This is a genomic window from Deltaproteobacteria bacterium (assembly GCA_016178705.1).
GTDB lineage: Bacteria > Desulfobacterota > Binatia > HRBIN30 > JACQVA1 > JACOST01.
Genome location: JACOST010000014.1, coordinates 575253 through 690595, shown reverse-complemented (window position 1 = coordinate 690595; position 115343 = coordinate 575253). Strand labels below are relative to the sequence as shown.

The window sequence follows — 115343 nt, the reverse complement described above, 5'->3', positions numbered from 1 at the left end:
GACGTGGTCCGCATCGAAGACCACTACGGTCGCGCGGGAACCTCCACGCCGTGAAGCGTGCGCTGATCACCGGCGTCACCGGGCAAGACGGGTCGTACCTCGCCGAGTTGCTCCTCGACGAAGGCTATCAGGTCTTTGGCATGGTGCGGCGCGCCAGCACGGAGAACTTCGCGCGCATCGAGCATCTGCGCGACCGCCTCGAGTTGGTGCAAGCTGATCTCCTCGATCAATTGTCGCTGATCACGCTACTGCGGCGGCTGCGCCCGCAGGAGGTCTACAACCTGGCGGCGCAATCGTTCGTGCCGACCTCGTGGGACCAGCCGGTGCTGACGGCGGAGTTCAACGCCATCGGCGTGACTCGCTGGCTCGAAGCGATTCGCCTGGTGGATAGCACCACCCGATTCTATCAGGCGTCGTCGAGTGAGATGTTCGGCCAAGTGCGCGAGGTGCCGCAGGTCGAAACCACGCCGTTCCATCCGCGCAGCCCCTACGGGGTGGCCAAGGTATACGGCCATTACATCACGGTCAACTATCGCGAAAGCTACGGCCTCTATGCGTGCAGCGGGATTTTGTTCAACCACGAATCACCGCGGCGCGGGCGGGAGTTCGTCACCCACAAGGTCACCGAAGCGGCGGCGCGCATCAAGCTTGGTTTGGCGTCCGAGTTGCGGCTGGGCAACCTCGCGGCCCGGCGCGATTGGGGGTATGCCAAGGACTACGTGCGCGCGATGTGGCTGATGCTGCAACAGCCGCAGCCCGACGACTATGTGATCGCGACCGGCGAGCAACACACGGTGCAGGAAGTCGTCGAGCTGGCGTTCGGCCGCATGGGGGTGAACTGGCGCGACTACGTCCGCATCGATCCGGCGCTGAAGCGCCCGGCCGAAGTCGACGCGCTGGTCGGCAACGCGGGCAAGGCGCACGCCCAGCTCGGCTGGTCGCCGACGGTGAGTTTCCATCAGCTCATCGAGATGATGGTCGATGCTGACCTGGCGGCGTTGCGCACCGGTCGAGGGTAGCGCCGTTCCCGATGCGCGCGCTGATCACTGGCATCGGTGGCTTTGCGGGGCAACATCTCGCGGCACGGTTGCTGGCGCGCGGCCACGAAGTATCGGGCACCGTGCGGCCGGGTGGGAGTCGACCCACCGATCCGCAGATCAAGATCATCGCCGCCGACATCGAGGATGCGGAGAGCGTTGCGAACGCCGTCACCGCGGCGCAACCCACGGCGCTGTTTCATCTCGCCGGCCTGACGTTCGTGCCGCAATCGTTGCGTGATCCGACCGCGGCGATGCGTGCTAACGTGCTCGGCGCCATTTACGTGCTCGCTGCCGTGCGCGACGCGGCTCCCAGTTGCCGAGTGCTCGTCGTCGGCTCGGGCGACGCGTATGGTCGCGTCGAACCCAGCGATCTGCCGATCACCGAAACGTGCCCGTGGCGGCCGCTGAGTCCGTACGGCGTCAGCAAAGCGGCGGCGGATTTGGTCGCGTATCAGTGGAGCCAGCCGCCGGGCTTGGACATCGTGCGGGTCCGGCCGTTCAATCACACCGGACCGGGGCAGCGATCGGCCTTCGTCTGCGCCGACTTCGCGCGCCAGTTAGTGGCGATCGAGCGCGGCCTGCAGCCACCGCGCCTGAGCGTGGGCAATCTCGAGGCGATCCGCGACTTCAGCGACGTCCGCGACATCGCCGACGGGTACATTGCGGCTTGCGAGCACGGCGAACGTGGCGAGGCCTACAACTTGTGCTCGGGCGTGGGTCGCTCGATTCGCTCCGTGCTCGAGGATCTCATCGCAATGAGCGGCGTCTCGGTCGAGATGGTCGTCGATGCGGCCAAGCTCCGGCCGATCGACGTGCCGCAATTGGTTGGTTGTGGCGCGAAGGTACAGGTCGCCACGGGATGGTGCGTGACCATCCCGTGGCGGCAGACGCTGGCGAACGTGTTGACGGACTGGCGCGCGCGTCCCGATGCTCAGTTGAGCTGATACGTCGCCCGGAACTGCAGCTGATCGCGGTCGCGGAAGAATCCGAGTTGCTGGAACTCACCACCGATGGTGACGTAGTTCATGCTGAACAACAGCCAATCGGTCCACCGGTACGTGATGTTCGGCAACACGGCCCAGGTGCCGCGCACGTTTTGGATGAACGTGATGGCCGGGGTGAGGCGGCCGTGCAAATAGTCGGTTTGCAGGTGGACCTGTCCGAAAGCTTCCACAGGCTTCTCCTGCACGAAGGAACTGGGATCCTGGCCAGACCCGTTCTGCTTGGTTTGGCCGGTTTGGTAGTAATCCCGCTTGATGGGGGCGCCGTTATAGTTAACGTGGCCACCTTCGCTCAGGTTCCAGTCGCCGACGATCGCACTCACAAAGACGAAGCTGTTGCTTGGGTTGAGCAGTCGGAGGAAGAAGAAGCGATCGACGCCGACTTCCCAGCGTAGGTGGTCGGCATAGAGAATTTTCCCCGGTGGAGCGCTGAGAATCGCGACTGGCGAACCCCCGGCTTGAATGTTCAAGTTGTACGTCGGATTGAAGCCCGGCTCGTGCATGAAGAATTCGCCCTCGAGGCGAACAATGCTGTCGAGCGGCTCCAGAAAAAACGTGTCGGCGGCGCCTACCACACCGGTCAAGGTGTGCACCGTTTGGGTCACGAACGCCCTGAGCTGTTGTCCGTCCGCATCACGTTGATTGATGACGGTTGAGCTAAGCGCTTGGGGCGCGGGCTGAGTCGGAAACGCCGTGTAGTACCACAGGCTGAGCGTGTGGGTGCGGTCGACCACGCTCTGCAGGCGCACGCCCCAGCGGCTGTTCGAGAAATTGTAGTGCGGGGTGCGGTCGAGCAACACGAACTGATAGGGCAGAACGCCCACCAAGGACTGCGGGTCCTTCCCCGGTGCCGAGTAGGGGCTGGCCGTCAAGATCGGAAGCGTGCCGGTGTTGACGTCGAGATCGCCGGGTACCCAATACGATTCGATGAATCCGCTCGACAGCGGGCCGAGGGTGTCGAACAAGTTGAGGCTGGCGCGAATGGTCCACAGCGGAATGCGCGCTTCGTCAACGTCCTCGAAGACGCCGGGGGCGCCGAGCGTGATGTCGAACGGATTGTTTTGGTCGAGCAAGGCGATGGTGTCGGACTCGCCCCACGAGATCGCCTGGCGTCCGATGCGGAAGAACACCGGCCCCTTGCTGTAGCTCATATACAGTTCATTGACTCGGCGCTGGGTGGCGTAGATGTCGTGAGGATTTTGAACGTTAACGCCGGGAAGGAGATCGGCAAGGCTGGGAGTGCCAGCAGACTTAATGCACGACTCGCCCTGGATTGGGCACTGGTTACTTGCGGAGCAGCCGTTGTGCGAGATCGAGCAGACGCCCGGAAAGACGAAGCTGGGTCCGGCCAGTTGGAAGGCGCGGCGTGAGGCTACGTCAGGGCTGATAGTCGGGTAGCCTCGGTTGATCGCCGAAGCCGTGCTCGAATACTGCGACGCGCCATAGTCATAGATGCCGTCGTAGAAGCCCCAGGCGGCGAGCCGGAACGAGAGGTCGTCGGGTGCCACGCCACTCATGCCCGCACCCTTCATCCAGGCTGTGTAGGACGTGAGCTTGGCTTCGAGTTCGGGATTGAAGAAGAAGCGGTTCTGCACCAACTGGCCCTGTTTAAATGTGGGCGTGGTGTCGTCTTGCGATCGGTTGGTGCTGATACTCGCCTGGCTGTAGATGCGCGTGCGCAGGCTGACGTTCTGATCTTCGTCGAGGTACAGCGCCGCTGCCGGCTGGGCGAAAGTGAGTGCGACCAGCGCCGCCAACAGCCACCGCCATCCGCCACACACTGTGATGATTCGCCGCATGCGATTCCCCCTTTCGCCAACCGAGCTCCCCCGGCCCTGTTGCCGGCTCCACACCGACGCGTTGCGCGCTTTTAGACTTACAACTGTTAACGTGTCAAGGCATTTTGCGCGCCGGTGGCGTCAGCCGCGGATGCCCGAACGCACTCCAAGCGTCCGATCCAAGCTGCGACCGCTCGCTCGTCCGGCTCGCTTCGTTGCTTGCCACAGCACTTGCGCCAATCGCCTTGACTTCCCGGACGCGTTTCTGCTTTCAATCATTTGATTAAAGTGGTTGCTTGACCGCGCCGCACGCGCGGCCGACCCGAAGGAGCCGTATGCCGCCGATCATCTACGAGAAGAAGGGACGCCTTGCGTTCATCACGATCAACCGCCCCGAGCGTCGCAACGCGCTCAACTTCGAAGCCTTCGGCTTGCTCGCCAAAGCGTGGCTCGATTTCCGCGACGACCCCGAGCTGTGGGTCGCCATCATCACCGGCGCCGGCGACAAAGCCTTCTGCGCCGGCGGTGATCTGAAGGAATTCATCCCGATGGTGACGCAGAACATCAGCGAGATCACCGCAACCGGCGGGACGCAAACGCTCGGGCAGGAGTTCCCGGTAAACGCGTCGCTGGTGGCGGTGCTGCGCGATGTCGACATCTACAAACCCATCATCGCCGCGGTCAATGGCTTCTGCATCGCCGGCGGCATGGAGATGTTGCAAGGTATCGACATCCGCATCGCATCGGAGAATGCCAGCTTCGGCATCGGTGAGCCGCGCCGCGGTCTGTTTCCCGGCGGCGGCTCGACGACCAAACTGCCGCGCCAGATTCCGTTCCCATGGGCGATGGAGATTTTGCTGACCGCCGAGCCCATCAGCGCACAGAAGGCGTATCACTACGGGATCGTCAACGAGGTCGTGCCGCTCAAGGACCTCATGCCGACTGCCATCCGCTACGCCGAACTGATCTGCAAGAACGGGCCGTACGCCGTACGCAAGGTGAAGGAGTCGGCCCTCAAAGGCCTCGCGCTGCCGCTCAAGGAAGCGCTCGAACAGGAGATGGCCTACGCTGGCGAAGTGTTTTCGACCGAAGACGCGATGGAAGGCATTCACGCGTTCCAAGAAAAGCGCGAACCGGTTTGGAAGGGACGCTGATCGGAATCGCTGATGGCTGATGGCCGGCTCAAAACGCCGATGGCCGATCGCTGATAGCTGATGGCCCGAGAGAAGACTCAAATACCGACCGGCGATACGCCATCCGCCATCAGCCATCCGCGTCTTCTCGCAAAACACTGGCCGATCCCGCGCTTCCGCGACAAGTGGCGCATCCTTGTGCGCGAGGCCGATCGGCTGAGCATGGCCACGTTGCCGGATCGGCTCGCTGAGCTGTACGGCGATCGGCCGGCGCTGTTTCTCGATCAGCCGCTCGACTACCCGTTCTTTCACGGCGACTGCGTGACGTTCCGCGACTTCGCGCGCTTCGTGGCGCGCATTGCCCACGGACTAGACCACCTCGGCGTCTGCCGAGGTGAGCGCATTGCACTCATGACCGGCAATCGCATCGAGGCCGCGTTCGCCGAGTTCGCCGCGCAGAAGCTCGGCGCCGTGCCGGTGCCGCTCAACATCATGCTGCGGCTCGATGAGATTCGCCATCTCGTCGAGGACTGCGGCATTCGCACCTTCATTACCGACCGCAGCGTCTTCGAAAACGTCATCCGCGAACGGTCCGCGCTCCCAACTGTCGAACACTGGATCCTCGTTACCAGCCAGACCGTGCCGGCGGGTATGACTCGCATGACCGATCTGGTCGGTGACGAGTCTGACACCTTCCCGTCGTCGCCGCTGGCGCCCGGCGATCTCGCGATCATCTTCTACACCGCCGGCACCACCGGATTTCCCAAGGGCGCCATGCTGAGCGATCGCGCGCTGATGTTCGCGGTGCGGACTTACGGCAAACTCATCGCCTTCTTGCCGGGACGGCGCGACACGTTGAGTCTGTTGGTCATGCCGCTGGCGCACACTTCGGGTCATCAGGCGTTGTTGCTGCAGCTCACCATGGGCACGCCGATGTTGCTCATGGGCCGCTTCGATCCGCAACGGGTGTTGCAGGCGATTCAGGAATACCGGGTCACGATGTTCTCCGGCATCCCGGCGATGTATCGCATGCTGCTCGACGCCGGTGCGCGCGACTACGACCTCAGCTCGATCGAAATCTGGGGCGGCGGCGGCGATGCGTTCCCCGATGAATTGATCCACACCTTCCGCCGGCTCGCGGCCAAACCCGGGAAATTGAAATGGCTCGGACGCGCGAAGCTGCCGCGCTTCGCGCGCGGCTACGGACTCGCCGAAACGGCGGGGGCGCTCGCGACAGCGATGGGGCCGCCGGTTGGCGACGGCGCCGCGGGTAAGATCATGCGCGGCGTGCAGTACAAGATTGTTGGCGCCGACGGCCGCGAAGTCCCGAGAGGTGAAGTCGGCGAACTCGTGGTGAAGACCCCCGGCGTCATGCAGGGCTACTGGAACAATCCCGAGGAGACCGTGAAGGTTCTCACCGACGGCTGGTTCCGTACTGGTGACCTCGTGCGCCAAGGTCGCCGCCGCATGCTCTACATGCAGGCGCGCGAGAAGGACATGATCAAGGTCGGCGGCTACTCCGTCTTTCCCGCTGAAGTCGAGCGCAAGCTCGGCGAGCATCCCGCCGTCGCGCAGGTCGCCGTGGTTGGCGTGCCGCACGGCGTGAAGGGTGAGATGCCGGTGGCCGCGGTGGTGCTCGCGCCGGGGAGCGATGTTACCGAAGAAGCATTGATCGCGTGGGGCAAGGAACACATGGCGCCGTACAAAGCCCCGCGCCGCGTCGTGTTCGTCGACGCCATCGCGCAGAATTTTGCGATGAAGGCCAAACGGCGCGAGGTGCGCGAGCAAGTGCTGGCGATGTTGGAAGGGAACTGGCCTCCACCCTAACCCTCCTCCGTTCACGGAGATGTTCACGGAGGAGGGGACCGGAGTTCCCTCCCCTGTGGCCACTTCCGGCCACGGGGGAGGGCTAGGGAGGGGGCCGCGTTAAGACGAGGAATCTCATGGCTAATCTCAGCGGCAAATGCGCCATCGTCGGCGTCGGCACCTCGCGCTTCGGCAAACTGCAGGGTGTGAGCACGATGGGTTTCACCCTCGAAGCGAGCAAGCGTGCGATCGAAGACGCCGGCCTGCCGCGCGACGAGATCGACGGCGTGTTGGTGATGATGCCGGCGATCATGGGCGAGCAACACGGCTGGGCGGCGCGCGTTGCCGCCTATCTCGGGATCGAGCCGACGTTCTCCGCCACCATGGACATGGGCGGCGCGACCGCGTGCGGTTCGGTGCAGGCCGCGATCGCCGCGATCGAGGCGGGCTACTGTCATACCGTGCTCTGTTGCTTTGCGACGCAGAACTGGCCGCAAGGCGTTGCCATGCAGTTGTTCGGCTCGGAGTTTCAAGTGCCCTACGGCGACGTCGGCGCGATCACTCTCATGGCGCACATCAAACGACGCCAGCAACACGAGCATGGTTTTGAGGACGAGCACTACGGCAAGATCGCCGTCACCTGGCGCGAGCACGCGTTGCTGAATCCCGACGCGCAGATGAAGAAGCCGATGACGCTCGACGCCTACATGAATTCGCGCTGGGTCGCCGAGCCGCTGCGCCTGTTCGACTGTTGTCCCAACACCGACGGAGGTGGCGCGTGCATCGTAACTTCGATCGAACGCGCGCGCGATCTCGCCAAACGTCCGGCGCGCATCCTCGGCGCCGGCCAATCGCACTCGTCGGAGATGATTCATCCGCACGGCTACGACCGCGAGCACTGGGGCGGCACCAAGGCCGGAGAGTTGGCGTTCGCTATGGCCGGCGTGACGCCACGGGACATCGACGTCGCGCAGTTCTACGACGCCTTCACGCCGCGAGTGATCCACGATCTCGTTGCCTACGGCTTCTGCAAACCCGGCGAAGTCGGCGCCTTCATCGACGCCGGCAATCTCTCGCTCACCGGTTCGCTGCCGTCCAACACCGCCGGCGGCCTGATCTCCGAAGGCCATCTCTCCGGCTTCGGCCACATCCGCGAAGGCGTGCGCCAAATCCGCGGCGAATGCGGCGCGCGGCAGGTGAAGGGCGCCGAGCTGTGCCTCGTCACCGGCTACGGCGGTGCCCCCCACGAAGCCCCACCGACGGTGAGCTACTCGGCGCTGGTGCTGGGGAGATAGTTTACCGCGGATTGCGCGGATTACGCGGATAAGGAAACGGATGACTGAACTTATCCACCAGGATCTCACATTCGCGATCATCGGTGCGGCGATGGAGGTGCATCGAGAACTCGGGCCTGGCTTCCTCGAATCGATCTACCAGGCGGCTATGGAAGTTGAGCTTCGCACGCGTCAGATCCGGTTCGAGTCGCAGAAGCGGATTGCCGTTGCCTACCGCGAGGTCTCGATCGGCGACCACGTGCTCGACCTCGTCGTGCACGGGCAAGTCGTGGTCGAACTCAAAGCCGTCAAGGACCTGAACGACCAGCATCGAGCCCAGATCCTCTCCTACCTGAAGGCGTCCGGTCTCCCGGTCGGCCTGTTGATCAATTTCGCCAAGGTGAGTCTGGAGCACAAGCGATTGGTCCTAAGCGATGGACGAAGGAGTGCTTGAATCCGCGTAATCCGCGAAATCCGCGGCAAAGGAGTCCGAGATGTTCGCAATCGAAAAGCCGCTTCCACGTCCCAACGAAGACACCGCCCCCTACTGGGAGGCCGCACAGAAGAGCGAGCTGCGCATGCAGCGCTGCGGTGACTGCGGCCACGTGCGTTTTCCTCCATCGCTCGTTTGCGCGCGCTGCCTCTCCGAGAAGCACGAATGGCTGAAGCTCAGTGGCCGCGGCACGGTCTTCAGTTGGATCGTCGTGCACCAGTCGCAGCACCCTGCGTTCAGCGCCGACACGCCCTACAACGTCACCATCGTCGAACTGGAAGAGGGCCCGCGGCTGCACACCAATCTGATCGATTGCCCGAACGATGAGATCCACATCGGCCTGCCGGTGGAAGTCGTGTTCGATCGCGTCAACGATGAAGTGACATTACCGAAGTTCCGGCCGCGGAAAGGATAGGAGTTCTACCACGGATCGCACGGATTACGCGGATTGAACGGATTCGGACAGGCTTTGGGGAACCGTAGCGTCGCTGATTTCTGAAATCCGTGCAATCTGTTCAATCTGCGTAATCCGTGTAAGAGTTCGCCCAAGATGGCTCGCACCGAAACTGTCACCGTCGTGTTCACCGACCTCGTCGGCTCCACCGAGCTGGCGAATCAGCTCGGCCACGACGCCTACGAAGCCGTGCGCCACGAACACTTCACCGCGCTGCGCACCGCCGTGGTCGCGCACAACGGCAGCGAGATCAAGACCACCGGCGACGGCTTGATGCTGTCGTTCGCGAGCGCCGCCTACGCGGTCGCCGGCGCCGTCGCCATGCAACAGGCTACTAACGGCGCGGTGCAGATCCGCATCGGCCTCTCTTCCGGTGAAGCCACTCGCGACAACAACGATCTCTTCGGCGCGCCGGTCGTGGAGGCGTCGCGCTTGTGCGCGGCGGCGAGTGCGGGCCAGATTCTCGTCTCCGAAGTCGTCCGCTTGATGGCGCGCGGACACGGTCACACGTTCACCTCGATCGGCGAGCTGACGCTCAAGGGCCTCCCTGACCCGGTCGCTGCGTATGAAGTGAAGTGGGAGCCGCTCGAGCAGGTGGGCCTGCCGCTGCCGCCGCGTCTGGCGATGGCGCAGACAGTCGCCATGGTCGGCCGCGAGGCAGAGCTCGCCGTGATTGCAGGCGCCTACCAGGTCGCGAAGAGCGGCCAGCGCCAGATCGTCCTCCTCGCCGGCGAGCCCGGCATCGGCAAGACGCGTCTCGCTAGCGAAGCGGCGCGCGCCTGCCACGCCGACGGCGCCACGGTGCTGCTCGGCACCTGCGACGAGGACTTCAACCCGCCGTATCAACCTTTCGTCGAGGCGCTGCGGCACTACGTCGCACATGCACCGGAAGCGGTGCTGTCCACCTACGTGCGCGAGCACAAGGGCGAGCTGACGCGGCTCATCCCAGAGCTCGCCAAACGCGTCCCGGATCTGCCGCCGCCGCAAGTCGCCGAAGCGGAGACCGAGCGCTACCTGCTCTTCGAGGCCGTCACCGGCCTGCTCTCCGCCGCATCGCAAGAGGCGCCGATCGTGCTCGTGCTCGACGACCTGCAGTGGGCCGGGACGCCGGAGCTGGTGCTGCTCAAGCACGTGTTGCGCTCGCCCATGCCACTGCGCTTGCTGATTGTAGTCACCTACCGCGACAGCGATCTGACGCGGGCGCATCCGCTGACTGCCGTGCTCGCCGATCTGCGCCGCGAGGCAGGCGTGGAGCGCGTCGCGCTGCAAGGCCTCGACGAGCCGGCGGTGGTGGCGCTGATGACCGCCGCGGCCGGGCACGAGCTGGAACAGCCCGGGCTGCTGCTGGCGCACGCCATCCACCAGGAGACCGAGGGCAGCCCGTTCTTCATCGGCGAGATCCTGCGCAACATGAGCGAGTCCGGCGCGATCTTCCAGGAGGGCGAGCGCTGGACATACAAAGGAAGCGTCGCCGGGCTCGGCATTCCCGAGGGCGTGAAGGAAGTGATCGGGCGGCGCCTGAGTCGGCTCTCCGAGGCGACCAACAAAGTGCTGAGCCTGGCGGCGGTGATCGGCCGGCACTTCGATCTTGCCTTGCTGACACTCGTTGCCGAGCAATCCGAAGATGCGATTCTCGACGCGCTGGATGAAGCGACCCGCACGGCGCTGGTGGCCGAGGTGCCCGGAAGCGCGGACCATTTCAGTTTCAGCCATGCGCTGATTCGTACCACGCTCTACGAGGAGCTGAGCGCGTCGCGGCGCGCGCGGTTGCACCGCAAGGTGGGCGAGGCTCTCGAAGCGCTGACGGGATCGGCGCCGGGGTCGCGCATCGACGAGCTGGCGCATCACTGGCTGAGCGCGACGCAGGTCGCGGACATGGCCAAGGCGATCGGCTATACGCGGCAAGCGGGCGATCGGGCGCTGGCGAATCTTGCGTTCGAGGAGGCCGCGGCGCACTACGAGCGCGCGCTGTCGGTGCTCGTGCCGCACGACCGAGCCGGTGAAGAGCTGCGCTGCGACCTACTGCTCGCCCTCGGCGACGTGCAGCGGCGCGCCGGGAACGCGAGCTATCGCGAGACGGTCGCCACGGCTGTCGACGTGGCGCGTGCGCTCGGCGACGGCGAGCGCCTCGCCCTCGCGGTCCTCGGGCACGCCCGCCCCGGCGGGTTCGTGACCAACTCCACCATCGTCGACGAAGGATTGCTGGCCCTTTACGAGGAGGCGAGCGCCGCGCTCGGCGAAGTGGACAGCCTGTTGCGCGCGCGTGTGCTGGGCCAGCTCGCCGTGGAGCTCGTCTGGACCCCCGAACGCGAGCGGCGGCACGCGCTCTCGCGCGAGGCGGTGGCGATCGCGCGTCGGCTGGGCGACCCGCTTGGCCTAGGTCAGGCGCTGCATTTGCGGCTCTTCGCCATCAATGACCCGTTCACGCTCGCCGAGCGACTGGACCTCACGGCCGAGCTGGCGGCGCTCGCCTCGCGGGTCGGGAGCAGCGAGCTCTCGTGGCTTGCTGCCTACCATCGCGCCGGCGCTCTGCTCGAGTCGGGCGACATCGGCGGTGCCGAGCAAGCCTTCCTCGAGCTCGAGCGGCTGGCGGGCGAGCTGCGGCAACCCTATTATAAGTGGCACGCCCAGTTGGGACGGGCGATGCTCGCAATAATGCGCGGCGCGCGCGACGCCGAGGCAGAGGCATTCGCGGCCTTGGAGCTGGGTATGGCCGCGGGCCAGCCCGACGCGGCCGAGGCGTTCGGCGGTCAGGTCTACGGTCTGCGTCATTACTACGGCCGCCTCGGTGAGCTCCTCGACATCCTGCGCGCCAATGCCGAGGCCCAGCCGCACATCCCGGGGTGGCGAGCGGCCCTGGCGCGCGCCTACTGCGACACCGATCAGCTGGCGGAGGCGCGTGCTCAGGTCGACGCCCTCCGTGTCAGCGGATTCGACTATCCGCCCAACTGGTCATGGACGGGTATCGTGGTGGCGCTGAGCGAGGTAGTCAGCGATCTCCAGGACCGATCCGCCGCGGCGGCGCTCTACGAGCGGATGCGTCCCATCGCCGAGCAGGCTGAGGCGTTCGCCGTCGACGTGGCCAGTCAGGGGTCCTTCGGCCAGTTCTGCGGGATGCTCGCCGCCTGCCTCGGCCGCTGGGACGACGCCGAGCGCCACTTCACCGAAGCGCTCGAGATGAACGAGCGCTTCGGCGCGCGCCCGTCGATCGTGCGCACGCGCCGCGCCTGGGCCGCGATGCTCCTCGACCGCAACGCCCCCGGCGATCGCGAACGCGCCGCCGAGCTCATCGCCGCCGGCCGCGCCGAGGCCGAGCAGCTCGGCATGGCGCGCGAGCTCGTGCGCTTCGATCGGCTGACGGAACGGCTATGAAGCTCTACCGCGGATTACGCGGATTACGCGGATTCGGATGCCAAAAGCCCAAGCCGATTCGTCTCTTCTTTTCCGAGAATCCGTGTAATCCGCGTAATCCGTGGTAACGAAACTCCGGGAGGATCTCATGCGCGCACGACGCCAATTGAAGCGAGCTGTTCGACTCCATCCGCCCGCACGACCGCGGCCGAAATTGCGCGCGGTCCGCGGTGGCGTCGAGCCCATCACCGCCGAGATCATTCGCGGCGCGATGGAGACCATCGCCTACGAGATGGCGACGCATGTCAGCCTCACCGCGACGACGCCGATCCTCAATCAGTCCAACGAGCGCAACGCGACGATTCTCGACGCCAACGGCGCGCTCGCGGCGCTCAGCGTCGGCATTCCGCAGTTCATGCTGAGTTCGACCTTGCCGGTGCGCTTCGCGCTCGACTTCTTCGGGCGCGATGGTCTCTTCGACGGCGATGTGTTGGTGGCGAACGACCCGTATCACGGCGGCGGCCACCTGCCCGACTACAACATCTTCGCGCCGGTGTTCTTCAATGGCGAGATGGTGCTGATCGCCTCGATCCAATGCCATCACGCCGACACCGGCGGGGCGATGCCCGGCGGCTACAACGTCGACGCGCGCGACATCTGGGCTGAAGGCGTACGCTTTCCGGCGGTGAAGATCTACGAGCGCGGCGTCGAGCGCAAAGACATCACCTACTTCATGAAGGTCAACAATCGTACGCCGACTTTCATCGGCGATCTGCGCGCGCAAATCGGCACGGCGCAATTGGGCGCGCGGCGTTTGAAGGAAGTCATCGCTCGCCACGGCGTTGCGGCGGTGCGCGGGTCGGCGCAGTACCTGATCGACTTCGCCGCGCGACGTTTCAAACAGGAAGTCGCCAAGTGGCGCGATGGCGTATACGAGTCCGACGTGTACGTCGACCACGATCCGAAAGGGAACAAGGACATCCACATCCATTGCAAAGTCACCGTGAAGGGCAGTGACCTCACCGTGGATTTCACCGGCTCCGACACGCGCGAGAACTTGCAGGCCTACTCGACCTTCGGCAACACCCGCGGCTATGTGGTGGCGCAGATCGCCACCATGATGGACCCGGCCATCCCGAAGAACGAAGGCTTCTTCAACTCGATCAAGCTGATTGTGCCGAAAGGCTGCTGCTTGAATCCGCCGCCCGATAAGTCGGTCGCCGCCGGCACGCATCATCCCGGCACCGAAGTCGGCGAGGCGGTGGCGATGGCGCTCGAGCAGGTGATTCCCGAACGTTGTTGCCCTCAAATTTACAAGATGGGCATGCCGACGGTGATCTTCGGCACGAACCCGAAGACCAAGCAGCTCTTTATCGATCATTCGGTCGATACCTTCGGGGCGTATTGCGGCGCGGTCCACGGTCAAGACGGCTGGGGCGCGATGAACGTGAGTTTCGGAAATCTCATCCGCGCCACCGGCGAGATCAACGAGAGCATTTTCCCGGTGCGGCATCTGTCGCGCGACTACGCGATCGATACGGGCGGACCCGGCAAGTGGCGCGGCTGTCCGGGCACGCTGTACATCAAAGAGCTGTGCGCGCCGTCGCAAATCTACACCTACGTTGTCGGCATGAAGTATCCGATGCCTGGCATCGCCGGCGGTAAACCCGGCGCGCCGAATCAACTCAAGCTGCGTTGCGGCAGCCCGCACGAGCATGTGGTCGAGACCACCGCGTTCTACGTGGATCATCAACCTGGCGAGCGTTACGAGTACCGCTACGGCGGCGGCGGCGGTTGGGGCGATCCGCTCGATCGCGATCCGCAGAAAGTGCTCGATGATGTCCTCGACGAGTACGTGTCGATTGAAGCCGCGCGCCGTGACTATGGCGTGGCGCTGACCGGGTCGCTTGAGGCGTTGACGCTCGCGATTGATTCGGAGGCGACCGCGCAACTGCGCACGCAACTGCGAACCGCCTCTCCGGTCCCCTCTCCCTCTGGGAGAGGGTTAGGGTGAGGGCTCCGTGACAAAGACCGCGCATCCGTCAATCACGATCTGCCAGCGTAACATGGCTCGGAAGCTCCGCAGCGACCAAACCGACGCCGAGCAGAAACTGTGGCAGAAGATCCGCGCAGGCCAAGTCAACGGCGCGAAGTTCCGGCGGCAGCATCCCGTCGGCCCATACTTCGCCGACTTCTGCTGCGACGAGCGCCGGCTCGTCATCGAGCTTGACGGCAGTCAGCACGCGATGAATGTTGCGCGCGACGACGCGCGGACGGCTTATCTGGAAGCACAGAGTTACCGAGTGCTGCGCTTTTGGGACAACGAGGTGCTGAACAATATGGAGTCTGTGCTGGCGCGAATTTGCGATGCCTTGAGGAGCCCTCACCCCAGCCCTCTCCCAGGGGGCGAGGGGGCCGGAGAAGGTCCCGCGAAGTTATGAGCTACAGAATCGGCATCGACGTTGGCGGTACCTTCACCGACTTTGTGCTCGTTGGGCGCGACGGCGCGTTGCGGTTGAGCAAGAGCCCGACGACGCCGCGCGATCAGTCTCAGGGAGTGATCGCGGGCATCAGCGAGTTGGCGCGTGGCGAACATCTGAGTCTGGGAGAACTGCTCCACGACACGGCGGTGATCGTCCATGGCACGACCACCGCCGACAATACGCTGATCGAAATGAGCGGTGCGGTGACCGGGTTGATCACCACGCAGGGGCATCGCGACGAGATCGAGCTGCGCCGCGGTTTCAAGGAAGACATCTGGGACCCGGCACTGCCGCCACCGCCGCCGATCGCGCAGCGCCGTCGACGCATCGGCGTGCCCGAGCGACTTGACTACGAAGGCAAGGTCCTCGTTCCGCTCGATGAAACCGCCGTGCGCACGGCGCTGCGCCGGTTGAAGCAGCTCGGGACGGAGTCGCTCGCCGTCGTGTTCATGTTCTCGTTCATCAATCCGGCGCACGAGCGCCGCGTGCGCGAGATCGCCCGCGAAGAATGCCCCGGCGTCAGCATCTCGCTGTCGCACGAGGTGATGCCCTCGGCGCCGGAGTTCGAGCGCACCAGCACGACCTTGGTGAACGCCTACGTCGCGCCGAAGATCGAGCGCTATCTCGGACGCCTGGTCGAGCGCCTGCGCGATGAGGGGTATCGTCATGACCTGTTGGTGATGCAATCGAACGGCGGCATCATGACGCCCGACTACATCACTAGTCGCCCGGTGACCGTGTTGAGTTCGGGGCCGACCGGCGGTGTGATTGCCGCGTGTGCGGTTGCGCGCGCCGCCAAGACCAACGACTTCGTTTGTGCCGACATGGGCGGTACAAGTTACGATGTCTGTCTCATTCGTGGCGGGCAGCCGGAGATCAAAGCCGGATGGAACTGGCATCACCGCTACCTCGTCGGCTTGCCGATGGTTGACGTGCAATCGATCGGCGCCGGCGGTGGCTCGATCGCGTCGGTGGTCGCGGGGTCGCTCCAAGTCGGGCCGAAGAGCGCCGGCGCCGAACCGGGACCGATGTGTTACGACCGCGGCGGCACCGCGCCGACGGTGACGGATGCGAATCTGTTGCTCGGCTATCTCAACGCCGCCGACTTCTGTGGTGGCACGATGCGGCTGAAGACCGACGGTGTGCGCGATGCGATGGCGGAACAGATCGGGCGTCCGCTCGGTCTCGACGCCGTCCAGGCGGCACACGGGATCTATCGCTTGGTGAACGCCAACATGGCCAACGCGATCCGGCGCATCTCGGCGACGCGCGGCGTCGATCCGCGAGGTTTGACGATGGTGGTCTACGGCGGCAACGGTCCCGTGCACGCGACGGCGCAAGCCGAGGAGTTGGGCATCAAGACCGTGTTGGTGCCGAAGACCTCGCCGGCATTCTCGGCGTTGGGGTTGCTGCTGTCGGATCACGTCATCGATGAGTTGCGCGCGTACATCACGCCGGTGGGTCGGGCTGAACTCGACCGCATCAATCACCTGTTCAGCGAGATGGAAGCGGCCGCCCGCGCCGTCCTGGCGGCGCGACACGGGGCACGCGGACGCATCGAGCTGCGCCGCTTCGCCAATCTCTGTTACCCGGGCCAGACCTTCGACATCGCCGTGCCAATCGCAGCGCGCAACGGCCGTCTGAGTGCTCGCGATGTGAGCGGGACGGTTGAGCGCTTCCACGCCCTCCACGAAGAGCTGCATACCTACGCCTCGCGCGACGAAGAGCCGATCCTACGCAGCGTGCGACTGACCGCGGTTGGCGTCACCGACAAACCGGCGATCCCGACTCTGGGACGCTCGTTCGTGCGTCCGTCTGTGAAAGGTCGCCGCAAAGCCTTCTTCGGTGGCCGCTTCGTCGTCACGCCAGTCTACGACGGCCCGCAACTGCGGGCTGGCCAACACATCAAAGGCCCCGCCATCATCGAAGAGCCATTTACCACCATCGTGCTGCATCCGAAGCAAGTGGCGACGTTAGACCGGCTGGGGAACTATCGGATCGAGATGTAGTCGCCTCTGACGCACGTGTCCGCCTGCATGACAGGGTAGTGTCTCATCTTGAAATCTGCACCGACGCCGGATCCTCGGTCATTGCGAGCCCTGCAAGGGCGAAGCAATCTCGATGTGCTGAGCATCCGAGCTGACTGCGGCGAGATTGCTTCGTCGCTCCGCTCCTCGCAATGACGACTTCCGATGCGCCTCAAGGTTCGGTTCAAACCGAGACACTACCTCCCGGCGGTCTTGCAACAGGTCCTGCGATCATCGTACAAATATCCTATGTCGAAACAGGCAGTCTCGGTCACGCTGAGAGCGGAGAACCTACTTTGGCTGCGCGGGCAGACGCGCACCATGCGGGTGCGAAGCATTAGCGAGGTGCTCGATCGATTGGTATCGACCGCTAGACGCGGTGGCCACGTGCATGCGGCGAGCATCCGTTCGGTGGTGGGCACTGTTCGCATCGCAGCTGACGATCCGGATCTCGCCACTGCCGATGCCGCGGTTCGCGCGCTGTTTCCCGCGCGGCCTCGGGCCGTCATCCAAACGCGCGGCTGACGAACCAGAAGACCCCGAGTGCGAGTACCGCGGCCGATCCGTACTGCGAGACCGCCATCCGCCGCGATTCGCTGCGTCTTGCAATTAGTCGCAATAGCGGCCACACCAGCGCGACCGCGGCGAGTTGGCCGACCTCGACGCCGACGTTGAACCCGAACAGCGCTTGCACCAAGCGCTCGGTGGGCAGGCCTGCTTCCACCAGCACTGACGCGAAGCCGAAGCCGTGCACGAGGCCGAAGATGAAGGCAATCGCCCAGCGTAGCGAGGCCGCGTTCGACACCCGTGCCAGCAGACCGAAGTAGCACGCGACGAACAACGCCAACCCGACGAGCGTGAGCGCCGGGACGCGGCCGTACCCGCGCACCGCCGCCACTGCAAGCAGCGTGAGCATCGCCGCGATCATCAACGGCACCGCGGCTGTACGTGGGCCGGTGAGCCACACGTTCTCGACGGCCACCAATGCGATCGATAGACCAATCAGCGCTTCGACCGGCGCCGTCTCCGGCCGCACGTACCCGAGCGCCGTCAATGCCAGGGTGATGCTGTGGGCGACGGTGAAGCCAGTCACGACCTTCGCCACTTCGCCGAAGGTTCCGCCGATCAAGAGCAGGGCGAGGAGAAACGCGAGGTGATCGTAGCCGGTGAGAATGTGCCCGATGCCCAGCTCGACGTACTCAAGCAACGTTGTGCCGCCGGGTTCAGGTGCCGTTGCTGTCGATACCGCCGGCTCGTCCAATGACCACTCGCGCTCGCCCTCGGACAGCACGCGCTCGAGCGGTTCGGCGCCGTCGCGTGTCACCCGTGCGAAGTGCAGATGACCTGACGCGACGTCGAACAACAGATCACTGCGAACCCGCAGCCCGCCCTGCTCCGGGCAACGCACACGCCACTCGATCACGACCCGACCAGGCGCGGCGCTGAGCGGACGCGGACCGTCAACGACGGCGCACGGTGCGTCGCCCGCCGACAGTTTGAGATGCGCGATGGCGTAGGTGCCAGCCGCAGCTTCGAGGTTGGTGCCGTCGCCGCCCCACGGGTAGTGCGACAGGTCGAGTTGAGACAGACGCAGTGCGACTTCGGCCTCACGGCCGCGAATCACCCAGCCGGAGTATGATGTCGTGCGATCGTGCGCGGCGGCGGGGGCGGAGAAGAAGACAAGAATGAGAAACATGCAACGGATGACGTGCGGAACAATGAGCGAACGGCGAGGCGTGGTCATGGCAGCGTCGGTGCAATCGCGACGTTGGCGCGGCGGCGCAGGTCGTCGAGGTACGCCCGCAGCGCTTGCTCGCCGGCACGACGGCGATACTCGGCGAGCACTTGCGGCTTGATCTCGTCGAGCGGCGGGCCGGAGTCGGGCACACGCTCGATCACCTGCAAGACGTGAAAGCCGGTGCTTGACCGAATCGGATCACTCACCGCACCGACTTCCAACGCTGACAGTGCGCGGGCCGCGGTTGGGCCGAGATAGTCGATCAGCTTCATCGGCGGCAGCGGCGAGTCGGGCAGTGGCGCGAGTTCCGGATCACCCAGCGCCGCGCGTACGGCGGCGAAATCCTCGCCGGCACGGAGGCGCCGCACCGCCTGCTGCGCGCGGTCCAGCGCCATCGGCGTGTCGGCGTTGGTCGGCGTTCGGCAGAAGATCTGGCGCGCGCGGATGCGGCCAGCGCCGGTGAACACGTCGCGATGCTGATCGTAGAACGCCTGCAGCTCGGCGTCACTCGGTTGTGCGTCGGAGAACTCGGCGACCACGGAATCGATGACTGCCGCGGTGAGATCTTTACGCAGTTTGCTGTCGCGTCGCGCCAGGCCGAGTTCGAGCCCGCGTTGTACCAGTAACTCCTCGTCGATGAGGCGATCGAGCACGTGCCGGCGCTGCGCGTCATCGAGCGCGTCGCGCTTGTCCTGTGCCAGCCCGGTGATGGCGCGCTGATAGTCTTCGCTGCGAATCAATTCATCGTTTACTCGCGCGACCGCGCTGGCCGGCAGCGCCGATGTACTCGGGCGGCCCGATCGCACCAACCCCGCGGCGGCCAGGACAACCCCGACAACGGCGCCGGCGGTGAGCAACAGCACCGGACGGATCGATTGGCCCTCTGGCTCAAACTTCCGCTTCACGTTTTACGTTTCAGGATGCCACATCCACGTAAATGGGCGACGACCACGCGCGCTCTTCGGCGGGGGCGAGGCAGTCCTCGGTGAACGGCGTGCGGTAGTCGCCGTAGCACGGGTTCGATTCAACGCACTCGCCGGCCGCGTTGTACTTGCAGCGGAGCCCGGCGGCGTTCACCGTGGGCGTGGCTTCTTGCACCGCGCGCACGTAGTAGATCGCTTTGCGTCCGCCGGCAACGAAGTCGGGATCGTCGAACTCAACCGTACAACCCGCGGCATCGGCGGGACAGGTGAAGCGTCGCCACGGATCCTGGATCAGCGGCCGGACCGGCTCGCCCTTCTGCTGCTGCGGCCGCACGCGCACGACTTCGATGCGCGTGATCAGATGGCGCTCGTCGCTCGGGTTGTAACATTCGCCGCGGCAGAGACGCTGCAAGCGTTCGGGCGTGAGCGCGCTGACGGAGTACTCGGGGCAACCGGGCTTCTGCTTGAACGCGCCGACCGCGCGCACGCGGAACTTCGGTGCTTGATCGAGGCGCGTCTCGCCGCCCATCGGCAGGGTTCCGTTTGGGCCGTTGAGCAAATCGAACCACAGCAAAATGCGCGGCCCGCTGGTGCCGTAGACCTCGCGGCGTTTGAGCGCGGACCAGATCGCATCGCGATCCCGCCCGTCCGAATGCGCCGCGACCAATCCGCCGGTCAAGAAGAAGGACGCCTGGCGCTCGAGGTCGACCAGCTGGAAGCCTTGAATACCGGGGGGCGGGTGATCGAGATCAAAGGGAATCGACTCGGGGGTCGAAGGCACTGGGGGACCCAACAGATAGTCGCGCCACTCTGCGCTCCGTGCGCCGGTGGTCTCGGTCATCATGCGACGGCCGTACTCTTTGTAACCGGTGCCGGGCCGCGCGGTGTGGTTGTCGCTTGAAGCGATGAAGCCGAAGTGAAACTGCTTCGGCTGGCCGGGGCTGTCGAAGTTGCTGATCGCCAGCGCGTACTGCGCCGAGTTGCCTGGGCGGAAGTTGAACGAGGGGAGGAAGCAGTCGCGGCACTGGCCGCAGTCCTTCCAATCCGCGGCGGTCGAGCCGGGGACCGTGAGATGGCCGCTGACGCCGGCGGCGAGGTAGTTCGTGCGCGCGTCGCTGACGCGTCGCTCGCACTCTTCCTTCGGCGTATTGCCGCAGCGGGCACGGATCAGCTCACCGGCGCGCCAACAGCACGGCTCGTAGTCTTTGGTCGCCGCGGGGCAGATCGCGTTGCCTTTCGCGTCCCAGTCGATGGCTTTCCAGTCGCGATACTCTTCCGAATTGCCGTGCCCCGAATAAACCTCGATCAACGTCTGCTTCTCTGGATCGTTTTGGGCGGCGGTCAGCTGCTTGTCGAGCGTGGTGCCCATCGGGGTGTAGAAGCCCCAGGTCGTACCGTGGGGAATGACCATGGTGTCGAAGCCCCACTGCGACAGTTTCTCGTACAATTCGCGCGGTTCGTCGGCGGACTCTTGGCAGTCCACGGGTAGCTTGCGGGTGTCGACGCCCGCCGGACACATCGGCGTCGCGCGCACCTCCTGCTGAAACTCGCCGAAGTCCAGGTAGCGTTGACGATTGGGGAAGTCCATGAGCGGAATGCGGATGCGCTGCCAGAACGGTGGCGTCTGCCGCAGCAGTGCGAGCGTGCGGCCGGCCGCGCTGATCGGTCGCGTCGGCACCTTGTCTTCAGCGGTATCCTTCAAGATGACGTTCTTGTGACCGTAGTGGTCGGCCGGTGTGCGACCGACTTGCGTCCACTCCCATCCAAGGAAGGCAACGATGTCGGGGTTCTTGGGATCACCGGCCGCGGCGTTGCACTGGCGGATCGACTCCTTGGTTTCCTGCCAGTGCTGCGGCGAGATCGCTTCGGCGTGATCGTTGATGCTCCAGAAGTCGAGGCCGGAACAGAAACGCGCAAAGTCGCACGCGTCGGCGGGTGGATGGGCGCCTTCGCCTTGCAGCAGTGGCAGGCTGCGTTGAAATGCATCCGCGGAGAAGGTGGTGTGCACGTGCAAATCGCCGAAGACGATTTGCTTGGCTGGTTTGGCGGACGCGGCTTCTGGCGCCAGGCGGGTGAGCGCCTGTGCCTCGCGCTCGCCGCGTGCGGCGACCACGGCGGCCGGCAACCGAGACGGTGACACGACGCCCGGTTCCTCATGCCGGCCGCCGCGCAAAAGGAGAAAGATCGTCAGCGGCACCAACACCACGACGGCGACCAGGACGAACAAGATTCGGCGGATCATCATTGCGGCCCCCCTTGCCGCGCCACCATGCCTCAAATCTATTTGCACTGTCAATGCAGAAAGGCGGACATGCGGAAAAGCGATGAGCAGCTGCGGTGCGGGGTTTACGTCGCTCGGGCCGCAGTGTATGCGAGCGGCCATTCCGGTTCGGTCGCCTGTTGGCCTAGGAGTGCAAAGTGAAAGCTCGCGTCTCAGTCGTGGCCTGTCTGCTGTTTGGTTCGGGGACATGTGCCCTCATCTATCAAGTGAGCTGGCTGCGGATGATGCGCCTAGTGTTCGGCGCGTCGACGGCGGCGTCGGCGGCGGTACTGGCGATTTTCATGGGCGGTCTCGGTGTTGGCGGCGTGCTGCTGGGGCGGCGCGTCGATCGCCATCCGCGGCCGTTGGCGTTCTATGCGCAACTCGAATTTTTCATTGCGCTCTCATCGGCGGCGACCCCGGCATTGGTGTGGCTGGTGCGGCAAGTGTACACCGCGCTCGGCGGCTCGGTCGCGCTGGGCATGGTCGGCGCCACGATTGTGCGCTTGCTGCTGGCGACGCTCGTGTTGCTGGTCCCAACCGTCTTGATGGGCGGCACGCTGCCGGCCGCTGCGCGCGCCGTCGAAACCGCCGAAGATGTCGGCCGCCGCGATCTGGCGGTGCTGTACGGACTGAACACGCTCGGAGCCGTTACCGGCGCGCTCCTGTCGACGTTCTTCATGATGGAGCATTGGGGCGCGCGGCTCACGCTGTGGAGCGCCTGTGGCGTCAATTTGCTGGTCGCGCTGGCGGCGCGCCTGATCGCGCAATCGCTGCCGGCGCAGCGGATCGCCGACGAGCCGGTCGTGTCGGCCGCTCCGACGCCGGCCGCGGCACCTGCGAAACGAAGGGAGCAGCGGCAAGCGCGGCGCGACGCGGCCCATCTGCCGCCGGGAGCCGTCCAGAGTTCTGGACGCCCGGTGCCAGCGTGGTTCGTGCTCGTCGCCGCGGCGGTGGTTGGATTCGCTTTTTTGTTGATGGAGCTGGTGTGGTACCGCATGCTCGCGCCGGTGCTTGGGGGATCGTCCTACACCTTCGGACTGATTCTGGCCGTCGCGCTGCTCGGCATTGGACTCGGTGGTGGGTGGTACGCACTGTCGCGCAGCGATCGGCCCGCCACGCTCAGCGCGTTTGCGTTGACGTGTACGTTGGAGGCGGCGTTCATCGCCATCCCGTACGCGCTCGGCGACCGCATCGCGTTCTTCAGTTTGGCGCTCCGCACGCTCGAAAACTTCGGGTTCTACGGGTTGGCGTTCGGTTGGGCGCAAGTCGCGATTGTGGTCGTGCTGCCGGCCGCGTTTGTATCGGGCGTGCAATTTCCTTTGCTGATCGCGCTGCTCGGTCGGGGCGGTGACAAGATCGGGCGGCACGTCGGCCTGGCGTACGCATGGAACACGGTCGGTGCGATCGTCGGGTCGCTCGCCGGTGGCTTTGGGTTGATGACCGCGCTGAGCGCGCCTGGTGCGTGGCGATTCGTCGTGGTGGTGCTGGTGGTGCTGGGGCTCAGCGCGTTGATCGTCTCGGTGATCGTAGAAGAGCGGTGGCTGCGTGTCTTGCCATCGGTTGCCGTGGCCGTTGGTGCGCTGATGTTGTTGCCGGCCGTTGGTCCCACCGCGGTATGGCGTCACAGCGCGATCGGGGCAGGACGTGGCCAACTCAAGGCGGACGTGAACGGCCGGCGCGATTGGGCCAACCGCCGCGGCCGCGCCATCCGCTGGGAAGCGGACGGCGTCGAGAGTTCCGTCGCAATCGATGGAACCTCGTCGATCGCGTTTGTTGTGAACGGGAAGTCGGACGGCAGCGCCACGGGTGACGCACCCACCCAGGTCATGGGCGGCATGATCGGTGCCATTTTGCATCCGAATCCCACTCGGGCGCTGGTGGTTGGCTTGGGGACCGGCAGCACCGCAGGCTGGCTCGGCGCGATCGGGACCATGGAGCGGGTCGACGTGGTCGAGCTGGAGCCGGCGATTCGCGAAGTGGCGCGCCGGTGTGCGCCAGTCAACCACGAGGTGCTCAACAATCCCAAGGTCCACATCTTCATCGGCGACGCGCGCGAAGTGCTCCTCACCACTCGCGAGCGCTACGACGTGATCTTCTCGGAGCCCTCGAATCCGTATCGCGCCGGTGTCGCCAGTTTATTTACCCGCGAGTTCTATGAGGCCGCGGCGGCGCGACTCACCGACGCCGGGGTGTTTCTCCAGTGGGTGCAGGCGTATGAAGTCGATAGTCAGACCATCCGCACGATTGTGGCCACACTGCACTCGGTCTTCCCCGTGGTCGAGGTCTACGAAACCCAGAAGGGTGATCTAGTGCTGGTGTCGGCCTTGAAACCCATCGACTACGACGTGCCGCGCCTGCGGGCGCGCGTCGAAGAAGAGCCGTATCGCTCGGCCCTCTCGGCGGGGTTCGGCGGCAGTGGTCTCGAGGGATTTCTAGCGCGCTTCGTGGCGTCCAATGATGTCGCGCAGGCCATCGCCGAGCAAGAAGGTTCGCGACTCAATACCGACGATCAGATGCTGGTGGAGTACGGCTTCGCGCGCAGCGTCGGGCGCTTCGGACTCTTCGACTCCAACGAGCTGTGGAGCCTATCGCGCGCGCGTCACGCGGAGCGGCCCGCGGTGAAAAACGGCGAGGTCGATTGGGTGCGGGTCGACGATCAACGGGTGGGCGAATACGTCGCCAACCAAGAGTCGGTGCCGGTGGTCCCTTCCAATCTGACGGCCGAACAACTGCAGCGCGCTCAGGCACTGAATGACTATGCTGACGGGAATCTCCCGGCCGCGCTGGCGGCGTGGCAGCAGCAACCGCGCGAGCCCGAGACCAAAATCGAGTTGGCCATGATGGCCGAGACGGCTGCGGACACCGGCGACGAGGCGGCGCTGAAATACATCGAAAAGCTCCGGCCGCTGCAGGGGACGACCGCAGAGGCCATTATGGCCCGGTTCCTCTGGCGCAAGGAACGTAAAGTGGAAGCTACCGAAGCGTTGGAGACGCTCTTCAAGCACGCCCGTTCCGATCCATGGGTGTACGCGCCCGTGTTGAGCAACGCGATGGCGCTCGCCGAGAATCTAAGTGAAGCGGACAAGGATCTCGCTCTGCGGCTGTATCGCGCGCTGAGCATCCCCTTTGCTGTGCTGCTGGCCGACGAATTGCGGATCGTAACAGCCATCGCAGTGGCCCAGCGGGTCAGCGACCGAAAACTGTGTGCGGAGAGTTTGGCGCCCTTCGAGCCCTACCCTTCGTGGGATCATGCTCTCCTGGAAGGCCGCCTGCAGTGCTACCAAGACAGCGGCAGCCCGCTGCTCCGCCAAGCGCAGATCGACCTCGACACTTTCGATCGAGAGGTTCCGAAAGGCTTCGCGCAGGGACTAGACAACGCGTCCTGATGCATCACTGTGCGCGTCGTCCACCCATCGCTTCACCCACGGCAGCAAGGCGTAGGCGGGGAACGATAGCGCGAACGTCAGCAAGAAGTAGTCGCCGTAGCCGAAGCGCATTACCCCCACACCACTCACGCTGCCCACCAGCCAGCCGCTGGCGGCGAAGATCGCCGACAGCAACGCGTACTCGGTGGCGGCTTGCCGCTTGTCGCAGACGTGCATGAGAAAGGCGAGGAATGCGGCGGTGCCGAGGCCGCCGGTGAAGCTCTCGAACAACGAGGCGGCGTAGATCGCCGGCCGGCCAGCGCCGGCATAGGCCACCCCCGCGTAGCCGAGATTGGAAAACGCCTGCAACAGGCCGAGCGACCACAGGCCGCGAAAAATCCCCCAGCGCGTTGTCAGCACACCGCCGGCGAGCGCGCCGAGCACGCTGGCGCCCACACCGAGCGTCGTCGAAATCAGCGCGATCTCATCCGCACTCAAACCGCGGTCGACCCAAAACGGCTTGACCATCGGACCCATGCTGACATCGCCTAGCTTGTAAGTGAGGACGAAAAGAAAAATCACCGGCGCACCCGGCCGCCGCAACCAGGTCCACAGGGGTGCCAGCCACAGCGCTTCGGTATCACCGCGCACAGTGAGCGGCGGACTCCGCCACACCACCGCCGCCAACAGGATGAAGGCCAGCGCCGCCGCCCAGTACACCGCCGCCCAGCCGAACGGACGCGCGAGTAGAAGCAGCGCGCCACCGCCGGCAATCAGCGCGGCGCGATACGCGGAGACGCGGACGCCGTTGGCCACGCCTTCCTCGCCCGGCGCCAGCAAGCCGATGGTGTACGCGTCGATCGCGATGTCCTGCGTCGCCGAGGCGGCCGTGAAGCTCAGCAGCAGCGCCCACAGCCAAACCCCCGGCGCCGACGGATCGAGCCACGGCAGCGTTGCCATCTGCGCCGCCATCACCAGCAACGCACCCACGATCCAGTGTCGTCGCTCGCCGTAGCGATCGACCAGCGGCGCCCACAGCACCTTCAACGTCCACGGCAAGCGCAGCAGGCTGAACAGTCCAATGTCCGTCAGCGACACGCCGTGAAGGCGAAAGTAGACCGGGAGATTGTCGACGGCGATGCCGAAGGGTAGGCCCTCGGCAAAGTAGAAGACCGTCACCCAAGACAGCTTCCGCCGCAGATTCATGTCCGCGCTCGGATCACCGGCCATGCGCGCGTGAACAATCGCGTGATCACGACCAGCGCGCGGCGAGAACGCGCTCCTGTTCGCGCTGCGCGTAGTTCTCCGGCGGTGCTGTTGGCGGATGATTGATGAAGCAGGCGACGATCTTGTCCAAGTAGCTGCGCCACGGCTCGTGCTGAAAGCCCAGAGCCGTCTTCGCTTTGCTCGCATCGAGCTGCGACATCCAGGGATCGCTGAACGGAGAGATCGCGGCCGGCGTCAGGCCGGCGGCGCGGATCGCATCGCTAGGCACGGCAACGACTCGTGCTCGTGCGCCCAGTAGTTCGGCCAGCACGCTCACCATCTCCGCCAACGTCGGGGTCTCGTCCTGGGACAAGTTGTACGCCTCGCCGAACGTCGCCGCGTTGCCGAGCAACGCACCGATCGCCTGCACCACGGCGCCGCTGTAGACATGACGCATCGGCCGCGTGCCGCCGTCGGGGAGAATGATCGGACCACCATCGAGCAGCCGCCACAGATAGCTCTCGGTGCGGCGAAAGTGATCGCGTTCGCCGTTGACCATGGGAATGCGCAGACGCGTCGCCGGGAAGCGTGCGCTGGCCCACGCGTTGGCCAGCACGTCTTCGGCCGCGCGTTTTTCGACGCCGTAGACCCAGTTGGCGTGATCCTCCTCATCATTTGTCGGGTCGGGGATCAGCGCGCCGTCGTAGTCAGCCTCGCGTGCTGGCCACGGACAGCCCGCGCGTACGAGGTAGACCTGACCGCTGCTGATGAAAACATAGTGCTCGACGCGGCCGTTCAATGCTGCTACGGCGCCGCGCGCGTCGGCGGCCGTGTAGGCGGCGAAATCAACCACGGCGTCGAAGCGGCGGCCGGCCAACACCCGCGCGAAATCTGGCGTCGTGCGATCGGCAACGAGCCGTTCAATCGAATTGCCGCGCTCGTGATTACCGAATGGGTCGGGTGTGCGTCCGCGATTGAGGATGGTGACCCGCTGTCCCGCGGCGAGTAGCCGCCACACGAGTTGATAGCCGACGAAGCGCGTGCCGCCGATGATCAAGATATGCATGTGCAGTCGCCCGTTCCTTCCCTACCATGCACAGAAGATCATTGCTTGGTGCATGCGGCCGGTGGTAACGGAAACCATTCGACGACTGTGCTCGGCACATTCGTCCGACAGAGGAGGATAGGATGGAACGTACCATGATGCGACGCGCTCTGCGCACGGTTGTTGTTGCGAGCATCTTCACGGCTGGGTTTTTGTGTGGCTCGGTGACGCAGCGGCGCGCCGACGCGCAGTTGGGCGATCTCGGCAAGGAAGCGCTCAAGCAGGCCGGCGAGTCCGGCGGCACGCTCGGCTCGGCAACTCAACTGGGGACGGCGATCGTCGAGATGCAGGACCACGTCAGTGGGTTGCAGAAGAACATCGACGCGTTGAAGAAGGTGAAGGCCGCTCTCGGCGGCTGAGTCGCCGAGTCCGCCACGCGGCTTTGCCCAAGGTGGCCCCCTCGATACGCAGCCCTTCGATACGAAGCCTTCGGCTTCTACTCAGTGCCGCTACTCGGGGAAGCGGTTGTTTTCTTTTGGGGGGAGACCACTACCGTTTGCCCGAGTAGATCGCGTAGCGATCGTATCGAGGGCCTCCTTGTGCAAAGCCGCAACGTTCAGGCGACCGCTTCTTTGAGCGGCTTGAGCGCATAGCCGCAGCCGGGGCAGAAATTCGCGCGGTTGGGTATGTGGCGCCCGCACCCCGGGCAGTAGGCGAAGCGCGTTGGCTTGTGTCCGGGGGCGCCCTTGCCGATCGCTGTCGGCGACTTTGCCCGCGCCTTCTCGATGCTCGTGATCGCCGTGAGCGCCTGCAGCATGTAGCGCTCGCGCAAGGCGGCGAAGTCGGCGTCGGTCAGCTTACCCATCTGATGATCGAACTCGGCTTCCTTGATGGCGGCGTAGGCCTCGCGCTTTTGCCGATCGAGCGGGCTGAGCTGCACGTCGTCGTCACTCGCGCTGCGCGCGCGGCCGAAGAACGGCCAGGCAACGAAGACGGCGACCGCGGTGGTCAGCAGGACGGCGAGCAGGAGATCCATACGCGGGAGACGGAGAGCGGTGCGCGCTAGCGATCGAAGTCCTTCAGCTCGCGTTCCAGAATCTCTTGGTACGCGTCGGGTGGCGCGGCTGCTGCTGGTTGTGCGGCGGCGGCAGCGGGGCGGTGTCGGGTCCAGCGCACGATGGTGATGACGACGAACGCCCCGCCCAACGAGAGCAGCACGAACGGCGTCACCCATGCGGTCAGATTGAAACCGCTGGTCGTCGGCGAGGAGAGAATCTTCTCGCCGTACCGTTCAATGAAGTGCGCCAGGATCGCCGGCTTGTCGTTCCCCGCAGTGATCTGCTCGCGGATCTCCGCCCGCAGCGGCAACGCCGAGCCGCACTGGAGATGGTTGCAGCTATGAACGGTGAGGCCGCACCCGCACTGGCAGGTGAGCGACTCCTCGACGTCTTGGAGCGACGGCGCCGCTAGGCCAGCTCCCGCGCTCAGCCCGACGAGCGACAAACTGACGCCGACCAGCGCCACACGCACGAAGGCAATCACTCTGTGACCGCCTGTTTGGCGAGCTGGGCGGCGGCGTACGCCGGCTCACGCGCGCCGCCGGGCAAAATGACGATGCCGGTGCCGAACGCGATTACGATCCCGCCGTACCACAGGAAGCTGACCAACGGATTGATGTACGCCAACAGTGTGACGAGTTTCGTGTCGTCGTCGAAGCTGCCCAGCACCAAGTAGAGATCGGCGCCGAGCGTCGAGCGGATCGCGACTTCAGTCGTCGGTTGCTCGGGCTTCTTGTAGAAGCGCTTCTCGGGCTTGAGCACTTCGAGCAGCTTCGGCCCGTCCATCACGGCGACCTTGGCGCGCAGGTACGCGATGTGCGGCGTCGACTCCTGTTCGATGCCGTCATAGCGCAGCGTGTAGCCGCCGATCGAGAGCGTCTGCCCTTGGCTGAGAGTGACTTGCTGCTCTTGTTTGAACACCGACGTACCGGTGATGGCGGCGAACATCATCACGATCCCGATGTGGATGATGTAGCCGCCGTAGCGGCGGCGGTTCTTGGCGATCAGGTGCAGCAGCGCCACCGCGGCGTTCTCGCCCATCACGGCTTGGCGCGCGCGCACGCCGCGGTAGTACTCCATCACGATGCCGGTCAGGACGAACGCCACGATCGAAAACGACACCAGCGCCCAGTACGACCGCATACCGCTGATCACCAGCCCCAACCCACACGCCAAGCCGAACGCCATTGGCGGTAAGAGATTGCGTTGAATGCTCTTCCAACCCGCGCGGCGCCACGCGATCAGCGGCCCGACACCAGTGAGGAACAACAGCATCAACCCCAGCGGCGCGTTGACCTTGTTGAAGAACGGCGGCCCGACGGTGATCTTCACGCCGCGGACCCACTCGGAGATCACCGGGAAGACCGTGCCCCAAAATACCGCGAAGGCGATCCCAACGAGCACCAGGTTGTTGAACAGGAACGCCGACTCGCGCGACACCAGCGAGTCGAGTTCGTTCTCGCTCTTGAGCAGCGGCAACCGCCAGATCAGCAACGCCACCGAGATCACGCCCATGAAGGCGAGGAAGCCGATGAAGAACGGTCCGAGGCCCGACTGCGTGAACGAGTGCACCGAGGAGATCACGCCACTGCGAGTGAGGAACGTGCCGAAGATGGTGAGGAGAAAGGTGAGCATCACCAGCACCATGTTCCACACCTTCAGCATGTCCTTCTTTTCCTGGATCATGACCGAGTGCAGGAACGCGGTGCAGGTGAGCCACGGCATGAAGGCGGCGTTCTCGACCGGGTCCCACGCCCAGTATCCGCCCCAGCCGAGCACCAAATACGCCCACTCGGCGCCGAAGAGATTGCCGAGGCTCAGAAAGAACCAAGCGAACAACGTCCAGCGGCGCGTGGTGCGGATCCAGTTGTCGCCGAGCTTGCCGGTCACCAGTGCAGCAATGGCGAAAGCGAACGGCACCGCGCAGCTCACGTAGCCGGTGTAGAGCGAAGGCGGATGGATTTGCATCCAGTAGTTCTGCAGTAGCGGGTTGAGGTCGCGCCCTTCGTGCGGCGTGAACGCGAGCCGTTCAAACGGCGGCGTGATGAAGTTGAGCAGCATGAGGAAGAACACACAGATCGTCATCAACACCGCGGTGACGTATGGCATCATGTCGCGGTTGCGATCGCGATTCTGCAGCAACACGATCGACGAGATCGAGCTCAGGATGAGCAGCCAGAACAGCAACGACCCCTTTTGCCCGCCCCACAGCGCGGTGATCGTGTAATTCCAGGGCAGCGTGCTGCTGGAGTAGCTGGCGACGTACTCGAGGTTGAAATCGTGAATGACGAGCGCGTGCAGGAGAGCGGCGACCGCGATCACGGTCACGCCCCAGACCGCGAAGGCGGCGTGTTCGGCGCTGGCGATCAGATCGCGGCGGCGCTGCAGGCCGCCGACCAGCGACATCAGCACCGCGTACACGGCGAGGACCAATCCGAGAGCGAGGGCGAGGGCACCGATTTCCATCATCCGCCGCCTTTCAACCCGCGCTGCGCTCGGCGGGCGGCTTGCCGGCTTCGGCTTCGTATTTCGACGGGCAACTCGTCATCACCGTCTGCGCCCGCAGCACGCCGTCGCGCGTATACTTGCCTTCCACGATCACATCGCGCCCTTCGCCAAACATGTCCGGCAGAATGCCGGTGTACTGCACCGGCACGCCGCCCTCCTTCTGAAAATCGCCGAGGACAAACCGCAAGTCAGTGCCGGCGGTCGTGGTCTTCTTATCGATGCTGCCGGCGCGCACGCGTCCGGCAACTCGCACCCCTTCGCCGGTGAGCGATTCCTTCTTGACCAGAAATTCTTCGATGGTGAGGTAGTAGACCGAGCTTTCGCGCACGCCAGCGTACACCAAATAGGCAACTGATCCGACGAGCAACGCGGCCCCAATGAGAAACCGCTTCTTCCGTGTCATTGTGCGCAAAGGCTAATGGAATCGCCGCGCGCTTTCAAGACGAGCGGAGGCATGCTCTGCACACCCGTTTAGCGCGTTGTTCACCGCCGTCACCAGCTCGTCGACGGTGACGGTGCGGCTCATGTCGGCGTCGAATGACGGGCACTCGTCAAGCGGGAGCAATCCAAGTGCGATCTCTACGCCCCTCACCAGTTCGTCGACGGTCACAGGACCATCGCCATAGCAGTCGCCGACACACGGTGGCAACGACGGTCGGGCTGCTGTGCGTATGGTCGCGGACACGATGCCTATTACACCAACAAAGGAAGTCGCGGATGGCCCGACCGTACGCACGCCGAGTGCTCGGGTTGAGGAAAGTTCGCGGTGAAGAACTCGACGAAGCGCGACGCGGCGCGGGCAATCAGGGCCGGGACTTGGTCGAAGCCGGTGCGGGCAAGTTACTGCGGCACGGGAAGGTCGTGCGTCATGCAGGATCCTCGACGCTTTCGATGTCGAGTCGGTCAACTGTTCTTGGGACGTTGATCTTGTCCTGCTGGATCGTGGCTTCGCCGTAGTACCCCCACTGCCCTTGCTGGTCTTGCGTCCGGCCGGTGTTGACGCCCGCAAGGTAGCCGGTGATGGTTGTTCCGTCCCGAAGGGCCACCTTCACCCGCCAGCGGTTACGAGCAGCGACTTCATGCAACTGGTCGTCAGTCGCCTGCAGGTACCGGATCTCTTGTTGGTCAACAGTTACTCTAGTCATGTTGAGCATGATTAGGGACGCTATCATGTATAGTCAAGGTGTGCGATGGTGTCCAACATGAAGGTTGTGAAATTGCCGGCACATGGAGGTGGGGAAGTGTGGTTGGTGGTTCATCAGCTCACGGTCGCTGAGGGGAGGCTGAAGCATCTAAGGCCAATCCACGTCTTGACGTTCCTGGCGCAACATCTGGTGAAGGTCACACCCGGAGAATCTATTCCAAGTCGACCGCAGCGAACCTTCGGTCTCTGCCTGGCGCTGGAAAATAAACTCGCGGGCGTTCGCCACCATCAACGTCAACTGAGGGAGGCGATCGCGGGCGCGGTGGAGGACGTCTACGATGAGCGATATGTGCGGGATTACGACGCAACGCAGGCGGTGATCTGCTCACTCGAGGCGTACCTCAATGCGATCTATACGGCGCTGGAGCTGGTGGCGCGCATCAACCGGCTCCTGCACGATGGCCTGCCTCAGGGATTCCGCGATCAGAGCAAGCGTTTTGCTGGCTTTGGTTTCGAGCGGTGGGAATGGTTGCCCCACTTCTATGACGTCCGTACAGAACTGACGCATTTTGGAACGCCGCTGCCTATCCTTGCTGAAGACAAGATCGTGATGGAGTTCACGGATGCGCGGCAGCTGCGGGCTTTTGGCAAGGGACGATACGACATCCCATTCACTCATTTTCTCTCGTACGCACCCGCGCTTTTCGAGATGCTCGATGCCTGGGCGGTGGAAGAGTTGGCGCGCGTCGAGCCGGGGCTGGAGATAGATTACTCTCAAGAGACGAGGCCGGGGGTCCCGCTGCTTCCAGGGAAAGTGAAGGCAGGGGAGATTTTGGCTCTGGTGAATCTTTCTCAGATCAAGAAAGAGCCGCCAGGGGATACCTGACGGCTCGGCAGCGAGTTAACGACTTCCAACTCTTGAAGACTGAAGTGCGACTGGCCCGCACCGTGCCATGAGCCAGCCGCGGAGGAGTTCACGCGTGTCAGGCGGCGATGGGTGACCGGCCGCATCTGCTCACCTCCACCAACGGGGTCAGCCATTGAAATTGGAATTAGTGAAAGCGTGGCGGCGACGGAACCGCCGGTCACGCTGAAGCGCCCAAGTCGACTTCGATACCGCTGAAACGAACAATCGGCGTGAGCGCCTTGCGGCCACCCTCTGCCTTCAGCTCGATCAAGCCAAGATCCGCGAGAAACATGACGTCGGCGTAGACGTTCTTGAAGTCACGCTTGAGGCTGCGCGCCAGCGCGGCGATCGATTTCGGCCGCAACGCCGGGATGCGGGCCAAGATCTCCAGTCGCCGGGCCGCCAGCACCTTGCCCAGCACCTCCCAGCTTGCAACGGTGACCACCGCGCCGCTGGAGACGGCCTTTCCTCGCAAGGCCTTCTTCCAGCGCGCGTGCGTCCGCGACAGTGGCTCAACCGCGATCCGTACTCGCTTCGGTTTCATGGTTCGAAACCCGCCTTTCTCGCAAGACCTCGCGCGTCTCCGGTCTGTGGCGCGCCCGCGACTTCATGAAGCAACTCGATCGGGTGCGGGGCGAGGTACGTCTGTGCCGACAGCGATGTCACCCCGAATTGTCGGATGTAGTCGCGAATGAGTGTGAGCGGTACCACCAGCGAGATCAACGCTCGACTGTAGTCATCGATCACCCGGAGCAGTGTGCGCCGGGCGATCGGGTTGAGCTCCGAACCGAACTGGTCAACCAGATGCCGCAACATGTTGGCGTGCCGAGCGGTGGTCGCGCGCACCGCGAGCGCGCGCATGAAGTCGGCTTCATAGCGTGTGCGAACGAGAGTGCGTGAAAGGGTCTTCGCGTTGGCGACCAGTTGGTCGAGTGCGCGGTAACGCGCCGGCGCATGGACCATCAGCTGCAAGCGATGCGCCGAGTGAAACGCGATCAGATCGCGCGGCGTCCACCGTGCCGCGAACAGCGTCCGTACCCGATGGTACGCGAACACTCGCGCGATGAAGTGGCCACGAATAGTGGGATCGTTAAGCCGCCCTTCCTCTTCGACCGGAAGGTTCGGAAGACGGCCCAGGAGCGCGTCGGCGAACAGGCCGCGACCAATTCGCCTCGGCTTCGTCTTGGCACCGTACACCTTCACCCGTTGCATGCCGCAACTGGGTGAGTTCTTCTTCAACACGTAGCCGCACAGCTTGCGCCGCGCCAGCGCGGCGACACGCGCCTGCGCGTATTGCCGCATCGCATCGGTATAGTCGCCGCCGGTGCTCGGCATCATCAAGCGGAGATGGTCGCCGCGCCCTTCGAGCCGCAACGTCGGCCGCGGCGTGCCGAGTCCGATCTCGACTTCGGGACACACGGGCACCCACTCGACGTAGCGGCCGAGCGTGTCGACCAGCCACGCATCGCGCTTGTGTCCGCCGTCGTAGCGAACCGCGTTGCCGAGCAGACACGACGAGACGCCGATGCGGACGGGTGTGGCAGAGACAACAGCCCGCGAACGCATTTGAGCGTCACTGTATCGCGCCGCGGCGTCGGCGCAACTGAGCGTCGATCGGTGAGCAACGAACGAGAGTTTCAATTCCCATTGAAGCCGGGCGCCGGCTACTTCGCCGGGCGCGCGTCCTCCACTCGACTCATCCATGGAGCCAACTCGGGCGCCAGCGCGCCGGGCATCGTCGCGTCGGCGCCGCGCAGCATCGCACAGAGGCCGTAGAGGGCGGCGTCGGCGAGCGTGGCGCGCGGGCCGAAGATGAACGGCTGCTGGCGCAGCGTCTGCGCCGTTGGTGCGAGCAACGCGCGCGCGCGGGCGATCAGATCCGCCGCGCCGCGTTCCCAATCGTCCACGCAGCCCTTGCCGAACTTGCGTTCCTTGATGAAGGTGAGCAGGGCGCGATCGGCCGTGCGCGTGAGCCAGCGCCGGATGCCGGGCGACGCGATGCGGAAGAGCACGTCTTCCAGCGGCCCGTCACACCAATCAGCATACGCCCAAATCGGTCCCTGCCACGGCGAAGGCACCAGCCGCTCGGCGTACTCGCCCTGTAGCAGCGTCTCGCAAATCGCGCGCGAGTCGACGATAACCTCGCCACGATCGTCGACCAACACCGGCACCTGGATGTACCCGTGAGTCAGCGTCGCCAACTCAGTGCGATCGCCGAACGGGACCTCGACGATGTCGTAGCGCAACCCGAGTAGGTCGAGCACCATCTGTGCCTTGCGTGCGTAGCAACTGTACTCGAAGCGGTAGAGTTTCATGTGCCAGCATTTGCCGCGCGTGACGACGCGGCGCAAGACCGTCGCAAGACTTTCGATTGAACGATCGTGGCGGATCGCGGCCATGTGGCCTGGTAACTGACACTGCGCTACGGTGCCGATTGATGAGCGACATCCCCGACGACGAGGCGCGCTACTTGGGTGCGGTGCTCGACGCGAGCCGAGTGGCGCGTGACTTTCTCGTGTGGATGGAAACCGTCGCCGAACAACTCGCGCCGCAGCGCTCCGCGAAATTAGCGGCGGAGACCGAGCGCGTGCATCGTGCCGCGCTGCGCTCGGCGCGAGCCGCGTTGACGGCTGCGCCACCACCGGATCCACTGGTGGCGTTCGCCCGCGGTGTCGATGAAGCGTTGCAGCACGCGGAACGGGCGTGCGAGTTGTTCACCAGCTTTCCGACCGTGGAGCCGACGCTGCGCATCGCGCACATTTTGGGTGCGCTGCACGAAGTCGCCCAGGCGCAGGAGGGGTTCTACTTCTTTCGGCGCGCGTTGACGCCCTTTGCCGACTACTTTCAGCTTCCCGGCGTGACGGTCGACGATCGGCCGGCGCAGCGCGGCGACGACGGCGCGCTGGCAACCGGCGTCATCCACGTCTCCGCCGGCGGGCATCACGGTGGCTTCGCCCTCTACGTGCCGGAACACTACACGCCCGAGCGGGCGTGGCCGCTGATCGTCGCGCTGCACGGGGGTTCCGGCAACGGCCGCGACTTCTTGTGGACCTGGGTGCGCGAGGCGCGCAGTTTGGGATATCTATTGGTCGCTCCCTCGGCAGTGACCGACACCTGGGGCGATGTCGAAGATCAAGGCCTGCTCGAAATTCTCGCCTGGCTCAGCCAGCGTTACCACGTGGCGATCGATCGCATCTTGCTCACGGGATTGTCGGATGGTGCGACCTTTGCGTTGCTGTACGGTCTCGCTCATCCCGAGATCTATCGCGCGCTGGCGCCGCTGTGCGGGGTGCTGCACCCGGCCAACGAAGCGATCGGCAACCTCGACCGCGCGCGCGGCGTGCCGATATACCTCGTCCACGGCGCGCTCGACTTTCTGTTTCCGGTGCAGCTCGCGCGGCTCGCCCGCGACCGACTCAACCTTGCCGGCGCGGCGCTCGAATATCGTGAACTCCCGGAGCTGTCGCACACCTATCCACGCTCGGAGAACATACGCATCCTCGAGTGGTTCGCGGCCCTGCCGCCACGGTGAGAAACTTGATTGTGTCACCCTGATCGCGTCGCTAGACTGCGAAGCACGATGGGGGTGGCGATGCGACGAATCACTTGGCTGCTGCTGGCCGCAGTGCTGCTGTCGGTTCCGCTGTCGCGCGCGCAGGCACAGAACTGCGGGCGCGACTCGGCCGACTACCTCTGGACGTTCATCCGCGAAGCGCGGCTGTGCCTAACGGTGTTCGTCCCGCTTGGCCGTTCGTGCGCGCCGCGTAACCGGGTACTCGACTTGCGCGCGACCAGACTCGACGCCGCCTGCTCGGCCGGCACCGCGGCCCGCCTCGATTGCACCGGACGGCAAGCCATCATCAGCGCCGGGCTGACGTACAGCTCGCTCGCCACCGGCGGGTTCAGCCACGTGTGCAACACGTCGGCATGTGGCAATGGCTTCCTCGAAAGTGGCGAACAGTGTGACGATGGCAACCTCGTGAACGGTGACGGCTGTTCCGCAACGTGCCAGCTCGAATCGACGACGTGCAGCGACGTCTGCGCCGGTGTATCGCCCGTGTCCGGCACGGCGATCAAAGCCGTGCGCGTCGCGAGTGGCTTGAACAGCCCGCTGTACGTGACCGCTCCGCGCGGCGATGTCAGCCGCATCTTCATCGTCGAGCAGGGTGGCGCGATCAAGATCCTCAAGTGGGGCACGCTGCTGGCGACGCCGTTCCTCAATCTGGCGTCGCAGATCGCCTGCTGCGGTGAGCGTGGATTGCTCGGAGTCGCCTTTCATCCGCAGTACGCTGCCAACGGGCGCTTCTTCGTCGACTACACCGACCCGAGTGGCAACACTGTTGTGTCAGAGTACCGCGTCAGCGCCAATCCCGACCTGGCAGACAGCGCGAGCGAACGCATCATCCTGCAAGTCACGCAACCCTTCTCGAATCACAACGGTGGTCACATCGCCTTCGGCCCGGACAACGATCTCTACATCGCCCTCGGTGATGGCGGCAGCGGCGGCGATCCGCTCGGCAACGGACAGAATTCCACCACGCTGCTCGGCAAGATGCTCCGCATCGATGTCGATGGCGCCGCCCCCTACGCGATTCCGCCGAGCAATCCGTTCGTCGGTTCGCCGACCGCGCGCCCGGAGATTTGGGCGCTCGGGTTGCGCAATCCGTGGCGGAACAGCTTTGATCGCCTCACCGGTGATCTCTACATCGCCGACGTCGGCCAAGACAGTTTTGAAGAAGTGAACTACCAGCCAGTCGGGAGCGCCGGCGGCGTGAACTACGGCTGGAACACCGTTGAGGGCAACGGGCACTGCTTCAATCCGTCGAGCGGATGCGATCAGACCGGACTCACGCAGCCGATCCTCGACTATCCTCACGGCCCCGGCGACAGCATCGGCTGCGCGGTCACCGGCGGCTACGTGTATCGCGGCTGCGCGATGCCCGACCTCCGCGGGACGTACTTTTACGGCGACTTCTGCACCGCGTTCATCAAGACCTTCCAAGTTGCGGGTGGCGTCGCCACCAACCAACAAGATCGGACAACCGATCTCGCGCCCGGCGGCGGCCTATCGATCGATCTGCTTTCGTCCTTTGGCGAAGACGCGCGTGGCGAGATCTACATCTGCGACCTCGGCGGCGAGGTTTTCAAAATCGTTCCGGGGCCGTAGCCTCGATCCGAGGATGATTGGCGAGTCCGGTCGTCACGTGTCGCGGCTCGTGAAGAGGCCTCCACCCTAACCCTCCTCCGCGGCGGGTGATGCCGCAGAGGAGGGAACCCTTGTGCGCAGCGGTCGCGCATCACCCGCCAAGTTCCAGTTCCCTCCTCCGTGAGCATTTCCGCGAACGGAGGAGGGCTAGGGTGGAGGCCTCCGATCCGTTCAGCTACGCGGCTGCAACATCAACGTCGCCTCGGCCACCGCATCGATGGCCGCGCGGGTGAACAGCATCGGGTGATACTCGCCGCGTGCCCACAATGGCGCGAAGTCCCCGAAGTGCGGGCTCTCGGGTTGGCCGCTTTGGCCGATGGTGTGGATCGACAGCGAGGCGTCCGGATTGCCGAGGTCGACGACCTGCCGATACGAGGCGGCGGCCACCTGACGATAAGAGAAGCGGAAATTCTGTCCGGTGTTGTTGGGCGTGAAGCCGTCGCCGGGCATCTCGAACGGGCCGACGTTAAACAGCCGCTTCAACTCCGGCGTGCGCGCCGCGCCGTGAATGAAGAGGACCGAGTGTAAGCGACCCCACCGCCATGCCTGCGGATCATCGCCGAGCCGCTCGCGCAACTCCGCGACCGCTTCGCGGACGCAGCGACGCAACACGAGATCCCGCAGCGTCGTTGCGTCGCCTTGCTCCGCGCCCGCAGCGGCTGCGAGCCAGAAGGGATCAGGCTGTTCGAGCAAGCGCAGCGCCGCCTGCAACACATGGCTGCTCTGATCGATGTAGTGCGGAAACAGATCGCCGAGTTGCGCGCGAAACGCGTTGGCAAACCAACGATGCAGGATCACTTCGTATAGCGCCGCCGCGGCGCTGTCGATGCTAAGCACACCGTTCCATCCACGCAGCAAGTCCTGCGCGAGCGTGCTGTCGCGGTTGGTTTCGCCATCGAGCGCAGCCACGAGGTACGGCACCATCATCTGCGCCGGCAGCGATGTCACGTCGCTCTGCAACGCCGCCACGTCAGCGACGGCCCAACGGCGCCGCGTGTGCAATTCGCTCTTGATGCGCGCCGCTCGAAAGCCGGCATCCCAGTCGTGCGAAACCGGATGCGGCGAGCTCTTGCTGGTGGTGCGTTGGTTCGCCGTCGCGAGAAAATGCTCCGGCGAGTCCAACGTCTGCGGGCAATGTTCGAATGGCGCGTAGCCGTCCCACTCGTAGTCGTCGCTCCATCCCGGAACCGGAACCAGGCCGGCCCCGTGTCGCCGAATCGGATAGGCGCCGGCGGCGACGTGGCCGATGTGACCGTCGACATCGGCATAGAGAAAGTTCATCGGCGGCGCCGCCCAGCCGCGCAACGCCGCGCTGAACTCTTCCCAGTTTGCGGCGCGATTGATGGCGAGCATTTGATTGAAGACCGACCCCGGCTCGTAAGCGCTCCAGCGCAGCGCGAGGCCATAGCGGCCGTCCATTGATGTGTAGACGATCGGGCCGTGCTTGGTGACGCGCACCGGATGTCGATGCGGGTCGGCTTCGCCGCGCACGCGCAGCGTCTCTTCGATCACCGTCGCTTGCGCCCAGCCCGTTGCGGTGCGGTAGCGCGCCCATTCACCCGGATCGAATTCTTCGACGTAGAGATCCTGGACGTCCGCCGACGCATTGGTGAGACCCCAGGCGATCCGCGCGTTGCGACCGATGACGATGCCCGGTTGTCCCGGCGTCGAGCAGCCGGTGACGTTGTAGAAGCGCCGGCCATCGTACGTCGGCCCGACGAGATGCATCTCGTACCAGTGCGACGGATGCGCCAAGCCGAGATGGGGATCGGAGGCCAACAGCGGCTTGCCGGTCGTCGACTTGAACCCATCGACCGTCCAGTTGTTGGAGCCCACAGCGCTGTCGCCGGCCGCCTCCCCTTGGGTACCGAACCAGCGCGCGCCCGGGGCAAGATCGAGGCCGCGCTGCGCGAGTTCGTCGTCGGGCGGATAGCCGAGCGATTCGAGATGATCGGCAACCGCATCGGCGCCGATCCAGCCGTAGTCGAGCCCAGGCGGTACTTCGATTGCGATGTCAGGATCGGTCGGCATGAGTTGGCGCGTGCGTTCCGCACCCAAGCGCGCGATCAGGCGCGCGCGCAACACTTTGCGCGGCCAGATGCCGCCTTGGTTGTAGGCGACGGCTCGCGTCAGCACGTCCAGCGGCTGCCACGGCTCGGGCTCGAAGCCGACGAGTTGGAACTCGAGCGGCAAGCGACCGCGATGGGTCTCGATCCACGCATTCACGCCGGCTGCATACGCGGTGATGATCGCGCGCGTCTCGTCATCGTAGGTCGTCCATTCCCGATCCAGGCCGCGTTGGAAACCCAGCGTACGCGCAAACACGTCGCGGCGCAGCGCGCTGGGGCCGAAGACTTCGGCCAGGCGACCCGACGAGATGCGGCGCCGCAATTCCATCTGCCACAGCCGGTCCTGCGCGTGGACGAAGCCCTGCGCGAAAAATAGATCGCGCGTGGTCTTCGCGTACAGGTGCGCCACCCCCCAGTGATCGCGAATCACCGAGACCGGCTGCTCCAGTCCGGCCAGATGCAATTCGCCGTTGACTTGCGGTAACACGCGGCGTGCCTCGGCACGCAACGCCTCCAGATCCGACACGTCGATCGACACCAGTCACCTCCGCAGCGTTGGCGGAGTACAGAGCACAGTTTGCGGCGCAGGGAAAACTCGATGAACCGTTGCCCACCCTGGGCGCACCGCCATGCGCCCCTACGCGACCTTCACACGACACCCCTTTCGTACGCGGTCGGCCCTGTGATAAACGAACGCTTGTTAGTCGTTTGGTTCGAACACTTCGGGAGTGGTGGTTATGAAGCCTGGTGACATCGATCTCAACGATCCCGACTCCTTCCGCGACGGCGTCCCGCACGACTACTTCAAGCTCCTGCGCACCGAAGCGCCGGTGTCGTGGAACGAAGAACGGGAACCGCCAGGACAACCTGGCTTCTGGGTGATCACCAAGTACGACGACCTCAAGTTCATCTCGCGCAATCCGGATCTGTTTTCCTCGACGATCGGCGGCACCAGTATCTTCACGCCACCCGAGGAAGACATGATGGGTCTGCGGGCGCTGATGCTCAACATGGACCCACCGCAGCACGTCAAGTACCGCGCCCTGGTCAACCGCGGCTTCACGCCGCGCATGATCCAGAAGCTCGAACCGCACATTCGCGACATGACCCGCCAAATCATCGATCGCGTCGCCGAGCGCGGCGAGTGCGATTTCGTCGCCGACATCGCCGCCGAGCTGCCCTTGCAGGTCATCTGCGAGATGATGGGAGTGCCGCTCGAGGATCGGAAGTACATCTACGACCTCAGCAACTTGATGATCGGATTCGATGATCCGGAGTTTCAGCACTCGCGTGAGGACGGCAAGCGCGCTGGCACGGAGATGTTCCTCTACGCCGCCAAGCTCGGTGAGCGCGCCCGGCAACACCCGGCGGACGATCTTGCCACGGTTTTGGTGAGCGCCGACGTCGACGGCGAGAAGCTGCCCGAGCTCGAGTTCAATTCCTTCTTCTTGCTGCTGATGGTGGCGGGCAACGAAACCACGCGCACGGTGACCACCCACGGCATGCGGTTGTTGATGGAGCATCCGGAGCAGCGCGCCCGGCTGCTCGCTAATCCCTCGCTCATTCCGAGCGCGGTCGAGGAGATCCTGCGCGTCAGCCCGCCGGTGAACTACTTCCGTCGCACCGCCACGCGCGACACCGAGATTCGTGGCGTGAAGATCTCCGCCGGGCAGAAGGTTGCGATGTGGTATCCGTCCGTCAATCGAGACGAAGACATCTTTCCCGACGGCGACCGCTTCGACGTCGCGCGCAGCCCCAACGAACACCTGTCATTTGGCATCGGCGAGCACTTCTGCCTCGGTGCAAATTTAGCGCGCCTTGAACTCAAGGTCGTGTTCGAGGAGTTGCTGCGGCGCTTGCCCGACATCGAACTGGCCGGCCCGGTGCGCCGCCTGCGCTCGAACTTCATCAACGGGGTGAAAGAAATGCGCGTGCGCTTCACGCCCAGACCAGCCGAACCGGCGCGCCGCGCCGCGGCTAGTTGAAGCGGACGCGTCGTCAGCGGGCGCGCCGGTTGCGCGGCGCTGCTGCCGGCAACCACACGCGGAACGTCGAGCCGTGTCCGACGGTGCTCTCGACCGCGATCGTCCCGCCCAGGATATCGAGCAAGCGGCGCACGATGTAGAGGCCGAGCCCCACGCCGCCGTGGCGGCGCGTGTCGGAGCTGTCGCCCTGGCGAAACGGCTCGAAGATGACCGCGACCATTTCGGCGGCGATGCCGATGCCGGTATCGGCCACGCGGAACTCGACACCGCGATCACAGCGCACCGCGCTCACGGTGATGCTGCCCTCGTCGGTGAACTTCACCGCGTTGGCAATCAGGTTCTTCAACACGACTTTGAGTTTCAGCGGATCGGTCTGCAGCCGCGGCAACCGCGGGGCGATCTGCCAGGTGAACTGCAGGCCCGGCTTGTCGCGGAACTCTTGCGTCTCGGTCTCGATCTCGTCCATCAAGCGGGTCACCGCCACCGGGGTGGTTTCCACGGTCAGCCGCCCGGATTCCAGACGACTCAGGTCGAGTGTCGTGTTGATCAGCTCCAGCAACTCGCGCGCGCTGCGATGGATGCGGCGTAAGACGTCGACTTCTTCCGCTACGTGTTGACCGAAGGCGCCTTCGAGCAGCAAGTCGTTGTAGCCCATGATCAGATTCAGCGGGGTACGCAGCTCGTGTGAGATCGTCGCCACGAAGTCCGACTTGATGCGCCCCACGCGCTCGAGTTCTTCGACCAGGCCGGCGTTCGCCAGGGCCAACGACGCGATCTGGGCGATCCCGGCCGCGATGCGCTCCTGCGGCGGCGAGAAGGGCTCGCGCGATCGACGATAGCCGGCGGAGAGAATGCCGATGACATCCTTGCCGCGCCGAATCGCCGCGTATAGCGCGCAGGTCACGCCGTATTGCGCCAGCAACCCCGCCGGGACCAGGCCCTGCGCTTCGTTCACCAGCACGTGCGCCACGTCCTGTTGCTCGAAGTGCGCGAGCAACCCCGCCACCAGCGAGCGTGGCACCCGCAGCACGCGTAGCGATTCCCATTGCTCCGGCGTATCGCCATAACCCGCCACCGGCGCGTAGCCACCCTCGTCCGGTTGCCACAGGAAGGTGTGCGAGAAATCGCACTCCAGCACCTCCGCGGTGAGCTGGCTGAGGCGATCGAGCAACACCGGCGTGTCGACGGAAAAAATCAACTCGCGGCCGACGCGCGCCAGCGCGCTGGCAACGTGGGCTTCGTCCTTCTGCGCGCGGTAGGCGTCGGCGGCCTCGATCGCCACCGCCACTTGTCGGGCGATGCCTTCGCAGAGATCGACCTGATCCGCGCCGAACGAGCGACCGGTGGTCGCGGCGATGGCGACCAAGGCGCCGCGGATGTGGCCACGGACCACCAGCGGTGCCGCGATCAGCGCGGTCATCTCGTGCCAGTTGGACAAACTACCGACCAGCCACGGGTGGGCGCTCACGTCGTTGACGACCACCGCGCGACCACCGCGAAGCTGTCCGCCAAACGGGTCGCTCGGCAGGTGCAGCGCCTGTGCGTCAGGAAGCAGGGTTGGCGGCACGCCGAACTGCGACACCAAGCGGAACGCTCGCCGCCGCTCGTCCCAGTAGAAGGTCGCCACTGCGTCGCAGGTGAGCGCCGCCGCCGCTTGCCGTTCGACGCGGGCGAGCAGCTCGCTCATCTCGAGCGTGCCGCTGATCGTCCGCGCCACTTCCAACAGCGCCGCGGTCTTTTGCTCGGCCTGCTTGCGTTCGGTGATGTCGCGCGAGTTGACGACGATGCTGCCGACCCCGGGATCGGTCAAGAGATTGTTGCCGATCGCCTCCACGACGCGCCACGAGCCATCGCGATGGTGAAAACGAAATTCGATCGACGGCGCAACCCCGGGGTGTTGCACGTGGTCGGCGAACGTGGCGATCACCCGGGCGACATCTTCCGGGTGAACCAACTCGAACACAGAGCGGCCAACCAATTCCGCCGGCGGGTAGCCAAGCACGCGCTCGTGCGACGGGCTGGCGTAGCGGAGGGAGCCGTCGGCATTGAAGATGGCGATCAGGTCGGAGGCATGTTCAATCAGCGCCCGAAAATGTTCGGCGTCAGCGAGGCGTGGCTCGACGGCGGGCGTGGTGTCTGTCCGGTGCAAATCCATAGTGAGGGAATCCTAGGCAGTGCGGTGCGTCGTGACGGTGACAGCGAGCAAGCAGTAGTGGATGAAACACTCGGGTGGGGCACGACGACGAGCAGAAAATTTCTCTTGCGCTACTAATCGCAATTGCGGGAGTATTGCAACGAAGAATTTGCCGCAGCGTTTGCGGGGTGGTGCCCGGGACTTGCTCGCGAGCCGGATTCACGTCAGGTACACCACCACATGCCCCGTCACGTGTCGCGCTACCGCGTGCAACTCTACGATGTGAACGCCTTCGGCGAACTGGGGGCCGCCACCGTGCTGCGCTTCATGCAGCAGACCGCGTCGGACGCCTCGGCGGCGGCAGGCTTCGATGTCGAGTGGTACGCCGACCACGGGACCATTTGGCTGATCCGGCGCTCGACCGTGGAGTATGTGACGCCGGCCATCTACCGCGATGAGCTCGCCGTCCACACGTGGGTGTCGGACATTCGGCGTGTACGCTCGCGGCGTGAGTACGAGTTGCGCCGCATTGGCGACGATACGCTGATCGCCCGCGGCGTGAGCGATTGGGTCTACGTCGACACCGCCAGCGGCAAGCCGGTGCGTGCCCCCGAGGAATTGCAGCGCGGCTTGATGCCTGGCGGCGTGGTGGCGCAGGAGCGCCGCCCGCAGAAGCCAGCGTTGCCGCCGCCGAACGCGTTCCGTACCGCGCGCCGCGTCGAGTTCGCCGCCATCGATTCGGTCGTCCATGTCAACAACGCCCACTACGCCGTCTATCTCGAACAGGATCTCTGGGACGCGCTGGCGGCGCATGGATGGACGCTCAGTCCGGTCACGAGCGACGGGCTGTTGCGCGCGCGCGTCTACGACATCGAGTACTTCGATGCGGCTGTGTACGGCGATCAGCTCACCGATCTGGTGTGGGTAACCAACGTGGCCGCAGACGGCTTTCGTTGCGAGCACACGCTAGAGCGCGACGGCCGTCGCTTGCTGCATGCGGTCAGCGAGTGGCGCTGGGCCGCGGGGGCGCTGCCACCGGCGCTGCAGCGGGCGGCGCATGCGCTGGCAATTGTGTAGTTCCATGACGATCCGTTCACGCGCCACCCACCGTACGCTGCTGGTCGCAACCGTCGTGGCCACGCTCGCGCCTGCTGTCCACGCTCATTCCGTTCGCGTGTTCGTGGTCAATCCGCGCATCGAGCTGCGCTACGCGGACACCTACGCCAACTACCGCGACAAGATGGCGGCGTTGTTCGACGCGGCTCATCCACGCCGTGGTGAACTTGTCCAAGCCGATGTCGCGGATGTGGCGACTCGCATCCAGCCGCACGACGCGGCGGCACCACCGGAGGTGCTGGTCGTGTTCCCGGAAGACGTCGGGCTGATCGCGGGTCTGATCGGCCGCCGCGGCGCCAATGCGCGGCACGTGACCGCGGCCAACGGCGGCTCGACCGCCGCCTTCATCTCGCTCACCGTCGCGTACGATCCGCTGATCCAATATTACCAGACACGCTATCCCGACCTGCCGGGCTTGCGTTACTTGTTTCTCGCCGAAACCGACACGCTCTACCGCGCGTTCTACGAAACCTTTCGCGAACTCGCGCAGACCTACCAGGTCCACATCGCCGCCAGCATCAACGTCGCGCCGGCGCGCCGAGTTGATGCGGCCAGCGAGCCGGCGCTGGTGGCGCAGCTACGCGATCCCGAGGATCCCACGCGCGAGTATGCGTACGAAGCGATCTCGCCGCAGGCCGTCAACACCCTGTTCGTCTTTGCGCCCGATGGCGAAGTGCTCGTGCTCGACGACGCGGGCAACACCGTGCGCAGCCCGTCGCAAACGGCCGGAGTGTTGCGCGGCAGTCTCGACAAGGCGTACCTCACCGAGGTCGAGCAGGACCCGCTCGGTCTGGCGTACGGCGCGGTGAGTGACCTGGGCGTGCTCGACACGCCCGTCGGCCGGCTCGGCTCGGTGATTTCGAAAGACGCATGGATGATCGACGTCAACGATCGCTACGACGTTAGGCGCGCCAACGTGATCATTCAAGCCGAGGCGTTCGACACATGGGGATTCTTGACCGATCCGTGGGCGCCCGACGGCTTCAAGGCCGGCGGCTTCGCGCAGGTGCAGCGCAATCCGAACTCCCTTTACAATCTGACGCCGTGCCTGATCGGTAATCTGTTCGAAGTGACCTTCGACGGTCAAGGCGCGATCATCGGCAAGCGCAGCAAAGCAAGCGTGGACGAGGTCCCAACGGCACCTTGGATCGGCCAGAATGCCGATGGCGGCTTCCTCGCCGTCGCGCCGTGGGTTCGTGATGATCCAGGACTCGCGACGTCGGGGCTTACGTTGGCGCAACGCCGCGCGCAACTGGTTGCTAGTGGTACCAAGTTGCTGCCGCTGTCGGGAGTCGCGTGCGCCGCGCCGAATGCGGCGGGTGTGTGCGAGAACGGTTACCGCGAATCGATCATCAGCCACGATCTCGATCTGCCGGACGGCGACACGCCAGCGGCACGCATACCAGAGCCCGGAAGCTCCACGGCCTTCGCGTCGAGTCGGGCAGTCGATCCACCTCTCGCGGGCGAGCAACGCCATCCCGGTATCGCGGCGCGCGACGGCCACGTCTACGTCGTCTGGCAGGACAACCGCGCCGGGCGCGACAACATCTATCTCGGCATCAGTGAGAACGCGGGCGAGACCGTCGCCGTAACGCGCGTCAGCGACAACTCTGCTGGCACGGTGACGGAGCTGCGCCCCGCGCTGGCATTGCGCTCAGACGGAACTCAACTGTTGGCGACCTGGCAGGAGTTGTGTGGCGATGGCGACCGCGCCTGCGGGCGCATCAAGCTCGCGCGCTTCGACGCCACGGGACACAAACTCGCACCCGACGTGCGGGTGGATTCGGGCAGTGACACCTCAGGCAAGTGGAATCCGGCCATCGCGCTCACCCATCGCGGTGATCCGTTTGTGACCTGGGTCGACGAGCGCGACCACGGGCCGGAAGACATTCCGCTCGAACACATCTATGCGACGCGTAGTCGCGACGGGGGGCGCACGTTCCTGTCCAGCGCGCGCGTCGATGCTGGTGAGCCGGTGGTGTCCTCGGCGAGCCTCGACAACAAGTGGGCGCCAACGGTGGCAGCCTGGGGCCGCTGGATCTACGTGCTGTGGGCCGACTTCCGCAACTACAACTGGGACATCTACGCCGCGCGTTCGTTGCACGGGCTGCGCTTCACCGCGAACGTTCGCGTCGACGACGCGGTCGGTCTCGAGCGCATCCACGACCACCCCGCCGTCGCGGTCGACCGCCACGGGACCCTGCACGCCGTGTGGGCCGATCGCCGCGCACAAGATCCCGTCACCGCGATCCGCTATGCGCGCAGCGACACGCGCGGGCGGAGTTTCGGTCCGAGCCAGCGGGTCGATGGCGCGACGTACCATTTCGATCCCGATCACGACACGCCGAACAATCAGTGGCAGCCGATGATTGCCGTCAGCGGCGACGATCTGTTCGTCGCGTGGCAAGACAACCGTCTTGGCGACAACGACATCTTCGTCGCGCGCAGCCGCAATCGCGGCGAGAGCTTCGAGGCCGACGAGCGCGTCGACGACAGCGGCAGCGATCCGAGCAACCAATACCGCCCAACGCTGGCGGTGGACGAGATCGCGCCCGGCGGGCGCGTGCTCTACGTGGCGTGGGAAGACGAACGGCGCGGCCCGGCGGCAGTCACGCTGACGCGGCGAGTGATCGACCAGTGAGTCATGGCGCATCTTGCCGACGCGCCTGAAACGTGAGACGTACACCGCGATGGCGACGAAGGACGCGACCCAGGTAGTCATCGCGCTGATCCAGATGCGCTGCGCCGAAGATCCGGCGGTGAACTTGCGGACCGCGGTCGAACGGGTCGAAGCCGCGGCGAAGCAGGGAGCGCAGATCGTGTGCCTTCCCGAACTGTTCCGCTCGCGCTATTTCTGTCAGACCGAAGAGCACGCCAACTTCGAACTGGCCGAGCCGATTCCCGGTCCGACGACCGCCGCGCTGGCGCCGCTCGCCGTCGCGCATCGGATCGCTATCGTCGCCTCCGTCTTCGAGCGCCGCGCCGCCGGTCTGTTCCACAATACGGCCGTGGTGATTGATGTCGACGGATCGATCCGCGGATTGTACCGCAAGATGCATATCCCCGACGATCCGCTCTACTACGAAAAGTTCTACTTCACGCCCGGCGACCTCGGTTTTCAATCCTTCGCCACCCATCACGCGCAGGTCGGCACGCTGGTGTGTTGGGATCAGTGGTTCCCCGAAGCGGCGCGGCTGACGGCGCTGCGCGGCGCACAGATTCTCTGCTATCCGACGGCGATTGCCTGGCATCAGAGCGAGAAGCAGGAGTTCGGCGTCGCCCAGCACGACGCGTGGCAGACGATTCAGCGCAGCCATGCGATCGCCAACGGCGTGTTCGTCGCGGTCGTCAACCGCGTCGGTACTGAAGGCACACTGGAGTTCTGGGGCGCGTCGTTCGTCGCCGATCCGTTCGGCCGCATTCTCGCACGCGCCAGCCACGACCGCGAGGAGATCCTGCTGGTGCCGTGCGACCTCGCCCGCATCGCCGAGACTCGCCAACACTGGCCGTTCCTGCGCGACCGCCGCATCGATGCATATCAAGGATTGGTGAAGCGGTATCTGGATCATGAGTCGTAGCCGGCCGCGGCGGGCGCGGTTGGTTTGCCGCGTTGCGACCAAGCGGCAGGTGCGGTAAGCGGTCGCTCACGATGCTCGATATCCGACTCATCCGCGAACGCACGGAGTTTGTGAAAGCCGAGCTACACAAGCTCGGCGTTACTGCCTCTGTGGTCGATGATCTGCTCGCCGCCGACAAGCGACGGCGCGAGCTGATCACGCAAACGGAGACGCTGCGCGCGCAGCGTGGCGAGACCTCGCGGACAATCGGCAAGCAGCAACCGGCGGAGCGCGATCGACTCAAGGCCGAGATGCGCGTGGTGGGCGAGCGGATCGCGGGGTTGGAGACGGAACTCGAAGCGGTCGAGGCTCGATTCAATCAGCAGATGCTCGCCATTCCGAATCTGCCCGATCCCAGTGTGCCGCTGGGCGCCGACGATGGCGCCAACGTGGTGCTGCGCACTGCCGGCGAACCGCGGCAGTTCGGTTTCACGCCCAAGCCGCATTGGGAATTGGGCCCCGAACTCGGCATCATCGATTTCGATCGCGGAGTGAAAATCTCCGGCTCACGCTTTTACGTATTGCGCGGTGCCGGCGCCGCGCTGCAACGGGCGCTGATCGCGTGGATGCTCGAGCTGCACACCCGCACGCATGGCTACGCCGAGATCTATCCGCCCGCGCTGGTCAAACAGGAATGTCTGTACGGGGCGGGCCAGCTTCCGAAATTCGCTGACAACATCTACCGCGACGAGGAAGACGATCTCTTCATGGTCGGCACGGCGGAAATTCCGCTGACCAATCTGCACCGCGACGAGGTACTGGCGAAGGATCTGCTGCCGATCTCGTATGTCGCCTACAGCCCGTGTTTTCGGCGCGAGAAAATGTCGGCCGGACGCGACGTGCGCGGCATCAAGCGCGGGCACCAGTTCGACAAGGTCGAACTTTACAAGTTGGTCGAGCCGGCGCACTCCGCCGCTGCGCTCGATAAAATTCTGGAGCACGCCTGCGCGGTCGCCCAACGCTTGGAGATCCCGTACCGCGTCATCGACATCTGCACCGGCGATCTCGGATTCGTTGCCGCGAAGAAGTACGACATTGAACTGTGGGCGCCCGGGTGCAACGAATGGCTCGAAGTCAGCTCGTGCAGCAACTGCACTGACTTCCAAGCGCGCCGCGCCAACATCCGCTATCGCCCGTCGGCGAACGCCAAGCCGGAGTTCGTACACACCCTCAACGGTTCCGCCCTCGCACTGCCGCGCCTGATGATCGCGGTGTTGGAGAACTACCAGCAAGCTGACGGCAGCATCGTCATCCCCGACGTGCTGCGCCCGTTCATGGGAGGGCAAGAGCGCATCGCTCGGAGTTTGTGAAGAAGTCGAGCGCGTACTGTTGGCGTCACCGTTCGATGCGCACCGCTGACTCGACTTGTTCGCCGAGAAAACGTTGGCCGACTTTGATGAAGCGGTCGGGTACGTCGGTGACGAAGAAACTCACCGCGCAAGTACCGGCGCGACGCGCGAGGCGCTTGCGGGTGAGCATCGTGCGCGTGGCGCGCGCGGTCGAACTGGCTGAATCGACGAGTTGCACCTTCGGCCCCATCACCTCGCCGATCACGGCGCGAAGCAGCGGATAGTGCGTGCAACCCAGCACTAGTGTGTCGATGCCGCTCTGGCGCAAGCTGCCGAGATAGCGGCGCGCGGCGCTGCGCGCGATCTCGTTGTCGACCCAGCCCTCTTCGGCCAGGTGGACGAACAGCGGACAGGCACGGGTGTAGATCTCAACGTCACCCGCGAACCGTTCGGCGAGGTGTTGTAGCGCGTGGGTGTAGGCGCCGCTGGCAATGGTCGCTTCGGTGCCGATGACGCCGATGCGGCGGTTGCGCGTGACGCGCAGCGCTTCGGCGGCGCCGGGCTCGATCACGCCGACCACCGGGACCGCCGCGCGTTCGGCAATCGCCTCGAGCGCCACCGACGACATGGTGTTGCACGCCACCACCAAGAGCTTGACGCCTTTCTCGATCAGAAAATCGGTGTTCTCGACCGCGTAACGGCGGACGGTCTCGGGCGACTTGCTGCCGTACGGATAGCGACCGGTGTCGCCGAGGTAGATGAATTGCTCGCGCGGCAGCTCACGCATGAGCTCGTGCAACACCGTCAGCCCGCCGATGCCGGAATCGAATACGCCGATGGCGCCGGCAATTCGTGAGTCGTGAGTCGTGAGTCGTGAGTCGTGACTCGTGACTCGTGACTCGCCGGAGGCGGAGCGCGCCGTAGATTGCGGACGCTTCGCGCGGCGCGCCGGTGCGCGCTTACGCTTTTTCACAGCGCGCCTGCGACTAAACGCTGCGCGACCTCGCGGTCGCTGGGTACTTCCCCACGCACCTGTTGCCACACGCTGGCGGGCTCCATGCAGAGGTAGCTCGGTACGTTCGGAAACGCTTCGCGAAGATAGCCCTCGACAGTACGATACATCTGCATCCGCAAGCCGCGCCACACCCGCGCTTTGCCGTCGGGTCCCGGAACCAACTCGCCGCCTAAGACCTGTGTCGTTGTTGGTCGGGCCCGCATGGCCGTGCGGAGACCGGGCGAGAGGCGTAGGCTTCCTAAACTAATCCACGCGATGCGGCGCGGATCGACGACGGCGGCGATCATTGCCACCGTTTCGCGATAGCCTTCGGCCCAACCGGGATGTTCGATGAGCGGATCGAAGTGAAACCCCACGCGATAGCCGGCGGCCTGCACGCGGCGCGCGGCGGCGATGCGTTCGCTCAACGATGCCGTGCCGGCTTCGTCGTTGGAGCAGATCGTCGGCGCGTTCACCGACCACGACACCACGACGCGGTCTTGCGGATCGAGTCGGAGCAGATTGTCGATGCAGTCGCTCTTGGTTTTCAATTCGAGCGTGACGTTGCGATGTGCGGCGAAGAACGGGACCAGGTCGCTCGTCAGGCCAGTGATCGGATCGAGCGCGAGGCTGTCGGCCAGCTCGCCGGTGCCGATACGGAAGTCGCGTTGCGGGTGCGCGCGCAGCACCGTGGCGATTTCGGCGAGGCCATCGTCGATGTTGGTGAACGCCTTGATCGCGGGATTGTTGGCGATGTACTCCTGCAGGAAGCAGTAGCTGCAATCGTAGGGACAGTTCGACGCGAAGTTCACCACCAAGTAGTTGCAGCAGACCAGCCCGGCGGTTCCGGCCGGACAGTGCTGCAGCCAACTACCGCGATGGCGCTGCAGGACGAGGCGTCGCTTGCCGGCCGCGAAGCGATCCGCCGCGGCCGATTCGCCGACTTCGGCGGTGACGCACGGGACATCCGGCAGCGCAGCGCGTACCCGCCGGGCAATCGGCGTGTCTTCTTCGCCGGGTGCAATCCAGATCTGTTCAGGGCGCCACGGCGTCACAGTGCGTGCTCCAACGTACGGAAGACGTCGTCCAGCGCCGGACTGTCGAGCGCGCGTTGCACGGCGGCGGCGCACTCGCGCAGCGCCGCGGCGCTGTTGGCGCGCAGCTCGACGCGAACTTCGTCGCCTTCCAGCTGGAGTGGGAACTGCAGGCGTACCCCCGCGGGCAAGTTGAGCTGGCGCACGAGTTCGGCCAACCGCGCGTCGGCCGCGGCGAGTTGGGGAAAACGCAACGGACGCAGCGCGGCCCGCAGCGCGGCGATCATCTGGTTACGTCCGAGATCACGCGCCAGGGTGGTCACCATCGGCTCGCGTGCCCACACCTCGCCGATTGTGCAACCGTCACGTCCGGCGATATCTTCGCTGCAATCGAGAAAATCGCGGAACTGGTTTTCGCCCAGGCGCAGTTGTTCAGCGAGCCGCAGCAACGCGGCTTGATCGCTGGACGCGAGCCGTAGCCAGCGCTCGCGCGTCGCGGTCGAGAAGCGGCGCGCCGCCGCATAGGCGTGCACGGCGGCCGTGGTCGCGTGATCAGGCATGCGCGGCAAGGTCACGATAGTGGGCGGCGTTGTTTGGCTGCCCCCGCTTGCTGGCGCCGTTGGCGAGGATGGCGCATTTCTCCGCGAAGACGGCGGCAACGGCGGCACGGCGCGCGCCATCGAGGGCGGGATCTGCGAGCAGTTTGCGCAGAGCCTGCACGCGAAAGCGATCCATGCCCCAGTATCGTTGCGATAGTTGATCGGGGTAGCCGCGGCGTTTGATCACGAGCGGCTGATCGAGGAGCGCGACCGGAGTGTCGCGCGCGATCCGCAGCCACAAATCATAGTCCTCACACGCGGGCAGACTCTCGTCGAAGCCGCCGGCGGCTTCGAACAGGTCGCGGCGCATCATGACCGCGGAGGCGCTGATCAAGCAGCGCCGCAGGCTGGGCAGGAAGATGTTGCCGTCGGGGATGCGATGATGTTGGGGTGGATTGACGCGCACGCCGTTGCGAATCCAAATCTCTCCGGTCTGGCAGATACGCGTGTGCGGATGCGCGCGTATGAAAGCGATCTGGGCAGCGAGTTTGTCGGGCAACCACAGATCGTCCGAGTCGAGAAACGCCAGCCACTCACCGGTCGAACTGCGAGCGCCGGTGTTGCGTGCCGCGGCGACGCCGCGGTTGGGTTGCCACAGGTAGCGCACGCGATCCGCGAACGGGGCAAGCGCGGCTTCAGTCCCATCGTCCGATCCGTCGTCGACGACGATCACTTCAATGGTCAGTTCAATCGTCTGGTCGCCGCGCTGGGCGAGCACGGATCGAACTGCTTCACGCACCAACGCGTGTCGATTGAAGGTCGGAATGATCACGCTGATCAAGCCGTGCGCCGTCATCGCGCGAAACCTACTATATGCAACTGGCACGCGAAAGCTGCCGGTACGCTGGACTGCGAGAAGATCATCGCGCTCGCTTCCGAGCGCCCAGCCTCGCTTCGATCGCAGCCCAGAGCTGGTCGATGCCCGCGCCGGTGTGAGACGAGACGATGCAGAGCGGGTACCCCGCGCGCGCGTGTAACGCCGCCGTCTGCCGCGTCAGGTCGCCGCGGTTGAGCTTGTCGGCTTTGGTGACGACGAGCAGGGTTGGAATGTCCTGCACCGCGAGAAAATCGAGCAGTTGCTGATCGTCCGCTTCGATTCCGCGTCGGACATCGATGATGACAACCACGGCTGACAATGCCCGCCGATCGGTCAGATACGATTCGACCAATTGACCCCACTGCTGCTTCACGGCGAGCGGGACGCGAGCGAAGCCGTAGCCCGGCAAGTCGACGAAGACCACCGCTTCATTCAAGACAAAAAAATTCAGTTGCTGCGTCCGCCCCGGGGTCTTGCTGACTCGCGCGAGTTTGTGCTGTCCGACCAGTCGGTTGAGCAGCGACGACTTGCCGACATTCGACCGGCCAGCGAACGCAATCTCGGGCCAGGCATGCCGCGGCAGATGATTCGTACCGCTCGCGGCACTCAGAAACCGAGCGGAAGTGATGCGCATGACCGAGTTCGTAGCAGCGGACGCCCACGGAGGCCAGCTCGGGGGTTTGCCCAAATGTCATCGAGGTGTTGACAGTCACGCCGGCTCATATCACCATCCACGCAGGTACGAGCTGAACGATGACAAGACCATGGGTAGCCCTCGTTGCCGGGGCGTGTTTGCTGGTGACTGTCGGCGTGGTGGTGCAGCGATTTCGCGGCAGTGATGCCGAGGAACCGGCTGTCGCCCGCAATCGAATGGCCGCGTTGGCTGGCAAGGCCATCGCCAAGCGTGGTGGATTGGTCGACTATCCGGAAGGCGCTGATGCTGGTTCGCCGGGCCACTTCGATGCACCGGCTGGTGCGGCCGCTGTCGGCGGCGCCCGCGGTGCCGGTGCGGCTGTTTCTGGATCGACTGGCGACGCGACCGAACCGAGTGAGCGCGGCAGCGCCACGGTAGGCAGCGTCGGGAGCCGCGCGCGAGGGAGCGTCGGCGTGAGTGGAAGCTCGGCACCGATCTCCGCCGGCAATTCGATTAGCGTGACTGCACCGGTTGTTGGGCCGGCGCTATTCGAGAAGCCGAGCAGCCCGGCAGGCGGTGGGACCGATGAATCGATCGCGTTGGTGCCGTCGGCAGGCGGCCCGGGCAAGCAAGTCAAGGACGAGAAGCAGAACCAAGATGAGAACGGGCCGGTGCTGGCGTTGTCGTTCGACAACTCGGTTCAGCCGGACAAGGGCGATCAAGCCACGTTGGCTGAGGGCATCGCGTTTGATGGGCAGGGCACCAAGTTCTCCGAGGACGCGCAATTCACCGTGCCGAATGCCGGTGGCCTGACGGGCGAGGCCGGAACGATTTCGTTCAAGATTCAACCCGATTGGTCGGGAGCGGAAGAGACCGATGCGTCCTTGGCGCAGCTGCGCACACCGAATGAGTGGGACAATCGACTGCAAATCACCAAGAACGGACAGTATCTGCGCTTCTTGCTCGCCGACGACACCGGGCACGAGAGCGGTGCGGGCATCCCGATTCGCTGGCAACCGGGTGAAGAGCACACGGTGACGGCGACGTGGGGCGAGGATCCAACGACGGGGCAGAAGTTGGCGTCTCTATACGTCGATGGGCGATTGGCCGGTCAAAGCCCGTACTACGGAAATTTCATCCCGCCGAATGGGCCGCTCTACATCGGGTCCGATCACCCCGGCGGCGGTCCCGGCGCGCGCGGCACGATGAGCGATTTCCAAGCGTATAATCGCGCGCTGTCACTTGCGGAGATCGCGAACCGCAGCACTCGCTGATCAAGCCAAGCGGTTCGAGAAAAGCAAAAGGGCGCCCGCGCTGTGCGCGGACGCCCTTTTGTTGTTGCACGCTCCGGGGAGCGACTTACATCATGCCGCCCATGCCACCCATACCACCACCTGGCGGCATCGAGGGACCGGCGCCCTTCTCTTCCGGCTTCTCGGCGATCATCGCCTCGGTGGTGAGCAGCAGACCGGCCACCGATGCGGCGTTCTGCAGTGCGGTACGCACCACCTTGGTGGGATCGACGATCCCAGCCTTCATCAAGTCCTCGAACTCTTCGCTGGCCGCGTTGAAGCCGAACGCGCCCTTGTTGTTCTTCACCTTGTCGAGCACGATCGAGCCTTCCCAGCCCGCGTTGTTGGCGATCCAGCGCAGGGGATCTTCCAGCGATCGGCGCACGATGTTGATGCCGACCTGCTCTTCATCGCGCACCTTCACCTTCTCGAGCGCGGCGATGCAGCGGACCAACGCTACGCCACCACCGGGGACGATACCTTCCTCGACTGCGGCGCGGGTGGCGTGCAACGCATCCTCGACGCGCGCTTTCTTTTCCTTCATTTCGATTTCCGTGGCCGCGCCGACGCGAATCACGGCGACGCCGCCGACGAGCTTCGCCAGCCGCTCTTGCAGTTTCTCGCGATCGTAGTCCGAGGTGGTCTCCTCGACCTGGGCGCGAATCTGCTTGATCCGGCCTTCGATGTCCGCCTTCTTGCCGGCCCCATCGACGATGGTGCTGTTGTCCTTGTCGATCACGATACGCTTGGCGCGCCCGAGGTCGTTGAGGGTGACGTTCTCCAGCTTGATGCCAAGCTCTTCGGCGATCACTTTGCCGCCGGTGAGAGTGGCGATGTCTTCGAGCATCGCCTTGCGTCGATCGCCAAAGCCGGGGGCCTTGACCGCGACGCAGTGCAACGTGCCGCGAATCTTGTTGACCACGAGCGTAGCGAGCGCTTCGCCCTCGATGTCCTCAGCGACCAGGAGGAAGGGCTTGCCCGTGCGGGCGATGGCTTCCAGCACCGGCAGCAGGTCCTTCATCGCCGAGATCTTCTTCTCGTTGATCAGGATGTAGGCGTCTTCGAGGACGGCTTCCATCTTTTCCGGATCGGTCACGAAGTACGGCGACAGGTAGCCGCGATCGAACTGCATGCCTTCGACGACGTCGAGCGCAGTCTCCAGGCTCTTGGCCTCTTCGACCGTGATCACGCCTTCTTTGCCGACCTTGCTCATGGCCTCGGCGATGATCTCACCGATGGTGCTGTCGTTGTTGGCCGAGATGGTCCCGACCTGAGCGATTTCCTTCTGATCTCGGGTGGGCTTGGACAGGCTCTTGAGTTCCGCGATCACGGCTTGCACGGCCTTGTCGATGCCGCGCTTGATGCTCATCGGGTCGTGACCCGCAGCCACCATCTTAGCGCCTTCGGAATAGATCGAGCGGGCCAACACGGTTGCGGTCGTGGTGCCGTCGCCGGCGACATCAGAGGTCTTGCTGGCGACTTCCTTCACCATCTGGGCGCCCATGTTCTCGAATTTGTCTTCGAGCTCAATTTCCTTGGCGACGGTAACGCCATCCTTGGTGATGTTGGGGGCGCCGAATGACTTTTCGAGTACGACGTTGCGACCCTTGGGGCCGAGTGTGACGGTCACCGCGTCAGCGAGCGCGTTGACGCCGCGCAGAATGCGGTCGCGGGCCTCTTGGCCGAATTTCAGAATCTTTGCGGGCATGGTGGAGCCTCCTCTTTGTTCGTGATTGTCGGTGCGGGCTAGGCTTCAACGATACCGAGGATGTCTTCCTCGCGCATGATGAGGTGCTCTTCGCCGTTCAGTTTGATCTCAGCGCCGGAGTACTTTCCGAACAGGATCTTGTCGCCGACCTTGACCTCGAGAGGGATGACTTTGCCCTCGTCTGAGACTTTCCCCTTGCCCGCGGCAATGATTTTGCCTTCCTGGGGCTTCTCCTTCGCCGTGTCGGGGATGATGATGCCGCCCTTGGTTTTCTCTTCCTCGGCGATTCGCTTGACGATGACGCGATCCTGCAGTGGCCGAATCTTCATGGTTCTCTCCTTTCCTCCTGGTGGTGCAATCCGAATTTAAGCCAATGATTTGCGACCGCAGCAACGCCGCGGTAGAAAACCGGCGGAAGATTAACCACCCGCGCCCCACTGTCAAGGGGTGCTACGGTCTGATCTTGCGCAGTTCCTGCTCCCAGTACTGGCGGTAGAGCACATCCCACTCGCGACTACCGGGCGGGATCTTGCGCGACAGCGTACCAATCTTCTGCCGAACCGTGGCATCGATGCGCTCGGAGAGTTCATCCTCCTGATTCAGCAATTGCTTCAAATCGGCCAGGGCCAGCCGTTCATGCTCGACCTCCACCAACCCCTCGCTGCGCAAGGCTCGGAGGATCTCGTGGGCGAGAAATGAGACGCGGGCTTCACTCAACTTCTTCATCACAACGGGAAGTCGCGCTCACGGGCCAACCGTTCGAGGATGCCACGCACGATGCGTTCACGGTCCATGCCGACCATTTGGCGTGCGTGGGTGGCGGCCAACCGCTCGGCCTCGGCGATCAAGGCCGCCTCGTCGGCGAAGCTCTTGGCGATGATCTCGCTGATGCGGCTGGCGATGCGCCCCTGGTCCCCCTTCGCCTGAATGAACCCGTGCGCACAAAGCCCGCGCGCAGTGATCTGCGCCAGCCGTTGAATTTCGTTGTCCCGCACCTGCTCCTACCTATCCGCATCGCCGCGCGGGCGCAACCGACCGGCGCGCGGTAAGTGGCGCCGTTCGCGGGGACAGGTTGTCTGCGATGCGTGCCCCCGCCTCAAAATACGCTAGCCCGCGCGGTTGACTCTCCTTCTTCAGCTTCGCTAGGTAGGCAAGGTGTCTGGCTCGTTCTCCATCCGGTCGTCCACCGCGGCTTGAGTCATGCCCTCATCCACGGGATTGCAACGCCTGATCGACGCGGCCATGGAACTCGAGCGCCGCACGATGCAGCTCTACTGTCTGTTCGAGAGCCAGTTCGACCGTCCCGAGCCGTTGCGGCGGTTTTGGTTCGATATGGCGCAACATGAGTCGCGCCACTTTGGCGCGTTGGCGTTGGTGTCGGGGCTGCTCGAAGGCGCGCGCCACGCCATGCCAGCCAGCATCGGGCTGACACCCAAGCGCGTGCAGCATCTCGGGCGCCTGCTTGATCGCTTCCATCGCGAGGTCCGCAGCGGGATTTCGCTTGAGCGAGCCTTCGAGATCTCGGTCGAAATCGAGAGCTCGGAGATCGAGGACGTCGTACTGGATCTCTTGCACTCACTGAAGGGTGAGGCTGAACGTGAGCGGGCAGTGCAGCTCTTGATTCACGACCTCGGTGATCTCAGCTACATGATCGAGAAGTACACAAACAATCATGCGCTGCTGGCGCAAGCCGACGCGTTGCTCGAAAGTCGAGTGGGCCGCCTGCGCAAGCGGCCGGCTAAAGCGAGCCCACCGTTGCGGCGTCTGAAGGGGTGACGCGGGACGCCATGGCCGCTATCCAGCGTGCAACTTCACACTGAAGCACGATCCACTGCTCGGTGCGCTCTCCACCGCGATGTCACCGCCCATCGCGCGGGCCAGCCGCACGGAGATCGAGAGACCAATGCCGACCCCACCGAACTCCTTGGCATTGCTGGCGCGATGAAAGGGCTCGAACAGGTGCGGGAGATCGGCGGCGGCGATGCCAACGCCGGTGTCGACGACTTCGATGCGTATCGTCCCATTGCTGACCGTGGCGCGCAGTCGAATCTCACCACGGGTGGTGAACTTCGCCGCGTTGGACAAGAGATTGACCAACACTTGTCGCAATCGGTCGTGGTCCGCTGTGACGATCAATCCGTCGGGATCTTCCGCGATGAAACGCACCGGCTTGTGCGCGATGGACTGGGCCATCATCGTGCTCAACTCGGCGAACAGCGGCGCCAACGCGACCGGTTCCAAGTTGACACTCAGCCGTCCGGCCTCAATCCGTGACAAGTCGAGGAGGTCGCTGATCAGGTACACCAGCGTCTGCGAACTCGCCACCATTCGCTCCAGTGGCTGCCGCATGCCGTCGGACAGCGGCCCGAAGCCGTCGTCGAGTATCAACTGTGCGTAGCCCAGGATGACATTGAGCGGGGTGCGCAGTTCGTGCGAGACGTTGGCGAGGAAAAGGTTCTTCGCTTCATTGGCGTGCGCCAACGCCACGTTCGCATGGCGCAACTCCTCCGTGCGGCGAAACGACGCGTAGCGGTAGCGGTCGAGAAACGTCGCGCCCGCCACTGTGAGCGCGCCGATCGATACGAGCCCTAGCGCCGTGAGCGGTACCGGTGTGACACTGACCGCGCCCAATGATACCGCGCCAAGGTAGGCCAGCGCCGCGGCGACCGCGATCGGCAGCTGCCCGTAGCCGCCCAGGGGAATCCCGACGGTCACGCCGGTGAGGAGATACACCAGCGCAAGCGCCATAATCTCGGTCTCGCCGCGCAAGAGCACGTGATACGACCCGATCAGCATGAACAACACGCAGCACGTCGAGGCCACGACGGCCACGCCATGGCGCCGGCCACTTGGACGACGGGTGAGCGCGACCGCTGCTGCGCACGCCAGGAGTTCGAGGGCGAAGACGATGGCGTACCAGCGCATGCGCTCGGGGTGCGCGATGTACTCGAACAGCCACGCGGCGCTGAACACTCCGGCAAACGCCAGACACATAGATGGCAGACGCGCCGCGACCATGTCGGCGGTTTCTTCTGCGTACAGTTCGTCGATCGACGGTGACGTCATCTGACTGGACGCCGCGCGATCTCCCCATCCGAAGAGCGCGCGCCGATTGGCCCCCCTGGTGCCTCGCTCTATACCGCGACCGTACTATCTTGACAATTTATTTCACTGTCCGCCGATCTTGACGTACTCGTCGCGATAGAATGCGGCGCCGCGAATGATGGCGTTACTTGCCGTCGCCGTATGCGGCCGTCGCATCCTCCGTGAGGCACTCGGCCATCGCGTCCCACTGCTTCAGGTCGAGACAGCGGAGGTACTGGTACTCGAGCCGCTTCATACCTCGGACATCCTCAAATGCGTTTGCGGTGAGCGGCCATGGTCGACGGCAGTCTTTCTGGATCTACTTGCGCTGCGCCCAACACAGCACCGTAACGTGATCGATCGCCAACCGCCCACCATGGCGAATGATCGCTGCGCCAATCGCTTCGAGCAGTTGTGTCCGTTGCGCGACGGGCAACATCTGATGATCGGAGTGGGTCTGCAGCAGCTCAACGTAGGCCTCGGCCGTGTACTCGATGTACCACGGATACTCCCGCCACTGGGCGGGTTGAAATAGCGGCGACTGCTCAAGCATGGCCGCAAAGTTCTCCCGCGTATTACTCAGATCGCCGCGCGTGGCGAGCGGAGGCGCGTGCTTGGCATAGGCCTTCTGGATATCGGCATCGACCTCGGCGGCACCCGGCAACGGACGGTTGCCGAAGATCGCCAGAGTGCCACCTGGCTTGAGTGCCTGCGCTGACTTCACGAGGCGTACGCTGGCGTCGATCCAGTGAAACGACTGAGCGGCATAGACCAGATCGAAGACCTCGGCTTCGACCGACCACTCTTCGAAGGTCGTCGTGACGACCACCGCGTGGGGATCGTCCTGCAGTCGGCGACGCGCCAAGTCAGCCAGCCGCGGGCCCGGCTCGAGACACAGCAACTCGAAGCCACGGCCGGCAAGCAACGCGCTGGCAGTTCCCGGCCCACAGCCGATCTCGAGCAGGCGTGAACCCGCGCGCAACCCCGCAATCGCAATCAGGTCGTCGACGAGCTGCGATGGATACGACGGGCGCCGCCTCGCGTACAGTTCCGCGACGTCATCGAACACGAAGCGCTGCTGTCGCTCGTTCATTCAACGGCGACCTAGCACGTGATCGTCAGCCTCTCGTTTCGCCCTCACTGCGATGCCCAGCGGTTCGCGGTGAGCCGCCAACTCGGCGTGTCGCTGCGTGAGAATCGCTCTTCAAACAGGCGCTGGTAGCCGGTCGATTTGATTTTCCACTGCCCGTCATCGATTTTGACGTACTCGTCGCGATAGAACGCGGCGCCGCGAATGACGGTGTTCGATTTGGTGTCGATGACGATGTCGTCCAGGGCCCACGCTCCGGTGGCAGTCGTCGCGCTGGTGAAGTCGATCTCCGGCTGCTGCACGCGGTGGCTGGAGATCTTGTCGCACGGCCCGAGCGCGTCGCGGAGGAACTGCATGATCTGGTCGCGGCTGGCAAACGAGTACTTGCCGTCGCCGTACGCGGCCGTCGCATCCTCCGTGAAACACTCGGCCATCGCGTCCCACTGCTTCAGGTCGAGACAGCGGAGGTACTGGTACTTGAGCCGCTTGATCGCTTCGATCGCTTGTAGGTCGACCATGGGACGCACCTCCTATGCGTGAGCGCCCATGCCTGCCACACTCGATCGCGATTGCCAACGCCGTTGCGGCGGGCCGCGCTGCGCGCTAGCTTCGCCCGGCACTTTTTCGATTCCAAAGAAGGATGGAGTAACAGCCCTGCTCATGACTCGCTTCACAGGACAAACAGCCGTTGTCACCGGCGCCGGTTCCGGGCTCGGACGCGCCACCGCACTTCGATTGGCCGCGGAAGGCGCCGCGGTCGCGTGTCTCGACTTGGCGCTCGACGCAGCGCAGCAGACCGCGGCGGCAATCCGCGAAACCGGTGCCAGCGGCGGCGCGTACCACGTTGACGTGTCAGAGCCGACCTCCGTCCGTGCGGCGGTCGCCGCCGCGGCGAGCGACCTCGGTCGGCCGTCAGTGTTGGTGAACTGCGCCGGCATCGGCAAGTTTGCCAACTCGCACGAGATGCCGTTCGAGGACTGGTCACGCATCATCGGCGTCAACTTGACCGGCAGCTTCCTCATGGCGCAAGCCGTGCTCCCGCATCTGCTCGGCGACGGCGGCAACATCGTCAACATCGCGTCGAACGCCGGACTCATGGGTCAGCCGTACAGCGCGGCGTACTGCGCATCGAAAGGTGGCGTCATCCAACTCACTCGCGCCCTCGCCGACGAGTATCTGAACCGCGGCGTGCGAGTGAACGCCGTCGCGCCCGGTGGCATCGCGACGCCGTTGCAGCAGGCGTTTCGTCTCCCGCCCGATGCCGACCCCAAGGCGATCCGCAAGCTGATGTCGCCGCTGGGCATGGCGCAACCGGATGAAGTGGCCGCGCTGATCGCCTTCGTGGCTTCGAACGAAGCGCGCTACATGACCGGATCGATCGTCTCGATCGACGGCGGTCTGACGATCTGAGCGTCAGACACTTTGCGGTGAGCACAGGACGAGCAGCGCGATCTCCGGCGGGATGCCGATGCGCATCGGGTAGCCGTAGAACCCGACGCAGCGGGTGACGTAGAGACGCATGTCGCCGCGCGTGAACAATCCCTGATCGGGAAGACCCACGAGGCCGACCACAGTGATGGCGTGCGACGAATCGAACTGTACGCCGATATGTCCGCCGTGGGTGTGCCCGGAGAGGACGAGATCGGCGCAGGCGTTGGGCAACGCGGCGAACGTACTGGGATCATGGTCGAGCAGAATGCGCGGTGCGCGACCGCGCGGTCCCCAGCCGTTAATGATCCCTTCCGACACCGCCGCCCGCTGCGAACGATCGAACCGAAAGTCGATCCCAGCAATCTCCAGCGGCGCACCGTGCAGCGAAAGCGCGGCGACGCGATCGCGCAGTACGGTCACCCCGCAGTCGCGCAGGCGTCGCTCCAGACGTTGCGGATCATCGAAGTCGTGATTGCCGAAACAGGCCCACTGCCCGTGCGGCGCGCGGATGCGCGCGAGCGCGTCGTACAGCGGCGCATCGAAGTCGCCGGTGCGGTGGGTGAGGAAGTCTCCGGTGTGGAGCACGAGATCCGGACGACACTCGTTGGTGAGCGCCGCCACCTGCATCACGCGCCGTCGATCCATCGCTCCGCCGACGTGAATGTCGGACAAATGTACGACCCGTAGCCCATCAAGCGCCGCCGGCCAGAAGGGCAACACGATCTCCCGCTGTTCAACTTGAAAGTCGTAGGACAGCGACACGCTGGAGAGCGAGACGCCGAACGGCAGCACAGCGCCGAACAGCCCGGCCTTTTGCAGCAGCTCCCGCCGCCCGATCCACGCATCGTCCGCGCGCGGTACCGCCGACCGAACTGGCGACCATACGCGCCGGATGGGCCGGCTTCCCAAGCGGGCCAGGCCGCCGAGCGCGTAGCCGAGCAGCAACAGCGCGTGGGCGCTGAACCAAACCGCACCGATCCACGTGACCCCGAACGCGTAGAGGATCGCCGGTGGCCGCATCTGCCGCGCGCTCAGCAGTTGCGCCACCATAATCGTATCGAACAGCAAGCCGGTTACCGTCAGCAGCCAAACCAACGGTTGCGCGAGCGGCTGCTCGATCAGGCGATGGAAGCGCACGCGTGCGTACGAAAAGGGAACGAACGCGAGCGGGATCAGCGCCAACAGGAAATACGCAAGCCGCACCCCCGACCAGGCCAGCCACACGCCCGCGAGCAGCAGCACGACGTTGAGCGCTACTTGCCCCGCCGTCACCAACCGCGCGGGGCCGGAACCCTTACTCGCGTGCGAGTCGAAGATTGGACTCATGAAGTTCTCGCCGGAAACAAACTACTGCCCGAGAGTACACCGGCGATCCCACCGGTCAACGGCTTTGAATGGGCTTGCCGGAAGCTCTCGTTGCGAGCCGGAACACCACGCGATAGGTTCGCGCCACGATGCGCTTCTCATATGCCGAGTCGATGTGCGATCCGAGCCACTATCTGCCCCTGGCGAGAGCCGCGGAGGAAGCGGGGTGGAGTGGATTCATCGTCCCGGACAGCATCTGCTATCCGGAAGTGTCGGACAGCAAGTATCCCTACACGCCTGACGGCGATCGGCACTTCTTGGAAGACAAGCCGTTCATCGAGCCGTTCTCGCTGATCTCCGCGTTGGCGGCGGTCACTACGCGCCTGCGTTTCACGACCTTCGTGGTCAAGCTGCCGATTCGTCAACCGGTGCTGGTGGCGAAATCAGTGAGTTCGGTCGCGGTGCTGAGCAACAACCGCTTCGGCTTCGGCGTTGGCACCAGTCCGTGGCCCGAAGACTTCCAGGTGTGCGGACAAGACTGGCACTCGCGCGGCCAACGCATGGACGAGATGATCGCGATCATCCGCGGACTGACGGCGGGCGGTTTCTTCGAGTTTCACGGACGGCACTATGACGTCCCCAGCATCAAAATCTGCCCGGTGCCGACAGCGCCGATCCCGATTCTCATCGGCGGACACGCCAAGCCGGCGTTGCGGCGCGCGGCCAGCGTCGCCGATGGCTGGATGCACGCCGGCAGCGATGATCTCGCCCAATTGATCCAACGCCTGAACCATCTGCGCAAGGAATACGGCCGCGAGCGCGAGCGGTTCGAGATCCACGCCATCTCGCTCGATGCGTACACCGTCGACGGCATCCGCGGGCTGGAGGATCTTGGCGTCACCGACGTGATCGTGGGCTTTCGCAACCCCTACACCGAAGCAATCGATTCCCAGACCCTGGCGCAGAAGCTCGATCTGCTTCGCGACTACGCCGACCGGGTGATCGCGAAGACGTAGCTCTCGACGCTAACTTTCCCTGACGATTGCGTTGGCACCCAGAGGAGCTGCGACCGACATGAAGAAGAAATGGAAACCGGCACCGAAGGCAGCGGCCGATGCGTTCGCCAGCGTCATCACCAACCTTACCGGCGCGGAGCCGCGCAAGATGTTCGGCTACGCCTGCATCTTCGCCAACGGCTATCTCTGCGTCGGACTCCACGAGGCCGGCATGATCATGCGCCTCGCGGACGACGATCGCATTCAGTTTGTGGAACGTTTCCAAGCACAGGGCTTCGAGCCGATGCCGGGCAGAGTGATGCGCGAGTACGTCGTGGTGCCGCCGCCATTGCTCTCCGACCCGAAGGTGCTGCGGAATTGGGCCAAGAAGTCCGTCGCCTACGTCTGCTCACTCACACCAAAAGCGACGCGCGGCGCGAGTAAGACGAGCGCCAAGCGGCCGCGCGCGGGCGTCACCGCAACGCCAGGCCGCCGTCGACGGGCAGACACACGCCGGTGATGTAGCGCGCTTCGTCGGAAGCAAGAAACAGCGCGGCGTGAGCGACGTCCCACGCCGAGCCCATGTGTCCCATCGGCACGCTCGCGTTGCGGCGCTGCCGCAGCTCCTCGGTCGAAACGCCAAGCCCGGTGGACAACCCGCGCATCGCCATCGGCGTATCGATGAGTCCGGGCATGATGCAGTTCACGCGCACTCCACGACCGGCGTACTGCAGCGCGACGGCTTCGGTGAAGGCATTCACCGCCGCTTTGGACGCGTGATAGGCGAGCATCGGGTACGGCGTATGACGAATCGCCGCCAGCGACGAGATGTTGATGACCGCGCCCCGGCCTTGCTGCTCCATGTGTGGCAGCACGCACTTGCAGGCGAGGAACATGCTGGTCAAATTGGTATCGAACGTCCGCTGCCATTGCTCGCGCGGCAACTCGACCGGACCGCCGAGGCTGCCGATGCCGACGTTGTTGTGGAGCACGTCGATGCGGCCGAAGCGCTCGATGCAGGCGGCGGCCATGCGCGCGCAGTCGTCTTCGCGAGTGACGTCAGCCGCGTGTGATGCGGCGTTGCCGCCTTCGCCAGTGATCATGGCGCGCGTCTCCTCGGCGCGCTCGACTTCGCGATCGACGAGCAGCACCGACGCACCGGCGCGCGCAAACAGCACCGCGGTCGCGCGCCCGTTGCCGATCGTCTCACCGGGCGTCGAGCCGGCGCCGACGACAATCGCCACTCGGCCGGCGAGCCGTCCCTCAACGCGAATGTCCGGAGCGGGATCGTTCATCGGCGCCTCCTTGGTGCATCGAAGTGTCTGTCACGAGTTAGTTTGTGGCATCCAACCGCTGCGCCAGTGCATCCCCATCTGCCAGCGCGCGTTCGACGAGCAGCGCGACCGCGCGGTCGGGCGACCAGCGTCCGCTGCCTTCCGCAAAGCCCAGCACCGTGTCGGGCGGCGCGATCACGCTGGCTTGCAAGAACGGATACCGTTGCAACCATCCACTGACTTGCGAGCCGTTGTTGTAGGGCAGCACAACGTCTGGTTGGGAACGAGTGTTGCCGGCGTTGCGGAAGGTCCGCTCCTTGTAGACGAGGATCTCGGCGATGGTTTGGTAGTAGGCAAGGATCGGCTCTACCAATCGTAGCGCCGGCTGCTCGACCTGATGCTGCTCATACGCCTGTCGCAGATCGCCCACCTCGCGTGCCCACGGTTGAGCCGACGGTAACGGGAGCTTAGCCTGCATCGACCGCCCGAGTTCGCGAAGATGGACCAGCATGTCGCGCACGAGCGCGACAGCAGAGCGCGCGAGCGGCGCCGGCGTGAGCGTCATCGATGGCGGCGTGAACGTAGCCGGCGGCGGCGTGAGCGCGGGTTGGGAGGTCGCTGTCGCTGCGATCGAGTCGGCCAGGGTTTCTGCCGTGAGCGGCACTGCGGGCGGCGCAGCGAGCGGCGGTTGCAGCACGAACGCGTGTGTCACCTGCTGGCGGCGAATCAGCAACAACGAGGCGAGTTGACGGTCGCGAGCCTCCGCCATCGCCTGCGTGAGGTCGTTGCAACTGTGCAGCACGTGGCTGTTCAGTTGAAGCAGGAGGTCGTCGGGCTGCAGCCCTTGCATCTGTGGTGCGACGACGAGCAAGCCATCAGCGACCACCGCCACGCGCCCGACATCGGTATCGGGACACGCGATCTCCGCGCCGGTAGCCGGCGCGATCGCGGAAACCGCGAGCGCAAGAAGAAGCCAGACTCTTCTCATTTCACCTCGAGGCCACCATCTGTTCCCCACCAGACTTCCCGCTCCCTGTAGGGGCGACGCATGCGTCGCCCGCTTATCGACGTGTCCGCTGCAACGAAGACGGAGGGCGATGCATGCATCGCCCCTACACTCTTCCGCCAGGGGAGCATCGAGAGGTGGGGAATATTCTGCGATCTTCTAAAGCGGGACACTGGCTAGGCTCCTACATTAGCTGTGCAGCGATTGACAGCGGTACGACCCCAGCGCTAGCGCTATGCTGCCGGGTCTGGAGCGCAGCGCTCTTCAAGTGCCCGACAGGGAGGATTCGATGAGCGCAATCACCGGCGGTGAACTGCTCGCGCGTTGTCTCGCCAACGAAGGGGTGAAGTTCGTGTTCGGACTTCCGTCACCCGAGATCGATCCGCTCCTTGCCCAACTCGCCGCGCACGAGATCCGGTTGTTTCCGGTTCGGCACGAAGCGGCGGGAGTGCACATGGCGGAGGGACTCTACAAAACGACGGGACAGGTCGCCGCGGTTCTCGGCAACCCCGGTCCCGGCTCCGCCAATTTGCTGCCCGGTGTCATCACCGCACGCCACGAGGGCGTGCCCGTGGTGGCGATCACCTCGCAGCACCGGCTCGGCCTCGTCTATCCATCACCGCCGTCGACCTTCCAAGGGCAGGATCAACTCGATGTTTTCAAGCCATGCGTCAAGTGGGGCGGACCCATCTTGTCGTGGGAGCGAATCCCCGAAGTGGTGCGCATCGCTTTCCGCGAAATGTGGACGGGGCGACCCGGCCCGGTTCACATCGAGTTGCCGGCGCCCGTGTTGTACGCGACAGGAGAGGAGCAGAGCGCGCCGGTCTTGCCGCCGGATTCCTACCGTGCGCCGCGGCCACAAGCGTCCGACGCTCAACTGCGACAAGCAGCCGAGCTGCTCGCCAATGCGCAGCGACCGCTGGTGCTCGCGGGCGCCGGCGTCGACCGCGCGGATGCCAACGCCGCGCTGCTGGAACTCGTCACGTTGCTCAACTGTCCGGTGATGACCACGATGGCCGGGCGCTCCGCCGTCCCGCTCGATCATTCGAACTACATCTTCGGGTTCGGGCGCGGTGCGGATGTGGTGAAGCAGGAAGCCGATGTCGTGCTCGTCGCCGCGTCGCGGCTTGGCAATCTCGACCTTCCGTTCGACAAGTACTGGGGCGATCCGTCGCATCAGCGGCTCATCCAGATCGACATCGACGCGCGCAACATGGGTGTTACTCGACCGTTGGCGCTCGGCATCGTCGCCGACGCCAAGCACACCATCGAGGGACTCGTACAACTGCTGCGAAACATGAAAGCGCGTCCGCGCGACGGCGCCGACCTCGCGCGCTATCGACAAGCGGCACAGGCCTGGTGGGATGAACTGCTGGCGCCGATTGCGGGTTGGAAGGGCCCCGGCATCCATCCGGCACACGTGCTGCAAACAGTCGGCGCGGTTTTCGGCAAGAACGCGGTCTATACCGCCGACGGTGGCAACACCTCGCTGTGGGCGCACTCGTGTTTGCCGCCGACGCAGCCGCGCTCGTACCACAACATTCTCGAACTCGGCATGCTCGGCACCGGCATTCCGTCGGCCATCGGCGCGAAGCTCGGCGCATCGCAGCGCGAGGTCGTGTGCGTGACCGGCGATGGCGCCGCCGGTTTCAACTTCATGGAGATGCAATCCGCGGCGCGCGACGGCGTGAAGATCACGACCATCGTCTTCGCCGAAGGCTCATGGACCATGGAGGAGCCGAACGAGCAGATGCTCTACGGCCAGACGTTCGGCACCCAGCAAGGGACAGTGCGCTGGGATCGTGTCGCCGAAGGTCTCGGCTGTTACGGCGAGTACGCCGAGCGGATCGAAGACGTTGAGTCCGCCCTCCGCCGCGCCAAAGCCGCCAAGGGCCCGGCGGTGGTGTGCGTGAAGACCGACCGCGACGCCAACCTGGCGATCCCGATGGAGCTGCTGATGCGGTTCGCGGAAGTGTATCAGGGGCCGATGGGATGAGCGAGGTCAACTCGTCGCTGCATGAGCCGGCGCGATGCGCCAGCGCATCGGCGCGCGCTTAATCCCGCCGACGAAACTCGAACGAACGCGCGCAACCGGGCCACTGAGCTCGCACCGTTCGAGTCGCGCGCGGAGCTGTCCGAAGGCGTGGCGAAGTTCGAGGCGGGCGAGGTGCGCGCCCAGGCACACGTGCTCGCCCATGCCAAAACCGATGTGCGGATTGGGCTCGCGGTCGATGCGGAAGGTGAAAGGATCCTGGAACACCTCGTCGTCGCGGTTGCCTGAGCCATAAAATAGGCACACCGACTGACCGGTGCGGATCGTCTTGCCGCGCAGCTCGGTGTCGCGCGTCGCCGTGCGCGCAAACTGGATCACCGGCGTCGTCCACCGCACGATCTCCTCGACGGCGCCATCCAGCCGCGCGGGGTCGTGGCGGAGTTTCTCCCATTCGTCGGGGTGATCGAGAAGAGCCAGCATCCCGCCGGTCATCGCATTGCGAGTGGTCTCGTTGCCGGCCACGACGAGGAGAAAGAAATACGAGAGCAACTCCACCGGGGGCAGCGGCTCGTCATTCATCTGAGCGTTGGCGATGACGCTCACGATGTCGTCGCTCGGTTGGCTGCGCCGCCGCGTGGCAAGATCGTGGAAGTAGGTGAAGAGTTCTATGCGCGAGCGTTCGATTGTCTCGGTGGGTGTGGCCCCGTGCTGGAACTCGGGATCTTGTGGGGCGATGATCTCGTTGGTCCAGCGAAACAGCAGATCCCAATCGGGCCGCGGCACGCCGAGCATCTCCGCGATCACCGCGATCGTGATCTTCGCCGAGATGTCGCGGACGAAGTCGCCCTCCTCCTTCTCGGCTGCGGCATCGAGCACTTCACGAGTCACGCGTTCGATGTTGCCGTCCATGGCTCGGATGGCGCGCGGGGTAAACCATCCGCTGCTGATGCGGCGGTAGCGGTTGTGATCCGGCGGGTCCATGTTGAGCAAGTGCCGCGACTGACCTTCCGGCGGCGGCGGTAGATCATTGGTGAACACCGCGAGACGCGGCGCATTGAGAAACAGCTCCGGCTGTTTGCCAATGGCGATGATGTCGGCATGCTTGGTGATCGCCCAAAACGGATCGACGTTCGAGCGATCGTACCAGAAGACCGGGTCGTGGCGCCGCAGCCACGTCCACTCCGGGTGCGGATACCCGTTCTGTTCGTAGTGTTCGGGGGTGATGAGATCGAGTGTTGCGGGATCGAACGTTTGCTCCGCTGCAGTCATCGTTCGGCATCTCCTCGTTGCCGGACGACAGTAGCCTGTCGCACGCGGGGTGTCACGACCAGCGTGATGGTCAGCGGTTGCGCGCCGGTTTCGAACGCGACGATGACTTCTCCGCGCGGCGCGATTTGTCGGTGGCGGTGTCGAGCAGAACGTAGCCGGGAAAATCCGCAGCGCGTAGAACGGGGCGCACGGCGGCGGGAAGATGCGACTCGGCAACCTTGAAGCCGACGATGCGCGGGTTGCACAAGTTGGTTCGCCGGCCCATTTGCACGATTTCGCAACCATCGGCAGCGACGAGGTTGCGTGCCCAGTCGACATCACGGCCGTAGGTCATGGGAATCACGAAGCCGGCCGCGCTGGGGAAGGCGACCACCGGTGTGCGGTACGGTCGTCCGCTCTTGCGCCCGACGTGGTGCACAATGGCCAGCGGCGGAACCAGCCAAGCGAACGTGCCCAGGAGTGGATTGGTGAACACCCGGTTCACCTGCCGCATGAAGCGAGGGATGTGCATGGAATGAATCTCCTCTCCAACGAGCCAGCTTCAATCTCAATCCGAACGCATCTACGCGGTCGCCTTGATCAACGCTTCGTTGATCACCGTCTGGTATCCCAAACCGCGCCGCTTCGCTTCCTTCTTAGCCCAAGCGATCACACGAGGATGCAAGCGAATCGAGAAGGGTGCGTACTTTTCGTCCCCCTTCGGTGGCCGTCCCCGCCGGACTCGCTTGCGCCCCAGCCTCTCTTCGATGGCCTTGCGTGCCGCCTCCACTTCACGCGCGGTCACGCGACGCGCCTGCTCAATTGGAAAGTCTTTTGCTCTCTTCATACTGCCTGCGCTCCTTCCTGCGGGCTGGACGCGCACTGATGAGGCGCACCACGTCTCCTGGCTGTCGCACCGTGAACACTACCACGAGGACTCCTCGATCAGATTCTCCGATCAACGGCTACCTGAAAGCGGCTGGGATCGAGGTCCGAGGGCCGCGCCGACGCCGGCTCGCAGCAAATCCGGCCAGTGATGAGGAGGTGTCCACCGACTTTGGCGCCGATTCAAACCCGGCCAGTCAGGTGTCCACGCGATTTGCCGAGCGCCTGGGTGTCTTGCCCCCTTTTCCGCCCGCGGACACATGCGCCCGCACGACCGAGGCTCATCGATGAAGCAGCATTGCAATCCGGGCAGCAAGGAGCTTCGCCAGAAACTTTAGGGGGAAAGTCGAGTAACTGGGCACGTCGCTCGGAACATCGCCGTTCTCGGGCTTGAACTTTGTGCAAATGCGCATCTGCAAGGGCGGGATATCTCCTTGAACCCGCGCCCGGTACATCGAAACCCAATGCCTCCCGTCATCGAAGTTGAGGAACATGGCTGAATTGCAGCAGGTGGCGACGACTCGATTTGTGGCCGATCTCTCTCTGATCTTGTGGCTCTTCAAGAGCCGGGCGCCCCTCGAGCATCTGACGCGATCCTTCCGGAAGAGGATGTATGCGGTTCCGCCATCGGGATCTTGAACGGGACGTGCATTCGGTAACGCTTCAATTTGGCGGGAACCTTCCTGGCAATCGTCGCAGTAGCAGACAACGCTTGAAATTGGAGCGCCGATCGCTTCGAGTTCGACGCTTCCGCATGAGCATGAAGCAGTCATGTCGTTCTTCGGTGGTGCAGACATCAGCTACTCCTGTGCTGTCGAACATCGGGGCAAAGCCGCCATAGACCCCGCGGTGGTTGTCTCTAGGGCATATTGCGACGCGGCGTCGGCGGCGTTGAAGCGCACCTTCCCGCATTTGCAGCCGCAGGTGAGCGGAACGAAGGGGGTATCGGTGGTCATGGCCAGGGCTCCTGGGCGAAGGGATCACCGTCCTAGTCGCCGCGCGCCGTGCCGCTTCGACAATCGCCTGAAAAAAATTGTACTGTGTCGAATTCCAGCGGCGCTGAACGACAAGGCGTATTCAAGGTGCGAGAAAAAGGAGCCCCATCATGCGCTATGCCTGCTTGATCTACTTCGACCCCCAGAAAGTCTTCGGTCAAAGCGCGGAGGCCAAGGTGGTCCTCGGCGCTTCCGGGGTCTACAACAACGAGTTGAAGGCCAGCGGCAACATGGTGATGGACCAAGCCCTGCAGCTGCCCGATCAAGCCATGACCGTGCAGGTCCGCGACGGGAAGATGTCGGCGACCGACGGTCCGTTCATGGAGACCAAAGAGGTGCTGGGCGGCTTCATTTTGATCGAGGCGCGCGACTTCAACGAGGCCGTGCGGATCGCGGCGGGGATTCCGCTGGCCAGGCTGGGCTTCATCGAGGTGCGGCCGATCGTGGACTTTAGCAAGCCCCGTCCGCAACTATGAGCACGGCCGGCGCGCGTGACGCCCTGGAGGCTGCCTACCGCACCGAGGCGCGGCGCGTGCTCGCGACGCTGATTCGGCTCCTCGGCGGCTTCGACGCGGCAGAGGAGGCTCTTCACGAGGCCTTCGCCGCCGCGGCCGAGCAATGGCCGCGCGAGGGCGTTCCGACCAATCCCTATTCCTGGCTGGTCTCCACTGGCCGCTTCAAGATCATCGACCGCTGGCGCCGGCAGGCGCGGCTGGCGGACGCCTTGCCAGAGCTGGCAGCGTTGGCGGACCCGGCGCCGGAGACGACCATGCCCGAGCACATTCAGGATGACGAACTGCGGCTGATCTTCACCTGCTGCCACTCGGCGCTCGCGCCGGACGCGCGCATCGCGCTCACCTTGCGCGAGGTGGGCGGGCTGACCACCGAGGAGATCGCCCGCGCCTATCTGGCGCCCGCACCGACCATCGCTCAGCGCATCGTGCGGGCGAAGGCGAAGATCCGCGACGAGGCCATCCCCTACGAGGTCCCGGCCCTCGCCGAGCTACCAGCGCGGCTCGAGAGTGCGCTGCAGGTGGTCTATCTGATCTTCAACGAGGGCTATGCGGCGACCCAGGGGCAGAGCCTGACGCGGGACGATCTTTGCGCGGAGGCGATCCGGCTGGGCCGGCTGGTGGTCGAGCTCCTCGACGAACCCGAGGCCCTGGGCCTGCTCGCCCTGATGCTGCTGCACGAGGCGCGGCGCGCCACGCGCGTCGACGCGGCCGGCGACCTCATCCTGCTGGAGAATCAGAACCGGTCGCTATGGGACCGCGGGCGGATCGCTGAAGCTCAGGGCCTGATCGAGCGGGCTCTGGGCTCGCGACGCGTCGGACCCTACCTCCTGCAGGCGGCCATCGCCGCTGTTCACGTCGAGGCGCCGAGCGCCGGCGAAACCGACTGGGTCCAGATCGTCGCGCTCTACGACGTGCTGTGTCGCGTCGACCCCTCGCCGGTGGTGGCCCTGAACCGCGCAGTTGCCCTCGGCATGCGTGACGGGCCCGAGGCCGGGCTCGCGGCCATCGAAGCGGTGCTGGCGCAGGGCGACCTCGACGATTACCATCTGGCCCACGCCGCGCGCGCCGACATGCAGCGGAGGCTCGGCCTCGCCGAGGCGGCGCGGGCCTCCTACCAACGTGCGCTTGAGCTGACGCGCCAGCCCGCCGAGCGTCGGTTCCTGCAGGCGCGCCTGGCTCAACTCGCAGCCGAGCGCACCGGGGTTAGGGATTAGGGCGGCAGGCAAATCGTGGGCGGGATCGGCGCCCCCCGCGGCGCGCAAAGGGCCGGTAGCTCGCACGAAGAGGCATCACTCCTTGCAGGATGACGTCTCGAAGAGCTAGACCGACTTCCGTCTCGACGCCCGGTACAACTGGCCGGTTTTGAAGTGTCGACGACTGGCCGGATTTTGGGGTGAAGAGGGGTGGCCATCGACACTTCGCTGCGGAAGTCTTCACCCCGATCGATCTTGTGGGTGGTGGCAACACCATGAGCTTGCCCCAAAGGCGATCCATGAAAATCGGATGGGAGACGTTCGATCTTCATGGTGCGGCGGTGATCGCCGGGCTGATCGAGCGAAGCCCGCCCGACATCACAGCGGCAGATTCCCCGTCGCCGCGCGCGTCGACTTGTCGCGTTTGTAGGCGTCGATGGTGCGTTGCGCGATGCGCCATTGATGCACTTCGTCGGCGCCGTCGGCGAAGCGCGCCCAACGGGCTTGCTGAGCCATGTGCGCCAGCGGCCCTTCGACGGGGCTCAGGACGGGCGTGTCGGTCGAGTAGCCGAGCGCGCCGTGCACCTGGATGGCGCGGTCGATGATGCGCCCGAGCGAGTTGGCGACGAAGTGCTTGGCCATCGACACTTCGCTGCGGAAGTCGTCACCGCGATCGATCTTGTATGCCGCGTGCAGCACCATCAGCTTGCACTGGTACAACTCCATCGTCGAGTCGGCGATCAGCCACTGGATACCGGCTTGTCGGAGATCGGCGAAACCACTCAAGGCCGGCCGACTATCTGCCTGGCTGCGCGATCCGTGAGACGCGTATCCATCCGATGCACTTCAGCCCGGGGACACGGCGAAACTCCCGGACATTCGCGGTCACCAGACTGGCGCCGCGGCTCCGAGCATGCGCGGCGATCAACAGATCCAGCGGACCGATGGTGCTCCCCTTCTTCTCCAAGTGGGCGCGGATCTCGCCGTAGTGACGAGCCGCGGCGGTGTCGAAATCGGCGACCAGAACCTGCTCCAAGAAGTCGTCGAGCTGTTGCCGCGGACGGTTCGGCGCCTTGACCACGCCAACTTCTAACTCCGCTAACGTGACGCTGGAGATGACGCTGGCGGCGAGGGCGATCCGCCCGCTTTCTGAGTCGTTGGCCGGAACACGGCCGCGAATGAGGTCAATGCAGACGTCGGTATCGAGCACAAACGCCGTCGCCATCGCGTCTACTCGAACCGGAGCTCTCGCTTCTGCTGCGCTCTCGGTTGCTCCCGTCCAGGGAAGTCGGAGGTGACGGCAAACCGATCCCGCATGTAGCGCGCAAGATCAGCGAGCGTCCTGATTCGCGTCTTCGGGCGCAAGACGACGCCCCCCCTTCGTCGCTCGATGAAGACCTCTGTGCCATCGAGCCGAAACTCCTTCGGCAGTCGCACCGCTTGGCTGCCTCCGTGCTTGAAGAGCTTGGCCGTTTTCATATCTATGCCGTGTATCTACACGATTCGCTTTGCGCATGGCAAGCGTGCAGCGGCCCTTCGAAGGGGCTCAGGAAGGGCGTGTCGGTCGAGTAGCCGAGCGCGCCATGCACCTGGTTTGCGCGATCAATGATGCGGCCGGCTGATGCCTGGCGTAGCTTCCTCTAGTCGCAACGGGTAAGATCGCCGTGTCGTTGAGAACGGAGGGATGATGAAGCGCGAATTTGATGTGCTAATCGAGCGGGATTCGGAAGGCTACTACGTCGCCACGGTGCCCACGCTGCGCGGTTGCCATACGCAGGCACGTTCACTCGACCAGTTGATCGAGCGCGTTCGCGAAGCGATTCAGCTTTGCTTGGATGTCCAAGGGGACGAGGCTCCGCCGTTGGACTTCGTTGGGGTGCAGCGAGTCGCGGTTGGGTAATGCCCAAGCTGCCCCGTCTGACCGGCAAGACTCTGATCGCCGCGCTGGGCAAGCTCGGGTTCCAACTCATTCGTATTCGCGGGAGTCACCACTATCTGCGCCATGCAGATGGGCGCGCAACTGTGGTACCGATGCACGCAGGCGAGACCATCGGTCCGGGCCTGATGAACCAGATTTTGCGAGACTGTGAACTCCGGCGCGAAGATATCGAATCGGCCCTGTAGCAAGCGTGAAGTAGGACCGTCCCGCCGCGCCCGGCGCCTCGCACTCTTGCGCGAGCGAGACCACTGAGCGCGTCCGTTTCGCCGACCAGAGGCAATCGGCGTGTCGGGAGTACTGAAGGCGTCGTCCGGCAAAGTCTACTACTCGAAAAGAGCTCAGCGAATCGGCGCGGCGAATCCCACCCGCCGTCACAGCGGCAAATTCCCCGTCGCCGCGCGCGTTGACTTGTCGCGCTTGTAGGCGTCGATGGTGCGTTGCGCGATGCGCCATTGATGCACTTCGTCGGCGCCGTCGGCGAAGCGCGCCCAGCGGGCTTGCTGGGCCATGTGCGCTAGCGGCGTGTCGGTTGAGTAGCCGAGCGCGCCGTGCACTTGGATGGCGCGGTCGATGATACGCCCGAGCGAGTTGGCGACGAAGTGTTTGGCCATCGACACTTCGCTGCGGAAGTCTTCGCCGCGATCGATCTTGTAGGCGGCGTGCAGCACCATCAGCTTGCACTGGTACAACTCCATCGTCGAGTCGGCGATCAGCCATTGGATGCCCTGTTTCTCAGAGAGCAGCGAACCGTGCGCGAAACGATTGAGCGCGCGGTCGACCATCATGTCGAGCGCAACCTCGGCCTGGCCGATCCAACGCATGCAGTGCGCGAGTCGCGCCGGGCCGAGGCGGGCTTGTCCGAGGAGATGCCCCTGACCGCGGCCGCCAACCATGTTCTCCTTGGGCACGCGCAGGTTCTCGATGCGGATCTCGGCGTGGTTGTGGCGGCCGGCCATAGTCGCGACATCGCGGACAACGCTCCATCCCGGCGACGGGAGATCAACTAGGAACGCCGAGTTGGCCGCCTGCGGAATCTCGGGATTGTCTTCGGTACGCGCGATGAGAATCGCGAACTGTGCGCCGCTGGCGCCGGAGATGAACCATTTGTGGCCGTTGACGACCCACGAGTCACCGTCGAGCACGGCGCGAGTCTGGATGAGCGTCGGGTCGGAGCCCGCGACTTCGGGTTCGGTCATCGCGAAGCACGAGCGCGCCATGCCCTCGCATAACGGCCGCAGGTACTTCTCCTTCTGCGCATCGGTGGCCCAGTGCAGAAGAGTGTGCATGTTACCTTCGTCGGGCGCCTGCGCGTTCAGGGCAAACGGGCCGAAGCCCGACTTGGCAGCCTCGGCCGACACTGCGGCCATCGCCACGTGTCCGAGCCCCATGCCGCCGAACTCCTTCGGCATGTGCGGCAGCCATAAACCCCAGTCCTTCGCCGCGACGCGCATCTCGATAATCGACTGAATCAGAAACCGGCGGTCGCCCTCGCGTTCGGCGATCTTTGCTTCGGCAGGTCGCACGACCTGCGCGATGAAGTCGCGCACCTTCAGTCGCAGTGCGTCGATCTCGGGGGGAAAGCTAAAGTCGATGGCCATGGTGTCGTCCTTTCTAAGCAGCGAGAGTGATTGCCCGCCGTCGCGAGCGCGGCTTCCTTCAATGCCGCCCCTGGCCTCCTGAATCAAGCGGTAGTCGCGTCGCCGATCTGACCGCTCGGCCTAGTCAGTTCGGGGCCGCAGCAATGGTTCGACATCGGCCACCTTGCTGCCGAGCAACAGTACGTCGTCCGGCCGATCGAACAGCAACAGGTCGCTCGACTGCGAAGTCACCCGCCGATAAGTCAAAGCGTCGGCGCTCATGGTCTGTTGTCGCTCAGGAGACCCTGAGGAGCGGTGGCCCGCCACATAGAAGAGGTGAAAACCGGCGCGTTCGAATATCCCGAGCACGTCTGCGCGGCTCATGCCTCCGGAATAGCGATGTAGCCAGTCCTCGGAATGAAGCTCGAGCAAAACGAAGTCGACCGAGTCTTTCATGAGATGTTGCATCCCCATGAGCACCTTGCCCTCAGTACCGTGTACATCGATCTTAGCGATCACCGGCCGGATGGTTTCCTGTCGGCACAATTCATCCAACGTCGTGGTGCGCGCGGAATGCTTGCCGGAGGCGTCGAACCGCACTTCCTGCTCGTCGATCGCCGCGACTTCCACACGATCAGAGAGCACCGCGTTGTAGACCTTGAGCTTGGAGAGTCCATTGAGCCGCACCGATCGCTCGATGGCGGCGCAGTAGCGGCGATTGCTCTCGATCGCGTACACCTCGCTTTGATCACCGGTCAGTGCGGCTACGTAGCACGCGTAGTGACCCATGAAAGCCCCGATGTCCACGAACCGCGGGGCCTCGGTCCGGAGCACCAACCGGGTCAGACACTCGATCATGGTCAGCTCGTAGACTTCCATACCCGCGGCCCAACGGGAGAATGTTTGGTACCAGAAGGGGCGTTCCTCAACTACATCGAGCTGAAAGCGCGCGCCGGCGTACTGCAACCAGAAGCGACCGCCAGGCGAGGTCTGGTCTGCCACGTTGCGCAGAATGGTTGCAGCGGCCGCCACCGCACCGGGCGCAAGGCGATCGACGATTCGCGCCGCCCGGCGCAACAGTCCACCGTACACTCGTCTAGCGCGTCGCATTTGATCGGCCAACCGGCCGCCTATCGCAGACCTTCGGGAAGAACGATATGGCAGTCAGGCTATGCACAGCATCAATGACGCTGCGCTCGCCTTGAATCAAGTGCGACCGCTTAGCGGCGAAGCGAAATGGACGCGTGATCAGAGCAATGGCTGAACTCGAACTAGGGTTTCTGCTGCCGCTACCAGGTTGGCCGCGAGCGGTGTTCGAGGGCGACTACAGTTACGACAGTGGGCGGCTCGTGTTCGATGGCGCGGCCGTCTTGCACGCGCGGAGCCGCGGCGAGTTGGAGCGTGGTGTCGGTGGCCTGCTGATGCCCGGCGGCGCCTCGATCGTCATGCAACTGGTGACGAACGACCGCGGCGCGCACGATGTGCAAGTACACGTCGACGGCCGCGCCGCTTGGCGCGAAGATGCGTTGCGCGCGCGGCCGAGCCGGTCGACGTGGATCCACGCTGGCTTCGCACTGGCGGCCTCCGGCGCCGGGTTTGTGGCCAGCTACCTCTACGTCTTGCGCGCCGCGCAGCAACAGAGCGACTGGGCGCTGAAAATGGCGAACCACATGGCCGGCTGGCATCTCCTGCTGACATTCACGCTCTTTCCCGCCTCGCTGTGGGGTCAGCGGAAGGGCATCCGACTGGTGCAGTCCGTCTGTTTGCTCTTCTTCCTCATTCATCTCGGGATCGCTTTGACCAACCTCGCGACGAGCGATGACGGCGGACACAGCGGCGCCATCGCGGTCTTCAACGCGCTCAGTGGCGCGGGCTTCTTGGCTGCGGCAATCTATGGCAATCGCGCCTACACCGACATGGACCCGGCCGCTGCACTGCGCGCCGGCCGCGCGCGGTGAATCCCACTGGCGCCTCTCCAACGGTTGCGCCGTCAGCGCTGTCGTTGGTAGGGTGCGCGCCCGTGACTGACCACCGACAACGCACGCAGGACATCAACGACCGTACGTACGCGGCGTGGAACGCGCACGACCCGGACGCCGTGGCCGCGGTATTTGCCGAGGACGCGGTCGTTCGTGAGATCGGCTCGCCCATCGAGTCACACGGACGTGCCGCCGTCCGTGCGCGAGCGGTCGCGTTGCTCACCGCGTTCCCCGACTTTCATCTCGAACGCGTGGAGCTGATCATCGACGGGGATCGTCACGCCGACCGCTGGATCTTGACCGGTACGCATCAGGGCGAATTGTTCGGTATTCCGCCGACCGGCCGGCGCGTACGAATCGAAGGCGCTACCTTCACTCGCATGGGCCCTGACGGACTCGTCGCGGAGGATGTCCACCTATCAGACCTCGCTGGCCTGATGGCGCAGTTGTCGGGCTGAACGAGATCAGGATACCTTTGGCGCGCGGTCGTTGCGCACCAATTTCTCCGTGATCGCGCTCACCAACTCGATCGCCTGACGACGGGGAAGACTCGCGAGCATTGCAGCACCCTGCTTGTTCGCGTCTCCCGCCACCACCACTGGCTCCACGCCGAGTGTCGCCAGGGCTTCACGTACGACCTCGGCCGGTTCCATCGCCGGCATCATCTCGTCTTCTCCCGCCTTCTGCGACGAGAGCCAGCCCGGCGTGCGGGTCGAGCCTGGTTGGACGGCCAACACATCGACGCCGTGCGGGCGCATCTCCGCCCACAGTGCGTCGGCCAGTACCAGGTTGAAGGCTTTGCTCGCTGCGTATACCGCGAGCTGCGTCGACCCAACATTGCCGGACATCGACGACATCAGGATGAGACCACCACGCCCACGGCTAACCATCGCCGGCAGCAATGCGTGCGCGAGGCGCAGCGGCCCGCAACAGTTGACGTCCACCATCATTTCGAAGTGCGCCGGCTGAATTTCGAGAAACGGCGCGACCGTGCCGATCGCGGCGTTGTAAACGACAAGACCGATCTCAATGTCAGCGACTTGCGGCTGCAACACAGCGACGAGATCGGCACGCGCGAGATCGAGGGTGACCGCTTTGGTCTTCACCCCGTAACGCGACTGAATCTCATCCGCGGTCGCACGCAGCGGCTCGCCGTCGCGATCGAGCAAGACCAGGTTGAGCCCGTGCGCGGCAATCTGCCGCGCGTACTCCGCCCCGAGGCCAACGGCCGCCCCGGCGACGAGCGCCCACGGGCCGTACTTCGAGTGAAAGAGCGTATCGGTAGACATGGGCATTCTCATTTCATGAGCGAAGCGTTTCGTCGAGAGGCGTCGGGGTTCGTGAATCGTGAATCGTGACTCGTGAGCCGTGACTCGTGAGTCGTGGGACGGACCGAGCAGAGACTACGGCCCGCACCTGTCGAGCGCATTGCTCACTGCTTGCACGAGTTCTTCGACGGTGACCGATTGACTGTGGTCCGCGTCGAACTCGGGGCAGTTGCTCAGCGGCGCCTCGTCGAGGGCGATCCGCACGCCGCGCACGAGTTCGTCGACCGTCACCGTCAGCGACCCGTCGCAGTCGCCGACGCATGGCGGCGGTGAGGTCGGCGTCTCAGTCGGAGGCAATGTCGCGGTCGGCGTCAGGGTGAGCGTGTCCGTGGGAGTCGCCGACGGCGTCGGCGTCAACGTATCGGTGGCGGTTGGGGTCGCGGTCGCTGTGACCGTTTCGGTGGGTGTCGCGGTTGGTGTATCGGTCGGCGACGCACTAGCGGTCGGTGTCGGCGTCTCGGTGGGAGTCGGATCAATCGTCGCGGTGGGCGTCTCCGTGAACGTCGGCGCCGATTGCTCGGCGATGATGACGGTGTTGACCGTATCGCCCGGCAGCGCCGCGTCGAGCGCCGGAAACGCGCTGACGACGATGCCGCCACCCGTGCCCGTTCCCACGAGCTTGTCGCAGTCGAACGGTAAGCCGGTCGCGGATGTGAGGCACGGGTGTTCGCCGCAGCTCTCGCTCTCGGCGATGTTGGCGCTGGGAACATTGTTGGCGTTGCGCACCGCCGCCCGCACGGTCCCGGTCGTGTTGAATACCAGCTGCGCTGCACCGCGAACGGCGAGCGGATCGTCATCATTGCACGGAATGCCATCGGCACCCTTGGCGGGAACACACTTGCCACCCACGCAGACATCCGGTGTGGCCGCGCACAACATCCCCGTGTTCGAGCCACCCTCGCAGACTTTCGTGGCGGTCTCGATTCGACACGAGCCGTCATCGTCGATGACATCAAAGCTGGTGGATAGCGTCACCACCGCCGAGCCCGCCGGGCCTGCGCCCGAGCGCGTGGTGTGGACCGCACCGTTGCACACCCCGGCGTGCGGATGATTGGGCGAGCCGTCTTCGACAACTCCGCCGGCAGCCACACAGTCCGCTTCGGTGAATCCATTCTCGCCCACGACCCCGATGTGATGATCGATATCGACATCGACATTGACGCCCGACAGTCCGTCCGCGCCGCAGCCGATCTGTCCGACACCGGCGTTGCCCGGACCGAAGTCGTCGAACTCAATCGCGCGTGAGCAAATGCAGGCGATCCCTGGCACGCGGATCGGGTTGAAGAGAACCTCATCGACTCGCAGCGCGACCGGGATGATGCCGTCGGGCCCCGGCTTACCAATGCGGCTGAGCTGACTGCCGGAGAAATTCAGCGAGAACACGAAGGTTGCCGTCTGCACGATCGCCCGCGACCGCGGCGGATTGCCCGACGTGTCGAGCACGAACGGGGCTTGGATCTCGTTGGTACAGTTGGATGCGCAATCGTCGCCGCCAAACAGATTGCCGTCGTCACACTCCTCGCCGTCCTCGACCACACCGTTTCCGCACTCAGCAGGTGACGGCAGGACGACTCCAGCAAGGGTTGCCGATCCAGCGAAGGTCAGCAGGGTCATGATCGCCGCGATCATCCGCCAGGGTCGATGCTGAAATCGCTTCCTCGCCAACCACGCAATCAACTGATGCCGAACGTACATCGTCTCTCCGCGCGAGCGCTGCCTAGCGATAGAGCAGAGACGCCTCGCGTTCGTCGCGCCACGCCGTCTCGTCGGGCGCAGTGAGCGCATCGAGATCGGCCGGTGTCGATGTTGGGTCATCCACCCAGCGTCGCAGTAACTCGCTGCCGGTGATGAGGTCGATGGCAAGACGATCGCGCTCGTATTCGTACTCGAAGTCGCGCCAGAGTTCGTAATCCGGTCGCAGCGCGCGCAACGCCTTGAAGGCGAGCGCGACGAGCCGCCAAGGACGGAAGCGATCGTGATCGTAGCTCGCGTCCTCGACGTGAATCTGCACGCCGGCGCACAGTTGCCCGAAGTGCTTGTGAAACGTCGGCTCGAACCAGCAGGAACGGAGTCGGCAACCGCTCATCCAGTTTGCCGCCAACGATGTCATTTTCGCCGTCAGCGTGCGCGGGTCGATGTCGGGCGCGCCAAAGATCTCCAGCGGGCGCGTCGTGCCGCGCCCTTCGGAGAGCGTCGTGCCTTCGAGCATCACCGTACCGGGGAAGCAGCGCGCCATCCAGAGATTGGATGCGTTCGGGCTCGGGTTCACCCACGTGCGCTCACCAAGCGGCCAACCGTACCCCGGCGCGCGTGACGGGGCCCAGCTATCCATGGTCACGACCTCACACTCAACGTCGAGATGAAGCGTCCGCACGAACCAGCGCGCGAGTTCGCCGAGCGTGAGCCCGTGGCGCATAGGCAGCGACCCTGCGCCGACGAAACTCTCCCAGCCCGGGCGCAGGCGCAGTCCTTCGATCGGCCGCCCGATCGGATTCGGTCGATCCAGAATCCACACAGCTTTGCGCGCGGTCGCGGCAGCTTCGAGCATGTAGCGCAGCGTGGTGACGAACGTGTAGATGCGGGTACCGACGTCTTGCAAGTCGACGAGCAAAACATCGAACGTGTCCATCATCGCCGCCGTCGGCCGCCGCACCGTGCCGTAAAGGCTGAACACCGGAATGCCGTGCGCCGGATCGATGAAGTCGGACGACTCGACCATGTTGTCCTGCTTGTCACCGCGCAGCCCGTGCTGCGGGCCGATGGCGGCGGCGATGGTCAAGTCACCGACGGCGGCCAGCGCATCGAGCGAGTGCACGAGATCGCGCGTCAGTGAAGCGGGATGAGCCAGCAAGGCTACCCGGCGACCGATGAGGGGCTTGCGTAGCGCGGGCTCGGTCAGCAAGCGATCAATTCCGAATTTCATGTTTGTCCGAATTTCATGTTTGTCCAAACTTCATGTTCGTCCAAACTTCATGACGGACGATGCCTACCACTCTGCGGCTGGCGGCTCCAACCGCAGCGACCGTGCGTCGGCGTGATGGAAATCGGGTTTGCCGTCGGGATGGTGAAGCGCCCAATACGAGAGTGTACCGTCGATCGCTTCGATGACTGCGGAGAGTCCGAGTTGAAGCGGCGCGCGTCCACGAGTCAGCGACAAGCGATCGAGGTGGACGAGTGCGTCGAGTTCGAGTCGATCGGGGGACGTGCGCACGGCGATGCCCGGTGCCAGCGTGTCGTCGGCCAGCCCCACAACTTCTCGATAGCCACTGAAGTCGTAACCCGCCCACTCGCCGGACGGGGCGAAGTTGAACTCACGGTAAGCGGGCTCGCCAGCGACGGCGACAAAGACTTCAAAGCAGGTATGTTCCCACAACTGATGCGCGATGCGCGGCGCGCTCGGCGGTGGCACGCGTACACGCGTCAGATCACCGGCGACACGAAAGGCGAACGCGAGAGTTCCGGGAGAATGACTGATGCCAACCTGCATACGAAGTGTCGCGTCAACGGGCGTCAGGGGGTGACATCTCAGTCGCACCGACTCGATGAGGGACATAGTTGAGACTCTATCAGCTACGGCAGAAACCGCGCGCGTTGCTCGGGCGACGGGACAGGACAGGTGTCGAGTTTGCCGAAGAGCCGGTAGCGGGAGCGGGCGAAGGTGTCGTAGGCGAAATCGGTCACGCCGCGCGGCAACCATGCGAACCACGCCAACGCGCGCCACCGCCCTTCCAACTCGCGACAGATCTGAAGCGCGGCTTGCGACCGCAGGTAGACCCGCTCCTCACCGCCGCTCGACTCCACGTACAACATGCTATCGGTATCGGTTGGGATTTCGGGGTGGCGCGTGCGCAGCGTCGCCGCGGTCGGTCCCTGCAACGGGGCGAAGTGGAAGCGGCCGCGCCGATCCACACGCAGCAACCATTGCACGGCACGATTACAGAATCGGCAAACGCCGTCGTACAAGATGAGGCGAGGCGGCAGGGCTGCAGCGACAGGTTCCATCGGCGGGACGATCCCGCCCCATTAGTAGTGTATGGCCGACGCCAAGGCGAGCCGCGCGTAGCTAGCAGCCCGACGACAATTGCGCATGCTTCGAGACGCGCCTGTCGGCGCTCCTCAGCATGAGCGGTTTTCCCCTTGTGCCACAACGCTCTCCCGTTCGTCCTGAGGAGGCGCAAAGCGCCGTCTCGAAGGGCGTCGCACGTGTTCAACGGGCTGCCGCACCCCGTGTCGCCGGCCTGTTCCTCTGCTAAGCTGTGGCCGCTGTTTCGGCAGAGGAGGTTTCATTGGCGTCTCGAACCGTCGATCGTGAGCTGATTGCGCCGCCCCGTCGCGGGCTGCTGCTGCTCGAGGGCCGGGCGTTCCTGGAGTTTGGTGCGCTGCTCGCCGCCTATCCATTTCTGCGCCGCGCGCCGAAGGGCGATGGACACCCCGTGCTGGTGTTGCCCGGATTCATGGGCAGCGATTTTTCCACACGCGCACTGCGCCGGTTCCTGCGCGAGCGCGGCTATGCTGCTCACGGTTGGAAACTCGGACGCAATGTTGGCCCCGCCGCCGAGACGGTCGCGGGTTTGCGGCAACGGTTCGCCGAGTTGCGGCAACGTTACGGCCGCACGGTGAGTCTGATCGGCTGGAGCTTGGGCGGAGTCTATGCGCGGGAGCTGGCGCGTCGGTTTCCTTCCGACGTGCGGCTGGTGATCACGTTGGCGAGTCCCTTCCGCGATCTCCGCGCGGTGAACGTTCCGGGCTTCTTGCGCGCACGGCGTCCACCGCTCCCGAACGAAGCCGCCCTCCGCGAACAGCTCGCCGATCCGTTGCCCGTACCGATGACGGCGATCTATAGCCGCAGCGATGGAATCGTCGCGTGGCAGAGCTGCATCGCGCGACCCGGGCCGCAATGCGAGAACATCGAAGTCGAGAGCAGCCACCTCGGGATCGGACACCATCCCGTCGCGCTGCTGACGATCGCCGATCGCCTCGCGCAGCCGGAGGGAGAGTGGAAGCCATTCCAACCACCGACCGGTTGGCGCTGGCCACTGGTGCCGCGGGTCGCTGCGCCAATCGCGGAAGCCGACGAGGAATCAGCCGCGACGTAACCTCGCACGACGCTACCTCGATTGAGGCGCGCATCGATTCTGCATATACGAGATCGGTGCGCGCGCAGAACACGCCCAACACACCCGAGCGAAACGCGCTGCGTGTGAGCGCCTATCCGAACACGTGGCGGATCGTCGCCGGTGTGCTGATCGCAGTGAGTCGAGCGAGCCTGGTTGGCATCGGTCTGTGGCTGCTCGAGGTCGACCAGTTCGTCCCGCTGTTTGCTCTCGTGCGTATCGTCGCGGTGTTTGCGGGCCTGCCCGCCTGCGCCGCGTCGCTCATCCAGCGCGCATTCTCAGCAACGGTGGAGCTGCACGACGATGAACTCGCGCTCCGTGGCCGCGATTTGCAAGTGGACATCCCGTACGCCGCCATCGCGCGGGTCGCCGCGTGGAAGTTGCCGCTACCCGGGCCTGGCCTTTCGCTGTGGATGCGATCGGGTCGCAAGTTGTCCTATGGACTGGAACTGGCGAATCCCATGCCCCTGCTCTCCGCGCTCAGCGCGCGCGGTGGAGTTGAGACCGCACGCGCGGCGCGCGCGGATACTCTCATGGTCTACGCCGACGCGAGGGCGAGCGTCGATTTATGGCGATGGCATCACCGACTCGTCAAGTTCGTCCTCTTTGCCACCTTACCGACCGCGGTGTGGTTTTCCGCGCACCAGCACATCGCCTACGGCGGGGTGCTCGGGCAGTACTATCTCGAAGGGGTCGGCCCGTACTTCAAGACTCTCGGCATCTCGTGGGGCTTGGTGGTGATCTATCTCGTACTCTATGCCAGCGTGTGGCGCGCGGTCGCCGAAGCCGGAGCGCTGTTCGGGACGTGGCTTGCTCCCACCCGCACGCAACCGATCCGCCGCGCCGCCGAGATCACGTGCTGGATGGTGTACTACCTTGGCGTTCCGCTGCTTGTGCTGCGGCCGTTCCTGCAGTGAACGCCGCGGCCGGACACATCGATGTTCCATGCCCCATGACTCAGCCGGGACACTTGCCCGGCTGAGTCATGCGTCGACAAACGAGTCGCTACTCGATCACGGCGTGGCCGGATCGAAGACTGACAGGGCCCATCCCATGCGTTCGTGGCCGAACTGGTTCCACACGGGATTCTTGCCGCCGACGATCTGGCCACCGCTGTAGTCCGGCGCGCCGGAGCCCGAGCCGCTCCCAGTGAAGATGTTGATGCCGATGGTCGCCGAACCACTGTAGGTTGGATGGGTATCGTCCGACTGGATGTAGTCGAAGCTCGTGCTCGAATTCACGAAGTGGGTGTTGGCGTCGCGGATAGTCGCACGCAGCGTCACGCTGATGCGGGTTACGTACGCGTCTTCCGACTCGCCCGAGACGTAGCGCAGCGCATCGGAATCGATCTGGCCGTCGCCGTTCGAGTCGTAGTCGGCGCCCATGTACTGCGCGAAGCTGTCGGCGCAGGCAAATCCGTTGGTCTCGGCCAGATGGCACGCGCGCCAATTGCTGCGCGCCAGCACCGGCAGGAAGTTGTCCTGCTTGTTGACGCGCTGGCCGGTGGTCGGATCGGTGCAATTGCTCAAGCCGTTGTCGGCGTTGTAGCCGGGGTAGTAGAGGTTCGCGATCATCTTGACCGTGGCCGTGGTGGCGTACTGATTGATCGCCTGCATCCCTAGGCCCATGTAGTTCGTGCAGTTGGCGAGCGCGGTGTCGCGTTGGCTGTAGTTGCAGGTGCCGCTCTGGCCGTTGAAGTTGCTGCGCGCCTGCAGGTAGTCGTTGCCGCACATCTCGAAGGCGACGATGCGCGTGGTCGTGTTCTGCATGTACGAGCGCTCGGCCACGATCTTGTTGTTATAGATGTCGGAGGCCACCGCGCCCGACTTGGTGCGGCGGATCACCTCAAGATCGGTCCCCCACGCGTTCGAGGCGTACTCGCCATTGACCAAGGTGGCGGCGCGTTTGGCGACGTTGAAGATCGAACCGCGATAGCCGGCGAAGATCGAGTCCCCGTAGCCGACCGCGCGGTACTTCGTGGTGGTGCCGGCGCGATCGATCGTCCACGACGTGTTCTGGTTGATGGTGGACGCCTGCGCCTCAGCGCTCAGCGCGATGGTCGCGCCCAATCCGATCACGAGCAACGTCCGACGCATGCGTTCAGTGAGCTGTCGATTCATATGTCCCCCCCAATTCCTTGAGCCGCCGAGCGGCGGCGGCTGGCTAACTGGTTGCGAGCAGATGATCGTCGCGCGATCGCTGCGTGATCGCGCGGATGCGGGTGGCGGTACTCGCCGACTGAAGCGAGGGTGGTGGCGCGCGTGCGTCGTGCGACTCCGTTGCGCGGCGATTCCTTCGCGAGCGACCACGCTCACTGAAGCGCACAGGCAACTGCATACGCCGGCAAGTCAGGTTCGACCGCACTTCGGCACCCTCGTTCACGCTGTTGGTAACGATGCTGCGTGCCCGTAGCACAGCGGAAAAAACCCTGTCAATCAAAACGGTGGCCAGACGATGGCCAGAGACAACGGTCAGGCAACGGCGAACCCGAGATTCAGAGCGCGGGATCCAGCACCACAACCGGGATGCGGCGCTGGGTGCGGCTTTGATACTCGGCGTAGTCCTGCTGCCGACTGACGATCTCGTTCCACAGGCGCTCGCGCTCTTCGCCGTCGGCTTCGCGCGCGACCACCGCGAGTTGGCGATTGCCGACTTGGATTTCCGCTCGTGGATTCGATTGCAAATTGAGCCACCACGCCGGGTGGTGCGGCTCACCGAGATACGACGCGATGACGACGTAACTGTCGCCAGTTGGCAGATACGTCAGCGCCTTGGTGTGAGTGTGTCCCGAGCGGCGGCCGGTCGTGGTGAGCAAGAGCACCGGCAAGCCGACCACTCGCCCACCGATGCGACCACCGCTCCACCGATACAGCCGCGGATGGACCTTCCAGAAGAGTTCGACCAGGGCGTTGCGTTTGGCGGCGGCCATGATTTTACCACGGAGGCACGGCCGCGCCGTGCCTCCGTGGTCCTTCAAGTCAGATCAACAAGATCACGTTCACGGCGTGGCCGGGTTGAAGCCCGACAGCGCCCACCCCATGCGCTCGTGGCCGTAGTGATCCCAGATCGGGTTCTTACCGCCGACGATCTGGGCCGCCGTGTAGTCGGGCGCGCCTGAACCGGTGCCACTGATGGTGCCGCCCGAGTACGTCGGATGCGTGTCGTCCGACTGGATGTAGTCGTAACTCGTGCTGGAGTTGACGAAGTGGGTGTTGGCGTCGCGCAGCGTCGAGCGCAGCGTCACGCTGATGCGCGTCACGTAGGCCGATTCCGACTCACCCTGCACGTACTTCAACGCGTCCGAGTCGATCTGACCGTCGGCGTTCGAATCGTAGTCCGCCCCCATGAACTGCGCGAAATCATCGGCGCACTTGAAGCCGTAGGTGTTTGCGAAGTTGCACGCGCGCCAGTTGCTCTGGGCGATGTAGGGGAGGAACTTGGTCTGCTTGTTGATCTTCTGCCCGGTGCCCGGATCGTTGCAGCCGCTCAACGCGTTGTCGGCGTTGAACCCCGGGTAGTAGAGGTTCGAGATCATCTTCACCTTGGTGTTCGCCGACGCGTTCGCGTTGATGTACTGCATCGCCAACTGTTGATAGTTGGTGCAATTCGCGAGGGCGGTGTCGAGCACCGCGTAGTTACACGTGCCGCTCTGGCCGGCAAAACTGCTGCGCGCTTGCAGGAAGTCGTTGCCGCACATCTCGAACTCGACGATGCGGGTGCTGGCATCCTGCATGTACGACCTCTCGGCCACGATCTTGTTGTTGTAGATGTCGGAGGCCACCGCGCCCGACTTGGTGCGGCGCACGACTTGAATCTTCGAGTTCCACGGATACGCCGCGTACTCGCCGTCAACCAGCGGTGCCGCGCGCTTGGCCACGTTGAAGATCGAGCCGTGGTAGCCGGCGTAAATCGAATCACCGTAGCCGACCACGCGATACGTGGTCGTCGCCCCCGGCGTGTTGATCGTCCATGACGTGTTCTGGTTGATCGTGGACGCCTGCGCCTCAACGCCCACTGCGGCGACCGCCGCGACAACAACTCCGAACAAGACCCGCATTCGATCCATATGTCCCCCCCTCTCGGAGCGTACCGGTCGGCCACGGAATTGTGTCGAGCAGCACACTCGTACAATGTTGGCTGTGCCGCGTAGCACGAGCCAAAAACTCGCGTCAACAAAAAAATGCGAACCCGCGCAGAAAGTTTGCCCGAGAGGAGATCAGAGCTTCGGATGCAGCACCATCTGGGTACAGCGGAACAGCGCGATGACCTTGTTCGTCGCCTCGTCTGTGACCTCGACGTCCCACACATGAGTGGTGCGACCGCGATGAACCGGCGTCGCCCGCCCCGCGATGGCACCGCCTTGGCGCACGGTGCCGAGAAAGTTCGCCTTCATCTCGATGGTGGTGAAGCTGGCGCCGGCAGGAATGTTCGGACCCATGCCGCAGGCGCACAGCCAATCGGCCAACGTGATCACTACCGGCGCCCACAAGAACCCGGTGCCAGCAACCAGCGGGGCAGTGACGGGCAGGCGACCGGTGACCAGATCCGCCTCGCAGCTCAAGATCTCCACCCCGACCAGTCCGGGGTGTTTGTCTTTGGCGAAATCGTTGGCGTGCTGCACGCGCTCGGTTGACATGGGCGCCTCCTCTTATCGGTGGCTATAACGCACGGTCGAAGCAAGCAGCGCAAGGCCGACGATCAGCGCGCTTGGCGGAAACCAGTCACCCCAGGCGAGCATCAACGTCCGCGCCGCGTGTTCCGGCACCACGCTAGCGACCATGATAGCGCGCCGGTCCATTTCGATCGTGTCGCGAAACTCGCCGGTCGCGTCGATCACGGCGGAGATCCCAGTGTTGGTCGCACGCACCTGTGGTCGCCGCGTCTCGATGCTGCGGAACGCGGTGACGATGAGAATCAACCGCGGCGTGTTGCCCCAGTCGAACCACGAATCGTTCGACAGCGTGACCAGGATCTCGGCGCCCTGGCGCACCGCGGCGATGACGAGGCCGGGATCAATCGCGTCGTAGCAGATCAACGGCGCAATCCGCAGCGCGCGCCCATCACGCATCGTGAGCGACAGGACCTGAGGCCCGGTGCCTGCCTTCCAGGTGCCCAGCCAAGGCAACCAACGACGCACTGCCGGTGCATCCAAGACCGCCGGCGTGCGCTCGATCAGCGGAAACAGCCAGCGCTTGCGATACGTGTCGAATGCCAGCCGTCCATCGGTCGCCGGCTCCAGAAACACCGCCGCGTTGAACTCGTCGCCGGCTTCGACATCGTAGGCGCCGAACACCAGCGGGACGCCGGTGCGCGTCACGAAGGCGCCGATCTCGCGGTCGAAGGCGGCGCCGTCTTCGCTCTTCGGCGAGCCGAACGTGGTCGGATACACCGTCTCCGGCCACACCAACAGATCGAGCGCGGCGCGCTGCATCGCTTCAGTCGACAGCGTGAAGTGCGCGTCGAGGATCATACGAGTCGCGTCGAACGTGCCCATCTGTGCGGCGAGTTGGCCATACTTGCTGATATTGGCCTGGACGACACCGGCGGTAACGCGGTCGCCGCCACGCCCCTCGTCGCCGAACTGCCGCACGCGCCAGGCGCCGTAGGCAAGTAGGCCGCACACCATTGCCGACATGCACACAGCCGGTGCGAGTGCTGAGGCTGCGTGGTTGCGCGTCCTCATCCTCACGATGATCGCGAGCGCGCACTCATTGGCGACGATCAGCACGAACGTGATCCCGTGCGCCCCGGCGATATCCGCAGCTTGGCGGATGAATGCCGAGGCGTACTGACCCTGACCGATGGTGTCGGCAAACAACTTGGGGATCGCCCACTCAGTCCCGACGTAGATGGACGCGCCCACGACCGCTGTGCGCCACAGGCCGGCGCCGCCGCGACGCGCGAGCGCGCGCGCGACGGCAAACGTGATCAGTTGCGGCTGCAGCAACGGCGCCGCGAGCACCACGATCAGCAGTGCGAGCGCCCACGGCGTCTGGGTGTAGTTCTGGATTGCGCTCGGAAACCAACTGAAGACGGCGAGCACGAAGGCTTCGCACATCAGCACACCCGCGGCCAACGCGCCGCGCAGCGAGCGCGTGCGATCGAGCACCGCCAGCCACGGTGTCAGTCCGATCCATCCGAGCAGAAACCACGGCCACTCGACGCGCGCGTACAGCGCGAACGCCAGCGCACTCGCCGTCACCGCGGCGGACACGACGAGTCGTGCCCGCCACACCGACCAGGTCACGGCGTGGAGCCCGGCGCGGTGCCGTCGTCAGGAACTTCCAACATCTGGATCGGCAAACCGGGCGGGGCCATCTCGGGCGGGACGACGCGGTCCGCAGGCAATTTGATCGGCGCGCCGCGTTCGTCGACCGGCTGGTAGTCGGGATGGAACATCAAAATGGCAGGCACCCGTTCGCCGTCATCGGTGGCCTGGTAGTGGCGCACGTAGCCGGGCGGCAATTCGAAGTCCTCGGGCACGAGGATGCCGCGCTTGATCGGCTTGGTTCCCGGCGGCGGAAACACCGCAATGCCCTCACCCGCCACCAACGGGCCGAACATCGGTGCCTCGGGTGCCTCCGGTGCCGCCGCATCGTCATCGGGGGCGGCGTTTGGTTGGGCCGCGTTCGGTTGGGCGACCTTCTGGCCTGCAGGCGCAACGGCGCCGCCCGCTGCATCGGCGGCGCTCGGCGGTACTCGTGGCACCACCGGCACCGGCACTGGCTGTTGTTGCGCGGGAAGTTTGTTGCTCGCCATCGCGTTGTTCGCCGGCGCCCGTCGCGGTTCGTCGATGTGGCTCACGGTGCGATTGGACATCGGCCGGACAAACAGGATCACGGCAACGCCGACGAGTCCGAGCGCCAATGCGAGCAACCAGACACTGCTGCGCACGCCCGTGGTCTCGACGATCCGGACGCCGTCGTCATCTACCCGCTGCTTCGTCGGTGGTGTTGCGTTCGCCATCGCCGCTGGTTTGCGGCGCTACGATATGAAGAGCCGGTCGCGGGCGCAAGCGGACATGTGGCGAGATGTCCCCTTCCCTGTAGGGGCGATGCATGCGTCGCCCGCGAATTGACGCGCCCACTGCGCAGAAGACGGAGGGCGATGCATGCATCGCCCCTACGATTCAGAGAAGATCGCATGTTACTGATACTTGCGAGACACGACACTGGGCTAGTCGGTCTTGAGCACAACCTGGTCGAGCCGGAGGGCTTCACCGACCGACCACGCCTGGAACGGGCAGCCTCCTGGCGTATGCGGTGGATCACCGTCGGCAACCTCGGCGATGTGGCCGAGCGCCGCACCGTCCAACTGACGCAACAAAGGCTCAAGAAATTTGGTGCGCGCCTCGCGCTTGGCGGCGGTGGTGTCGCCACGCACGCGCACCCACGCCTCGACGAACGGCCCCAGCAGCCATGGCCATACGGTCCCTTGGTGATAGGCACCGTCACGCTCGCGCACGCCGCCTTGGTAGCGTCCGATGTATCCCGTTTCGCCGGGAGCCAGCGAACGCAAACCGATTGGTGTCAGCAGACGCTCTTCAACCGCAGCTACAACACGGCGAGCGCGGTCACCATCGAGCACGGGGTAGGGGAGACCGCCCACCGCGAAGATCTGGTTCGGCCGGAACGCCGGGTCGACCGTGCCGGCGCGATGATCGCAATCGACCACGTCGTAGAGATAGCCACCCGCTTCGTTCCAGAAGCGGGCGCGGAACGATTCGTAGCCGCGCGCAAAGACTGACGCCCATCGTTCGGAACCCGCGCCGGCGATGCGCAGCGCATTGAGCCACAGAGCTTGGATCTCGACCGGCTTGCCGCTGCGCGGTGTCACCACCCAGTCACCGACCTTCGCATCCATCCAAGTCAGTTGCACGCCCGGTTCGCCGGCGGCGATCAAGCCGTCGGCGTCGAGCCGAATGCCGTAGCGCGTGCCCTTCGCGTAGCCGTCCAAGATACTCGTCATCGCCGCCTGCAATGTCTTTTGATCGCGCGCGGTCACGCGCTTCTTGTTCGCCTTCGCCACCTGGAGAAAATCGTGCACCGCGATGATGAACCACAGCGACGCGTCGACCGCGTTGAACTCCGGAGCGGCGCCGTGATCGGGGAAGCGATTGGGCAGCATGCCCTCGGAAACCGCGGCCGCCCAGTCGAGCAGGATGGCGCGCGCGTCGTCGAGTCGGCCGGTGGCGAGACAGAGTCCGCGCATGGCGATGAAGGTGTCGCGGCCCCAATCGGTGAACCATGGGTAGCCGGCGACGATCGTTTTGCCCCGCTCGCGCTCGACGATGTAGGCGTCGGCAGCGCGGTGCAAACGCGACGGGAATTTTCGCCGGCGGGTTTCGACCGCGCGCAATCGCGCCGCGCAGTCAGCTGCCGATTCGTCAGCTTTGAGTGCGTCACGACCGCAGCCTTCGGCCGCGACAATCCACACCGCGTCGGCGGCCGTCAGATCCCAGCGAAAGACGCCCGGCGACGCGAGGTCCTCGGTGGAGTCGAGCCCGCGTGCGCGCTCGGCGTCGTACGTGAAACTGCGATACCAGTCTGGCTGGTGGAGGTACTCGCCATTGGTGAGCGCGATGACAGCCGGGACACCTGGGTACGGACGCCACACCAATCGTTCACTGTGCCGTTCGGCCTCGAATCGAAACGCGGGGTTTTCGTGATGCAGTGAATGATAGTCGCGCCCCGAGAGAAACGGACGGATCGATAGGATCGCGCGCTCACTGCCCTCAGCGTGCTCGGCGAGGTGCCAGCATACGACAGCCATGGCCGTGCCGTGCGGCACGAAGATCTCTTGTTCGACCACGGTGCCGTCACCGAGGCGAAAGCGCCAGCGTGGCCACGGATCGATGGCCATGTGATAGATCCGCCGTGCGCCATCAGGATGGATCACGCCCGGCGTGTACGCCTGCGACGAGATCGCAAACCGTTCGCTCGCCGTCTCCACCCACGCATCGAATCCATTGACCAGGACCATTCGTCCGGTGGGCGCTGTGGTCGCCGCGAGTAGGAGGGCGTGGTAGCGCCGAGTGCGCGTTCCAGCGACGGTCCCCGAAGCGAACCCGCCGAGACCGTCGGCCTCGAGCCACTCGGCTTTCGGATCATAGGCTTTTGGATCACGGGCGGATGACATTCTTGATGCCCGTCGGCTGGCCGAACAACAAGTCGCGATAGGCTTCGATCGGAAACCGACCAGTAATCAGCGAGGCGACCGCCTGCGGCCAGCGCTGCACGAAGATGCCGAGGTCGCGAATGGCATCTTCGAACGTCTCGCGTCCGGCGTTGACGGTGCCGAAGATCACCTGATTCTTGAGCACCGCGTCGCGCATGATCAGATCGGTGTCGACCTCGATCGGCGCCTTGCGACCCGGCACTCCGGTGAAAACGAACACCCCGTTGATGCCGAGAACTTTCATCACCTCGAACGACAGGCCTGACGCACCTGTCGCTTCATACACGACGTCGATGTTGCCGACCCGCGCGGCGAGTTGCGCGACTGAGTCGGTGGCAGACGACACGTAGTGCGCGCCGATGGCTTCGACGAGTTGGGATTTCGGATTGGGCGCCGGCTCACGCGAGTAGACGTAGGTCTCCAACCCCGCTACCCGCAGGGCCATCGCACCCAGCAAGCCCACCGGTCCGGCGCCGAGCACGACCGCCCGGTGGCCATGATCGCGGGCTTGGCCAGGCTCGGGCGGAGTCGCCCACGGCAATCGCTTCTGCACTTGAAAGATCTGGGTGAGCGCCTTTTCCGCGATCGTCAGCGGCTCGACCAGAATCGCCACGTCGCGCAACGTGTGCGGCACGACGTTCATGTACTGCTGATCGTCGACCACGAACTCCGTCATGAAACCGTGCCGGCCGCCGATACCGCGCTCGGTGAAGTCGCCGGTGTAACAAAAGTCTTGTCGCCCGGCGCGACAGGCAACGCACTCCGCGTGCGCGCACGGGCGACGGACCATCGGCACCACCAGATCGCCAACCTTGACCCGTGAGACCGCGGAACCGATCTCGACTACTTCACCGAGCGATTCGTGTCCAATGACGAGATAGTCCGAGCCGGTCGGCGGCGTCCCATACTCGAACGTACAGATTTCGCGGTCGGTGCCGCAGATCCCCACCTCGAGTATGCGCAACTTGACGTCGGTCGGTGCCGAGATCGTCGGCGCCGGGTGAACGATCAGATCCGCCGTGCGGGTCTTCGGGAAGACGGCAATGGCTTTCATGGCCCTTCGATGCCACCGTTCGGCACAGGTTTCCAGGGTGAAACCAGGATTGCGTCTGCGGCACCCAATGCTGAAGAGGAGAAGCGACGAATGGAAGACTTGATCGACAACCCCGCGGCGATGAGCGACCGAGCACCGCAACGACTCACGCTCGTGCGAGCCGTCGTGATTTTGGCCGCGTTGACCGGGGTCCTCGTGCTGGCGCGCCAAGCTGGCGGGTACATTCCGCAGTTCGCGACCTGGGTGAACGGCCTCGGCGCGTTGGGCCCGGTCGTATTCATCATCGGTTACGCGCTCGCGACGGTCGCCTTTCTGCCGGGTTCGCTGCTGACCTTGGCGGCGGGAGCGATCTTCGGATTGGGTGCGGGCGTTGTGTACGTCTTCATCGCCGCGACGCTCGGCGCATCGGCGGCGTTTTGCGTGTCGCGCTACATCGCGCGGTCCGCCATTGAGCGACGCCTGGCGGGCAACGCGCGTTTCGCCGCGATCGATCGCGCCGTTGGCGCGCAGGGCCGCCGCATCGTGTTTCTGCTCCGGCTGTCGCCGGTGTTCCCCTTCAATCTCCTCAACTACACGCTCGGGCTGACTCACGTGCGCTTCCTTGATTACGTCGTCGCCTCACTCGGCATGCTGCCCGGCACTGTCCTCTACGTTTACTATGGAAAACTCGCCGGCGATGTCGCCGCCCTCGCCGGCGGCGCCGCCGTTGAAAAGGGCGCGGGCTACTACGCGGTGCTCGGGCTCGGCTTGGTGGCCACCGTCGTGGTGACCACCCTGGTTACGCGCACCGCCCGCCGCGCCCTGCGCACGGTCGTCTGAGACCCGAAGGGGCCGTCACCGATGAGCGGGTAGACTCAGGTTGTTCCCGAGTGCAAGATATGCGCATCGCAAGGAAGCAGACTGGGACGTGTGCGCGAACTCGCCGAGCCACAAGATGGCGCTGTCATGACCGCAGCGCGGCCGGACAACGAAGCTCAACGGCTCGCAGCGCTGCGCGGCTATGCAATCCTCGACACGCCGCCCGAACGTGACTTCGATGATCTCGCCTTGACGGCGGCGCGCATCTGCGAGACGCCGATCGCGCTCGTCAGCCTGGTTGACGCCGACCGCCAGTGGTTCAAGGCGCGCGTGGGTCTGAGTGTCACCCAGACTCCGCGTGAGATCGCCTTCTGTGCCCACGCCATCTTGCAGCGCGACGTATTCGTCGTGCCGGATGCTCGCGCCGACGACCGGTTTTCGCAGAACCCTCTAGTCACCACCGACCCGTCCATTCGCTTCTACGCCGGAGTTCCGCTGGTGGCCGACGACAAGGTTGCGCTCGGAACGCTGTGCGTACTCGATCGCGTTCCGCGCCAGCTCACGGCGGAGCAGGCCGACGCGCTGCGCGCGCTGAGTCGGCAAGTCATCGCGCAACTCGAACTGCGGAAGATCACCGCCGCACTCGACCGCACCGCCGCGGAAACGCGCGCCATGATGGAAGCGTTGCGCGCCAGTGAAGAGTTCAAGACCCGCATGATCGAGTGCAGCCACGACTGCATCAAGGTTTTGGATCTCGACGGGCAGTTGCTGTCGATGAACGCGGGCGGGATGGAGGCGCTTGAAATCTGCGATCTCGGCCCCTTCCTGCATACATCGTGGATCGAATTTTGGCAGGGAGACGACCGCGAGAACGCTCGTGCGGCGGTGGCCGCGGCGCGGCAGGGGGGTGTCGGGCGATTCGTCGGATTCTTCCCCACCACGCAGACCCATACGCCGCTGTGGTTTGACGTGGTGGTCAACGCGATTCTCGATGCCGACGGCAAACCGGATCGCCTGCTGGCGCTTTCACGCGACATCACGCAGCTCAAGCAGACCGAGGATACGCTGCGGGCAGCGCATGCCGAGCTGGAGCGCAAGGTCAGTGAACGCACCGTCGACCTGACCCAAGCAAACAGCGCGCTCCAGCGCGAGGTGATCGATCGCAAGGAGGCCGAGGCAACGCTCCGCGCCATCGTTGAAGGGATTGAGTCCTCAACCGGCGACCGCTTCTTCTATTCGCTCGTGCAGCACCTCGCCGCGGCGCTCAAGGTGCAATATGCCTTCGTCTCCGAGTTGGACCGCGAGCACGCCAGGTTTCGGACGCGCGCGGTGTGGGGGCGCGGCAAGTTTCTCGACAACATCGAAATCGCCATCGCCGGCACGCCGTGCGAGGCCGTGTTGAACGGCGAGATGTCGCATCATCCGGATCGATTGCAGCAATCGTTCCCGGCCGACACTGCACTGGTCGATTGGGGCGCCGTGAGCTACTGCGGCGTGCCGCTCTGTGATGATGCTGGTTTGGTGATCGGTCATCTTGCCATTCTCGATGACCAGCCGATGCCCAATGGCGTGCGCAACCTCGGCATCATGCGCATCTTCGCCGTCCGCACGCAGGGTGAAGTCGAGCGGCTGCGCGCCGACGCCGCGCTGCGCGACAGCGAAGCCCGCTATCGCGATCTGCACGATGGCGCGCCCGCCGCGTACCTGTACTTCGATACGGAAGGACGGCTGCAGAGTTGCAACCGCCAGGCCGAAACCATGCTCGGCTATACTCCGCCGCAGTTGCGCACCATGACCTTCCGCGATCTGGCGGCCGACACGCCGTACGGCAAGCCGTTGTGCGAGTGGATGTACTTGGAATTCCTCGAAGGCCGAGAAACCCGTGCGGAAATCGAAGGCCGCCGCGCCGACGGTTCGGTGCTCTGGGTCGACGCCATCGTTCGCCCGCTGCGCGATCCGCACGGCCGCGTGTATTCTACGCAGTCGATTCTCATCGACATCACCGCTCGCAAGCAGGCCGAACAGCGCGTGCGCGAGAGCGAGGATCGCCTCTCCCGTGTCCTCGACTCGGCTATGGACGCGATCGTAACCTTCGATGCCGCCCGCCGAGTTGAGCTGTTCAACGACGCCGCAGAGAAGGTCTTCGGTTGCCCCACCGCTCAAGTCATCGGCCAGTCGCTCGATCGGTTCCTCACCGACGGATTCCGCGCTGCCCTCGACGGCGCGCTGCAAGTCTTTGCCACCACCGGCCAAGCGCACGCGTACCTCGGCGGTGCCGGCAACGTCGCCGCGCGACGAGCCAACGGGCGGGAGTTCCCATTTGAAGCGACCATCTCTCATGTCGACGTCGGTGGTCGCGAGCTCTACACGTTGATCCTCCGCGACATCGACGAGCGCCGCCGCGCCGAAGCGGAATTGCGCGACCTCAACCTGCAGCGCGCCTATCTCCAGGAAGAGATCAAGTCGGTGCACAACTTCGAGGAGATCGTCGGGCAGAGCCGCGCGCTCGACGATTCGCTCAAGAAGGTGCAGTTGGTTGCCGCGACCGATTCGTCCGTGCTGATTCTCGGCGAAACCGGCACGGGTAAAGAACTCATCGCCCGCGCCGTCCATTCCAGCAGCCGGCGCAAAGACCGTCCGCTGATCAAAGTGAACTGTGCGACCTTGCCCACCGGACTGATCGAGAGCGAACTGTTCGGCCACGAGAAGGGCGCCTTCACCGGCGCTACTGAACGTCGCGTCGGCCGCTTCGAGCTGGCGCACGGCGGCACGATTTTCTTGGATGAGATCGGTGAGGTGCCGCTCGACGTCCAGGTGAAGCTCCTGCGCGTGCTGCAGGAGCGCGAGTTCGAGCGTGTCGGCGGCCAGCAGACCATCAAGGTCGACGTGCGCATCATCGCCGCGACCAATCGCGACCTCACCCGCGCAATCGCCGACGGTATGTTCCGCTCGGATCTCTACTACCGCCTCAACGTGTTCCCGATCGAGGTACCTGCCCTGCGAGAACGCGCGGATGACATCGCACTGCTCGTCCACTATTTCGTCAGTCGCTACGCCACGCAGATCGGGCGCAAGATCACCCACGTTCCGAGCGAGGCGATGCAACGACTCGTCGCGTATCCGTGGCCGGGAAACGTTCGGGAGTTGGAGAACGTGATCGAGCGCGCCGTGATTCTTTCCGCCGGGCCCGATCTCGACATCCCGGCGGAGGTGCTGCCGTTACCCGCTGCGAGCGTCGCTACGGCCACCAGGATTGCGGCAGCGCCGCCACCGCCGCCCAACGGTCTCGATCTCGAAGAGGTCGAGCGCCGGCATATCGTCTCGGTCCTGCAGCAGACCAATTGGCGGATCGACGGTGCCAAAGGTGCCGCCACGGTCCTCAATCTCAATCCCAGCACGTTGCGCAGTCGGATGAAGAAGCTCGGTATCCAACGTAGCGCCCACGCTAATTCATAGATCCGCGATATTTCGCGGGCTGCCTCACGACCGTTTCGCGGATCTCATCTCCTCGCACACTCGTTCCAGTTAGTTGCGCCGGCTCAGCAGTGCGGCACAGCCGTTGCTCTGTCCCTAGCTCAAGATGATTCGAATTACGCGAGCAAGTGAGAACGGTAGCGCAGCACTGCTGCGTGTCGAGGGACGCATCACGGAGGGAGATATGGACGAACTGAGCGGATCAGTACAGATGTTCGCATCATCGCAGCCGGTGTTTCTGGACCTCGCTGGCGTCACCTTCGTTGACCGCGCAGCCCATGCGGGCTTGCGGCGTCTCGAACACGATGGAGCGGTCCTCCTCGGCTGTTCCGGATTTCTCCAAGAGCTATTGCGCAACGATCACACCGTGGCTGCGCAGGCCGACGCGCCCACCGCTGAGAGCAATCTGCTCGCACGACTGCGCAGTGGCGATGAGCCAGCCTTCGAGCAGCTCGTGCGCGAGTACGGTGGCCGCATGCTCGCCACCGCCCGCCGTTTGATGAAGAGCGAAGACGACGCCCGCGATGCCGTCCAAGACGCGCTTCTGTCGGCGTTCAGCGGCCTCAAGAGCTTCAGCGGCGGTTCGCAACTCTCCACCTGGCTGCATCGCATCGTCGTCAACGCCGCGCTGATGAAGCTGCGCCGCCGTCGCCGCAAGCCCGAGCAATCAATCGATGAGTTGCTGCCTCGCTTCGACGACCAGGGGTACCACGTCGATGATCCGCGCCAATGGGGCGCGCCGAGCGCCGACCTGCTGGAGCAGCGCGAGACCCGCGCGCAGGTCCGCGCCTGCATCGAACGGCTGCCGGAGACCTATCGCACCGTGCTGATGATGCGCGACATCGAAGAGCTGGACACCGAGGAAGTTGCCGCTCTGCTCGGCGTCACGCCCAACGCCGTCAAAGTGCGCCTCCACCGCGCTCGCCAAGCGCTGCGGACGTTGTTGGAGCGCGAGTTCCAAGCCGCGGAGTCCATGCCGCTCAACGCCGCACACACGGCGTAAGGGGGCCGGAGCCATACAATGGCTGTCGCAGTCGAAAGTCGCTGGACCGATTCGCCGTCGCCGTGGCGTCTGCACGACTCGCACGAGTCGATTCGCTCAACCGAGTGGCGTGCGCTGCGCAATGCAACGGTTCGCACCGACAACGTTCAGGTCGGTAGCGTCTTGCGACAGACGGTAGCGATGGTGTTGGCCGGCGGTCAGGGCGAACGCCTCGCCCCGCTCACCCGCGATCGCGCCAAGCCAGCGGTCCCGTTCGGCGGCAACTACCGCATCATCGACTTCACGCTCTCCAACTGCATCAACTCCGGCATTCGGCGCATGCACGTGCTGACGCAGTACAAGTCGTATTCGCTCGACCGTCACATCAAGCAGGCGTGGAACATTTTGCAGCGCGAGCTCGACGAAGGCGTCGACGTGATTCCCCCGCAGCAGCGATCGAGCGATCGCTGGTATCAAGGCACGGCCGACGCGTTGTTCCAGAACATCTACACCATCGAGATGGAGCGGCCGGCGCTGGTGCTCGTGCTCGGCGGCGATCACATCTACAAGATGGACTACAGCGAGATGATCGCGGCGCACTTGCGCAGCCACGCCGAGCTGACCGTGGCGTGCACCGAGGTGCCACGCGCGGAAGCCCGCCGCTTGGGCGTCATGGCCGCCGACGATGCGTGGCGCATTCGCTCGTTCCACGAGAAGCCGGACGATCCAGAGCCGATGCCGGACAATCCCGACTGTGCGCTCGCCTCGATGGGGATTTACGTCTTCAACACCGACGTGCTGGTGCGCGAACTACGCGGCGATGCCGTGCGCGACAGTCACCACGACTTCGGCAAAGACATCATCCCGCACATGATGCAGAGCGGCCGCCGCGTCTTCGCCTATCCTTTTCGCGATCGCAACAGCGGTGGGGTGAAGTACTGGCGCGACATTGGCACGCTCGACAGTTACTTCGACGCGAACATGGATTTGGTTTCGGTCAGCCCGACGTTCAACCTCTACGACTCCGAGTGGCCGATCCGCACCTACCAAGTGCAAGCGCCGCCGGCGAAGACGGTATTCCGCGGCGTCGAACGTGAAGGGCAACTGCTCGACTCACTGGCCGGCAACGGCTGCATCATCAGCGGCGCGCGCGTCGAGCACTCGATCCTCGGCCCGCGGGTGTTCGTGCACAGTTGGGCGCACGTCGAAGACGCCGTCATCTTCGACGATGTCGAGATCGGCCGCCACGCCAAAGTCCGCCGCGCCATCATCGACAAAGGCGTCCGCATCCCCGCCGGCGAGCGCATCGGCTACGACCTCGAACGCGATCGCGCCCGCTTCACAGTCACCGACAACGGCATCGTAGTAATCCCGAAGGGGTTTGAATTTCCTGTGGCCTGAACGCGAACGGCGCCGACCACCCTCTCAGTTTGCATCCGGTTTCGGGCCGCTGTACATCTGTACACATATGAAGCAGTACACCGTATCGACGTTGCGGGAGAGTTTGGCCGGGGCGCTCGATCGCGCCGAGCGTGGAGAGCCGGTGATCATCGCGCGTCGCGGTCGGCGGTTTCGCCTCGTGGCTGACGCGCCCAATCGCCCCTCAGCGCGCGCAAAGGCCTTCTTCCAGGTCACGGACCCGCGACTGCTGGAGATCGGCTGGACCTGGGAATGGACCGCACCTGGCAATCGGTTGCGACTGAAGACTCCGCGGAGCCCCAAACGCCCACGATGATTTTGCTCGACACCAACGCGGTATTGTTTCTGCTCGCCGGCCACCGCCGCGCTCGTCCGCTTGGTCCGCACACCGGCAGGCTGCGGTTCACGCCGGTGGCCCTGCTCGAGATGCAATTTCTGCACGAGGTCGGCCGCGGCGTCTTCAAGACCGCTCGCCCAGCCGAGGCGGCAGCCGAAGATCCACGGTGGACGGTTGACGATCCGCCGTTGTCCGGAATCATTCGACACGCGCTCGATCTAACCTGGACCCGCGATCCCTTCGATCGCTTCATCGCCGCGCACGCTATGTACAGAGGTTGGCGACTCGCCACATCGGACGGCACCATGCTCGACAATCTCCCCTCGCACTTGGTGCTACCGTTGTAGGCACTGAAGGTGGTCGATCTCGCTCGCCATCTACGAGACGACTCTCGCCGAACGACCGATCTCACGTTTAGCCCTGATGTAACAATGGATCGGTGGGCGAATCTGGGAGGGCGAGCCTCCCGGCGAGCCGCTGGCGCGGTGATGGTACGGCGGCTCGGCGGGAGCCTCGCCCTCCCAAAACCTCATTCTCGATGACGTTAAGAATGGCACGTTGGAACCCTGCCCGACCGCGCAACTGGTGCGAGCAAACAGTGACCCCACCACCCATGTTCTGTCACATCAAGGTTAGTTACGGGGAAGGCCGGCGATTCTTCATCCGCGAGAGGGCCGCCGCAGATCAACACGCCTCGATCTCACTTGAGTGGCGTCGCGCAGTTCGTTGAGTCCGTGACGCCTTCGGGTGTATGAGGCGCGCATGGGTGCGCCGGGCGAACACGCGAAGTCTGGCGCGGTTGCTGGTTTCGTTGATACGCCCGATTCGAACTGAGACTTCGGTATGAGAAGGCAGATCCCCGCTTGGTATCGAGTGGCGTTGATCGTTGTCGTGGTTGGTCTCACGGTATTCGCGTTGGGAAACCATCTCACCCGAGACATCAACGCATACTACCATCCGTCGGACCCAAACCTTTCTCGGTGCTGGGTCTGGTCGCCGGCTCTTGTCGCCTTGCTTCTCGTCGGAGAGGCGATTTGGGGCTGGTGCTTTTCTACGCGATATCGAAACGCGAGTGATGCGTCGAGCACACCGTCCGATCCGACGGCGGAATGAAGCGGATTACCGGTGGTGACATCGGATTCTCCCGCTGCGGCTCAACGGCGCGGTGTTCGAAGAAAGATAGGAGCATGCATGGTTACGCACGTTGGAGGTTGTCACTGCGGTCGCGTCCGGTTCGAGGTGATCGCTGCGGCGAAGCTGGAGGTATCGGAGTGCAACTGCTCCATGTGCGCCAAGGTCGGTTACCTGCATCTCATCGTTCCCGCGGACCAGTTCAAGCTGCTCTCCGGTGCTGAGGTGCTAACGACCTACGCCTTCAACACGCTCACCGCCAAGCACTTGTTCTGTTCGATCTGTGGGATCAAGTCCTTTTACGTGCCGCGCTCGCATCCGGACGGTTTCAGTGTGAACGCGCGCTGCCTCGACCGCGGCACGGCTGACGAAATCAGTATTCGCCAATTCAACGGCCGCGAGTGGGAGGCACAGTATCCAAAGGGTCGGGGAGAGTACCCGTGATCAGGCGAGGGATGTCATCCAACCCGAACGGATCAGCTCATTGCTTCGGCTCTTCCTGGGTCCGCTGCATCCGCCGACGGGAGGTTAGGCACACCACCAAGACTCCGATAGAATGCCGATGTGGCCCGCGTTACCATCAACCGGCTTCGTGATTTGATCCGTTGTCTGAATTATGCCGTGTCTATCCACGCGGCGGAGGAACTTGATGATGACTATCTCACCGTCCTCGATCTCGAAAACATCGTCCTCACGGGCGCGATCGTCGAGCGCCAGCGCGACCGGCAAACGCGTGAAGTCAAATATATCGTCCGAGGCCGCACGCTCAGCGATGGCTCCGCAGAAGCGGTCGTCAAGCTCGCCCCGGACGGAACGCTCTTTGTCCTCACGGTCTACCGCGCCTAAGCCGCGCTGTGCGGCGTGTGGTCGAGCGGGTGTGCAGCACCGAGAAGTCACTCGTAGCTTTGGTCGCGGATCAGCGCTACTGGTAATTGAAAGCATCCCCATGTGGTCGTGTCCACACTGTGGCGAGTCGTACTTCACGGCGCAGACCTTACACGAGATTGAGCGCATCAAGACCCTACGCAAATCAGTCGCGGTTGAACGGCGGGTGCCGGTTGCAGCATTCCAGGGACTGAGTGCCTAACGCACAGCCGGTCGCGCCCACGGAGCCAACGTCGGTGGTACGCGGTTCAGTTCAACGGGATTTTTTCGCCATCCGGCTGGCGTCTCGTCTTCGCCACCGCAGGTCTCATTCGGCCGGACGACGGGAAAACCCTCAAGCGTCAGCCCGCGAAATTTACCCCATGGCGTCCCGAGACCGAGTAGGAACTTCCGTGCTCTACTCATTTGACTTCCAAACAGGTTGTGACGAACAACAGCGTCATGCCGCTGGCACGTTATGCCGCGAAACTCGCGGGGGGTTGCAGAATCTCTTAGGGAGTCGAATCGTGGTTAGAGACAACAGGGAGTGGAGGGCGCCGTGCCGCAGGATGGTGTGACGGTATACGAGGGAAGCGCGCTTACCCGCGCCAACTTCGCTGAGTTCCTCGTCCAGGCGTACATGGGCTCTGGGGATCGCCTCGGCAAGGGGCTCCGCTGGAGTCGCTACCTGTGGCGCGCCTACCTTGACTTCAACCGCACCCTTCACGGCTTCCGTGGTTGCGAAGACAAAGCGGACCGGCTGCACAGTTCGGCGGCCTGGATTGAAGATCGCATCATCCATCTCGGAGCCTCGCCTCCAACCGCCGAGTCTGTCTTCGATGACTGGCACCTAGAGACTAGGCGCGGGGTCGAAGATCGGATGGGCTCCTGGGGCAAAAGCCAGACAATGCGCCCGGGGCAGTCTCAGAAGTGGGTGAACATGTCGCTGAAGTACATCTACACAGCAAGCGCACTCGGCGTAGCCGAGGACTTCGCAGTCGCGGCGTCGGGGTACAAGTACGCGCACCTACCTCTCGACAAATCGGTGCTTGCCGAACTCAGTCGCAAAGGGTGCGACTTGGCTGGCAAGTGGATTGTCAGGTGGAGTTCGCTGGACGAGGCCGCGTACGACTCGATCCAGGTTTGGAGCCGTGAATATCTTGCGAACGGAAAATCCCTGTTGGATCTCGACTGGAGTCTGTGGAACCGGTCGGGTGTCTCGAACTATGAAGACCATGAAGCTGTCCGAGGCGTCCCGATCGCTGGCCGAGTACGCTAGCGAGTTGGATGACGACATCGTGCTTGTGAGGGGGCGGAATCGGCCGATCGCGGCCGTTGTGTCCTTGAAGAACGTCGACCGTGAGGTGCTGTCATTGAGCCGTAGTCCACAATTTCTCAAGATCATCGAGCGCTCGCGGCGCGACTTCGCGGCCGGTCGCAGCCGCTCGCTGGCGGAGGTGCGTGACTTGTTCGGGTTGCGTGGAACCGCTGACCAACGCATCCAGCCGACGCGCAAGAAACGTGCGCGTGGCAGATGACGTCATGACAACCGTCGTAGCCAGCGGAATCGAGATCTACTACGAGCGCCGCGGCAGCGGGCCGCGGCTGTTGTTCTTCAACGGGTCGGGGGCGACGCTCGGATCGAGCGCGCCGCTGATTTGGTCGTTCGCCGATCGCTTCGATGTCGTGGCCCACGACCAACGCGGCCTCGGCCGTACGGCGATTCCACCCGGACCGTACTCGATGGCCGACTACGCGGCGGACGCCGCGGCGTTGCTCGACCATCTCGGCTGGGCGACGTGCCGCGTGATCGGTGTCAGCTTCGGCGGCATGGTGGCGCAAGAGTTCGCGGTGACCTGGCCCGAGCGGGTCGAACGTCTCGCGCTGGTGTGTACCTCGCCGGGCGGGGCCGGCGGCGCGTCGTATCCACTGCACACGCTGGCGAAGTTGCCGGCCGACGAGCAGGCCGCCATCGGGTTGCGCATCCTCGACACGCGCTTCACGCCCGAGTGGCTGGCGGCACATCCGAGCGATCGCGCGCTGGTCGAGATGATGGCCGCGCGCAGAACCGAGCCGAAGACGACCGAGCAGCTTCGCGGTGAGCGCGAGCAGATTGAAGCGCGCCGCTATCACGATGTGTGTGCGTGCTTGCCGCGGATCACGTGTCCGACGTTGGTGGCCTGCGGCCGTTTCGACGGCATCGCCCCGCTCGCCAACGGCGAGTGGATCGCCGCGCACGTCGTCGGCGCCGAGCTCCGCGTCTACGAAGGCGGCCACGCGTTCTTCGTGCAGGACGCGCAGGCGCTGCCGGATATCAGAACGTTCCTCGCCGGCGACGCGAGCTGATGCCCGCAAAGCCGACGTGATCCATGACGTAACCAAGCGAACTCACCGCCGAGATCGCCGAGACCGCAAAGACAATCACAGCTGAACTTCTCACTCTCTCTCGGCTCTGCGCCCTCGGCGCACTCCGCGGTGAAGCATTTTCCTGTCTCATTGCGCGTTGCGTTAGCGCCCTACAGCCCCATCAACTCCGTTACGCCGTGATCGCGGCCGGCGGTGTAGCCACCGTCGACCGCGATGGCTTGGCCGGAAACAAATGAGGCGTCGGACGACAGCAGGAAGCTGGCGACCGCGGCGATCTCCGCCGGACGGCCGAGGCGCCGCAACTTGTGTTCGTGGCGGATCGACGCCAGCACCGGCTCCATGCCTGGCATGGTCAACACGCCATCGAGCATCGGCGTCTCGATAAATCCGGGACAAATCGCATTGGCGCGAATGCCCTGGCGGCCATAATCGATCGCGAGGTTCTTTGTGAGCAGCACGACGCCGCCCTTGGATGCGTTGTAGGCGCTGCCACCGGCGGTGCCTTCCAATCCCTCGACGCTGGCGATGGTCACCACCGAACCGCGTTCATCGTCGACCGCCGCTTGCGCGAGCATGCGCGCGATGGCGTGCTTGCAGACGAGGAACGTCCCCTTCAAGTTGACTTCGATCACGCGATCCCACGCCGCCGCGTCGAGCAGATGCGCCGGTCCGCCACCGGCAATGCCCGCGGCGTTGACGACGCCGTCGATGCGCCCATACGTGGCGGCCACTCGCTGCATCAGCGCGTCGACCGCGGCTTCATCGCACACATCGACGTGAGCGAACTCCGCGCTGTTGCCTGGCGGCGCCGCCGCGATATCGGTGCCGATCACGCGCGCACCATCAACGACGCAACGGGTAACGCACGCCTGGCCGATGCCGGACGCGGCGCCGGTGATGACGATGACCTTGTTCCGCAATTGCCCCATCGCTGCTCCTCTCACTAGTGTGGATTCGACAGAACGTTCACCGCAGAGCGCGCAGAGATCGCAGAGACAGAATCAGCGGAGCACATGGGCCGCTTCGCCAACCTCATTGGGGGTGGACTTTGTTTTGCGCCTTATCCCTTCATCGTCCGTCTTCTCTGCGCTCTCAGCGCTCTCCGCGGTGAGGCACTTCTTATCACGCGACGAGCGCGCGCAGATTCTCGCGCATGATTTTCCGCACCGCATCGTCGGACAACTCCGTCAGCTCTTCCGCGAACTCGGCGGGCCACAGTAGGCCCTCGGGATGCGGATAGTCCGAACCGTGCAGCACATGTTCGACACCGATGGCCTCGGCCAACTGCGCGATGTCGTCCTCGAAGAACGGCGCGACCCAGACATTCTGGCGAAACATGTCGCTCGGTTTCATCGGCGGCGCGCCGAAGCGCCACATGTCTTTGCTGTAGAGGCGCGCGATGTGATCGAGCTTGGTGAGCAAGGGGGCCACCCACGAAGAGCCGTACTCGACACTCAGCACCTTGAGCCGCGGAAACCGTCCGAAGACGTTGTCGGCGATCAGCGCGGTCATCGTGTCGGCCACCGGCCGATCGGTGAACGACAGCACGTACTCCATTAGCGAGTGGCGATGCGACGGCGGATGCGGCCTGAGCCCCCACGGCGTGTTGTAGATCTCGCTGAATGGGGTGCGGCCAATGTGGTAGACGACGTTGATGCCCGACTCCTCGCAGCGCGCCCAAAATGGATCGAAGCACGGATCACCCGGCGACCGCCCCTCGATGGGGCCCGCCGTCACGATCATGAAGCGCGCGCTTTTGGCGAGCAACCGGTCGAGTTCTCGGATCGCTTCGTCCAGATCGACCATCGAATTGATCGGCGCACCGAAGATGCGACCGTCGGCGCCGTAGCCCCAGTCTTCTTCGAGCCAGCGGTTGAACGCGCGCAGGGTAGGGTACAACACCTCGCGGTGTTGCGGCGTGCGCAATTGCGGCTCGACGCCGACTCCGGCGGTCGGGAGCATCAAGCACGCCTCGACGTGCTGTTCGTCCATCTTGGCGAGACGAGCGGCGCGATCGACGAACTCCCGAACCTGCAGCGCATTGATCGGGCTCAGGCTGGGGCTGCCCCCTGCGTCGTCCACCCCACGCAGGAATTCCTTCATAATCCCCGGCGGCCCCACGCTGTCGCCAACTCCAACGCTGAAGAAATGGCAGCGTTCGCTGCCCACGTACATGCGGCCGTTGTTCGCCCGGTCGACCCACACGGTTCGCTTCTTGTAGCGCTCCTCGATGTGGCGGGTGAAGCAGTCGTCGGGCTCGTAGTAATGATTGTCCGCGTCGTACATCGCGTAGTCTAGTTTGCGCATCGGTCTTTTCCTCGAATCTAAACTTTCACCGATCATGCGCTCACGCAAGGACAGGCCGGTTGCTACCCGTGACCATTTCATCTCCGCGTGGAAGGGCCTTCATCCTGACCTTCCTCCGTGGAGAGTGTAGTTAGACAGCGAGCAGGTCCTTCGAGACGGCCCCGAAAAGATGGGGCCTCCTCAGGGCGAACGGAAAGTTTGAAGGCAATAGTACAACCGCTCGCCCTGAGGAGCCGCCTTCCTTTTGGCGGCGTCTCGAAGGGCGTGCTCGCGAGAAAGGGACCCAAGTTTGAAACGGGAGCCGCGGTTGCTATTTCAATCGCTCGAGCAAGTGATCGCCGACTCGCAGCGCGTTGGCCATGATGGTTAGCGCGGGATTCACCGCGCCGCTCGATGGGAAGAAGCCGCCGTCGACGACGTAGAGATTGTCGAGTTCGTGCGCCTTGCAGTTCGCGTCGAGCACCGAGGTCTTGGGATCGCGGCCGAAGCGGCACGTGCCGTTCTGATGCGCCACGCCGGCGAGTGGGATGCGGCCGGGGATGTATGCGTTGAGCGGCACCCAGTGATCGTGACAGCCGATCTCTTTGAGGATGCCCTTCATGCGCGCCTGCAACTGCTTGTGCGCCTCTTCGTTGTTCGGGGCGTACGACAGCCGTATGCGGCCGTTCTCGGTCAAGGTCACGCGGTTGTGGGAGTCGGGCAGATCTTCCGTCGTCATCCAGAACGGCAGCGTGTGCTCCGCCATGATCTCCAGCGTCATGTTGGGCGCAATGCGCGGCGCGCCGAGGCGCAGGATGTTGGCGTCGGCGTTCCCTAGCATTGAGATGTGGCCCATTGGATGTGGGAACTCTTTGTCGCCGTAGTAGAAGTCGTTCAGGCCGAAGGTTTTGTTGAAGCGCGTCGGGTTGCGATCCCGCGACACCGCCAAGTACATCGAGTTGACGTGGCACATGTAGTTGCGGCCGACCTGATCGGAGCCGTTGGCCAGGCCGTGCGGGTGTTGGTCGTTGGCCGAGCGCAACAGCAACGCCGCCGAGTTGATCGCGCCGCACGACGACACGATGACGTTGGCCGTGTAGCGCGCCTTCTCCCCACCGCGCTCGACGTGCACCGCGGTGATCTCACGTCCCGACGCGCTGGTTTCAAGGCGCGCGACGTAGGCATCGGTCAACAGCGTCACGTTCGGGTACGCTAGTGCCGGATCGACGCAGATCACCTGCGCGTCGGCCTTGGCGTTGACCAAGCACGGATAGCCGTCGCAGGTGTTGCAACGGATGCACTTGCTCTTCTGCGGATTCTTTTCGTCGAGCATGATGCCGACCGGCATCGGAAATGGCCGGTGGCCGAGTCGCGTCATGTCTTCGACGAGTTGTTTGATGCGTGGCTCGTGGCTGAGCGGTGGATGCTCATACGGCGCGCTCGCCGGCGGCTCGACCGGATCGGTGCCGCGCTGCCCGTGTACTTGGTAGAGATGCTCGGTGGTCGTGTAATACGCTTCGAGGTCTTGATAGCGAATTGGCCACGCCGGCGACACGCCGCCGTGATGCCGAACCTCGCCGAAGTCCTTCTCGCGCAAGCGAATCAGCGCGGCGCCATAGAACTTGGTATTGCCGCCGACGAAGTAGTGGGCGCCGGCGTGAAACTCCTTGTCGTCCTTATCGAACCACGGCTCCTTGATGTGGTAACGGGCCTCGACGTTGACGGCGTGCGAATCCCAGTTTTCCTTTTCACGCGGGACGTACGATCCGCGTTCGAGCAGCAGGATGCGTTTACCCGACGGCGCCAGCTTGTAGGCCAGCGTACCGCCGCCGGCCCCGCTGCCGATGATGATCACGTCGTAATGAGTATCGCCCGCCATGGAACCCTCCTGCGCGTTGATCATCGGTTTGGATGCCGCGCCGCTCGGCGCGTTACGCGTGGCGCAACACTAGCATTGATGTGACATAAGCGGATTCACCGCAGAGCGCGCCAAGAGCGCCGAGCCAAAAAGCGGGAGAAAGTCTATTGCCAATGAGATCGACGAATTTCGCCGAATACCCTCGTGCCGACTCTCTCTCTGCGATCTCCGCGCTCTCGGCGGTGAGTTTCATGTCGGATCAAGGCTAGTCTCCCTTGTTCGATACGTACGGGACCACGAGCGCCGCGAACGGCTTGTCGACCCCATGGATTGTAGATTCGACGCCCAGTTCGTGGGCCCAGCGGGCGAGTGCTTCGCGCTCCATCGGCCTCGCGGCATCGTCCAGCAAGATGGTGCAGCCGGGCTTGAGATGCGCGCCAAGAATCGGCAACAACCCGTAGCGACCTCCGGGGGTCTGTCCTGGCGGACCATCGCAGACCACCAATGCAAAATCGGTGGGCAGACGAGCCGCGGGCGGGTCGTACCAGGTGTACGAGCCGTAGTCGCGGAGATCTGAAACGCAGAGCTCGACGCTGGTGATGCCGAAGCGGCGCAACGCATCGCGCGTGCGCGTCGCCCACGCGCGGTCGTGTTCGAGCGACCACACTCGGTTGCCCGTGCGTTGCGCGACCGATCCGAGTAGTACGGTCGACAAACCCGACCCACATTCGAGTATCGGTCCCTCGGCCTCGCGCGCACCGCGGAGGAAGGCCGCGATGTACTCCGGCTTCACCGACCACGAGTTCGCCCAGCCGTAGACCAGATCGGAGAGTACGGGTAGCGGAAACTCGGCATTCTGCGATTGCTTGAAGAGTCGCCGCATGGCGCGGCGAAACACGTAGCGCCGATGCTGTTCGCGCGCGAGACGGCGCACAGGCCGCGGCACGAGGAGCCTTGCGAAGGTTCGAAGCGACGGCACCTCCTTAGCAAATCACCTCGTGGATCGTTGTCAAATCAACCGACCAGCGGCCGCGGCGCGCGACTCACAATGGCCCGCGGCTGGGCGTGATGCTCGCAGAAAATGCAACGCAACGGATTGTCGTGATGCAGCTTGGCGCAGCCGACGCCGTTCACCCGCGCGTACACTTCGGCCGCTAGCAGCATGCCGAGCGGCGGCGCGATGAAGTACACCCACAGCGCCGACCACACGTGGCCGACAAGCGCGGGTCCGAGGCTGCGCGCCGGATTCAAGCTCATGCCGGATAGCGGCGCCTCGATGGCGATGTATGCCGCCACGACCGCACCAACCAACACTCCGGTGAAGCGCGCCAGTCGTGGCGTGTTGGACACGGTGAGCACCACGGTCATCAGGCCGAAGGACATCACGAACTCAGAGAGAAAGGCGATCTGTATCCCCGCCGCTCCCGGCACGGTGGCCACGTAGTTCACGCTCGGATGGCGAATCAGATCGCCGAGCAGTACCACACAGAGCGCAACGCCAACCCAGCCGCCGACGAACTGAGCGAACACGTAAAACGCGGCGTCCCACGGCGCGACTTTGCCGAGCCGAAGGAACGTCAACGTCACCGCGGGATTGAAGTGCGCGCCGGACCGCTTGCCCCACGGCGAGTAGACGATCGCGATCGCGGTCAGGCCCATGGCGATGCCCGTCAACAGGCGGCGTACGACGTCGCTCGACACCAGCGCGCCAACCGACGAGCTGGGATGATAGAGCAGCGCGACGACAACACACGCCGCGATCATGAAGGTCGCGAGTTCACCGGCCTCCATCAGATACTCGGGCCAATGCTGCTTCAGCGCGTCACGCAGGGTTTGCACTAGCAGGCCCTCGATACGATCGCTTCGCGATCTACTCGGGCAAACGGGGAGTGAACCGCCGAAGAGAAACCGTTTCCCCGAGTAGCAGGCCCGAGTAGAAGCCGGAGGCTTCGTATCGAGAGCCTGCGTATCGAGGGGCCCACCTCGTGTGAAGAACGCGTCACGCCCGAATCCTCGCCTCCGCCGCGATCGCATCAGCGCCGTCGGCGCGGAAGCGGTAGAAGAAGTTGCTGTCCTTGAATCCGTGCTCGTCGAGCACATGATGCATCTCGCCGCGTTCCATCAGGAGTTGCCCCAACGCGACCGCCTCGATCCGGGTCAAGCCGAGCGCGCGCGTCATCCAGTCCACGGCCTCGCGACCGACGAAGCAGCTGCGATAGACCGTCAACAGATGGCGCCGGTCGCTGATCGAGATGCCGTCAGCGCCGCGCATACGATCGACGACGGCGCGCAGCTCTTCGTCACTCCATGCGCGGGGCCCAAGGTCGTCCGCGACCGCGTTCCCGTTGAGCGGCCCCTGCGGAACCTCCACCGGAGCTTTCCGATGATTGGAGGCGGCCAACTCGGCTTCGCTGAACTGTTGCCGGCTCCAGGCGGTGAGAATCTGGTCGAGTTGCGGCGAGCGCAGGTGCAAGTCGCGCTGCGGGAACGGCACCGGGATGTTATCGCGGCGCAAGTTGGCTTCGATGCGATAGTTCAAGTCGCTGCGGAGACGGTCTTGAATACGCGGATCGCGCGTCCACACCTTCAGCTCGAACTGCAGGGCACTCTCGCCAAAGGCTTGGAACTCCACGCTCGCCCGGGGATCGCGCACAACATCCGGATGGCTGTGGGCGGCTTCGAGCAAGGCGGCGCGGACGCGAGCGATGTTGGAACCGTAGGCGACGCCGACGGGAACCTGAATCCGCGACAACGGATCGCCGTGGCTCCAGTTCACCACTTCGGTTTCGAGAAAGCGCGAGTTCGGAACCAGAATGCTGACGTTGTCGGTGGTGCGAATCTCGGTGTTGCGCGGCCCGATCTTTTCGACCGTGCCGGTCCACTCGCCGACCTTGACGAAATCGCCGGGCTGAATCGGGCGTTCGAGGCTGACGACCAGGCCGCTGACGAAGTTGTTGGCGATGTGCTGCAAGCCGAAGCCGATGCCGACACCCAGCACGCTGGCCACGAACGTCAGCGAGCTGGCGTCGATGCCCCACGTTTGCAGAACCACAATGGCGCCGAGAAAAATCAGCGTGTAGCGCGTCAACAGTGCGACCGCTTCTTGCGCGCCGCGCTCCATGCCGGCGGCACTGAGCACGTGCAGCTTGAGTCC

General features: G+C 64.4%; 109 protein-coding genes and 1 pseudogene (2 of these 110 cut by a window edge). 49 read left to right on the top strand and 61 right to left on the bottom strand.

The annotated features are described in order from the left end of the window. The 3 genes in view from HYR72_11195 to HYR72_11185 are tightly spaced (at most 11 nt apart) and all read left to right on the top strand, a layout consistent with a single transcriptional unit that may run on beyond the window. Positions 1–54: the 3' portion of a cupin domain-containing protein gene (locus tag HYR72_11195; protein MBI1815536.1), read on the top strand. 327 nt of this gene lie to the left of the window's left edge; only the last 54 of its 381 coding nucleotides appear in the window; its start codon lies beyond the left edge, outside the window; its stop codon occupies positions 52–54. After that, positions 51–1019 carry a GDP-mannose 4,6-dehydratase gene (gene gmd, locus HYR72_11190; protein ID MBI1815535.1) on the top strand — a complete coding sequence of 323 codons (969 nt, stop codon included), beginning with the start codon at positions 51–53 and terminating at the stop codon, positions 1017–1019. Before HYR72_11195 ends, gmd begins: the two co-directional genes overlap by 4 nt. An 11-nt stretch (positions 1020–1030) precedes the next feature. Next, positions 1031–1984, top strand: coding sequence for a GDP-mannose 4,6-dehydratase (locus HYR72_11185; protein ID MBI1815534.1), 954 nt, complete (start codon positions 1031–1033; stop codon positions 1982–1984). Here the strand turns inward: HYR72_11185 and HYR72_11180 are convergent. Beyond that, positions 1972–3840, bottom strand: a complete 1869-nt coding sequence (locus HYR72_11180) for a DUF1302 family protein (GenBank protein MBI1815533.1) — start codon at positions 3838–3840, stop codon at positions 1972–1974. The genes HYR72_11185 and HYR72_11180 overlap by 13 nt on opposite strands. A gap of 314 nt (positions 3841–4154) precedes the next feature. On the opposite strand from HYR72_11180, the gene HYR72_11175 reads away from it, so the two are divergent. The 10 genes from HYR72_11175 to HYR72_11130 all read left to right on the top strand — a co-directional run bounded on the left by HYR72_11175 (position 4155) and on the right by HYR72_11130 (position 17365). Beyond that, a complete protein-coding gene (locus tag HYR72_11175; protein ID MBI1815532.1) occupies positions 4155–4973 on the top strand; it encodes an enoyl-CoA hydratase/isomerase family protein in 819 nt (272 codons plus the stop codon). A gap of 60 nt (positions 4974–5033) precedes the next feature. Continuing rightward, the gene (locus tag HYR72_11170; protein MBI1815531.1) at positions 5034–6779 is read left to right on the top strand and encodes an acyl--CoA ligase; all 1746 of its coding nucleotides are present in this window, start codon (positions 5034–5036) and stop codon (positions 6777–6779) included. A gap of 116 nt (positions 6780–6895) precedes the next feature. Next, entirely contained in the window at positions 6896–8053 is a 1158-nt protein-coding gene (locus tag HYR72_11165; GenBank protein ID MBI1815530.1) for a thiolase family protein, read from the top strand. A gap of 40 nt (positions 8054–8093) precedes the next feature. Further along, positions 8094–8486: a GxxExxY protein gene (locus HYR72_11160; protein MBI1815529.1), complete on the top strand. Its 393-nt coding sequence runs from the start codon at positions 8094–8096 to the stop codon at positions 8484–8486. Positions 8487–8526: 40 nt separating this feature from the next. Then, positions 8527–8940, top strand: coding sequence for a Zn-ribbon domain-containing OB-fold protein (locus tag HYR72_11155; GenBank protein MBI1815528.1), 414 nt, complete (start codon positions 8527–8529; stop codon positions 8938–8940). A gap of 162 nt (positions 8941–9102) precedes the next feature. Continuing rightward, the gene (locus tag HYR72_11150; protein MBI1815527.1) at positions 9103–12351 is read left to right on the top strand and encodes an AAA family ATPase; all 3249 of its coding nucleotides are present in this window, start codon (positions 9103–9105) and stop codon (positions 12349–12351) included. A gap of 127 nt (positions 12352–12478) precedes the next feature. Then, a complete protein-coding gene (locus HYR72_11145; GenBank protein ID MBI1815526.1) occupies positions 12479–14344 on the top strand; it encodes a hydantoinase B/oxoprolinase family protein in 1866 nt (621 codons plus the stop codon). Positions 14345–14396: 52 nt separating this feature from the next. After that, entirely contained in the window at positions 14397–14771 is a 375-nt protein-coding gene (locus HYR72_11140; protein ID MBI1815525.1) for an endonuclease domain-containing protein, read from the top strand. Continuing rightward, positions 14768–16822 carry a hydantoinase/oxoprolinase family protein gene (locus tag HYR72_11135; GenBank protein ID MBI1815524.1) on the top strand — a complete coding sequence of 685 codons (2055 nt, stop codon included), beginning with the start codon at positions 14768–14770 and terminating at the stop codon, positions 16820–16822. Before HYR72_11140 ends, HYR72_11135 begins: the two co-directional genes overlap by 4 nt. A gap of 267 nt (positions 16823–17089) precedes the next feature. Next, positions 17090–17365 (top strand): hypothetical protein, encoded by a 276-nt coding sequence (locus tag HYR72_11130; protein MBI1815523.1) that lies wholly within the window; start codon positions 17090–17092, stop codon positions 17363–17365. Here HYR72_11130 and HYR72_11125 read toward each other — a convergent pair. From HYR72_11125 to HYR72_11115, 3 genes are read right to left on the bottom strand one after another with little or no spacing between them, the layout of a single operon-like run. After that, entirely contained in the window at positions 17346–18584 is a 1239-nt protein-coding gene (locus HYR72_11125; protein ID MBI1815522.1) for a HupE/UreJ family protein, read from the bottom strand. The two genes, HYR72_11130 and HYR72_11125, sit on opposite strands and share 20 nt — an antisense overlap. Next, a complete protein-coding gene (locus HYR72_11120) occupies positions 18581–19483 on the bottom strand; it encodes a peptidyl-prolyl cis-trans isomerase (protein MBI1815521.1) in 903 nt (300 codons plus the stop codon). Before HYR72_11120 ends, HYR72_11125 begins: the two co-directional genes overlap by 4 nt. A 10-nt stretch (positions 19484–19493) precedes the next feature. After that, positions 19494–21746 (bottom strand): DUF3604 domain-containing protein, encoded by a 2253-nt coding sequence (locus tag HYR72_11115; GenBank protein MBI1815520.1) that lies wholly within the window; start codon positions 21744–21746, stop codon positions 19494–19496. 173 nt (positions 21747–21919) lie between these two features. Here HYR72_11115 and HYR72_11110 point away from each other — a divergent pair, with 173 nt between their 5' ends. Beyond that, positions 21920–25150, top strand: coding sequence for a fused MFS/spermidine synthase (locus tag HYR72_11110; protein MBI1815519.1), 3231 nt, complete (start codon positions 21920–21922; stop codon positions 25148–25150). On the opposite strand, the gene HYR72_11105 is transcribed toward HYR72_11110, so the two are convergent. After that, entirely contained in the window at positions 25133–26335 is a 1203-nt protein-coding gene (locus tag HYR72_11105; GenBank protein MBI1815518.1) for an MFS transporter, read from the bottom strand. The genes HYR72_11110 and HYR72_11105 overlap by 18 nt on opposite strands. 46 nt (positions 26336–26381) lie before the next feature. Continuing rightward, a complete protein-coding gene (locus HYR72_11100) occupies positions 26382–27401 on the bottom strand; it encodes an NAD-dependent epimerase/dehydratase family protein (GenBank protein ID MBI1815517.1) in 1020 nt (339 codons plus the stop codon). 122 nt (positions 27402–27523) lie between these two features. Here HYR72_11100 and HYR72_11095 point away from each other — a divergent pair, with 122 nt between their 5' ends. After that, the gene (locus tag HYR72_11095) at positions 27524–27799 is read left to right on the top strand and encodes a hypothetical protein (protein ID MBI1815516.1); all 276 of its coding nucleotides are present in this window, start codon (positions 27524–27526) and stop codon (positions 27797–27799) included. Positions 27800–27996: 197 nt separating this feature from the next. On the opposite strand, the gene HYR72_11090 is transcribed toward HYR72_11095, so the two are convergent. From HYR72_11090 to HYR72_11065, 6 genes are all read right to left on the bottom strand, one after another. Continuing rightward, positions 27997–28416 carry a zinc-ribbon domain-containing protein gene (locus HYR72_11090; GenBank protein MBI1815515.1) on the bottom strand — a complete coding sequence of 140 codons (420 nt, stop codon included), beginning with the start codon at positions 28414–28416 and terminating at the stop codon, positions 27997–27999. 26 nt (positions 28417–28442) lie between these two features. Next, the gene (locus HYR72_11085; protein MBI1815514.1) at positions 28443–28922 is read right to left on the bottom strand and encodes a cytochrome c-type biogenesis protein CcmH; all 480 of its coding nucleotides are present in this window, start codon (positions 28920–28922) and stop codon (positions 28443–28445) included. Continuing rightward, positions 28919–30907 (bottom strand): heme lyase CcmF/NrfE family subunit, encoded by a 1989-nt coding sequence (locus HYR72_11080; protein ID MBI1815513.1) that lies wholly within the window; start codon positions 30905–30907, stop codon positions 28919–28921. Before HYR72_11080 ends, HYR72_11085 begins: the two co-directional genes overlap by 4 nt. Before the next feature lie 10 nt (positions 30908–30917). Continuing rightward, positions 30918–31349 carry a cytochrome c maturation protein CcmE gene (locus HYR72_11075; GenBank protein ID MBI1815512.1) on the bottom strand — a complete coding sequence of 144 codons (432 nt, stop codon included), beginning with the start codon at positions 31347–31349 and terminating at the stop codon, positions 30918–30920. A 12-nt stretch (positions 31350–31361) separates the two neighbouring features. Beyond that, positions 31362–31556: a hypothetical protein gene (locus tag HYR72_11070; protein ID MBI1815511.1), complete on the bottom strand. Its 195-nt coding sequence runs from the start codon at positions 31554–31556 to the stop codon at positions 31362–31364. A 256-nt stretch (positions 31557–31812) separates the two neighbouring features. Continuing rightward, a complete protein-coding gene (locus HYR72_11065; GenBank protein ID MBI1815510.1) occupies positions 31813–32091 on the bottom strand; it encodes a hypothetical protein in 279 nt (92 codons plus the stop codon). A 57-nt stretch (positions 32092–32148) separates the two neighbouring features. On the opposite strand from HYR72_11065, the gene HYR72_11060 reads away from it, so the two are divergent. Continuing rightward, complete coding sequence (locus HYR72_11060; GenBank protein ID MBI1815509.1) at positions 32149–32976, top strand: hypothetical protein; 828 nt, start codon at positions 32149–32151, stop codon at positions 32974–32976. A 199-nt stretch (positions 32977–33175) separates the two neighbouring features. Here HYR72_11060 and HYR72_11055 read toward each other — a convergent pair whose 3' ends face one another. From HYR72_11055 to HYR72_11045, 3 genes are all read right to left on the bottom strand, one after another. Next, entirely contained in the window at positions 33176–33541 is a 366-nt protein-coding gene (locus HYR72_11055; GenBank protein MBI1815508.1) for a hypothetical protein, read from the bottom strand. After that, the gene (locus HYR72_11050) at positions 33538–34563 is read right to left on the bottom strand and encodes a DUF1722 domain-containing protein (protein MBI1815507.1); all 1026 of its coding nucleotides are present in this window, start codon (positions 34561–34563) and stop codon (positions 33538–33540) included. The genes HYR72_11055 and HYR72_11050 overlap by 4 nt, the downstream gene beginning before the upstream one ends. Positions 34564–34661: 98 nt before the next feature. Beyond that, positions 34662–35312: a glutathione S-transferase family protein gene (locus tag HYR72_11045; protein MBI1815506.1), complete on the bottom strand. Its 651-nt coding sequence runs from the start codon at positions 35310–35312 to the stop codon at positions 34662–34664. A 122-nt stretch (positions 35313–35434) separates the two neighbouring features. On the opposite strand from HYR72_11045, the gene HYR72_11040 reads away from it, so the two are divergent. Together HYR72_11040 and HYR72_11035 are read left to right on the top strand one after the other, a co-directional pair. Beyond that, positions 35435–36529, top strand: coding sequence for a phospholipase (locus tag HYR72_11040; GenBank protein ID MBI1815505.1), 1095 nt, complete (start codon positions 35435–35437; stop codon positions 36527–36529). 60 nt (positions 36530–36589) lie between these two features. Further along, complete coding sequence (locus HYR72_11035) at positions 36590–38164, top strand: PQQ-dependent sugar dehydrogenase (GenBank protein MBI1815504.1); 1575 nt, start codon at positions 36590–36592, stop codon at positions 38162–38164. Between the two features lie 210 nt (positions 38165–38374). Here HYR72_11035 and HYR72_11030 read toward each other — a convergent pair whose 3' ends face one another. Beyond that, entirely contained in the window at positions 38375–40810 is a 2436-nt protein-coding gene (locus tag HYR72_11030; GenBank protein ID MBI1815503.1) for a penicillin acylase family protein, read from the bottom strand. A 199-nt stretch (positions 40811–41009) separates the two neighbouring features. Here HYR72_11030 and HYR72_11025 point away from each other — a divergent pair, with 199 nt between their 5' ends. Next, a complete protein-coding gene (locus tag HYR72_11025; protein MBI1815502.1) occupies positions 41010–42257 on the top strand; it encodes a cytochrome P450 in 1248 nt (415 codons plus the stop codon). 13 nt (positions 42258–42270) lie between these two features. On the opposite strand, the gene HYR72_11020 is transcribed toward HYR72_11025, so the two are convergent. After that, entirely contained in the window at positions 42271–44412 is a 2142-nt protein-coding gene (locus HYR72_11020) for a PAS domain S-box protein (GenBank protein ID MBI1815501.1), read from the bottom strand. A gap of 219 nt (positions 44413–44631) precedes the next feature. Here HYR72_11020 and HYR72_11015 point away from each other — a divergent pair, with 219 nt between their 5' ends. The 4 genes from HYR72_11015 (at position 44632) to serS (ending at position 50434) form a co-directional block, all read left to right on the top strand. Then, positions 44632–45468, top strand: coding sequence for a thioesterase family protein (locus HYR72_11015; protein ID MBI1815500.1), 837 nt, complete (start codon positions 44632–44634; stop codon positions 45466–45468). Between the two features lie 4 nt (positions 45469–45472). Continuing rightward, positions 45473–48148: an exo-alpha-sialidase gene (locus HYR72_11010; GenBank protein ID MBI1815499.1), complete on the top strand. Its 2676-nt coding sequence runs from the start codon at positions 45473–45475 to the stop codon at positions 48146–48148. Positions 48149–48197: 49 nt separating this feature from the next. Beyond that, positions 48198–49085: a carbon-nitrogen hydrolase gene (locus tag HYR72_11005; GenBank protein ID MBI1815498.1), complete on the top strand. Its 888-nt coding sequence runs from the start codon at positions 48198–48200 to the stop codon at positions 49083–49085. A gap of 71 nt (positions 49086–49156) precedes the next feature. Continuing rightward, on the top strand, positions 49157–50434 hold the full coding sequence (gene serS, locus HYR72_11000) for a serine--tRNA ligase (GenBank protein ID MBI1815497.1): 1278 nt from the start codon (positions 49157–49159) through the stop codon (positions 50432–50434). A 25-nt stretch (positions 50435–50459) separates the two neighbouring features. On the opposite strand, the gene HYR72_10995 is transcribed toward serS, so the two are convergent. The 5 genes from HYR72_10995 to HYR72_10975 all read right to left on the bottom strand — a co-directional run bounded on the left by HYR72_10995 (position 50460) and on the right by HYR72_10975 (position 54491). Further along, positions 50460–51263 (bottom strand): glutamate racemase, encoded by an 804-nt coding sequence (locus HYR72_10995; protein MBI1815496.1) that lies wholly within the window; start codon positions 51261–51263, stop codon positions 50460–50462. Between the two features lie 119 nt (positions 51264–51382). Then, the gene (locus HYR72_10990) at positions 51383–52462 is read right to left on the bottom strand and encodes a radical SAM protein (protein MBI1815495.1); all 1080 of its coding nucleotides are present in this window, start codon (positions 52460–52462) and stop codon (positions 51383–51385) included. Then, positions 52459–53001 carry a hypothetical protein gene (locus tag HYR72_10985; GenBank protein ID MBI1815494.1) on the bottom strand — a complete coding sequence of 181 codons (543 nt, stop codon included), beginning with the start codon at positions 52999–53001 and terminating at the stop codon, positions 52459–52461. Before HYR72_10985 ends, HYR72_10990 begins: the two co-directional genes overlap by 4 nt. Next, entirely contained in the window at positions 52994–53836 is an 843-nt protein-coding gene (locus HYR72_10980) for a glycosyltransferase (GenBank protein ID MBI1815493.1), read from the bottom strand. The genes HYR72_10985 and HYR72_10980 overlap by 8 nt, the downstream gene beginning before the upstream one ends. Positions 53837–53900: 64 nt before the next feature. Beyond that, entirely contained in the window at positions 53901–54491 is a 591-nt protein-coding gene (locus HYR72_10975; protein MBI1815492.1) for a YihA family ribosome biogenesis GTP-binding protein, read from the bottom strand. A 119-nt stretch (positions 54492–54610) separates the two neighbouring features. Here HYR72_10975 and HYR72_10970 point away from each other — a divergent pair, with 119 nt between their 5' ends. Further along, positions 54611–55765 (top strand): LamG domain-containing protein, encoded by a 1155-nt coding sequence (locus tag HYR72_10970; protein ID MBI1815491.1) that lies wholly within the window; start codon positions 54611–54613, stop codon positions 55763–55765. Between the two features lie 85 nt (positions 55766–55850). Here the strand turns inward: HYR72_10970 and groL are convergent, their stop codons facing one another. The 4 genes from groL to HYR72_10950 all read right to left on the bottom strand — a co-directional run bounded on the left by groL (position 55851) and on the right by HYR72_10950 (position 58486). Then, positions 55851–57491, bottom strand: coding sequence for a chaperonin GroEL (gene groL, locus HYR72_10965; GenBank protein MBI1815490.1), 1641 nt, complete (start codon positions 57489–57491; stop codon positions 55851–55853). Positions 57492–57529: 38 nt separating this feature from the next. After that, the gene (gene groES / locus HYR72_10960) at positions 57530–57820 is read right to left on the bottom strand and encodes a co-chaperone GroES (GenBank protein MBI1815489.1); all 291 of its coding nucleotides are present in this window, start codon (positions 57818–57820) and stop codon (positions 57530–57532) included. A 121-nt stretch (positions 57821–57941) separates the two neighbouring features. Continuing rightward, the gene (locus HYR72_10955) at positions 57942–58217 is read right to left on the bottom strand and encodes a DUF507 family protein (protein ID MBI1815488.1); all 276 of its coding nucleotides are present in this window, start codon (positions 58215–58217) and stop codon (positions 57942–57944) included. Further along, entirely contained in the window at positions 58217–58486 is a 270-nt protein-coding gene (locus tag HYR72_10950) for a DUF507 family protein (GenBank protein MBI1815487.1), read from the bottom strand. Before HYR72_10950 ends, HYR72_10955 begins: the two co-directional genes overlap by 1 nt. Before the next feature lie 205 nt (positions 58487–58691). Here HYR72_10950 and HYR72_10945 point away from each other — a divergent pair, with 205 nt between their 5' ends. After that, positions 58692–59267, top strand: coding sequence for a hypothetical protein (locus tag HYR72_10945; protein ID MBI1815486.1), 576 nt, complete (start codon positions 58692–58694; stop codon positions 59265–59267). Between the two features lie 18 nt (positions 59268–59285). Here HYR72_10945 and HYR72_10940 read toward each other — a convergent pair whose 3' ends face one another. The 4 genes from HYR72_10940 to HYR72_10925 form a co-directional block, all read right to left on the bottom strand. Continuing rightward, positions 59286–60557 (bottom strand): HAMP domain-containing histidine kinase, encoded by a 1272-nt coding sequence (locus tag HYR72_10940; GenBank protein MBI1815485.1) that lies wholly within the window; start codon positions 60555–60557, stop codon positions 59286–59288. A gap of 163 nt (positions 60558–60720) precedes the next feature. Then, positions 60721–60831 carry a nuclear transport factor 2 family protein gene (locus HYR72_10935; GenBank protein MBI1815484.1) on the bottom strand — a complete coding sequence of 37 codons (111 nt, stop codon included), beginning with the start codon at positions 60829–60831 and terminating at the stop codon, positions 60721–60723. A 63-nt stretch (positions 60832–60894) separates the two neighbouring features. After that, positions 60895–61668 carry a class I SAM-dependent methyltransferase gene (locus HYR72_10930; GenBank protein MBI1815483.1) on the bottom strand — a complete coding sequence of 258 codons (774 nt, stop codon included), beginning with the start codon at positions 61666–61668 and terminating at the stop codon, positions 60895–60897. A 44-nt stretch (positions 61669–61712) separates the two neighbouring features. Further along, the gene (locus HYR72_10925; protein MBI1815482.1) at positions 61713–62183 is read right to left on the bottom strand and encodes a nuclear transport factor 2 family protein; all 471 of its coding nucleotides are present in this window, start codon (positions 62181–62183) and stop codon (positions 61713–61715) included. A gap of 142 nt (positions 62184–62325) precedes the next feature. Between HYR72_10925 and HYR72_10920 the strand changes: the two genes are divergently transcribed. Then, positions 62326–63075 carry an SDR family oxidoreductase gene (locus HYR72_10920; GenBank protein MBI1815481.1) on the top strand — a complete coding sequence of 250 codons (750 nt, stop codon included), beginning with the start codon at positions 62326–62328 and terminating at the stop codon, positions 63073–63075. A 3-nt stretch (positions 63076–63078) separates the two neighbouring features. Here HYR72_10920 and HYR72_10915 read toward each other — a convergent pair whose 3' ends face one another. Beyond that, positions 63079–64422, bottom strand: coding sequence for a metallophosphoesterase (locus HYR72_10915; GenBank protein MBI1815480.1), 1344 nt, complete (start codon positions 64420–64422; stop codon positions 63079–63081). Positions 64423–64550: 128 nt separating this feature from the next. Between HYR72_10915 and HYR72_10910 the strand changes: the two genes are divergently transcribed. Next, positions 64551–65417 carry a TIGR03619 family F420-dependent LLM class oxidoreductase gene (locus HYR72_10910; protein MBI1815479.1) on the top strand — a complete coding sequence of 289 codons (867 nt, stop codon included), beginning with the start codon at positions 64551–64553 and terminating at the stop codon, positions 65415–65417. 58 nt (positions 65418–65475) lie between these two features. Further along, entirely contained in the window at positions 65476–65916 is a 441-nt protein-coding gene (locus tag HYR72_10905) for a TfoX/Sxy family protein (protein MBI1815478.1), read from the top strand. Here HYR72_10905 and HYR72_10900 read toward each other — a convergent pair. Further along, positions 65870–66691, bottom strand: a complete 822-nt coding sequence (locus tag HYR72_10900; protein ID MBI1815477.1) for an SDR family oxidoreductase — start codon at positions 66689–66691, stop codon at positions 65870–65872. The two genes, HYR72_10905 and HYR72_10900, sit on opposite strands and share 47 nt — an antisense overlap. A 37-nt stretch (positions 66692–66728) precedes the next feature. Further along, positions 66729–67658, bottom strand: a complete 930-nt coding sequence (locus tag HYR72_10895; protein MBI1815476.1) for a hypothetical protein — start codon at positions 67656–67658, stop codon at positions 66729–66731. A gap of 307 nt (positions 67659–67965) precedes the next feature. Here HYR72_10895 and HYR72_10890 point away from each other — a divergent pair, with 307 nt between their 5' ends. Next, the gene (locus tag HYR72_10890; protein MBI1815475.1) at positions 67966–69672 is read left to right on the top strand and encodes a thiamine pyrophosphate-binding protein; all 1707 of its coding nucleotides are present in this window, start codon (positions 67966–67968) and stop codon (positions 69670–69672) included. A gap of 6 nt (positions 69673–69678) precedes the next feature. Here HYR72_10890 and HYR72_10885 read toward each other — a convergent pair whose 3' ends face one another. From HYR72_10885 to HYR72_10870, 4 genes are all read right to left on the bottom strand, one after another. After that, the gene (locus HYR72_10885) at positions 69679–70938 is read right to left on the bottom strand and encodes a cytochrome P450 (protein MBI1815474.1); all 1260 of its coding nucleotides are present in this window, start codon (positions 70936–70938) and stop codon (positions 69679–69681) included. Positions 70939–71008: 70 nt separating this feature from the next. Beyond that, a complete protein-coding gene (locus HYR72_10880) occupies positions 71009–71449 on the bottom strand; it encodes a nitroreductase family deazaflavin-dependent oxidoreductase (protein ID MBI1815473.1) in 441 nt (146 codons plus the stop codon). Positions 71450–71500: 51 nt separating this feature from the next. Continuing rightward, complete coding sequence (locus HYR72_10875; protein MBI1815472.1) at positions 71501–71764, bottom strand: BrnA antitoxin family protein; 264 nt, start codon at positions 71762–71764, stop codon at positions 71501–71503. Beyond that, a complete protein-coding gene (locus HYR72_10870; protein MBI1815471.1) occupies positions 71736–71879 on the bottom strand; it encodes a BrnT family toxin in 144 nt (47 codons plus the stop codon). Before HYR72_10870 ends, HYR72_10875 begins: the two co-directional genes overlap by 29 nt. A gap of 1028 nt (positions 71880–72907) precedes the next feature. On the opposite strand from HYR72_10870, the gene HYR72_10865 reads away from it, so the two are divergent. Together HYR72_10865 and HYR72_10860 are read left to right on the top strand one after the other, a co-directional pair. Next, positions 72908–73273, top strand: a complete 366-nt coding sequence (locus tag HYR72_10865) for a YciI family protein (protein ID MBI1815470.1) — start codon at positions 72908–72910, stop codon at positions 73271–73273. Then, positions 73270–74526: an RNA polymerase sigma factor gene (locus HYR72_10860; protein ID MBI1815469.1), complete on the top strand. Its 1257-nt coding sequence runs from the start codon at positions 73270–73272 to the stop codon at positions 74524–74526. Before HYR72_10865 ends, HYR72_10860 begins: the two co-directional genes overlap by 4 nt. 357 nt (positions 74527–74883) lie before the next feature. Here the strand turns inward: HYR72_10860 and HYR72_10855 are convergent. From HYR72_10855 to HYR72_10845, 3 genes and pseudogenes are all read right to left on the bottom strand, one after another. Further along, a pseudogene (locus HYR72_10855) lies at positions 74884–75261 on the bottom strand (acyl-CoA dehydrogenase). 40 nt (positions 75262–75301) lie between these two features. Next, entirely contained in the window at positions 75302–75730 is a 429-nt protein-coding gene (locus HYR72_10850; GenBank protein ID MBI1815468.1) for a type II toxin-antitoxin system VapC family toxin, read from the bottom strand. 5 nt (positions 75731–75735) lie between these two features. Beyond that, positions 75736–75984, bottom strand: coding sequence for an AbrB/MazE/SpoVT family DNA-binding domain-containing protein (locus HYR72_10845; GenBank protein MBI1815467.1), 249 nt, complete (start codon positions 75982–75984; stop codon positions 75736–75738). 208 nt (positions 75985–76192) lie between these two features. On the opposite strand from HYR72_10845, the gene HYR72_10840 reads away from it, so the two are divergent. Further along, positions 76193–76405 (top strand): type II toxin-antitoxin system HicB family antitoxin, encoded by a 213-nt coding sequence (locus HYR72_10840; protein MBI1815466.1) that lies wholly within the window; start codon positions 76193–76195, stop codon positions 76403–76405. Continuing rightward, on the top strand, positions 76405–76629 hold the full coding sequence (locus tag HYR72_10835; protein MBI1815465.1) for a type II toxin-antitoxin system HicA family toxin: 225 nt from the start codon (positions 76405–76407) through the stop codon (positions 76627–76629). Before HYR72_10840 ends, HYR72_10835 begins: the two co-directional genes overlap by 1 nt. Before the next feature lie 186 nt (positions 76630–76815). On the opposite strand, the gene HYR72_10830 is transcribed toward HYR72_10835, so the two are convergent. Continuing rightward, a complete protein-coding gene (locus HYR72_10830) occupies positions 76816–78042 on the bottom strand; it encodes an acyl-CoA dehydrogenase family protein (GenBank protein ID MBI1815464.1) in 1227 nt (408 codons plus the stop codon). Between the two features lie 120 nt (positions 78043–78162). Next, entirely contained in the window at positions 78163–79131 is a 969-nt protein-coding gene (locus HYR72_10825) for an FkbM family methyltransferase (protein ID MBI1815463.1), read from the bottom strand. 146 nt (positions 79132–79277) lie between these two features. On the opposite strand from HYR72_10825, the gene HYR72_10820 reads away from it, so the two are divergent. Together HYR72_10820 and HYR72_10815 are read left to right on the top strand one after the other, a co-directional pair. After that, a complete protein-coding gene (locus HYR72_10820; GenBank protein ID MBI1815462.1) occupies positions 79278–79979 on the top strand; it encodes a hypothetical protein in 702 nt (233 codons plus the stop codon). Between the two features lie 62 nt (positions 79980–80041). Further along, positions 80042–80458 carry an ester cyclase gene (locus HYR72_10815; protein MBI1815461.1) on the top strand — a complete coding sequence of 139 codons (417 nt, stop codon included), beginning with the start codon at positions 80042–80044 and terminating at the stop codon, positions 80456–80458. A 6-nt stretch (positions 80459–80464) separates the two neighbouring features. Here HYR72_10815 and HYR72_10810 read toward each other — a convergent pair whose 3' ends face one another. The 5 genes from HYR72_10810 to HYR72_10790 form a co-directional block, all read right to left on the bottom strand. Continuing rightward, a complete protein-coding gene (locus HYR72_10810; protein MBI1815460.1) occupies positions 80465–81289 on the bottom strand; it encodes an SDR family NAD(P)-dependent oxidoreductase in 825 nt (274 codons plus the stop codon). A 114-nt stretch (positions 81290–81403) separates the two neighbouring features. Next, positions 81404–83023 (bottom strand): hypothetical protein, encoded by a 1620-nt coding sequence (locus HYR72_10805; protein MBI1815459.1) that lies wholly within the window; start codon positions 83021–83023, stop codon positions 81404–81406. Positions 83024–83045: 22 nt separating this feature from the next. Next, positions 83046–84251 carry a DUF1343 domain-containing protein gene (locus tag HYR72_10800; protein ID MBI1815458.1) on the bottom strand — a complete coding sequence of 402 codons (1206 nt, stop codon included), beginning with the start codon at positions 84249–84251 and terminating at the stop codon, positions 83046–83048. A gap of 63 nt (positions 84252–84314) precedes the next feature. Beyond that, entirely contained in the window at positions 84315–84815 is a 501-nt protein-coding gene (locus tag HYR72_10795; protein MBI1815457.1) for a DOMON-like domain-containing protein, read from the bottom strand. 83 nt (positions 84816–84898) lie between these two features. Next, positions 84899–85330, bottom strand: coding sequence for a DUF393 domain-containing protein (locus HYR72_10790; protein ID MBI1815456.1), 432 nt, complete (start codon positions 85328–85330; stop codon positions 84899–84901). A 284-nt stretch (positions 85331–85614) separates the two neighbouring features. Between HYR72_10790 and HYR72_10785 the strand changes: the two genes are divergently transcribed. Both HYR72_10785 and HYR72_10780 read left to right on the top strand, forming a co-directional pair. Then, positions 85615–86424, top strand: a complete 810-nt coding sequence (locus HYR72_10785) for an alpha/beta fold hydrolase (GenBank protein MBI1815455.1) — start codon at positions 85615–85617, stop codon at positions 86422–86424. A 56-nt stretch (positions 86425–86480) separates the two neighbouring features. Further along, on the top strand, positions 86481–87359 hold the full coding sequence (locus tag HYR72_10780; protein ID MBI1815454.1) for a hypothetical protein: 879 nt from the start codon (positions 86481–86483) through the stop codon (positions 87357–87359). Positions 87360–87455: 96 nt separating this feature from the next. Here the strand turns inward: HYR72_10780 and HYR72_10775 are convergent, their stop codons facing one another. The 8 genes from HYR72_10775 to HYR72_10740 all read right to left on the bottom strand — a co-directional run bounded on the left by HYR72_10775 (position 87456) and on the right by HYR72_10740 (position 96673). Further along, positions 87456–88538 (bottom strand): SGNH/GDSL hydrolase family protein, encoded by a 1083-nt coding sequence (locus tag HYR72_10775; GenBank protein MBI1815453.1) that lies wholly within the window; start codon positions 88536–88538, stop codon positions 87456–87458. Between the two features lie 398 nt (positions 88539–88936). Further along, positions 88937–89371, bottom strand: coding sequence for a nitroreductase family deazaflavin-dependent oxidoreductase (locus HYR72_10770; protein ID MBI1815452.1), 435 nt, complete (start codon positions 89369–89371; stop codon positions 88937–88939). 69 nt (positions 89372–89440) lie between these two features. Then, entirely contained in the window at positions 89441–90499 is a 1059-nt protein-coding gene (locus HYR72_10765; GenBank protein MBI1815451.1) for an SGNH/GDSL hydrolase family protein, read from the bottom strand. Positions 90500–90658: 159 nt separating this feature from the next. Continuing rightward, the gene (locus tag HYR72_10760) at positions 90659–91078 is read right to left on the bottom strand and encodes a PaaI family thioesterase (GenBank protein ID MBI1815450.1); all 420 of its coding nucleotides are present in this window, start codon (positions 91076–91078) and stop codon (positions 90659–90661) included. 12 nt (positions 91079–91090) lie between these two features. Beyond that, positions 91091–92689 (bottom strand): apolipoprotein N-acyltransferase, encoded by a 1599-nt coding sequence (lnt, locus tag HYR72_10755; GenBank protein ID MBI1815449.1) that lies wholly within the window; start codon positions 92687–92689, stop codon positions 91091–91093. Further along, entirely contained in the window at positions 92686–93354 is a 669-nt protein-coding gene (locus HYR72_10750) for a hypothetical protein (protein ID MBI1815448.1), read from the bottom strand. Before HYR72_10750 ends, lnt begins: the two co-directional genes overlap by 4 nt. A gap of 264 nt (positions 93355–93618) precedes the next feature. After that, positions 93619–95580, bottom strand: coding sequence for a glycogen debranching enzyme family protein (locus HYR72_10745; protein ID MBI1815447.1), 1962 nt, complete (start codon positions 95578–95580; stop codon positions 93619–93621). After that, positions 95564–96673 (bottom strand): glucose 1-dehydrogenase, encoded by a 1110-nt coding sequence (locus HYR72_10740; protein MBI1815446.1) that lies wholly within the window; start codon positions 96671–96673, stop codon positions 95564–95566. The genes HYR72_10745 and HYR72_10740 overlap by 17 nt, the downstream gene beginning before the upstream one ends. 120 nt (positions 96674–96793) lie before the next feature. On the opposite strand from HYR72_10740, the gene HYR72_10735 reads away from it, so the two are divergent. The 12 genes from HYR72_10735 to HYR72_10680 all read left to right on the top strand — a co-directional run bounded on the left by HYR72_10735 (position 96794) and on the right by HYR72_10680 (position 108024). Then, entirely contained in the window at positions 96794–97492 is a 699-nt protein-coding gene (locus HYR72_10735; protein MBI1815445.1) for a TVP38/TMEM64 family protein, read from the top strand. Between the two features lie 126 nt (positions 97493–97618). Next, positions 97619–100927 (top strand): sigma 54-interacting transcriptional regulator, encoded by a 3309-nt coding sequence (locus HYR72_10730; GenBank protein MBI1815444.1) that lies wholly within the window; start codon positions 97619–97621, stop codon positions 100925–100927. A gap of 229 nt (positions 100928–101156) precedes the next feature. Further along, the gene (locus tag HYR72_10725; protein ID MBI1815443.1) at positions 101157–101948 is read left to right on the top strand and encodes a sigma-70 family RNA polymerase sigma factor; all 792 of its coding nucleotides are present in this window, start codon (positions 101157–101159) and stop codon (positions 101946–101948) included. 18 nt (positions 101949–101966) lie between these two features. Next, a complete protein-coding gene (glgC, locus tag HYR72_10720) occupies positions 101967–103328 on the top strand; it encodes a glucose-1-phosphate adenylyltransferase (protein MBI1815442.1) in 1362 nt (453 codons plus the stop codon). 67 nt (positions 103329–103395) lie between these two features. After that, positions 103396–103662: a type II toxin-antitoxin system prevent-host-death family antitoxin gene (locus HYR72_10715; protein MBI1815441.1), complete on the top strand. Its 267-nt coding sequence runs from the start codon at positions 103396–103398 to the stop codon at positions 103660–103662. Next, complete coding sequence (locus HYR72_10710; protein ID MBI1815440.1) at positions 103599–104030, top strand: hypothetical protein; 432 nt, start codon at positions 103599–103601, stop codon at positions 104028–104030. The genes HYR72_10715 and HYR72_10710 overlap by 64 nt, the downstream gene beginning before the upstream one ends. Positions 104031–104874: 844 nt before the next feature. After that, positions 104875–105258: a GFA family protein gene (locus HYR72_10705; protein MBI1815439.1), complete on the top strand. Its 384-nt coding sequence runs from the start codon at positions 104875–104877 to the stop codon at positions 105256–105258. Between the two features lie 120 nt (positions 105259–105378). Further along, the gene (locus tag HYR72_10700) at positions 105379–105660 is read left to right on the top strand and encodes a DUF4258 domain-containing protein (protein MBI1815438.1); all 282 of its coding nucleotides are present in this window, start codon (positions 105379–105381) and stop codon (positions 105658–105660) included. Further along, on the top strand, positions 105587–105901 hold the full coding sequence (locus HYR72_10695) for a type II toxin-antitoxin system MqsA family antitoxin (protein ID MBI1815437.1): 315 nt from the start codon (positions 105587–105589) through the stop codon (positions 105899–105901). Before HYR72_10700 ends, HYR72_10695 begins: the two co-directional genes overlap by 74 nt. Positions 105902–106237: 336 nt before the next feature. Beyond that, complete coding sequence (locus tag HYR72_10690; GenBank protein MBI1815436.1) at positions 106238–106957, top strand: hypothetical protein; 720 nt, start codon at positions 106238–106240, stop codon at positions 106955–106957. A 94-nt stretch (positions 106958–107051) separates the two neighbouring features. After that, positions 107052–107216, top strand: coding sequence for a hypothetical protein (locus HYR72_10685; protein MBI1815435.1), 165 nt, complete (start codon positions 107052–107054; stop codon positions 107214–107216). Between the two features lie 4 nt (positions 107217–107220). Further along, the gene (locus tag HYR72_10680; GenBank protein MBI1815434.1) at positions 107221–108024 is read left to right on the top strand and encodes an alpha/beta fold hydrolase; all 804 of its coding nucleotides are present in this window, start codon (positions 107221–107223) and stop codon (positions 108022–108024) included. Between the two features lie 170 nt (positions 108025–108194). Here HYR72_10680 and HYR72_10675 read toward each other — a convergent pair whose 3' ends face one another. From HYR72_10675 to HYR72_10650, 6 genes are all read right to left on the bottom strand, one after another. Next, complete coding sequence (locus tag HYR72_10675; protein MBI1815433.1) at positions 108195–108974, bottom strand: SDR family oxidoreductase; 780 nt, start codon at positions 108972–108974, stop codon at positions 108195–108197. Between the two features lie 193 nt (positions 108975–109167). Next, positions 109168–110352: an amidohydrolase gene (locus HYR72_10670; protein ID MBI1815432.1), complete on the bottom strand. Its 1185-nt coding sequence runs from the start codon at positions 110350–110352 to the stop codon at positions 109168–109170. Between the two features lie 310 nt (positions 110353–110662). After that, positions 110663–112210: a GMC family oxidoreductase gene (locus tag HYR72_10665; protein ID MBI1815431.1), complete on the bottom strand. Its 1548-nt coding sequence runs from the start codon at positions 112208–112210 to the stop codon at positions 110663–110665. Positions 112211–112454: 244 nt separating this feature from the next. Then, positions 112455–113072, bottom strand: coding sequence for a class I SAM-dependent methyltransferase (locus HYR72_10660; protein ID MBI1815430.1), 618 nt, complete (start codon positions 113070–113072; stop codon positions 112455–112457). A gap of 131 nt (positions 113073–113203) precedes the next feature. After that, a complete protein-coding gene (locus tag HYR72_10655) occupies positions 113204–113980 on the bottom strand; it encodes an aquaporin (protein ID MBI1815429.1) in 777 nt (258 codons plus the stop codon). Between the two features lie 208 nt (positions 113981–114188). After that, positions 114189–115343, bottom strand: the 3' portion of a protein-coding gene (locus HYR72_10650) for a mechanosensitive ion channel (protein ID MBI1815428.1). It continues 429 nt past the right edge of the window; only the last 1155 of its 1584 coding nucleotides appear in the window; its start codon lies beyond the right edge, outside the window; it ends in the stop codon at positions 114189–114191.

Coding starts and splice junctions, on each gene's coding strand:
- HYR72_10745 (MBI1815447.1), bottom strand. CDS start 95,580: ATGTCATCCGCCCGTGATCCAAAAGCCTATGATCCGAAAGCCGAGTGG.
- HYR72_11160 (MBI1815529.1), top strand. CDS start 8,094: ATGACTGAACTTATCCACCAGGATCTCACATTCGCGATCATCGGTGCG.
- HYR72_10920 (MBI1815481.1), top strand. CDS start 62,326: ATGACTCGCTTCACAGGACAAACAGCCGTTGTCACCGGCGCCGGTTCC.
- HYR72_10790 (MBI1815456.1), bottom strand. CDS start 85,330: ATGGAACCTGTCGCTGCAGCCCTGCCGCCTCGCCTCATCTTGTACGAC.
- HYR72_10800 (MBI1815458.1), bottom strand. CDS start 84,251: ATGAAATTCGGAATTGATCGCTTGCTGACCGAGCCCGCGCTACGCAAG.
- HYR72_10660 (MBI1815430.1), bottom strand. CDS start 113,072: ATGCGGCGACTCTTCAAGCAATCGCAGAATGCCGAGTTTCCGCTACCC.
- HYR72_10725 (MBI1815443.1), top strand. CDS start 101,157: ATGTTCGCATCATCGCAGCCGGTGTTTCTGGACCTCGCTGGCGTCACC.
- HYR72_10980 (MBI1815493.1), bottom strand. CDS start 53,836: ATGACGGCGCACGGCTTGATCAGCGTGATCATTCCGACCTTCAATCGA.
- HYR72_10875 (MBI1815472.1), bottom strand. CDS start 71,764: ATGAAGAGAGCAAAAGACTTTCCAATTGAGCAGGCGCGTCGCGTGACC.
- HYR72_10765 (MBI1815451.1), bottom strand. CDS start 90,499: ATGCGGGTCTTGTTCGGAGTTGTTGTCGCGGCGGTCGCCGCAGTGGGC.
- HYR72_10845 (MBI1815467.1), bottom strand. CDS start 75,984: ATGAAAACGGCCAAGCTCTTCAAGCACGGAGGCAGCCAAGCGGTGCGA.
- HYR72_10915 (MBI1815480.1), bottom strand. CDS start 64,422: ATGAGTCCAATCTTCGACTCGCACGCGAGTAAGGGTTCCGGCCCCGCG.
- HYR72_11080 (MBI1815513.1), bottom strand. CDS start 30,907: ATGATGGAAATCGGTGCCCTCGCCCTCGCTCTCGGATTGGTCCTCGCC.
- HYR72_10945 (MBI1815486.1), top strand. CDS start 58,692: ATGCCCTCATCCACGGGATTGCAACGCCTGATCGACGCGGCCATGGAA.
- HYR72_10715 (MBI1815441.1), top strand. CDS start 103,396: ATGAAGCAGTACACCGTATCGACGTTGCGGGAGAGTTTGGCCGGGGCG.
- HYR72_10865 (MBI1815470.1), top strand. CDS start 72,908: ATGCGCTATGCCTGCTTGATCTACTTCGACCCCCAGAAAGTCTTCGGT.
- HYR72_10810 (MBI1815460.1), bottom strand. CDS start 81,289: ATGTCTACCGATACGCTCTTTCACTCGAAGTACGGCCCGTGGGCGCTC.
- HYR72_10860 (MBI1815469.1), top strand. CDS start 73,270: ATGAGCACGGCCGGCGCGCGTGACGCCCTGGAGGCTGCCTACCGCACC.
- HYR72_10825 (MBI1815463.1), bottom strand. CDS start 79,131: ATGCGACGCGCTAGACGAGTGTACGGTGGACTGTTGCGCCGGGCGGCG.
- HYR72_10830 (MBI1815464.1), bottom strand. CDS start 78,042: ATGGCCATCGACTTTAGCTTTCCCCCCGAGATCGACGCACTGCGACTG.
- HYR72_11075 (MBI1815512.1), bottom strand. CDS start 31,349: ATGACACGGAAGAAGCGGTTTCTCATTGGGGCCGCGTTGCTCGTCGGA.
- HYR72_10665 (MBI1815431.1), bottom strand. CDS start 112,210: ATGGCGGGCGATACTCATTACGACGTGATCATCATCGGCAGCGGGGCC.
- HYR72_11175 (MBI1815532.1), top strand. CDS start 4,155: ATGCCGCCGATCATCTACGAGAAGAAGGGACGCCTTGCGTTCATCACG.
- HYR72_10735 (MBI1815445.1), top strand. CDS start 96,794: ATGAGCGACCGAGCACCGCAACGACTCACGCTCGTGCGAGCCGTCGTG.
- HYR72_11130 (MBI1815523.1), top strand. CDS start 17,090: ATGTCGAAACAGGCAGTCTCGGTCACGCTGAGAGCGGAGAACCTACTT.
- HYR72_10835 (MBI1815465.1), top strand. CDS start 76,405: ATGCCCAAGCTGCCCCGTCTGACCGGCAAGACTCTGATCGCCGCGCTG.
- HYR72_10900 (MBI1815477.1), bottom strand. CDS start 66,691: ATGAACGATCCCGCTCCGGACATTCGCGTTGAGGGACGGCTCGCCGGC.
- HYR72_11060 (MBI1815509.1), top strand. CDS start 32,149: ATGAAGGTTGTGAAATTGCCGGCACATGGAGGTGGGGAAGTGTGGTTG.
- HYR72_10940 (MBI1815485.1), bottom strand. CDS start 60,557: ATGACGTCACCGTCGATCGACGAACTGTACGCAGAAGAAACCGCCGAC.
- HYR72_11115 (MBI1815520.1), bottom strand. CDS start 21,746: ATGATGATCCGCCGAATCTTGTTCGTCCTGGTCGCCGTCGTGGTGTTG.
- HYR72_11170 (MBI1815531.1), top strand. CDS start 5,034: ATGGCCCGAGAGAAGACTCAAATACCGACCGGCGATACGCCATCCGCC.
- HYR72_11010 (MBI1815499.1), top strand. CDS start 45,473: ATGACGATCCGTTCACGCGCCACCCACCGTACGCTGCTGGTCGCAACC.
- groES (MBI1815489.1), bottom strand. CDS start 57,820: ATGAAGATTCGGCCACTGCAGGATCGCGTCATCGTCAAGCGAATCGCC.
- HYR72_10695 (MBI1815437.1), top strand. CDS start 105,587: ATGGCTCCGCAGAAGCGGTCGTCAAGCTCGCCCCGGACGGAACGCTCT.
- HYR72_10805 (MBI1815459.1), bottom strand. CDS start 83,023: ATGTACGTTCGGCATCAGTTGATTGCGTGGTTGGCGAGGAAGCGATTT.
- HYR72_10740 (MBI1815446.1), bottom strand. CDS start 96,673: ATGAAAGCCATTGCCGTCTTCCCGAAGACCCGCACGGCGGATCTGATC.
- HYR72_10850 (MBI1815468.1), bottom strand. CDS start 75,730: ATGGCGACGGCGTTTGTGCTCGATACCGACGTCTGCATTGACCTCATT.
- HYR72_10705 (MBI1815439.1), top strand. CDS start 104,875: ATGGTTACGCACGTTGGAGGTTGTCACTGCGGTCGCGTCCGGTTCGAG.
- HYR72_11145 (MBI1815526.1), top strand. CDS start 12,479: ATGCGCGCACGACGCCAATTGAAGCGAGCTGTTCGACTCCATCCGCCC.
- HYR72_11025 (MBI1815502.1), top strand. CDS start 41,010: ATGAAGCCTGGTGACATCGATCTCAACGATCCCGACTCCTTCCGCGAC.
- HYR72_11155 (MBI1815528.1), top strand. CDS start 8,527: ATGTTCGCAATCGAAAAGCCGCTTCCACGTCCCAACGAAGACACCGCC.
- HYR72_10890 (MBI1815475.1), top strand. CDS start 67,966: ATGAGCGCAATCACCGGCGGTGAACTGCTCGCGCGTTGTCTCGCCAAC.
- HYR72_10935 (MBI1815484.1), bottom strand. CDS start 60,831: ATGAAGCGGCTCGAGTACCAGTACCTCCGCTGTCTCGACCTGAAGCAG.
- HYR72_11050 (MBI1815507.1), bottom strand. CDS start 34,563: ATGCGTTCGCGGGCTGTTGTCTCTGCCACACCCGTCCGCATCGGCGTC.
- HYR72_11040 (MBI1815505.1), top strand. CDS start 35,435: ATGAGCGACATCCCCGACGACGAGGCGCGCTACTTGGGTGCGGTGCTC.
- HYR72_10710 (MBI1815440.1), top strand. CDS start 103,599: ATGGACCGCACCTGGCAATCGGTTGCGACTGAAGACTCCGCGGAGCCC.
- HYR72_10655 (MBI1815429.1), bottom strand. CDS start 113,980: ATGGAGGCCGGTGAACTCGCGACCTTCATGATCGCGGCGTGTGTTGTC.
- HYR72_10925 (MBI1815482.1), bottom strand. CDS start 62,183: ATGGTCGACCTACAAGCGATCGAAGCGATCAAGCGGCTCAAGTACCAG.
- HYR72_11035 (MBI1815504.1), top strand. CDS start 36,590: ATGCGACGAATCACTTGGCTGCTGCTGGCCGCAGTGCTGCTGTCGGTT.
- HYR72_11065 (MBI1815510.1), bottom strand. CDS start 32,091: ATGACTAGAGTAACTGTTGACCAACAAGAGATCCGGTACCTGCAGGCG.
- HYR72_11045 (MBI1815506.1), bottom strand. CDS start 35,312: ATGAAACTCTACCGCTTCGAGTACAGTTGCTACGCACGCAAGGCACAG.
- HYR72_10885 (MBI1815474.1), bottom strand. CDS start 70,938: ATGACTGCAGCGGAGCAAACGTTCGATCCCGCAACACTCGATCTCATC.
- HYR72_11185 (MBI1815534.1), top strand. CDS start 1,031: ATGCGCGCGCTGATCACTGGCATCGGTGGCTTTGCGGGGCAACATCTC.
- HYR72_11135 (MBI1815524.1), top strand. CDS start 14,768: ATGAGCTACAGAATCGGCATCGACGTTGGCGGTACCTTCACCGACTTT.
- HYR72_11140 (MBI1815525.1), top strand. CDS start 14,397: ATGGCTCGGAAGCTCCGCAGCGACCAAACCGACGCCGAGCAGAAACTG.
- HYR72_10680 (MBI1815434.1), top strand. CDS start 107,221: ATGACAACCGTCGTAGCCAGCGGAATCGAGATCTACTACGAGCGCCGC.
- glgC (MBI1815442.1), top strand. CDS start 101,967: ATGGCTGTCGCAGTCGAAAGTCGCTGGACCGATTCGCCGTCGCCGTGG.
- serS (MBI1815497.1), top strand. CDS start 49,157: ATGCTCGATATCCGACTCATCCGCGAACGCACGGAGTTTGTGAAAGCC.
- HYR72_10975 (MBI1815492.1), bottom strand. CDS start 54,491: ATGCGCATCACTTCCGCTCGGTTTCTGAGTGCCGCGAGCGGTACGAAT.
- HYR72_10840 (MBI1815466.1), top strand. CDS start 76,193: ATGAAGCGCGAATTTGATGTGCTAATCGAGCGGGATTCGGAAGGCTAC.
- HYR72_10795 (MBI1815457.1), bottom strand. CDS start 84,815: ATGCAGGTTGGCATCAGTCATTCTCCCGGAACTCTCGCGTTCGCCTTT.
- HYR72_10675 (MBI1815433.1), bottom strand. CDS start 108,974: ATGGGGCAATTGCGGAACAAGGTCATCGTCATCACCGGCGCCGCGTCC.
- HYR72_11090 (MBI1815515.1), bottom strand. CDS start 28,416: ATGGATCTCCTGCTCGCCGTCCTGCTGACCACCGCGGTCGCCGTCTTC.
- HYR72_10955 (MBI1815488.1), bottom strand. CDS start 58,217: ATGAAGAAGTTGAGTGAAGCCCGCGTCTCATTTCTCGCCCACGAGATC.
- HYR72_10760 (MBI1815450.1), bottom strand. CDS start 91,078: ATGTCAACCGAGCGCGTGCAGCACGCCAACGATTTCGCCAAAGACAAA.
- HYR72_10770 (MBI1815452.1), bottom strand. CDS start 89,371: ATGGCCGCCGCCAAACGCAACGCCCTGGTCGAACTCTTCTGGAAGGTC.
- HYR72_10880 (MBI1815473.1), bottom strand. CDS start 71,449: ATGCACATCCCTCGCTTCATGCGGCAGGTGAACCGGGTGTTCACCAAT.
- HYR72_10970 (MBI1815491.1), top strand. CDS start 54,611: ATGACAAGACCATGGGTAGCCCTCGTTGCCGGGGCGTGTTTGCTGGTG.
- HYR72_10820 (MBI1815462.1), top strand. CDS start 79,278: ATGGCTGAACTCGAACTAGGGTTTCTGCTGCCGCTACCAGGTTGGCCG.
- HYR72_10670 (MBI1815432.1), bottom strand. CDS start 110,352: ATGCGCAAACTAGACTACGCGATGTACGACGCGGACAATCATTACTAC.
- HYR72_10730 (MBI1815444.1), top strand. CDS start 97,619: ATGACCGCAGCGCGGCCGGACAACGAAGCTCAACGGCTCGCAGCGCTG.
- HYR72_11125 (MBI1815522.1), bottom strand. CDS start 18,584: ATGACCACGCCTCGCCGTTCGCTCATTGTTCCGCACGTCATCCGTTGC.
- groL (MBI1815490.1), bottom strand. CDS start 57,491: ATGCCCGCAAAGATTCTGAAATTCGGCCAAGAGGCCCGCGACCGCATT.
- HYR72_11005 (MBI1815498.1), top strand. CDS start 48,198: ATGGCGACGAAGGACGCGACCCAGGTAGTCATCGCGCTGATCCAGATG.
- HYR72_11015 (MBI1815500.1), top strand. CDS start 44,632: ATGCCCCGTCACGTGTCGCGCTACCGCGTGCAACTCTACGATGTGAAC.
- HYR72_11105 (MBI1815518.1), bottom strand. CDS start 26,335: ATGAATCTGCGGCGGAAGCTGTCTTGGGTGACGGTCTTCTACTTTGCC.
- HYR72_10895 (MBI1815476.1), bottom strand. CDS start 67,658: ATGAGAAGAGTCTGGCTTCTTCTTGCGCTCGCGGTTTCCGCGATCGCG.
- HYR72_11100 (MBI1815517.1), bottom strand. CDS start 27,401: ATGCATATCTTGATCATCGGCGGCACGCGCTTCGTCGGCTATCAACTC.
- HYR72_11020 (MBI1815501.1), bottom strand. CDS start 44,412: ATGGATTTGCACCGGACAGACACCACGCCCGCCGTCGAGCCACGCCTC.
- HYR72_10775 (MBI1815453.1), bottom strand. CDS start 88,538: ATGCGTCGGACGTTGCTCGTGATCGGATTGGGCGCGACCATCGCGCTG.
- HYR72_11180 (MBI1815533.1), bottom strand. CDS start 3,840: ATGCGGCGAATCATCACAGTGTGTGGCGGATGGCGGTGGCTGTTGGCG.
- HYR72_10930 (MBI1815483.1), bottom strand. CDS start 61,668: ATGAACGAGCGACAGCAGCGCTTCGTGTTCGATGACGTCGCGGAACTG.
- HYR72_11095 (MBI1815516.1), top strand. CDS start 27,524: ATGGAACGTACCATGATGCGACGCGCTCTGCGCACGGTTGTTGTTGCG.
- HYR72_11165 (MBI1815530.1), top strand. CDS start 6,896: ATGGCTAATCTCAGCGGCAAATGCGCCATCGTCGGCGTCGGCACCTCG.
- HYR72_10985 (MBI1815494.1), bottom strand. CDS start 53,001: ATGCCTGATCACGCGACCACGGCCGCCGTGCACGCCTATGCGGCGGCG.
- HYR72_10905 (MBI1815478.1), top strand. CDS start 65,476: ATGAAGAAGAAATGGAAACCGGCACCGAAGGCAGCGGCCGATGCGTTC.
- HYR72_10910 (MBI1815479.1), top strand. CDS start 64,551: ATGCGCTTCTCATATGCCGAGTCGATGTGCGATCCGAGCCACTATCTG.
- HYR72_11055 (MBI1815508.1), bottom strand. CDS start 33,541: ATGAAACCGAAGCGAGTACGGATCGCGGTTGAGCCACTGTCGCGGACG.